At 70.1% G+C, this 114,021-nt stretch carries 98 protein-coding genes, 4 tRNA genes, 1 other RNA gene and 2 pseudogenes (1 of these 105 running past the window's edge); 48 read left to right on the plus strand and 57 right to left on the minus strand.

The features are described 5' to 3' along the window. The 4 genes in view from MFF56_RS07200 to trxB (MFF56_RS07215) are tightly spaced (at most 46 nt apart) and all read left to right on the plus strand, a layout consistent with a single transcriptional unit that may run on beyond the window. On the plus strand, positions 1-157 hold the end of the coding sequence (locus tag MFF56_RS07200) for a hypothetical protein (RefSeq protein WP_066926563.1). It extends 365 nt beyond the left edge of the window; 157 of the gene's 522 nt are visible here — the last part of the coding sequence; its start codon lies beyond the left edge, outside the window; it ends in the stop codon at positions 155-157. A gap of 23 nt (positions 158-180) precedes the next feature. Continuing rightward, on the plus strand, positions 181-1,167 hold the full coding sequence (locus MFF56_RS07205; protein ID WP_082773306.1) for a mitochondrial fission ELM1 family protein: 987 nt from the start codon (positions 181-183) through the stop codon (positions 1,165-1,167). Between the two features lie 41 nt (positions 1,168-1,208). Beyond that, a complete protein-coding gene (gene trxB / locus MFF56_RS07210) occupies positions 1,209-2,147 on the plus strand; it encodes a thioredoxin-disulfide reductase (RefSeq protein ID WP_066926559.1) in 939 nt (312 codons plus the stop codon). Between the two features lie 46 nt (positions 2,148-2,193). Beyond that, on the plus strand, positions 2,194-3,198 hold the full coding sequence (trxB, locus tag MFF56_RS07215) for a thioredoxin-disulfide reductase (protein WP_066926557.1): 1,005 nt from the start codon (positions 2,194-2,196) through the stop codon (positions 3,196-3,198). An 88-nt stretch (positions 3,199-3,286) separates the two neighbouring features. Here trxB (MFF56_RS07215) and MFF56_RS07220 read toward each other — a convergent pair whose 3' ends face one another. The 8 genes from MFF56_RS07220 to MFF56_RS07255 form a co-directional block, all read right to left on the minus strand. Continuing rightward, the gene (locus tag MFF56_RS07220; protein ID WP_238229888.1) at positions 3,287-5,581 is read right to left on the minus strand and encodes an AAA family ATPase; all 2,295 of its coding nucleotides are present in this window, start codon (positions 5,579-5,581) and stop codon (positions 3,287-3,289) included. Next, positions 5,578-6,084, minus strand: a complete 507-nt coding sequence (locus MFF56_RS07225) for a hypothetical protein (protein WP_066926553.1) — start codon at positions 6,082-6,084, stop codon at positions 5,578-5,580. The genes MFF56_RS07220 and MFF56_RS07225 overlap by 4 nt, the downstream gene beginning before the upstream one ends. Next, the gene (locus tag MFF56_RS07230) at positions 6,084-6,728 is read right to left on the minus strand and encodes a hypothetical protein (RefSeq protein WP_066926551.1); all 645 of its coding nucleotides are present in this window, start codon (positions 6,726-6,728) and stop codon (positions 6,084-6,086) included. The genes MFF56_RS07225 and MFF56_RS07230 overlap by 1 nt, the downstream gene beginning before the upstream one ends. Positions 6,729-6,730: 2 nt before the next feature. Next, a complete protein-coding gene (locus MFF56_RS07235) occupies positions 6,731-8,893 on the minus strand; it encodes a site-specific integrase (RefSeq protein WP_066926549.1) in 2,163 nt (720 codons plus the stop codon). Between the two features lie 81 nt (positions 8,894-8,974). Then, positions 8,975-10,276, minus strand: coding sequence for a hypothetical protein (locus MFF56_RS07240; protein ID WP_156453967.1), 1,302 nt, complete (start codon positions 10,274-10,276; stop codon positions 8,975-8,977). Between the two features lie 710 nt (positions 10,277-10,986). Then, on the minus strand, positions 10,987-11,217 hold the full coding sequence (locus MFF56_RS07245; RefSeq protein WP_066926545.1) for a hypothetical protein: 231 nt from the start codon (positions 11,215-11,217) through the stop codon (positions 10,987-10,989). Next, on the minus strand, positions 11,210-13,222 hold the full coding sequence (locus tag MFF56_RS07250) for an AAA family ATPase (RefSeq protein ID WP_066926543.1): 2,013 nt from the start codon (positions 13,220-13,222) through the stop codon (positions 11,210-11,212). The genes MFF56_RS07245 and MFF56_RS07250 overlap by 8 nt, the downstream gene beginning before the upstream one ends. Positions 13,223-13,403: 181 nt before the next feature. Next, complete coding sequence (locus MFF56_RS07255; protein WP_066926541.1) at positions 13,404-13,679, minus strand: hypothetical protein; 276 nt, start codon at positions 13,677-13,679, stop codon at positions 13,404-13,406. A gap of 497 nt (positions 13,680-14,176) precedes the next feature. On the opposite strand from MFF56_RS07255, the gene MFF56_RS07260 reads away from it, so the two are divergent. Beyond that, positions 14,177-15,649 (plus strand): hypothetical protein, encoded by a 1,473-nt coding sequence (locus MFF56_RS07260; protein WP_066926539.1) that lies wholly within the window; start codon positions 14,177-14,179, stop codon positions 15,647-15,649. A gap of 150 nt (positions 15,650-15,799) precedes the next feature. Here MFF56_RS07260 and MFF56_RS07265 read toward each other — a convergent pair whose 3' ends face one another. From MFF56_RS07265 to arsH, 4 genes are all read right to left on the minus strand, one after another. Beyond that, a complete protein-coding gene (locus MFF56_RS07265) occupies positions 15,800-17,656 on the minus strand; it encodes a hypothetical protein (RefSeq protein ID WP_238229889.1) in 1,857 nt (618 codons plus the stop codon). A gap of 13 nt (positions 17,657-17,669) precedes the next feature. Continuing rightward, positions 17,670-19,415 carry a coiled-coil domain-containing protein gene (locus MFF56_RS07270; RefSeq protein ID WP_238229890.1) on the minus strand — a complete coding sequence of 582 codons (1,746 nt, stop codon included), beginning with the start codon at positions 19,413-19,415 and terminating at the stop codon, positions 17,670-17,672. Between the two features lie 227 nt (positions 19,416-19,642). Then, a complete protein-coding gene (locus tag MFF56_RS07275; RefSeq protein ID WP_066926535.1) occupies positions 19,643-20,332 on the minus strand; it encodes a hypothetical protein in 690 nt (229 codons plus the stop codon). A gap of 178 nt (positions 20,333-20,510) precedes the next feature. Next, complete coding sequence (gene arsH / locus MFF56_RS07280) at positions 20,511-21,257, minus strand: arsenical resistance protein ArsH (RefSeq protein WP_283207412.1); 747 nt, start codon at positions 21,255-21,257, stop codon at positions 20,511-20,513. 50 nt (positions 21,258-21,307) lie between these two features. Between arsH and MFF56_RS07285 the strand changes: the two genes are divergently transcribed. From MFF56_RS07285 to MFF56_RS07310, 6 genes are all read left to right on the plus strand, one after another. Next, positions 21,308-21,667 (plus strand): ArsR/SmtB family transcription factor, encoded by a 360-nt coding sequence (locus MFF56_RS07285; RefSeq protein WP_066925917.1) that lies wholly within the window; start codon positions 21,308-21,310, stop codon positions 21,665-21,667. Next, complete coding sequence (gene arsC, locus MFF56_RS07290; RefSeq protein ID WP_238229891.1) at positions 21,660-22,097, plus strand: arsenate reductase (glutaredoxin); 438 nt, start codon at positions 21,660-21,662, stop codon at positions 22,095-22,097. The genes MFF56_RS07285 and arsC overlap by 8 nt, the downstream gene beginning before the upstream one ends. A gap of 7 nt (positions 22,098-22,104) precedes the next feature. Beyond that, positions 22,105-23,172 (plus strand): ACR3 family arsenite efflux transporter, encoded by a 1,068-nt coding sequence (gene arsB / locus MFF56_RS07295; protein ID WP_238229892.1) that lies wholly within the window; start codon positions 22,105-22,107, stop codon positions 23,170-23,172. After that, positions 23,162-24,370 (plus strand): MFS transporter, encoded by a 1,209-nt coding sequence (locus tag MFF56_RS07300; protein WP_066923972.1) that lies wholly within the window; start codon positions 23,162-23,164, stop codon positions 24,368-24,370. Before arsB ends, MFF56_RS07300 begins: the two co-directional genes overlap by 11 nt. A gap of 82 nt (positions 24,371-24,452) precedes the next feature. Further along, complete coding sequence (locus MFF56_RS07305) at positions 24,453-24,689, plus strand: hypothetical protein (protein WP_082773128.1); 237 nt, start codon at positions 24,453-24,455, stop codon at positions 24,687-24,689. 135 nt (positions 24,690-24,824) lie between these two features. Beyond that, positions 24,825-25,301 carry a DUF411 domain-containing protein gene (locus MFF56_RS07310; protein WP_066923978.1) on the plus strand — a complete coding sequence of 159 codons (477 nt, stop codon included), beginning with the start codon at positions 24,825-24,827 and terminating at the stop codon, positions 25,299-25,301. 13 nt (positions 25,302-25,314) lie between these two features. On the opposite strand, the gene MFF56_RS07315 is transcribed toward MFF56_RS07310, so the two are convergent. Then, positions 25,315-26,055 carry an NYN domain-containing protein gene (locus MFF56_RS07315; RefSeq protein WP_066923974.1) on the minus strand — a complete coding sequence of 247 codons (741 nt, stop codon included), beginning with the start codon at positions 26,053-26,055 and terminating at the stop codon, positions 25,315-25,317. A 400-nt stretch (positions 26,056-26,455) separates the two neighbouring features. Here MFF56_RS07315 and MFF56_RS07320 point away from each other — a divergent pair, with 400 nt between their 5' ends. From MFF56_RS07320 to copM, 6 genes are all read left to right on the plus strand, one after another. Then, complete coding sequence (locus MFF56_RS07320; RefSeq protein WP_066923976.1) at positions 26,456-26,668, plus strand: heavy-metal-associated domain-containing protein; 213 nt, start codon at positions 26,456-26,458, stop codon at positions 26,666-26,668. 92 nt (positions 26,669-26,760) lie between these two features. Further along, positions 26,761-27,216: a hypothetical protein gene (locus MFF56_RS07325; RefSeq protein ID WP_238229893.1), complete on the plus strand. Its 456-nt coding sequence runs from the start codon at positions 26,761-26,763 to the stop codon at positions 27,214-27,216. An 85-nt stretch (positions 27,217-27,301) separates the two neighbouring features. Beyond that, positions 27,302-29,035 carry an efflux RND transporter periplasmic adaptor subunit gene (locus MFF56_RS07330; protein WP_238229894.1) on the plus strand — a complete coding sequence of 578 codons (1,734 nt, stop codon included), beginning with the start codon at positions 27,302-27,304 and terminating at the stop codon, positions 29,033-29,035. Between the two features lie 12 nt (positions 29,036-29,047). Next, a complete protein-coding gene (locus MFF56_RS07335) occupies positions 29,048-32,197 on the plus strand; it encodes an efflux RND transporter permease subunit (RefSeq protein WP_238229895.1) in 3,150 nt (1,049 codons plus the stop codon). 21 nt (positions 32,198-32,218) lie between these two features. Then, positions 32,219-32,584: a hypothetical protein gene (locus MFF56_RS07340; RefSeq protein WP_238229896.1), complete on the plus strand. Its 366-nt coding sequence runs from the start codon at positions 32,219-32,221 to the stop codon at positions 32,582-32,584. A 23-nt stretch (positions 32,585-32,607) separates the two neighbouring features. After that, on the plus strand, positions 32,608-33,039 hold the full coding sequence (copM, locus tag MFF56_RS07345) for a CopM family metallochaperone (RefSeq protein ID WP_066924301.1): 432 nt from the start codon (positions 32,608-32,610) through the stop codon (positions 33,037-33,039). A 22-nt stretch (positions 33,040-33,061) separates the two neighbouring features. Here the strand turns inward: copM and MFF56_RS07350 are convergent, their stop codons facing one another. Then, positions 33,062-33,484, minus strand: coding sequence for a MerR family DNA-binding protein (locus MFF56_RS07350; protein ID WP_197430641.1), 423 nt, complete (start codon positions 33,482-33,484; stop codon positions 33,062-33,064). A 60-nt stretch (positions 33,485-33,544) separates the two neighbouring features. On the opposite strand from MFF56_RS07350, the gene MFF56_RS07355 reads away from it, so the two are divergent. Together MFF56_RS07355 and MFF56_RS07360 are read left to right on the plus strand one after the other, a co-directional pair. Then, positions 33,545-34,297, plus strand: a complete 753-nt coding sequence (locus MFF56_RS07355; RefSeq protein ID WP_066924305.1) for a glutaredoxin family protein — start codon at positions 33,545-33,547, stop codon at positions 34,295-34,297. Positions 34,298-34,384: 87 nt separating this feature from the next. After that, positions 34,385-34,603 (plus strand): hypothetical protein, encoded by a 219-nt coding sequence (locus MFF56_RS07360; protein ID WP_082773157.1) that lies wholly within the window; start codon positions 34,385-34,387, stop codon positions 34,601-34,603. Between the two features lie 94 nt (positions 34,604-34,697). On the opposite strand, the gene MFF56_RS07365 is transcribed toward MFF56_RS07360, so the two are convergent. Both MFF56_RS07365 and MFF56_RS07370 read right to left on the minus strand, forming a co-directional pair. Next, entirely contained in the window at positions 34,698-35,249 is a 552-nt protein-coding gene (locus tag MFF56_RS07365) for a metallophosphoesterase (RefSeq protein WP_066924309.1), read from the minus strand. 196 nt (positions 35,250-35,445) lie between these two features. After that, positions 35,446-36,948 (minus strand): tyrosine-type recombinase/integrase, encoded by a 1,503-nt coding sequence (locus MFF56_RS07370; protein ID WP_066924311.1) that lies wholly within the window; start codon positions 36,946-36,948, stop codon positions 35,446-35,448. A gap of 145 nt (positions 36,949-37,093) precedes the next feature. Between MFF56_RS07370 and MFF56_RS07375 the strand changes: the two are divergent. Together MFF56_RS07375 and MFF56_RS07380 are read left to right on the plus strand one after the other, a co-directional pair. After that, positions 37,094-37,234: pseudogene (locus MFF56_RS07375) on the plus strand (thioredoxin-disulfide reductase); the annotation flags it as partial. A 336-nt stretch (positions 37,235-37,570) separates the two neighbouring features. Continuing rightward, positions 37,571-38,461 carry a LysR family transcriptional regulator gene (locus MFF56_RS07380; protein WP_066924322.1) on the plus strand — a complete coding sequence of 297 codons (891 nt, stop codon included), beginning with the start codon at positions 37,571-37,573 and terminating at the stop codon, positions 38,459-38,461. A gap of 48 nt (positions 38,462-38,509) precedes the next feature. Here the strand turns inward: MFF56_RS07380 and msrP are convergent, their stop codons facing one another. From msrP to MFF56_RS07410, 6 genes are all read right to left on the minus strand, one after another. After that, positions 38,510-39,457, minus strand: a complete 948-nt coding sequence (gene msrP, locus MFF56_RS07385) for a protein-methionine-sulfoxide reductase catalytic subunit MsrP (protein ID WP_066924314.1) — start codon at positions 39,455-39,457, stop codon at positions 38,510-38,512. A gap of 101 nt (positions 39,458-39,558) precedes the next feature. Then, complete coding sequence (locus MFF56_RS07390; RefSeq protein WP_066924316.1) at positions 39,559-41,253, minus strand: AMP-binding protein; 1,695 nt, start codon at positions 41,251-41,253, stop codon at positions 39,559-39,561. Positions 41,254-41,400: 147 nt separating this feature from the next. Further along, entirely contained in the window at positions 41,401-43,116 is a 1,716-nt protein-coding gene (locus tag MFF56_RS07395) for a bifunctional protein-serine/threonine kinase/phosphatase (protein WP_066924318.1), read from the minus strand. A 165-nt stretch (positions 43,117-43,281) separates the two neighbouring features. Beyond that, positions 43,282-44,118: a formate/nitrite transporter family protein gene (locus MFF56_RS07400; protein ID WP_066924320.1), complete on the minus strand. Its 837-nt coding sequence runs from the start codon at positions 44,116-44,118 to the stop codon at positions 43,282-43,284. Positions 44,119-44,341: 223 nt separating this feature from the next. Beyond that, the gene (locus tag MFF56_RS07405) at positions 44,342-45,073 is read right to left on the minus strand and encodes a hypothetical protein (protein ID WP_238229897.1); all 732 of its coding nucleotides are present in this window, start codon (positions 45,071-45,073) and stop codon (positions 44,342-44,344) included. 102 nt (positions 45,074-45,175) lie between these two features. Further along, positions 45,176-46,672: a leucyl aminopeptidase gene (locus tag MFF56_RS07410; protein ID WP_066928095.1), complete on the minus strand. Its 1,497-nt coding sequence runs from the start codon at positions 46,670-46,672 to the stop codon at positions 45,176-45,178. 220 nt (positions 46,673-46,892) lie between these two features. Here MFF56_RS07410 and lptF point away from each other — a divergent pair, with 220 nt between their 5' ends. From lptF to rsmA, 5 genes are all read left to right on the plus strand, one after another. Beyond that, a complete protein-coding gene (lptF, locus tag MFF56_RS07415; protein ID WP_066928093.1) occupies positions 46,893-48,053 on the plus strand; it encodes an LPS export ABC transporter permease LptF in 1,161 nt (386 codons plus the stop codon). A gap of 6 nt (positions 48,054-48,059) precedes the next feature. After that, positions 48,060-49,148 (plus strand): LPS export ABC transporter permease LptG, encoded by a 1,089-nt coding sequence (gene lptG / locus MFF56_RS07420; RefSeq protein ID WP_066928091.1) that lies wholly within the window; start codon positions 48,060-48,062, stop codon positions 49,146-49,148. A 202-nt stretch (positions 49,149-49,350) separates the two neighbouring features. Continuing rightward, entirely contained in the window at positions 49,351-51,903 is a 2,553-nt protein-coding gene (locus MFF56_RS07425; RefSeq protein WP_082773400.1) for an LPS-assembly protein LptD, read from the plus strand. A gap of 99 nt (positions 51,904-52,002) precedes the next feature. Next, the gene (gene pdxA / locus MFF56_RS07430; RefSeq protein ID WP_066928087.1) at positions 52,003-53,106 is read left to right on the plus strand and encodes a 4-hydroxythreonine-4-phosphate dehydrogenase PdxA; all 1,104 of its coding nucleotides are present in this window, start codon (positions 52,003-52,005) and stop codon (positions 53,104-53,106) included. Next, positions 53,103-53,957 carry a 16S rRNA (adenine(1518)-N(6)/adenine(1519)-N(6))-dimethyltransferase RsmA gene (gene rsmA, locus MFF56_RS07435; RefSeq protein WP_066928084.1) on the plus strand — a complete coding sequence of 285 codons (855 nt, stop codon included), beginning with the start codon at positions 53,103-53,105 and terminating at the stop codon, positions 53,955-53,957. The genes pdxA and rsmA overlap by 4 nt, the downstream gene beginning before the upstream one ends. A 67-nt stretch (positions 53,958-54,024) precedes the next feature. Here rsmA and MFF56_RS07440 read toward each other — a convergent pair whose 3' ends face one another. From MFF56_RS07440 to MFF56_RS07450, 3 genes are all read right to left on the minus strand, one after another. Beyond that, positions 54,025-54,996, minus strand: a complete 972-nt coding sequence (locus tag MFF56_RS07440; protein WP_238229898.1) for a TIM44-like domain-containing protein — start codon at positions 54,994-54,996, stop codon at positions 54,025-54,027. A 154-nt stretch (positions 54,997-55,150) separates the two neighbouring features. Then, positions 55,151-56,248: an ATP-binding protein gene (locus tag MFF56_RS07445; RefSeq protein WP_066925750.1), complete on the minus strand. Its 1,098-nt coding sequence runs from the start codon at positions 56,246-56,248 to the stop codon at positions 55,151-55,153. An 86-nt stretch (positions 56,249-56,334) separates the two neighbouring features. Further along, positions 56,335-56,967, minus strand: coding sequence for a S24 family peptidase (locus MFF56_RS07450; RefSeq protein ID WP_066925747.1), 633 nt, complete (start codon positions 56,965-56,967; stop codon positions 56,335-56,337). Between the two features lie 213 nt (positions 56,968-57,180). Between MFF56_RS07450 and MFF56_RS07455 the strand changes: the two genes are divergently transcribed. The 4 genes from MFF56_RS07455 (at position 57,181) to MFF56_RS07470 (ending at position 61,529) form a co-directional block, all read left to right on the plus strand. Then, positions 57,181-57,528: a DUF952 domain-containing protein gene (locus tag MFF56_RS07455; RefSeq protein ID WP_066925744.1), complete on the plus strand. Its 348-nt coding sequence runs from the start codon at positions 57,181-57,183 to the stop codon at positions 57,526-57,528. Continuing rightward, positions 57,525-58,598 (plus strand): quinone-dependent dihydroorotate dehydrogenase, encoded by a 1,074-nt coding sequence (locus tag MFF56_RS07460; protein WP_066925741.1) that lies wholly within the window; start codon positions 57,525-57,527, stop codon positions 58,596-58,598. The genes MFF56_RS07455 and MFF56_RS07460 overlap by 4 nt, the downstream gene beginning before the upstream one ends. Positions 58,599-58,950: 352 nt before the next feature. Beyond that, positions 58,951-61,248, plus strand: coding sequence for an FdhF/YdeP family oxidoreductase (locus MFF56_RS07465; protein ID WP_066925738.1), 2,298 nt, complete (start codon positions 58,951-58,953; stop codon positions 61,246-61,248). Next, positions 61,245-61,529: a hypothetical protein gene (locus MFF56_RS07470; RefSeq protein ID WP_066925735.1), complete on the plus strand. Its 285-nt coding sequence runs from the start codon at positions 61,245-61,247 to the stop codon at positions 61,527-61,529. Before MFF56_RS07465 ends, MFF56_RS07470 begins: the two co-directional genes overlap by 4 nt. Positions 61,530-62,092: 563 nt before the next feature. Here the strand turns inward: MFF56_RS07470 and MFF56_RS07475 are convergent. The 5 genes from MFF56_RS07475 to ssrS all read right to left on the minus strand — a co-directional run bounded on the left by MFF56_RS07475 (position 62,093) and on the right by ssrS (position 65,824). Then, positions 62,093-63,106, minus strand: a complete 1,014-nt coding sequence (locus MFF56_RS07475) for a peptidoglycan -binding protein (RefSeq protein ID WP_066923715.1) — start codon at positions 63,104-63,106, stop codon at positions 62,093-62,095. Positions 63,107-63,110: 4 nt separating this feature from the next. After that, positions 63,111-64,007 (minus strand): MotA/TolQ/ExbB proton channel family protein, encoded by an 897-nt coding sequence (locus MFF56_RS07480; RefSeq protein WP_238229926.1) that lies wholly within the window; start codon positions 64,005-64,007, stop codon positions 63,111-63,113. A gap of 220 nt (positions 64,008-64,227) precedes the next feature. After that, on the minus strand, positions 64,228-65,046 hold the full coding sequence (locus tag MFF56_RS07485; RefSeq protein WP_066921041.1) for a TIGR00282 family metallophosphoesterase: 819 nt from the start codon (positions 65,044-65,046) through the stop codon (positions 64,228-64,230). Between the two features lie 37 nt (positions 65,047-65,083). Beyond that, on the minus strand, positions 65,084-65,677 hold the full coding sequence (locus MFF56_RS07490) for a 5-formyltetrahydrofolate cyclo-ligase (RefSeq protein WP_066921040.1): 594 nt from the start codon (positions 65,675-65,677) through the stop codon (positions 65,084-65,086). Continuing rightward, positions 65,667-65,824, minus strand: a non-coding RNA gene (ssrS, locus tag MFF56_RS07495) — 6S RNA. The genes MFF56_RS07490 and ssrS overlap by 11 nt, the downstream gene beginning before the upstream one ends. A gap of 146 nt (positions 65,825-65,970) precedes the next feature. Here ssrS and MFF56_RS07500 point away from each other — a divergent pair. The 3 genes from MFF56_RS07500 to MFF56_RS07510 all read left to right on the plus strand — a co-directional run bounded on the left by MFF56_RS07500 (position 65,971) and on the right by MFF56_RS07510 (position 67,021). Further along, positions 65,971-66,672 carry a Maf-like protein gene (locus MFF56_RS07500; RefSeq protein WP_082772976.1) on the plus strand — a complete coding sequence of 234 codons (702 nt, stop codon included), beginning with the start codon at positions 65,971-65,973 and terminating at the stop codon, positions 66,670-66,672. Beyond that, on the plus strand, positions 66,669-66,863 hold the full coding sequence (locus MFF56_RS07505; protein ID WP_238229899.1) for a DNA gyrase inhibitor YacG: 195 nt from the start codon (positions 66,669-66,671) through the stop codon (positions 66,861-66,863). The genes MFF56_RS07500 and MFF56_RS07505 overlap by 4 nt, the downstream gene beginning before the upstream one ends. A gap of 82 nt (positions 66,864-66,945) precedes the next feature. After that, positions 66,946-67,021 (plus strand) — tRNA-Phe (locus MFF56_RS07510). A gap of 104 nt (positions 67,022-67,125) precedes the next feature. Here the strand turns inward: MFF56_RS07510 and MFF56_RS07515 are convergent. Continuing rightward, complete coding sequence (locus MFF56_RS07515) at positions 67,126-67,431, minus strand: hypothetical protein (RefSeq protein ID WP_238229900.1); 306 nt, start codon at positions 67,429-67,431, stop codon at positions 67,126-67,128. A 298-nt stretch (positions 67,432-67,729) separates the two neighbouring features. Between MFF56_RS07515 and MFF56_RS07520 the strand changes: the two genes are divergently transcribed. After that, entirely contained in the window at positions 67,730-68,929 is a 1,200-nt protein-coding gene (locus tag MFF56_RS07520) for a GNAT family N-acetyltransferase (RefSeq protein ID WP_066921036.1), read from the plus strand. 117 nt (positions 68,930-69,046) lie between these two features. On the opposite strand, the gene MFF56_RS07525 is transcribed toward MFF56_RS07520, so the two are convergent. From MFF56_RS07525 to MFF56_RS07540, 4 genes are all read right to left on the minus strand, one after another. Then, positions 69,047-69,433 carry an exopolysaccharide production protein YjbE gene (locus MFF56_RS07525; protein ID WP_238229901.1) on the minus strand — a complete coding sequence of 129 codons (387 nt, stop codon included), beginning with the start codon at positions 69,431-69,433 and terminating at the stop codon, positions 69,047-69,049. A gap of 104 nt (positions 69,434-69,537) precedes the next feature. After that, complete coding sequence (locus MFF56_RS07530; RefSeq protein WP_066920927.1) at positions 69,538-69,735, minus strand: DUF2934 domain-containing protein; 198 nt, start codon at positions 69,733-69,735, stop codon at positions 69,538-69,540. Positions 69,736-69,971: 236 nt separating this feature from the next. Beyond that, a complete protein-coding gene (locus MFF56_RS07535; protein ID WP_066920906.1) occupies positions 69,972-70,793 on the minus strand; it encodes an SDR family NAD(P)-dependent oxidoreductase in 822 nt (273 codons plus the stop codon). Positions 70,794-70,805: 12 nt separating this feature from the next. Then, positions 70,806-72,320 carry a flavin-containing monooxygenase gene (locus MFF56_RS07540; RefSeq protein ID WP_066920908.1) on the minus strand — a complete coding sequence of 505 codons (1,515 nt, stop codon included), beginning with the start codon at positions 72,318-72,320 and terminating at the stop codon, positions 70,806-70,808. A 211-nt stretch (positions 72,321-72,531) separates the two neighbouring features. Here MFF56_RS07540 and uvrB point away from each other — a divergent pair, with 211 nt between their 5' ends. Then, positions 72,532-75,222, plus strand: a complete 2,691-nt coding sequence (gene uvrB, locus MFF56_RS07545) for an excinuclease ABC subunit UvrB (protein WP_066920910.1) — start codon at positions 72,532-72,534, stop codon at positions 75,220-75,222. Positions 75,223-75,286: 64 nt separating this feature from the next. Then, positions 75,287-75,823, plus strand: a complete 537-nt coding sequence (locus tag MFF56_RS07550; RefSeq protein WP_066920912.1) for a hypothetical protein — start codon at positions 75,287-75,289, stop codon at positions 75,821-75,823. 15 nt (positions 75,824-75,838) lie between these two features. On the opposite strand, the gene dnaE is transcribed toward MFF56_RS07550, so the two are convergent. Next, positions 75,839-79,369, minus strand: a complete 3,531-nt coding sequence (gene dnaE / locus MFF56_RS07555) for a DNA polymerase III subunit alpha (protein ID WP_066920914.1) — start codon at positions 79,367-79,369, stop codon at positions 75,839-75,841. Positions 79,370-79,962: 593 nt separating this feature from the next. Here dnaE and MFF56_RS07560 point away from each other — a divergent pair. Beyond that, complete coding sequence (locus MFF56_RS07560) at positions 79,963-81,237, plus strand: glycosyltransferase (RefSeq protein ID WP_066920916.1); 1,275 nt, start codon at positions 79,963-79,965, stop codon at positions 81,235-81,237. A gap of 16 nt (positions 81,238-81,253) precedes the next feature. Here MFF56_RS07560 and MFF56_RS07565 read toward each other — a convergent pair whose 3' ends face one another. From MFF56_RS07565 to MFF56_RS07665, 21 genes are all read right to left on the minus strand, one after another. Continuing rightward, positions 81,254-81,961 (minus strand): ABC transporter ATP-binding protein, encoded by a 708-nt coding sequence (locus MFF56_RS07565; RefSeq protein ID WP_066920918.1) that lies wholly within the window; start codon positions 81,959-81,961, stop codon positions 81,254-81,256. Between the two features lie 14 nt (positions 81,962-81,975). Beyond that, complete coding sequence (locus MFF56_RS07570) at positions 81,976-83,286, minus strand: lipoprotein-releasing ABC transporter permease subunit (protein ID WP_066920920.1); 1,311 nt, start codon at positions 83,284-83,286, stop codon at positions 81,976-81,978. Positions 83,287-83,295: 9 nt separating this feature from the next. Next, positions 83,296-84,621, minus strand: coding sequence for a proline--tRNA ligase (gene proS, locus MFF56_RS07575; RefSeq protein WP_066920922.1), 1,326 nt, complete (start codon positions 84,619-84,621; stop codon positions 83,296-83,298). Between the two features lie 463 nt (positions 84,622-85,084). Next, entirely contained in the window at positions 85,085-85,420 is a 336-nt protein-coding gene (locus MFF56_RS07580; RefSeq protein WP_066920924.1) for a DUF1467 family protein, read from the minus strand. A gap of 3 nt (positions 85,421-85,423) precedes the next feature. Continuing rightward, complete coding sequence (mce, locus tag MFF56_RS07585) at positions 85,424-85,828, minus strand: methylmalonyl-CoA epimerase (protein ID WP_066920926.1); 405 nt, start codon at positions 85,826-85,828, stop codon at positions 85,424-85,426. A 409-nt stretch (positions 85,829-86,237) separates the two neighbouring features. Next, the gene (locus MFF56_RS07590) at positions 86,238-87,911 is read right to left on the minus strand and encodes a ribonuclease J (protein WP_066921590.1); all 1,674 of its coding nucleotides are present in this window, start codon (positions 87,909-87,911) and stop codon (positions 86,238-86,240) included. 13 nt (positions 87,912-87,924) lie between these two features. Then, a complete protein-coding gene (locus tag MFF56_RS07595; RefSeq protein WP_066921618.1) occupies positions 87,925-88,743 on the minus strand; it encodes a biotin--[acetyl-CoA-carboxylase] ligase in 819 nt (272 codons plus the stop codon). After that, positions 88,740-90,188, minus strand: coding sequence for an NADH-quinone oxidoreductase subunit NuoN (gene nuoN, locus MFF56_RS07600; protein WP_238229902.1), 1,449 nt, complete (start codon positions 90,186-90,188; stop codon positions 88,740-88,742). The genes MFF56_RS07595 and nuoN overlap by 4 nt, the downstream gene beginning before the upstream one ends. A 9-nt stretch (positions 90,189-90,197) precedes the next feature. Next, a complete protein-coding gene (locus tag MFF56_RS07605) occupies positions 90,198-91,718 on the minus strand; it encodes an NADH-quinone oxidoreductase subunit M (protein WP_066921594.1) in 1,521 nt (506 codons plus the stop codon). Next, positions 91,718-93,814 carry an NADH-quinone oxidoreductase subunit L gene (gene nuoL, locus MFF56_RS07610; protein ID WP_238229903.1) on the minus strand — a complete coding sequence of 699 codons (2,097 nt, stop codon included), beginning with the start codon at positions 93,812-93,814 and terminating at the stop codon, positions 91,718-91,720. The genes MFF56_RS07605 and nuoL overlap by 1 nt, the downstream gene beginning before the upstream one ends. Before the next feature lie 89 nt (positions 93,815-93,903). Then, on the minus strand, positions 93,904-94,209 hold the full coding sequence (nuoK, locus tag MFF56_RS07615) for an NADH-quinone oxidoreductase subunit NuoK (protein ID WP_066921598.1): 306 nt from the start codon (positions 94,207-94,209) through the stop codon (positions 93,904-93,906). A 17-nt stretch (positions 94,210-94,226) separates the two neighbouring features. After that, the gene (locus MFF56_RS07620) at positions 94,227-94,847 is read right to left on the minus strand and encodes an NADH-quinone oxidoreductase subunit J (protein WP_066921600.1); all 621 of its coding nucleotides are present in this window, start codon (positions 94,845-94,847) and stop codon (positions 94,227-94,229) included. Between the two features lie 127 nt (positions 94,848-94,974). Beyond that, on the minus strand, positions 94,975-95,463 hold the full coding sequence (gene nuoI, locus MFF56_RS07625; RefSeq protein WP_066921602.1) for an NADH-quinone oxidoreductase subunit NuoI: 489 nt from the start codon (positions 95,461-95,463) through the stop codon (positions 94,975-94,977). Between the two features lie 22 nt (positions 95,464-95,485). Continuing rightward, positions 95,486-96,508, minus strand: coding sequence for an NADH-quinone oxidoreductase subunit NuoH (nuoH, locus tag MFF56_RS07630; RefSeq protein WP_066921604.1), 1,023 nt, complete (start codon positions 96,506-96,508; stop codon positions 95,486-95,488). An 11-nt stretch (positions 96,509-96,519) separates the two neighbouring features. Then, positions 96,520-98,589, minus strand: coding sequence for an NADH-quinone oxidoreductase subunit NuoG (nuoG, locus tag MFF56_RS07635; protein ID WP_066921606.1), 2,070 nt, complete (start codon positions 98,587-98,589; stop codon positions 96,520-96,522). Positions 98,590-98,629: 40 nt separating this feature from the next. Beyond that, positions 98,630-99,931 carry an NADH-quinone oxidoreductase subunit NuoF gene (nuoF, locus tag MFF56_RS07640; protein WP_066921608.1) on the minus strand — a complete coding sequence of 434 codons (1,302 nt, stop codon included), beginning with the start codon at positions 99,929-99,931 and terminating at the stop codon, positions 98,630-98,632. Position 99,932: 1 nt separating this feature from the next. Continuing rightward, the gene (gene nuoE / locus MFF56_RS07645) at positions 99,933-101,021 is read right to left on the minus strand and encodes an NADH-quinone oxidoreductase subunit NuoE (RefSeq protein WP_082772998.1); all 1,089 of its coding nucleotides are present in this window, start codon (positions 101,019-101,021) and stop codon (positions 99,933-99,935) included. A 22-nt stretch (positions 101,022-101,043) separates the two neighbouring features. Then, complete coding sequence (locus tag MFF56_RS07650) at positions 101,044-102,234, minus strand: NADH-quinone oxidoreductase subunit D (RefSeq protein WP_066921610.1); 1,191 nt, start codon at positions 102,232-102,234, stop codon at positions 101,044-101,046. Positions 102,235-102,248: 14 nt separating this feature from the next. Further along, positions 102,249-102,896 (minus strand): NADH-quinone oxidoreductase subunit C, encoded by a 648-nt coding sequence (locus MFF56_RS07655; RefSeq protein WP_066921612.1) that lies wholly within the window; start codon positions 102,894-102,896, stop codon positions 102,249-102,251. Between the two features lie 8 nt (positions 102,897-102,904). After that, a complete protein-coding gene (locus MFF56_RS07660) occupies positions 102,905-103,492 on the minus strand; it encodes a NuoB/complex I 20 kDa subunit family protein (protein ID WP_066921614.1) in 588 nt (195 codons plus the stop codon). Between the two features lie 42 nt (positions 103,493-103,534). Then, positions 103,535-103,900, minus strand: a complete 366-nt coding sequence (locus tag MFF56_RS07665) for an NADH-quinone oxidoreductase subunit A (protein ID WP_066921616.1) — start codon at positions 103,898-103,900, stop codon at positions 103,535-103,537. 365 nt (positions 103,901-104,265) lie between these two features. Here MFF56_RS07665 and MFF56_RS07670 point away from each other — a divergent pair. The 11 genes and pseudogenes from MFF56_RS07670 to MFF56_RS07720 form a co-directional block, all read left to right on the plus strand. After that, positions 104,266-104,342 (plus strand) — tRNA-Asp (locus MFF56_RS07670). 68 nt (positions 104,343-104,410) lie between these two features. Beyond that, positions 104,411-104,487, plus strand: a tRNA-Asp gene (locus MFF56_RS07675). Between the two features lie 160 nt (positions 104,488-104,647). Beyond that, on the plus strand, positions 104,648-104,914 hold the full coding sequence (locus tag MFF56_RS07680) for a hypothetical protein (protein ID WP_156453910.1): 267 nt from the start codon (positions 104,648-104,650) through the stop codon (positions 104,912-104,914). A 76-nt stretch (positions 104,915-104,990) separates the two neighbouring features. Beyond that, entirely contained in the window at positions 104,991-106,742 is a 1,752-nt protein-coding gene (locus MFF56_RS07685) for an ABC transporter ATP-binding protein (RefSeq protein ID WP_066925449.1), read from the plus strand. Between the two features lie 80 nt (positions 106,743-106,822). Beyond that, positions 106,823-107,698 (plus strand): aldose 1-epimerase family protein, encoded by an 876-nt coding sequence (locus MFF56_RS07690; RefSeq protein ID WP_066925438.1) that lies wholly within the window; start codon positions 106,823-106,825, stop codon positions 107,696-107,698. A gap of 4 nt (positions 107,699-107,702) precedes the next feature. Next, a complete protein-coding gene (locus MFF56_RS07695; protein ID WP_066925435.1) occupies positions 107,703-108,410 on the plus strand; it encodes a uroporphyrinogen-III synthase in 708 nt (235 codons plus the stop codon). Positions 108,411-108,550: 140 nt separating this feature from the next. Then, on the plus strand, positions 108,551-110,626 hold the full coding sequence (locus MFF56_RS07700; protein WP_238229904.1) for a translation initiation factor 2: 2,076 nt from the start codon (positions 108,551-108,553) through the stop codon (positions 110,624-110,626). A gap of 92 nt (positions 110,627-110,718) precedes the next feature. Continuing rightward, positions 110,719-112,203, plus strand: coding sequence for a heme biosynthesis protein HemY (locus MFF56_RS07705; RefSeq protein ID WP_066925432.1), 1,485 nt, complete (start codon positions 110,719-110,721; stop codon positions 112,201-112,203). A gap of 148 nt (positions 112,204-112,351) precedes the next feature. Continuing rightward, positions 112,352-112,822: an NUDIX hydrolase gene (locus MFF56_RS07710; RefSeq protein WP_066925444.1), complete on the plus strand. Its 471-nt coding sequence runs from the start codon at positions 112,352-112,354 to the stop codon at positions 112,820-112,822. Positions 112,823-112,976: 154 nt separating this feature from the next. Beyond that, a tRNA-Thr gene (locus MFF56_RS07715) sits at positions 112,977-113,051 on the plus strand. A gap of 199 nt (positions 113,052-113,250) precedes the next feature. Then, positions 113,251-113,765, plus strand: a pseudogene (locus MFF56_RS07720) (transposase); the annotation flags it as partial. Positions 113,766-114,021 lie beyond the last annotated feature (256 nt).

The following is a 114,021-nucleotide window of genomic DNA, read 5'->3' on the forward strand; positions in this document are numbered from 1 at the left end:
TCGCGGCGGCGCCGTGATCGCCCGCCACCCGCAGCTCACGGCGATGCCGTCGAGCTATGGCGGCGCGTGGTACGACCCGGCCAACGAACGGCGCCGGATCGCGGCCATCGCCGACATCTATGCCCAGTGGCTCGGCCGCGAGCTGCCCGGCCGGTGAGCGTGCACGCCCCGACCGAGTCGATGACCGGCCCGCTCGCCGGTACCCGCGCCTGGATCGTCACCGACGGCAAGGCCGGCGACGAGAACCAGTGCGTCGGCATCGCCGAGACGCTGGGGCTCGCGTACGAATTGCGCCGGGTGCCCGCCAACGGCGTCTTCGGCTGGACGGCGCCGTGGGGGCCGATCGACCCGCGCCAGGGCCCGCACCGGCGCAGGGGAGCGCTCGCCGGCCCCTTCCCCGAAATCGTGATCGCCTCCGGGCGGCGCTCCGTGCCCTACATGCGCGCTGTACGGCGCGCCACCGAGGGCCGCACCTTTACGGCCTTCCTGAAGGATCCGCGCACGGGCCAGGACAGCGCCGACTTCATCTGGGTGCCGGACTACGACGATCTGCGGGGGCCGAGCGTCTTCACGACCCTCACCGCCCCCCACCTCGTCACCGCGGAGCGGATCGCCGCGGCGCGAGCCGAGCCCGACCCGCGCCTCGCCGGGCTGGAGCGCCCGCGCGTGGCGGTGCTGATCGGCGGCGACAGCCGGCACCTAAGCTACCGCAAGGCCGACATGCTGCGGCTGACCAGCGACCTGCGCAAGCTCGCCGGCAGCGGCTGCCGCCTGATGGTCACGGTCTCGCGGCGCACCCCGAACCCCCTGCGGGATTCCGTCAAGGCGCTCGCCCACGAGACCGGCGGCTTCCTCTGGGACGGCACCGGCCGCAACCCCTACGTCGCCATGCTGTCGCTCGCCGACGCGATCGTGGTGACATCGGACTCGGCCAACATGGTGAGCGAGGCGGTGAGTACCGGCGCGCCGGTCCTGCTGTTCGACCTGCCGCGCACCTATATCCGGCACAGGCGGATGTTCGCCGGCCTCGCGATCGCGGGGGCGCTCAAGCCCTTCACCGGGCGTTTGGAGGCGCTGAGCTACAAGCCGATCGACGCGACCCCGGTCATCGCCGCCGCGCTGGCGCGCCGCTACGCGGAGCACCGCTCGGCTCACGGTCCGGCATGAGATAGGCTGGCGCGCGCCGCACCACGGATTTCGAGGACACCATGGCCCATACCCACGCCAAGCTCGTGATCATCGGTTCCGGCCCGGCCGGCTACACGGCGGCGATCTACGCGGCCCGCGCCATGGTGGAGCCGCTGCTGATCTCGGGCTTCCAGCCCGGCGGCCAACTCATGATCACGACGGACGTCGAGAACTATCCGGGCTTCGCGGAGGCCATCCAGGGCCCCTGGCTGATGGAGCAGATGCGCGCCCAGGCCGAGCATGTCGGCACGCGGATCGTCTCCGAGTACATCACCGCGGTCGATCTCAAGACCCGGCCCTTCCGGCTGGTCGCAGATTCCGGCGAGACCTATTCGTGCGACGCGCTGATCATCGCGACCGGCGCCCAGGCGAAGTGGCTCGGGCTGCCCTCGGAGGCGAAGTACCAGGGCGGCGGCGTCTCGGCCTGCGCCACCTGCGACGGCTTCTTCTTCCGCGGCAAGGAGGTCACGGTCGTCGGCGGCGGCAACACCGCCGTCGAGGAGGCGCTGTACCTGGCCAACATCGCCAAGCGCGTCACGGTCGTGCACCGCCGCGACGGCTTCCGGGCCGAGCGCATCCTGCAGGAGCGGCTGTTCAAGCATCCGAACGTCGCGGTGATCTGGAACCACGCGGTCGAGGAGATCTGCGGCACGGACAAGCCGGCGCCGACCGTCACCCATCTGCGCCTGAAGGATGTGACGACCGGGGCGATCACCGAGCACCGGACCGACGGCCTGTTCGTGGCGATCGGGCACCAGCCGGCGACTGCGATCTTCGAGGGCCAGCTGCCCATGCGCCAGGGCGGCTACCTCACGGTCCGGCCGGGCACCGCCGAGACCGAGATCCCGGGCGTGTTCGGCAGCTTCTCTGAACCAGGGAAGCCCCCGATGTGTGTGTATTCAAACGCCCGCCCGGCGAACGACGACCGTCCGCGGCCCGTGCTTGAAGCTGCAGCGTAGAGCACATTCAAGACACCCCCGCTTCCTCGTTACGTCCAGGCTTGCCATGACCACTCACAAAACGAAGGCCCTTATCATAGGAGCCGGACCAGCCGGCTACACCGCGGGCATCTACGCCGCCCGGGCCAACATGAAGCCAATCCTCGTGACGGGCATCCAGCCGGGCGGCCAGCTGACCATCACCACGGATGTCGAGAACTATCCGGGCTTCGCGGCCGCCGTTCAGGGGCCCGACCTCATGGAGCAGATGCGCCTGCAGGCGGAGCATGTCGGCACCCAGATCCTCTACGACACCATCGTGTCGGTCGACCTGTCGAAGCGTCCTTTCGTGGCGCAGGGGGATGGCGGCGACACCTACGTCGCCGACACCCTGATCGCGGCCACTGGCGCCCAGGCCCGCTGGCTAGGCCTGCCATCCGAGATCGAGTTTAACGGGGCAGGCGTATCGGCTTGCGCGACCTGCGACGGTTTCTTCTATCGCGGCAAGGAGGTCGTCGTAATCGGCGGCGGCAACACCGCGGTTGAGGAGGCCCTCTATCTGGCCAATCTCGCCTCCAAGGTCACGGTGGTCCATCGGCGCGACCGCTTCAGGGCCGAACCCATCCTGCAGGACCGGCTGTTCGCCCACCCGAAGATCGAGGTCGTCTGGAACCACGTCGTCGATGAGGTCCTCGGTCGGCGGGAACCGGTGAAAGCCGTGACCGGCGTCCGGCTGCGTGATGCAAACAGCGGCGCAACGCGCGACGTCCCGGCCGACGGCCTGTTCGTCGCCATCGGACACGACCCGGCGACGAAGCTGTTCACAGGCCAGCTCGAACTCCTCGAAGGCGGCTACATCAAGATCGTGCCCGGCACGACGAGAACGAACGTCGAAGGGGTCTACGCCGCCGGCGACTGCGCCGAATTCGTCTATCGCCAGGCGGTCGTCGCGGCCGGCATGGGGTGCATGGCGGCCCTTGAGGCCGAGAAGTTCCTGGCCGAGCACTCTCCGGACCCGCAGGTCCGGAAGGAGGAGTTGCAGGAACCCGAGATGATCGGCGCCTACGACTAGGCGGCGGGTCTTCCCCTCGCCCTTGCGCCTCCCCCCTCCTCGCCGGACGGGCAGGGGTGCGGAAGGCCGCACCCTACCCTCGACGCGCCTATCCGATAGCCGTCGCGGAGAGGTCGAACGCGCAGCCCGTAAGCCTCAGCTCGTGAGCAGGCAGCCGGGAGAGCGCCTTCGTCAGGTCCTCGGCCGAACCGACGAGGACCACCGATTCCTCGGCCCTGGTCAGTGCGGTGTAGACCCAGGTCGGCTCGACGTTCGGCGCGTCGAGGAGAGAAACCACCACGGCACGCGCCTGGCTTCCCTGCGCCCGGTGGCAGCTCACCGCGTAGGCCAGGCTCACGTCGATCAGATCGCGGTCGCCGAAGGCGTGCGCCTCGCCCTCGAACTCGCAGGTCACGACGCCGCCGTCGACGTCGACCGATACGACGCGGCCAAGGCTCCCGTTGCGTAGGCCGCGACCGTAATCGTTGCGGAGGAACGTGACCGGGTCTCCCGCGCAGAACTCGTTGCCGAAGTACCCGCGCAGCACGGCGCGCTCGCGCCCAACGTCGGTCAGCGCCAGGGACGAGACATGGTCCTCGTGGAGGCGGCGGTTCATGTCCTGAACCGTCCCGTCCGGCGAGGCGGCGCGCCGGTTCACCGCCGACACGACCATCATGTCGCGCGCGTCGGCTCCCGCCTCGACGAGGTCGCGCACCACATTTCGGACCTCGTCGCTGATCGTGCCGGCGTCCGCCTGAAGGAAGGAAACGCCGCGGCGGCCTGGCTCGTAGGGCGGCAGGTCAGGGACGCCGCGGGCACGGATCTGCCGCGACACCTGGGGAATGCCGGTTGCGTCCTCCTGGCGGTGCACCGTCTCCAGATGCGAGGTCAGGGCCTCCTGTGCGGCCAAGCGGTGGAAGACGAGACCGAATCCGACCGGGGCGAGCTGGAAAGGGTCCCCGACCAGGAGCATCCGGCATCCCGTCGGCATCGCCTCGACGAGTTGATGCATCTGTCCGAGGTCGACCATCGAGGCCTCGTCGATGACGAGAAGCGTCCTGGCGGTCAACTCGGGCAGCTCCCGGTCCGCATCGTGCCGCTCCCCGCCGGGCTGCGCACTTCCCCAATGGGTCTGGCCGTCCGCCCGCTTGCGCAGGCCGAGCAGCAGGCGGTGGATGGTGTGCGCGGGCCTCGCCTCCGTCCCGGTGCGCCCCGTCCCCTCGCTCAGCCTGAGGGCCGCCTTGCCGGAGAGCGCGGCCATCTGGATATGCCCGCCGAGGCTTTCCCAAAGGTCCACGACCGCGCGGCACGTGGTCGTCTTGCCCGTGCCGGCCCCGCCAGTGAGGCATCCCAAACCCCGGCGGACCGAGCGGAGGACCGCCTCGCGCTGCTCCGGGTGGAGTGGGCGGCCGCGGAATTCGATTATTGCCAGGATGCGCCTGAGGTCTGCCTCGCCGGGCAGGCGGATGCCGCATCGCTCGCCCAGGACCATGGCTGCGAAGCGGCCTCGGAGCCCCTCCTCCATCACCGCGCACCCGGGCGCACGCCAACGGTCCCCGCCGTCGACCAGCGCCTTGTTGGCGAGGCCGACCCGCACGATGCGCTCGTCGAGGTCCGGGGAGCCCTCGACGCCGAGGCGCTTCGCCACCAGACCGCCGAGCGCATCCTTCCGGATGGCCGTGTCGCCGCCACGCACCGCATCTTGCATCGCGACGTCGATGGCCCCGACGAGCCGCTCGCGGCAGGTCGTGACGTTCGCGGCGCCGCGCTGCGTCCCCAGGACTTGCCGCGCCAGCGGGTCCAGGCGATGCCATGGCAGCACCGCCGCCAGGACATAGGGGTTCCGCTCCAACAACGGCACGGCCTCGGGACCGAGCAGTCCCGCGAGCCGGCGGGCAAGGACGGCGTCCTCGACGCCATGGTCCTCCAGCCAGCGCAGGGTCGCGTACTCGCCCTCGACCTCCTGCCAGCGGTCCGCGATGACCGCCGCGATCCGCCCCGCTAGGGCCGGGCGGTCCGGGTCGATGGCCTCGGCCAGGGTTTCCAGCGGCTGCCTGCCGTCGAAGACCTCGTGGAGCCTGCCGCCGAACGCCCGCACGATCCGCTTGGCGCGCTCGGGGCCGACGCCCGGGATGCCTTGCAGCCACAATCCGACGAGCTTCCCGCGCGGCAGCTTTCGGACGAAAGCCCCCTCGCGCCCGTGAAACTGGCGTCCGTACCTTTCGCTGTTCCGCCAGAGGCCGTCGACCTCGTAGACCTCCCCGTTGGCCGGCGCGAATCCCTCACCCCTGCCCACCACGCGCACGGCCGAACCGTCTCGCAGCGTCCCGGAGAACACCGTCGTCGCCTCTCCGGCCCAGACCACGGAGGCGACCTGAACTTCCAGACGGACCGGCGCGCTCATTCGATGACATCCCCCGTCCTCAGGATTGCGCCTGTCCGCTGCATAAGGGAGAAGCGCTCGCGCAACCGCTTGATCTCGGCGTCCCGCTCGGCGAGCTGCCGCTCAAGCCGCACGACCCGGGCCTTGGCCAGCGCATGGCCCTCCGTCTGGTCCTTGGCGTCCTTCGCGAGCCGCGCGATCCGCTTCTGGGCGGCGTCGTCCGCGGTCCCGGCATCGGTCGCCGTCGTCGGCGCCAGGCCTTGAGCCTTGGCCGCGACGTCGATCTCCCCGGACCAGTCGCGTTCCGCGTAGACGTACTGCCAAGCGGTGGCCGGCACCGGCACGCCGCGGTCCTCGCCCCAGCGATGGAACTCGCGCATCAACCCCCGGACGTTGACCTTCCCGCCGCGGGTGGCGGGAAGCGTCGGGGCCGCTTGGCCGCCCTGTTCATAGGCGACGCAGCGCTCTTCGAGGAACGTCCGGAACTCCTCCAGGAGCCCAGGCACGGATGCAGGTCGCGCCATCAGTTCCCCTCCCCGCGACCGTTCGGGTCGCCGCCTTGGTTGCGCATCCAGTCGAGGAACGGGGCGGTGTCCGGACGGCAGGCGATGACGGCCTCGGGGCCATCCTCGACCGTGTCCTGGATCTCGCCGCGCTCAAGGTCGAGCACGATCCCGAACCCCTTGGCGGCGAGGCGGTCGAGCAGCCGCGCGAGCACCGTCGCTGTCCGCTCGAAGGCCGCCTCGGGCCGCCCAGCGCCGCCGTGACCGACCTGCGGGACCCCCTCGGCGCGCTGCTCGGAACCCTGCCGGGCGATCCACTTCTCAAGCCTGTCGACCTTGCGCCTCAAGGCCGCCGCCTCAATGCGCGCGCTCGTCGCGTCGACCTTCAGCATCGCGTGCGGCGCCGCGTCGCCGACCGCGCCGGCGATGAGCCCGGGATGCCCCGCGACGTGCGCCCAGATGGCTCGGCTGTAGCGCTCGTTGCGCCGCAGCGTGGTGGCGTCGATGCCGCTGGCGTTCGCGACGGCGCGCTTGAGCGCGTTGAAGTCGGCGTACCGGGTGCCGCGCGGCAGCGCCTTCAGCACGCGCTCGACCTTGCGCAGGTTGTCTGCAACGACGCGCTTCTGGTGCTCGCCGAAGTTGTTCTGTCCCTTGCGGGCCCCCATGGCTAGGCGCTCCCCGGTTCAGGCAGGCTCGGCATCGCCTCGCCCGGGCCCAGCGCACACCGAGCGCGAACCGTCTCCAGGGCCGCCCGGAAGGTCGGTGCGATCCCGCGGGCCTGAAGCACGAGGCGCAGGCTGGAGACCAGTGCGGCGACAGGGTCGTCCTGCACGCGGTCCATCTCGGCCTCGACGACGCCGGTGGAGGCGAGGAGCCGCTGGCGAAGCTGGGCGGCCTGCGCACGCACCAGCGGCGTCTCGAAGGCGGCATGGCCGTGGCTGTCCACGATGCGCTGGAGGATGAACTCGGCCGCGTCCGCGTCGCGGGTGACGAGCCGCAGGTGGAGCCGAACCGCGTCGGGCATCCCGACGTGGAAGGCGTCCGCCGAACCGCGCCCGAGCTCCGCCAGGGTCTTGGTCAGCAGCACGAGCGCGGTCTTCCAGCCCTCGTACTCCATGACGTCGAGGCGGCGGCGCTGGTTGACCTCGGCCACGCTCGCCGCGGGCTCCCCGCGGCGACGGTAGCGTTCGACCACCTGCGCGCCCTCGCGCACCTGCTCCAGCAGCCGTCGCATCTTGGCCGCGATGGACGGCAGGTGGTCCACCGACCGGATGGCCAGGGGGCATAGACCGCAGCGGCGGGGCTCCACGATCACGTCCATGACGTTGGAGGGGCAAGCCTCGCCGACCGGGCAGATGTGGGTCTCCCGGAAGGTGACGTAGCTCATGGCCGTCGAGCGCAGGACGGAGATCCCGTCGGTGTCGGACGCGTCGACGTTCAACAGCGAGATCGACTGCAGGCCGAAAGCCGCGACGGTCTGGCCGGGGTTCGACTCAAAGCTCTTCCGCAGGGCGCTGTTGACCGCGTCGGCGCGGATGTGGACCGGGTTGTCCCTATCCGGGGCCCAGAGGGCGTTCGATGCGGCGATAAGCTTGGCCTTGAGCTTTCTCTCCTCCTCGACGGTGTAGTGGTAGGTCGTGGCCCGGTTGGTATGGCCGACGAGCCAGCCGGTCACCTCGATGGGGAGGATGCCGGACCGCGCGGAGATGAACGTCGATCGGGCCGAGTGCGGCGTGTGCCGCAGCTTGACCTTCAGGAGGCAGCACGGGCGCTGCTCCTCGCCCTCGACGTGCATGGTGACGCGGGGCTTGCGCGTCCCTGGCTCCGTGTCGGGCACGTACCGCCACATCCGCAGCGGTTCAGCGCCCGGGACGTGCCGCTCGTACCACAGCGAGAACCCGACGATCAGGCGTTCCCAGGCGGTCGTGTAGGCCCCGTCCGCAACCGGTTGGCTCGACTGGGGTCCCCGGAAGAGCGGCAGGACCGGCGCGAACCGGCTGTGTTCCCGGCGCTCGTAGAAGACCGGCCGGTCGACGAAGGCGTCGGCCAGCAGGTCCTGATACGCCTCCTCGCGCCGCAGGAGGTCGTAGGCCCGGCGAACGATCAGGGTCTTCCAGGGACGGTCGCGGACCTTGTCGGTGTTCACGACGAGCGGCACCAGCTCGGAGCCGGGCGCCCCGTCGTCGGCGAGGGAGCGGTAGGTCTTCCTGTCCAGCCACTGGATGCCCTGGAAGCGGATGCCCGTCTCAAGTGCGCCGATGACCATCCTCAAGCCGGAGAGCGCAGGTAGGAACGCGGTCGTGTCGCCCTGCTCACACTTCACGAACCGGTCCCACCACGGGGCGAGGAGCGGGATCGAGCCGATCTCGTGGCGCTTGTCCTCGAACTCGAAGCCGACCTTGAGCCCGAACCGGGCGGGATCGAAGGTCCCGAAGGTCCAGATGGTATGATTGACGTACTTCCGTTCCTCGTCCGTGAGCGCCCCGGCCAGGGAGCGCGCCGACAGATCCATGAAGAAGCCCTCGCAGGCGTAGGCGTAGCGGAGCAGGTAGGGAAGCACGGACGCCGGGATGGGATTCTTGTTTGTCTTCTGGTGGCTGTGCTTCACCAGCCGGTCCATCTGCGGGACGACGGGGTTGTCGAAGCTCGCCCTGGCCAGGTTGAGCCGCGGAGCCTGCGCACGGCAGAAATCCCAGAACTTATGCGCGTTCGCGATGAAGCTGTTGAAGTTCTCCGGAGAGGAGCCGGCCCTGGTCCTATCGAAGAAGCGAAGCAGGGGCAGCGGCGCGTGTCGCGCGTCGCCTTCGATCCAAGAGCCGAAACGGACCACGAGCGACGGGTCGGCGGGTAGTGCGTAGCCCGCGTCGGGGCTCAGCTCGATCCACCAGGGCAGGTAACAGCAGAGGTAATCCTAGAGGGCGAACCGGAACGTCTCCATGCTCACGGTGGACTCGTATCCCTGGCGCTTGCGGAACTCCAGGAAGCGCTCGAAGATGTCGTTCCACGTCGCCCAGACATCGGTCGGGTAGGCATGCATCCGGACGGGATAGAGATCGCCCCATTGCCGCCTGCCGCCTTGAACGCGAAGCAGCTTGGCATAGACGAGGATGTCGTCGGGCGACGCGACCTGGTCGTGCGCCACCTCGAACCTGATGTCGCGCGCCGACTTCTGGCCTGCCAGGATCGCCGCCTTGAACTCGGCCTTGCGAGGATTGTCGAGCAGGTCGATCTGGGCGGCGGCCTGGCGCCTCTCAGCTCTGCTCCTCTTGGAGAAGAGCACCCCCTTCCGCCGCTCAAGCGTCGTCGGGATGAACTCCGACGGCTTCTCGTCCGGCGAGATGGTGCCCGCCCGGACGCGGTGGACCCAGTAGAGATACCCGCGCACTTCGGCTTCGGAATAGCGGAACCCGCTCTCCTTCCCGGCGTGGTACCAAGTCCACAGCGCGGCGGTGAACGGGGAGTACGGGTCGCGCCGCCGGGCCCCCAGGATCTCCCTCTTGCGGAAGTCCCGGCAGAGGTCGAGTTCGTATGCACCGAAGGCGTCGAGGTCGATGTCTGAGAATGAGCGCCAGGACGAGGCGAGCGTAAGGGCGAAACCGAAGGCCGCCATCACCTGGTCGTTGCTCTCGGTGTGGCAGGTCGCGACCGGCGGCAGGATCTCCTTGATCTGGCCGCCCCGGAGCGACCGCCCCATCCTGAAATGAAGCGGGAACAGGACGGCGCCGTCGGCCCAGAGCTTGAGGTAGGCGTACTTCAGCCCAGTCCGAACCGAGGCCATGCGGGTCCGGCCCTCGCCGGCAGCATCGATCCGGAGCACTTGCCGCAGTCGCTCGCGGCTCGCCTCGTCGCGGCTTGTCCAGTCGAACGCGTCGAACAGCGTGAAGGCGTCGACGAAGTCCCGCGCCTCCATCTCGTCGACGCTCGCAAGCCGCTCGGCCAGCGCGTTGTCGACGAGCATCTTGGTGTCGTTGACGTTCATCTCTCGGCGCCGCAGGCGCTCGTGGGCCGCGGCTTCCTGGACGTACTTGGCGAAGAGTGACCGCATCTTCGGAAGGGGGGCGGTCACGATGAGGTCCGGTGTGGGGTTGATCGCGGGCACGGCCGGAAGCGTCGCCGCCGACTCCGTCGGCCGCCCCTCGGGCAGGAGGGCTTGTCCCCCGACCTCGTTCGAAGGAGTTCCCGGCAGACGGGGGTTCAGGCTCTGCTGCGTCATCGGATCGTTCCTCGGGAAGGTCTGCGAAGGCCCGGCCTCGACGGCGGGCATGGCTCCGCCGTCCCGGAGGCGTGGCTCCGGGCTGCGCTGCTGATGTTCGGGGATGGTTCGGCGGCGCGGCTGAGGTGTGCCGTGCGGGTCCAGGGTCCCGTGCCGGGGACCTCAGGCCGCTAATCGCTCGCGGTTCGACGTTGCGGGCATCTGAGCTTCCAAGGACCGAGAAAGGGTTGGGCCTGACCGCGGGACGGGCTCAGGTCGGCCGGCGGTCCAAGCCAAGGTCTGGTGGACCTCAGGCCGGCATGCCGGGCCGACGCGATGCCCGTCGGGCTGGCGTCGATAAGCGTATCGTGCGCATGCGGGTGGGCGACTACGTGGTGGAAGGTGAACTCGGGAGACCCCGGCATTCGGGACCGACGCAGCTTCCGTCGGGATGCCTGGCTGGAAGGCCACCGGGGGCCTGGCGCGACCGGAGTTGCCGGCCGAAAGTCCGCAAAGCGGTTAGGCTATCGAGCCTAACCGTAAGGGGGCCTGCCGTAAGGCGGCCGAGTGTTGCGGCACCGAGTTCATGTTGCCCGTGTACAAAATCTTGCCGGGGGGATCCAGAAGGACTGCGCGGCAGCCTTAGCGAAGGCATAATAGATTGCATTTGAGCGAAATGGGCGAGGACTGGGTTCGGGCCGACCTTTCCGGTCCTTGCGAACGCCCGGGGGTCAGCCCTTCCCGTTGCCGGGCCCGGGGGATACATCCAGCGGGAACGGGATCACCTTCCCCTCCGGCCTGCGCCGGTGGGCCCGTTCCAGACCCAATCCGATGCCCTCGTCGATTTCGACCATGATGGAACCCGCGAGGTCCAGGAAGTCCGCCGGGTCCAGGGTACGACGAAGGTGCATAAGCCCGACGAGGATCTCGGCGGCCGCGGCATCGAGGCGGTCCTCATCCATGGACGCCTCCCACCTGAACGACGCGGCTGCCATCCACCGAGGCCGCGGACGCGGGCGTACCGATGATGCCCCGGTCCTCCCCTGACAGGATGCGGGAACGGACGAGCCGGTGGGCGAGGGCCTCGATCAGGGTCGCGTTCCTGGCAACGAATGCCCTCGCGCAGGCGTACAGATTTTGGAGGTCCGCCTCCACGACCGCACGAAAGGCTGCGTCCCTGTCGAGGAGCCCGGCCGCATCCGCCGGAGCACCCCTGTAACTCAGTGTGGCCCCCAGCCCGTACGAGGCGTGCTTGCCTGCGACGAGGCCGGTGGCGATAGCGAGGTCGCTGCCCGGCGCGCCGGCCGATCCCGACGTCGGGCTGCCCCAATGCTCGTCGGCCGCCCTGCCGCATAGGACCGAGACGACGAAGGCATCGAGCTCGTCCGCGCTCAGGCACTCGGTCGTCCTGAGCCTGGCGTTGGTGCGTCCCGCGAAGCCGCCCCGTCCGACGATGGAGACGCTCTCGACGGTTCCCGACCCGAGGAGTTCGGCGGAGCACGCGTGGCTTGCCTCATGCCGTGCCACCGCCAAGAGCTGGGCCTTGGAGCGGGTCTCGGGAGGGGCCACCTGTGCAACGAGGTCGGCGGGTTCCATCGGCCGGCGACCGGCCCAGGCCGTTTCCTTGGCGCCCTTGGCCCATGATGCGACCTCGGCCCCGCTGGCGCCGAGCCCGACGGCGGCGAGCGGCATCAGGTCAGCGTCCGGCAGGTCGTCTCCCAGATGCTGGCGCAGGATGCCGGCGATGGCGGGCGCGTCCAGCGCCGGGATACGGATGACCCGGTTCAGGCGACCCGGCCTGACGAGGGCATCGTCGAGGCGCTCGGGATAATTAGTTGCGCCAAGAACGATTAGAGACGACGTCTCTCCAGATACTGCAGAGTCCAGGGCGAGCAGGATCCGGGAAACCAAGGTATTCCAATATTCAGCGTTCGAATTCCTGCCTAGATTTGCTCTGGACGGGATTGTGTCGATTTCGTCGATGAACAGGACCGCCGGCGAAACCGCGACCGCCCGCGCCACGGCGGCGTCGAATGCGGCGATGACTTGGTCGAGGTAGCCACCCGAGGAAAACCACGACGCCACGGAAGTCGACACGAGCGGCATTCCGAGCGTCTTGGCTAGCGCCCGGGCATAGGAGCTCTTCCCGCAGCCGGGTGGGCCCGAAACGATGGCGGCCCTGTCAATCGAGGCCCATTCGCGCTCGTTCCGCCTCCATTCTGAGACCGCGGCGGCAAGGGAGAGCCCCCATTCGGCGGCGGGTCCGAGCCCGTGCATGCGGTCGAGGGTGGGCACGTCGGCGAGCGCGGGGTCGCCGCGGAACTTGGCCTTGGAGGCGGCGGCAAGCCGGCGGACGCATTCGCCCGCGCGGCTGCCGCGCCTGATGCAGGCCGAGACCTCCTCGAACGAAAGGCCGCGGGCGGCGTCGTCGGGGATGCGGCGCGGGCGCCGCCCGGTGACGAGGAAGATGGCCGAGCGCAGGACGCGGGGGCTTGGCGCGCGCAGGTCGATGCGGATGTCCGCCGCGGTGACGAGGGAAGCTGGCAGGAACTGGTCGGGGGCGTGCGAGACCCCGAGGACGTTCTGGCCCGCGGAGAGGATCTGGGCGGCCTCGTCGGAGCCAACCCCTGGCTTGTCGCCCGTCTTGCTCGCGCCGCTGCGCCGATATGTGACGCCCCAACATCCTGCCCGGGAAAATGCCTGGCCGACGGCCTCGACGTAATCGGGACCGGGCACGCCGACCACCATGGCGGTGCCGGTGTGCGTGGCGATCCGGTCGAGGTAACGCGCCGGCACAGTGTCCTGGATGAGGGCCATCGCCAGGATGACGCGCACCGGCATCGTGGCGACCGACTCCCGAGGAGCCGCGCCGTTGTCCAGGAATTCGTCGAGCGAGCCCGCCTCGGGTTCGGTGGAGGCAGCGAGGGACTTCAGGGTCTGGGCGGGTGTCTTGTCGAGCTTCTTCACGGCAGCCTCCGTCGCGAGGCGGCCGCGCGTGCTTGCGCCGGCTCAGCCCTCGGGGGTGCGGGATGGGAATGGCGAGGGGACGCGCATGGCCCGTTTGGGTCGCGCGTGGGGCACGGCGCATGCGGACGCCGAGCCGTTCGCGGATATCAGGCGCGCGAGGCGGGTCATGGCGGCTCCGGCGTCAGTGCTTGCCGTCGACGTCGAGCGGCTCGGGCTGGCGCCGGGCCGCGGTCGACGAGACGCGGACGTCGGAGGGCCTTGAGCTGGTGCGCCCTTCGAGGATGCGGGCGCGCCGCTCGGCCTCGTCCAGGGCGGAGGCGCCCAGGGCGACGAGCAACGCCTTCAGGCAACGCTCGTAGGCCGGTTCGCCGAGCTCGGTCCTGAGCAAGAAGATGCGCCGGAACAGGATGCCGAGCAAGCTGTCGGGATCGGACGTGGGAATGGGTTCGGGGATCATGGCGGCCTCCGTCGCGAGGCAGCCGGGCTCGTTCGAGCCGCCGGTCAGGCCTCGGTGGTGCGGGTCAGGGAGCGCGTGAAGTTGCGGGTGCCTGAGGGCCGTATGAGGCGACGGACGGGGATCATGGCCGCTTGCCGGTGTTTCGGGGCCGCGAGGGGTCGCGAGAACTCTTGGTGAACATAGCCATGCCGAGGGAGTGATCAACCTGCTTGGTGCAATCCCTGGGCTCCAGGCTGCGGATAACCGGTGGATCCCGGGGAAAGCTCCCGGACAGGATCTTGGGGGAGGCGCGGTGTGCGAGGCGGCGAGGAATGCATAGCCCGTAGCGTGACCCGGCATCCGTCATGGTTCCAGAGAGCGCTTTCGGCGACCCTTCTGCAGGGCTTATGCAGCCAGGCGCTCGCATTCTGCAAAATTGGCAGCGGATGGTTCTGCATAATACATGGCGACGGCTCCATACGGGGTGGGCATCCTTCCGGCGTCGAGAGGAGATGCCGATGACGACAGGGACCGAGACCGTGGAGAGGCTCCTGAGGGAAGCGCTCATGAAGACCAGCCATCCCGAGGCACACCTGCTTACCGTAGCGGAGGCCGTCCTCGCCCCGCGTTCGGACGAGGCGATGCCGAAGGGGGCTTCCCGCAAGATGGGAAAGACCGAGGCATTCGCCGCGGCCGCGGCGGTGACCCGCATGATGCAGATGCACGGGCTGACCCCGTCGGACATCTGCCGGGAAGCCAAGGTGGCCAACCAGGCGACCGGTTACTACCCGTTCTACCTGACACCAGCCGAGGTCGACGGCTCGGGAACGCTCCTGGCCTCGCTTCCGCGCAGCCGACGCATCCACCGGGGACTGGCCCCCTACGTCCGGATGGTGCGGGCCATCGCGGTCAGATCCGGCGCTTCCGAAGCTGATCTCCTGCAGGAACTCGGGCTCGCCGTGGCGAGCTACCTGGCGCCATTCGTTGCCGCCGACCGCAGCCCCTGGGACCTCATCGCCGAGGATGTCGCGCTGCTCGGGCCATACTTCGGCAAGGTGCGCAAGGGGACGGACGGCGACCCCGTCGATATGCGGCGGTACTTCTCGGACGCCGAGCGCATGAACGTCCTTTTCGACCCCGCCACCGCCCGGATGGAGCCGAGGCCCGATAGGTCCCACCACGACAACGGTTTCTCTTCGTCGGCGTGTGTACCTTTGCACGCCCGGTTGGTCGCGTCCGGCCAGGTCAGATGCTGGACTTACGACGAGGGGATGGATGGCGACCGGTTCAGCGTTCCTCTGGGCTGGATGCAGGCCAGCGTCTTCGAGGTGTTCTTCCTCGGCATCGTGCCCGACAAGAGGGGGCTGCGGACGGTCTTGTTCGCGGAGCCGTGGACGGCGACGTTCGGGGATATGGGCCCGGGTCGTTCACGTCCGTGGGGGGACGGAGGATTGACCGACCTCATGCGCGGCACTCCGCTCACGTACGGCCTGGGCCTCGTCCGGGATGGCGAGCCTCACGGCTTGTGCTTCGACGACCTCCCCCGCTTCCATTGCCCGGACTACGAGCGGCACGTCAGGGACGGGCTCGCCGGCATTGAGCACTACCAGGCGAACGAGTGGGATCCGTCGCCATGCCATGACGCCTTGCAGGCGGCGCGTCGCATCGACCTTGATGCCGATACGCTGCGCCGGTTCCTTGGGCACAAGGCTGACGACTCCTGGCAGCGGCAACTGGCAGCATTCGCCGACACGCCTTCCCACCTGCGGTCCTTCGCATTGCCCGGGGCGATTGCGCTCTCCGACGGCGGAAGTTCTGACGCCCTGGCCGACCGGTTTCGCGAGGGGTTGCTCGGGGATGGGCAGGAGATCGTGACCGCGCTCATGGACGCGGTGACAAAGCGGGTCAGGGCGATGGACGCTTACCTCGCCGAGCGCACCGAGGGCGAGCGGTTCCGGCGCGACCGGTATCGCCGGCTCATGCGGAGCTAGACTGGCGCGACCCGTCGAAGTGCGGCCGGGTGAACCCCGGCCGGCCATGGGACACGGGCCAGCGGCCGGACTTATGCGGCCTCAGAGTTGCGAGGGGGTCTTGCGGCGTCCCTGAACCCGGAAGAGGACGACGGCATGCTCCGTCGTTCCCTAGGGCGGCGTGACGTGGTGGACCGAAATCCGCTCGGCGACGTCGGGCTGACCGCCTCCCAGATCGTACAGGTCGAGCATCATCAGGATGCCGAAGCTGACGTTCGTCACGTCGTAGGCCACTTTCTGGAGGCCGTACTTCGCCACGATTTGGTCGTTCGTGAGCTTGCGGTCCGTCTTTTTCAGCTCCGCCACGAAGGTCGTGCGCATGTGCTTGAACAGGACGTCGACGCGTCCCCCGGCAATATCGCTGGCCTCGGCCCCCAGGATGCCGGCGGAGGGGGAGCCCCACAGGAAGTCGAGGTAGTCCTCCTGGAGAGTCTCCTCCAAGGGGAGCTTGGCTGGGTCCCTCTCGAACAGGTACCTTGCCCGTCGATAGGTGCTGGAGCCGACGTTGCTCCGCTGCGCCACGAACTGCAGGGTCAGCCACAGGGCGATCTCGAAGAGGGTGCGAGCTTCCGGGTAGCGACGGAAGTGTTCGTTCCTGCCCAAGTCCCGGATGATGTCGTCGTACAGGTCCGACACCACGGCGGACGTGCTCTCGCCGACCAACGTCATCATGGCACCGGCGACGCGCGCCATCGCCGATGCCCGGCCCGCCTCGGGGATGCTCTCCAGGATGGCGGCGGCCGGTGAGCTCCCGGGCGCCGCCTCAGTAGGGCGATGGGCAACGACCCCCTCGCGGGCCTCGGCCACCCGGGCGCGGAGCCCCGAGACGTCGGGCAGCAGCCCCGACCCCGAATTCTCCTCGATCCACTGGTCGAGCGTGTCCAGGGAATGCAGTTCCCGTTGCAGGGCACCGACGATCCGGGGGCGGAGAACGGCTTCGAGGCCGCCGTCCCCGCCGCGCACCATGATGCTGCGGCTCGCCGAGTAGACGGAGACGAGTTCGTCCTGGATGACGGTGGCGGCATTGAGCCAGGCCCGCTTCCCCAAGCTGGTGTCGAGGGCGCCGAGCCGGAGCGCGAGCATCGACCAGTGGACGCGCTCGCGGCCCCGGGCGCCGAGCCATGACGAGATCTCCTCGGGGCGGTCGGAGGGAGACAGGTGGGCCGTGTACGCGAAAGCGGCCTCCTTGATGCCGTCGATGCCGACACGGAGATCGCTCTGGGTCCTGCCGGTCTGGAACGCGACCAGCATGTCCAGGCACCGGCGGTACAGTCGGGCGTCCGGGCGCTCCTCGCTCGCCGCCTCGGACCGCCCGAACCAGTCCCGGGCCTCCCGGAACGACCGGAGCGCGTCGTCCTGCGTCGTCGCGTCCAGGCCAGCGCGGAGCGCGTCGAGCCCGAGTTCCATGGCGACCTCGTCCTCCGCTTCCTCGACATCGAGGAGCTTGCCCAGGACCGCGTGCAGGTCCGGGTCCGGCTCACGTGCCAGGAGGGCGCCCGTGACATTGGCCGCATGACGCAGGAAATCGCCGTCGTCCGCCGGGTCGAGCTCGATCATCTCCGCCTGGAGCCGCCGCAGCAGGGCACGGTCCGACTGGGCGAGGATCATCGCCGCCTTCAGCGCCTGGGCGCGCGCGCCGTAATCACTGGCGCGGTCCCCGGCGCGCTCCAGAAACGCTCGCCCGAGCAAGCCCGCGGCTTCCCGGTGCAACCGGCCACCATGGCCGAGCCAGGCGGCGATGCCGGCCATCGCGATGACGTCGCCCGCCTCCTGAACGATCTCGACCGCGGCCGCGGCGGCCTTGCCGACGTCTGGATGCGAGGCCAGCGCGACGAACAGGTCAGCGCCCTCGACGCCCCGGCCCGATCCGCGGACGGCCTCGCGCAACTGCCCGGGCGAGACCGACGACAGGTCGGCGGGTTCGGCTTCGTCACGGGCCAGAAGCCGTCTCAGAACGTCCTCCGCCATCGTGGAACCCGGCTCAGAAAAGGAATCGACCACCTTCAGCGTGGAGCGTTTGCCGGCCAGGGACAACTCCCAACAGGCTGGGCTTGGTGGCGGCACCGACGATGACCTGGGTGTCGCCGGTCTCGTTGATGACCTCCTGCACGCTCGCCATCAATGCGGCGAAGTCGTCGTCGTTCATCTCCTGGGACCGCGGGCTGTCGAGGACGAGCATGCCGGGATACCGGCCGAAGCGGCGGCGGCGCGCGACGGCGACGACCGCCAGGGCAGCGGCGATGCGCACCCTCAGGTTCTCGCCGGGCGACAGGTCCGAGAAGGTGAGGTCCGCCCCTCCCTGCCGGATATTGAGGACGTTATTGCCGGTCCAATCCATGCCCTCGACGTGTTGGACGCCGAAGCGGCGGGAGAGTGCGGCGACCTCGTCCGAGACCTCCTTGAGGACATCCCGCTGCAGGTCGTCGAACAGTTCACGGGTGACCTTCTCGACCTGGCGCAGGACCGAGGCGTCGTCGGCCGCGGCCGTTTTCACCGGTGCCGCCATCTCCGCGATGATCTCCCTCAACTGCTCGGCCTGCGCCTCAAGGGCCCTTACGCGGAATTCCGCGTCCGGGTCCTCGGCCGCGGCCAGTTCCGCCGCGATCTCGCCGATGCGCGCCTGGTTGGTGTCGCGCTCCGCCTGGGCCTCGCGCAGGTGCCGCTTCGCCGCGGCGAGCTCCGCGTTCAGGCGGGCGACAACCTGCTCGGCCTCGCGCACATCGGCCTGAAGGTCGTCGATGCGAGGGCCGTCCTCCTCTCCCTCGACATGCCTCTCGCCGCAGAGGGCGCACGTACCCCCGCCCTCCGCGGTGTCGTACCGTTTGGCGTCGATGCCATTGTCGCAGGACGGGCAGCACACCGGCCGAAGCCGCCGAAACACCATGCCCGCCGCCCTCTCGTCCCGCATCTGCTGCAGGGTCCGCTTGAGCTCGGCCACGGACTCCTGCGCCGCGGCGGCTTGCCGGTCGAGAGTGTCGACGCGTTCCTCTGCCAGGGTGACCGCCGCGCGCAGGCGCATCGTCTCCCTGTCGCGTGTCACCAAGTCCGAGCGAAGGCGCGGACGGTCTACCCGCGTCGCGCTCCGAGCGCGAAGGTCCTCCAACTCCTGCTCGGTCGCCTTGAGGCGCTCGGCCAACCGTCCCGTGGCGGGGTCCGCCGACGAGGCCTTCCCGCCTTCGGCGCTCACCTTCTTGAACGCCGTGGACGCCGCCGAGTAGGTGGTGATCCACGGCAGGCCCATGAACATCTGCAGCAGGCGCAGGGGCACGCCGTCGCGGGTCACGTTCCCGAAGACCGCCGTGCCAGGGCCGTGGACGAAGAACGATGTGGCGATGGCGTTCCAGCCGTGGGTGCGCGGACCGTACGCCTTGTTGAAGGCGTGGAAGGAGCCGAAGCCGAACTCCTCCATCATGTTGTCGGCGACGGCCTTCTCGAAGGGCTTATCGGCCGGCCCGGCATAGAGGTCGATCCGCGCATCGCCTTCGCCGCGCGAGAGCGTCCCCCGGGCCATGCGCGGATCGACCTCGCCCGCGTCCTTCTCGACCCGTACGCGATAGAGGGTCGCGTCGATGCGGAAGGCCACTTCGACGAGGCTGAGCCAGCCCCAGACGTCGGGCTTCACATTGCCGGGAAACTCACCGCGCAACGCGGCCTGGATGAGGTTGAGCAGGCTCGACTTGCCCCGCGAATTCCTGTCCGACAGGAAGGCCCAGAGCCCGGGTCCCATCTCGCCGTCGCCCTCGGGCCAGCGGAAAGAGATGTCGCGGTCGTCGTCGGTGCCCTGCTTCCGCCCGGCCAGCGCGATCCACGCGACGCGGAGCTGGCGGCGACGCGGCAGCGCCGACTGGGGCAGGATGCCGTGACGGTCGAGGACGGCCTGGACTTCCTCGGGCGAGACCTTGGCCTTCGTCGCAATCGTCCCGACCCAGTCGTCCGCGTTCGTCGGCGTCGCCGTCATGCCATGCCCTTCAGCCGCCGGATGCGGGCCAGCACCCGATCCTTGATGGACGGGATCTCGGTGCCGAGCGGCGCGTCCCTGTATTCCTGGTGGAGGTACTGCTCGTCCTTGAGGCTGGACCCGCTCCGCATGCCGGCGAGCGTCGACACCAGCCCGGCCCTATCCCGGTACCAGGCGAGCGACGGGTGCTGCCGGATCACGTCCTCCATGAACGGGAACGCCGGCGGCTCGATCCGGAAATCGTGCCGCCGGTGGCCGCCGGCCTGGCGCAACGGCGTCACCATCCCGTAGGCGCGGAGGATGGACAGGGCCGTCTCAATGTTCTGGAAGGCCCCACGGTGCCACCGCACCATGCCCACCAGCCTTTCGCTGGGCTCGTCGGCATCGAAGATAGCCTCGGCCTGCGCGAGCAGCGACGGGTCGCCCTCGGTCTGGTACCGGTCCAGCAGGGCATCGGCCAGGTAGTCGGAATAGCGGACGAGGAAGTCCATGGCCATCGCCCGCTTCTCGCCGCGGAATACCCGGGGGTCGCCCGGGCCGGCTCGCGCGGGGTCGACCGGCTCGCTGCCGAGGGCGAGGATGAAGAGCAGCCTGATCGCGTCGCGATTGTTGTAGCCGGTATGGTTTCCGCGAGCGGGCGCGGTGTCTGTCGGCGCCGTTTCCGGAATACTCGTACCCGCCGTCATCTTGCCGGGACCGTCGGTTGCGCAACCTCAAGGGCATGCGAGGAGGACAATGCCATCATGGCCGAGCCGTTCCTCCCGGCAGTCCTTCGGCGAAGCCCACCGGACTAGACCTGTCTACGTCTTGATGGCTGAGCCCGACGACCCAGGCCTTCGCCTTCCATCCGTCGTCCAGGAGGCTTCAGCGCTTTATGAACCCGATGTCGGCGGCAACCGCCTTCAACCGCTCCGGCTCCCGCTCCTTCCGCTCGGAGTAGCGGTCGACGAGGTACTCGGCCCGTCCTCGGGTCAGCAGGGTGAACTTCACCAGCTCCTCACAGACGTCCACGACCCGGTCGTAGAACGGCCCGGGCTTCATGCGGCCGGCATCGTCGAACTCCTTGTAGGCCATGGGCACTGACGACTGGTTCGGGATGGTGATCATCCGCATCCAGCGGCCCAGCACCCGCAGGCTGTTCACAGCGTTGAAGCTCTGCGAACCGCCTGAAACCTGCATGACGGCCAGGGTGCGGCCCTGCGTCGGGCGCACCGAGCCCTCGCTAAGCGGCAGCCAGTCGACCTGGGCCTTCATCACACCGGTCAGGTTGCCGTGTCTCTCGGGGCTGACCCAGACCTGCCCTTCCGACCAGATCGAGAGCTGCCGGAGCTCCTGCACCTTCGGGTGGTCCGCGGTCGTGTCGTCGGGCAGCGGCAAGCCGTGGGCGTCGTAGATCCGCACCTCTCCGCCCATGGCTTCCAGAAGCCGCGCCGCCTCGTAGGCGAGGAAGCGGCTGAATGAGCGCTCCCGAAGCGAGCCATAAAGGATCAGGAAGCGCGGCGCGTGGTCGAGCGGCGCGGGCGCCAACACCCGCTCCGAGGTCGGCATTTCAAAGTGCGCCTCGCTCAGGTTCGGCATCCCGTCGGTAAACGGCTGCTGGGGCTTGTCCACGAAATCATCTTCCCATACGTTTCAACGAACGTTGGATTGATGGACCAACCATGGACGAACGGCAAGCCGTCGCCGCATTCGCCGCGCTGGGGCAGGAGCATCGCTTCCGGGTCGTGCGCGCGCTAGTCACCGCCGGACCGGACGGCCTCGCGGCCGGCGCACTGGCGACCGAGGTCGGGGTGGCGAACACCAACCTGTCCTTCCACCTGAAGGAGCTCTCGCATGCCGGGCTGATCACATCGCGGCGGGAGGGCAAGTCGGTCATCTACAGCGCCGCCTATGCCGGCCTGTCCGACCTGATCGCCTTCCTGATGCGCGACTGCTGCCAGGGCCGACCCGAAGTCTGCGCCCCCGCCGTTGCGGCTCTGTCCGCCTGCGATTGCCCCACCGGAGACACCGCCCATGCCTGAGGCGTTCGACGTCGTCGTCTACCACAACCCCGCGTGCGGCACGTCCCGCAACACCTTGGCGATGATCCGCAACGCCGGGGTCGAGCCGCACGTGGTCGAGTACCTCAAGACGCCACCGAGCCGGGCGCTCATCAAGCAACTTCTCGCTCGCGCCGACCTCACGGTGCGTGACGCGCTGCGCGAGAAGGGCACACCCTACGCCGAGCTCGGCCTAGGCGACCCTGCCCTGACCGACGAGCAACTCCTCGACGCGGTCGAGGCCCACCCGGTCCTGCTTAACCGCCCGCTGGTCGTCAGCCCGAAGGGCGTGCGCCTGTGCCGGCCGTCCGAGACGGTGCTGGACCTCCTTCCCGCCCAGCAGGGCGAGTTCGTGAAGGAGGACGGCGAGCGCGTCGTGGACGAGCGCGGCCGCCGCGTCGCAACCGCCTGAGGACGCCATGAGCACCTTCGAACGCTACCTGACCCTCTGGGTCGCGCTCTGCATCGGGGCCGGCATTGCGCTCGGCCACGTCATGCCCGGCTTCTTCCACGCCGTCGGCGCGGCCGAGGTCGCCAAGGTGAACCTGCCGGTCGCCGTCCTAATCTGGCTCATGGTCATCCCGATGCTGCTCAAGATCGACTTCGCCTCGCTTCGGCACGTCGGCCGGCACTGGCGCGGCATCGGCGTGACGCTGTTCATCAACTGGGCGGTGAAGCCGTTCTCGATGGCGGCGCTCGGCTGGCTGTTCATCGGCTACCTGTTCCGGCCCTACCTGCCCGCCGACCAGGTCGACAGCTATATCGCCGGGCTCATCATCCTGGCGGCGGCGCCCTGCACCGCGATGGTGTTCGTCTGGTCGAACCTGACCCGTGGCGAGCCGCACTTCACCCTGAGCCAGGTGGCGCTCAACGACACCATCATGGTGGTCGCGTTCGCCCCCATCGTCGGCCTGCTGCTCGGGCTCTCGGCGATCACGGTGCCCTGGGGCACGCTGGTGCTGTCGGTGGTCCTCTACATCGTTGTCCCGGTCATCGTCGCCCAAGCCGTGCGGCGCAGCCTCCTAGCCTCGGGCGGGCAGGCCGGACTCGACCGGCTGCTCGGCAAGCTCGGGCCGGTCTCGCTCGTCGCCCTCCTGACCACCCTGGTGCTGCTGTTCGGCTTCCAGGGCGAGCAGATCCTGGCGCAGCCGGCGGTCATCGGTCTGCTGGCGATACCCATCCTGATCCAGGTCTACTTCAACTCCGGGCTCGCCTACCTCCTGAACCGCGCTGCGGGCGAGCAGCACTGCGTCGCCGGCCCGTCGGCGCTGATCGGCGCCTCGAACTTCTTCGAGCTCGCGGTGGCCGCCGCCATCAGCCTGTTCGGCTTCAACTCGGGCGCGGCGCTGGCAACCGTGGTCGGCGTCCTCATCGAGGTGCCGGTCATGCTCTCGGTCGTGTGGATCGTGAACCGGAGCCAGGGATGGTACGAGCGCGGCGCCACGGGCAAGGGAGCAGCGCTGAAGCCCGCATCCCGTGAGGTCTGACGCCCCCGCACCCGGCCGCCTCACCGTCATCTCCGCCCTGGGCGTGGTGGAGATCCTCGCTTGGGGCTCGTCCTTCTACCTGCCGGCGGTGCTCGCCGGGCCTATCGCGGCGGATACCGGATGGCCCCTGACCTGGGTGGTCGGCGGCCTGTCCATCGGTCTTCTGGTGGCTGCCATCGCCTCGCCCAGGGTCGGAATCGCCATCCATCGGCACGGGGGCCGGCCTGTCCTGGCATCGGCGGCTCTGCTTCTGGCGGCGGGCCACGTCGTGCTCGGCCTCGCACCGAACCTGCCCGTGTTCCTCGCCGGCTGGGTCCTCCTCGGCCTCGGCATGGGTTGCGGCCTCTATGACCCGGCCTTCGCCACCCTCGGCCGGCTCTACGGCGCCGGGGCGCGTCCGGCCATCACGACGCTGACGCTTTGGGGCGGGTTCGCCAGCACCGTCTGCTGGCCGCTCTCCGCCTTCCTTGTCGAGCAGGTCGGCTGGCGCCACGCCTGCCTGGCCTATACCGGACTACACCTCGTCGTGACGCTGCCGCTCGTGCTCGGCCTGATCCCGGGGGCACCTGAGCCGGAGACCGTGAAAGGCGAGGGGCAACACGCAGACGGGCCGCTGACGCCCAGAGAGCGCCGGGCCTACCGGCTGATGGCCGGCGTGCTGGTTCTCGGCGGCACCGTAATGACGCTGGTCTCGGTGCACCTCATCGCGCTGCTGCAGGCCCGTGGCGTCGCGCTGGCCGCGGCCGTCTCCTACGGCGCGCTGATCGGGCCGGCGCAGGTCGGCGCCCGCATCGTCGAGATGGCGAACAAGGGCCGGCATCACCCGCTCTGGACCCTGACCGTGGCCATGGCGCTGGTGGTTCTGGGGCTGGCCATCCTGGCGGCGGGCGTGCCGGCGGTCGGTCTCGCCCTTGTGCTCTACGGTGCCGGCAACGGGATCTACTCCATCGCCCGGGGCACGGTGCCGCTCGCCCTGTTCGGCCCGGTCCGCTACCCTGTGCTCGTGGGGCGCCTGGCCCGGCCGGGCCTGATCGCGCAGGCCGTGGCACCCTCCCTCGGAGCGGTGGCGCTCACCTACGGCGGCGCCGACGCGGCCTACGGCCTGCTGGTGGCTCTTGCGCTGGCGAACCTCGGGTTGGCCATAGCCTTGTGGCGCGCGCGGCCGGACGTCGTCGACGGAAGCGGGGCGACTGGCTGAACGGAGGCTGCGTGCCGGCTTCAGAACCGGTTCAACGCGACACCCGCAGTCTGGAGACATCCCGAACGACGAAGGTCCTCCCATGAAGCTCCGCATCGCAGGTTTGGTCGTTGCCGCACTGGTGCTGCTCCCCGGCGCCGCCTCCGCGCAATGGTACGAGCGCGGACCGCGCCATCATCACCACTCGGACCACCACCATCACCATGGCTACGGCCACCGCCATGGCTACGGCTACGGCTACGAGCGACATCATCGCCACGGCTACGACCGCCCCGTCCACTTCGACCGGGGCCACCACCATCACCATCACGGGTACTGATGCGAGGCGATGCCCGGAGACCCGCCGCCTCGCTCGGCGGGTCTCAAGCCCTGACGTGTCCGGGTGGCGGGGCTTGACCCTCCCATCGTGGGAAGCCGTCTCTTGCCCTCGGTGACGGAACGCCGGATGCGAACGATGATGGCCGACACGAGGACGACGCGCCGGGCGATGCTCGCGGGACTGGCGGTGGGAATGGCCTTGGGGCCGCGGGCTCTCGCCGCGGGGCTTCCCGAGGTCGCGGTGACGAAGGACCCGACCTGCGGCTGCTGCGAGAAGTGGGTCGCCCACATGCGCGAGGCCGGCTTCACCGTCACCGTGACCGAGGGGCCCGTGAACCCGGTCAAGGCCCGCCTCGGCGTGCCGCGGGACCTCGCCTCCTGCCACACCGCCCAGGTCGACGGCTACGCAATCGAGGGGCACGTACCGGCCGGCGCGATCAAGCGCCTACTCGCCGAGAGGCCCCAGGGCATCGGTCTGGCCGTGCCGGGCATGCCGGTGGGATCGCCCGGCATGGAGGTCGACGGCATGGAGCCGGCCACCTACGACGTGGTCCTGTTCGGGCCGGAAGGGCGTAGCACCTTCGCACGGTACCGGGGTGCGGAACCGGCCTGAGGTAGAGAGGGCTTCAGCGTTCGGGCATTGCCGCCGCGGGAGGGGCCGCCTTGGCCCCCGATTTGGACGCGGGTTTCGGACGTTGGTCCCACATCACGTATCCGGCTGGAGGGTCGTACTCGTGCGGGCGCATGACAGAGGCGTGTCCGTCCGCAGCGACCAGCCCCGGGAAAAGCGCTCTCTCGATATGCTCCCGGTTCAGCGCAATCTTGTGCGGCGTGTGCGACAGGATGTGCTGCGAGTGCGTTCGGCCCGGCGGGCTGACGCTGACCAGCTTCTTCTTCGGGAAGCGCCTAGCGAATAGCTCGGCGGTAGCCGCCTGGTCCGTGTCCGCTGTCAGGAGATAAGCAGTATCCATTACGTCTTGCACTGCGTCGTCATTGACGTTCAGAGCCAGATTTATGTCAGTCGCCTTCTCGGTAGGCTTCTGCCAAACGGAACCGCAGTCCCTGCACTTGGCATCCTCTTTGCTGAAGTGACCAAGGACGGTCTCGACACCGACCAGCCTGAGAGCTCGAACCAGGCGTTCGTGACGGATTTTCTTGCTATGGTCGCCGGGGTAATAGGCCGTGCAGAACACGACGCGGACGAGCTCCTCGGACTGACGCGGGATGATGGATTCCCCCAGCTTCCAGAAGTTACACCATTTCAGGAACGGCTCGCCTAAGTCATTGACGGAATGATACAAATTGAAACCGTCGATGTAGAGTGCAGCCCGGATCCTGGATTTTCCCGCTTGACTATCCAGCCCCATGCACTCATATCCGACCCGTCAACGCTGAACGGTGCGCCGTCAGCAACCCATGGGCTCCGGCCCGTGTGAAGCCCGTAGGCCCAGGCCTGCGGGCTTCTTGGTTTCCGAGGCTGTTCTATTCTGAGTTCGCCTCGCTTGGTACTGTATTTTTTCCCGGCGCGGGCACGCTGGTGGTCCCTCTCCGCAACCGCAGCGTCTCGGCAGAACGCGCTCGGCCTGACGACATGGCCCAAGGTCGGCCGCCCATGCGCCCCCTGCCCATCCGCCTCTGACACCTAGCGCCGACGCGAATGACGCGTGGGTTATCGGAAGCCGCTAGACGACGCAGGTCGTATCGGCCCTTGACCTTCCCAATATGGGAAGCCCCATCTGGAAGGGATGCCATCCAGGGGAGAGCGTCATGCATCGCTTCAAGGTCGAGAAGATGGGGTGCGGCGGCTGTGCCAAGTCGGTGACCCGCGCCGTCCTCGCCGTCGAGCCTAACGCCCGCGTCGAGGTCGACATGGGGGCCAAGCTCCTGGCCGTGTCTGGTGCCGCCGGCCCGGCCGACCGCATCGCCCAGGCCATTGTCACCGCGGGGTATCCTGCGATGCCGCTCCTCGCGGCGGCTTGAAAGAATGCGCCGGACACCAAACTTGCCTGCGGGCATTCACGTCTCGACGGCGGACATAGTCCCGCCACCGGAATCGGTGTAAGCCAGACCTCATGAGCCTCGACCGGCAAATCGTGCGCCATATGGCGGCGATGATCCTCGCGATCATCGCCTACGTCGCGCCGTCCGCCGTCCAGGCCCACGGGGGGCACGAACACCACGGCCACCACGTGGCCGCGGCCCAGCCCAAGACCGTCCCAGTGATGGTCAAGGCGGTACCCACCCCCGCCAAGCCAACTGCGCGGTCCGAGGCGGCAACCTGGTCCAAGGTGGCGCTCCCGGCCGTCGAGTTGGCGCGCATCGAACCTGCCTCCGACGATTGCTGCCGGCCCGGTTGCGGGACCCGCTGCTGCGGGACGATGACCTGCTGCGCCACCGGCGTCCTGTCCGGGCCCTACGCCTTGTCCCCGTCCCTGTTTCAGACCGTCACGTTGATCCCGCGCGACGTCGCTGGCCGTTCGGGTCCCGGCCCCGAGGCCCTGCCGAAGCCCCCACGAACCCTCGCGTGAAGTAGGGCGCGCCTGAGGCGCGCGACGCCCGGATTGCGCCCGCGAACGGCGCCGTCCGGACTTCCCGACGCGAGGATTCCCGTTCATGTCGACCCGTTTTGCTGCCGCCTATGGCGCGGTGGCGCTGCTTGCCGCCGTCCTGGCGGGGCCCGTGCACGCCCATGAGGGGCACGACCACGGCGCCGCTCCGCCGCCCGTCTCGAAGACCATCGCCCCGCGCGGCGAGGCGCTCTCGGACGCCTTCGAGCTCGTCGCCATCCCGCGCGACGGAACCCTGGCGCTGTTCCTCGACCGCTTCCGGACGAACGAGCCGGTCCCCGGCGCGACCATCGAGGTCGAGACGCCGGACGGTCCCAAGGTCGCGACCGCGACGACCGACGGCGGATACGCGCTACCGGCCCCGTGGCTGTCGAAGCCCGGTCGACACGAACTCGTCGCGACCGTCACCGCGGGCGACGCCGTGGACGTGCTCACCGTCGCAGTCACCGTGCCCGACCCGAAAGCCGTCGCAGCCCCCGCCAAGCCGGCTCCGGCGCAGGCGGCCCTGGCGCGCGTGTCCGAGGTCGCCCACGGTGTCAGGGAGCGCCTGACGGCCAAGGACCCGACCCTCGTGGCCGCGGTCGCCGTCGCCTTCCTGCTCGGTATGCTTGTGACGGCGCTCGCGCGCGGGCGCCGGGGCGCCCCGGCGGTGGCCTTGGTCGCCATCGGCATCACCATCATCCTCGGCACGGCAGCTTTCGCGCACGGCGACGAGGACCATGGCGCACCGGTGCAGGGGGCGGCGCTGATCGAGCCGCGCCAGGGTGGGCCCGCGACCTCGGACCTCGCGCAACGCCTGCCCGACGGCTCCGTCTTCGTACCCAAGCCCACGCAGCGGCTGCTGGTCCTGCGCACCACCATGACCGAGCAGGGCAGCTTCCACCGCTCGGTCGAGCTTCCCGGCCGCATCATCCCGGACCCGAACGCCAGCGGCGTCGTGCAGTCCTCGGTCGGCGGCCGGCTCTCGCCCCCGCCCTCGGGCCTGTTTCCCCGCCTCGGCACCAAGGTACGCAAGGGCGATGTGCTCGCCACGGTGACCCCGCCGGTCCAGGCAATCGACGTCTCCGACATGCGCCAGCGCCAGGGCGAGCTCGACCAGCAGATCGCCATCGTCGAGCGCCGGGTCGAACGCTTCAGGCGCCTTGCCACGACGGGCGCCGTCGCCCAGACGCAGCTCGACGACGCGGTCGCCGAGTTGAACGGCCTGCACGACCGCCGCGCCGCCCTCGACAAAATCCGGCAGCAGTCCGAGACCCTGGTCTCGCCGGTCGACGGGGTGGTTGCGCAGGCGACCGCCGTCGCCGGCCAGATGGCGGCGCCCGGCGCCATGGTCTTTCAGATCGTCGCCCCCAACCGCCTCTGGGTCGAGGCCCTCAGCTTCGACGCCCTGACGGCGGCCCAGGACGCCACGGCACGGCTCGCCGACGGGCGCACTCTGAAGCTCGCCTACCAGGGCACGGGGCTGGCCGACCGCAACCAGGCCATCCCGGTGCAGTTCGCGGTGCAGGGTGACGCCTCCGGCCTGCGGGTCGGCCAGTTCGTCACCGTGCTGGCCGGGACCGACACCGAGCAGTCCGGCCTGGCGCTGCCGCGCTCGGCCGTCGTGCGCACCGGCAACGGGCAGGACGTCGTCTACGAGCACACCACCGCCGAGCGCTTCGAGGCCCGGCCGGTCCGCGTCGAGCCGCTCGACGGCGGCCGCGTGCTGGTCGCCGAGGGGATCGGGCCCGGCAAGCGGGTGGTGACCCAGGGCGCCGAACTCCTCGACCAGGTCCGCTGAGGAGGCCACCGGATGTTCACCTTCCTCGTCAGCCAGTCGGTCCGCAACCGCCTGCTCGTGCTCGCCATGGCCACGGTGCTGGTGCTCTTCGGCGCCTTCACCGCGACCAAGCTCCCGGTCGACGTGTTCCCCGACCTCAACAAGCCCACCGTCACCATCATGACGGAGGCCGAAGGGTACGCCCCTCAGGAGGTTGAGCAACTCGTCACCTATCCCATCGAGACCCGGATGAACGGGCTGCCCGGGGTCACCCGCGTGCGCTCGGTTTCGGGCGTCGGGCTGTCCGTCACCTACGTCGAGTTCGACTGGGGCACCGACATCTACCGCAACCGCCAGCAGGTCGCCGAGCGGCTGGCCCTGGTGCAGGACCAGCTTCCCCGCGGCGTGACCCCGGTGATGGGCCCGGTCTCCTCCATCATGGGGCAGATCCTGCTGGTGGCGGTCACGAGTGAGACCGCGAGCCCGATGCAGGTGCGCGAGGTCGCAGACTTCTCGATCCGGCCGCGGCTCCTGACCATCCCGGGCGTGGCGCAGGTCATCCCCATCGGGGGCGAGGTGCGCCAGTTCCGGGTCAGCCCGAACCCGGCCGCCATGCGCGCGCTCGGCATCACCAACGCCCAGTTGGAGGCGGCGCTGGCGCAGTTCGGCACCAACGCCGGCGGCGGCTTCACGGACCAGCATTCCCGCGAGTACCTCATCCGCAGCATCGGCCGGACCATGAGCCTCGACGACCTGCGCAACCTCGTGGTCGCGACGGTCGCCGAAACCCCGGTCCACCTGCGCCAAGTCGCGGAGGTGTCCTTCGCCGCAAAGGTGAAGCGCGGCGACGCCGGCTACATGGCCAAGCCCGCGGTCATCGTCTCGGTCGAGAAGCAGCCCGACGTCGACACGGTACGGCTGACCCGCAGCATCGAGACGGCGCTGAAGGAGATGTCGCCGACCCTGCCGGCTGGCATCAAGGCCGACCAGGTCCTGTTCCGGCAGGCCGACTTCATCGAGACCTCGATCCGCAACGTCGAGCGCGTCCTCGTCGAGGCGGTTCTGGTGGTGGCGGTGGTGCTGTTCGCCTTCCTGCTGAACGTGCGCACCACGGCCATCTCGCTGCTCGCCATCCCGGTCTCGGTGCTGACGACCGCGGTGGTGTTCCACCTGTTCGGGCTGTCCATCAACACGATGACCCTCGGCGGCCTGGCCATCGCCATCGGCGAGCTCGTCGACGACGCCGTCGTGGACGTGGAGAACATCTACAGGCGCCTCGGCGACAACCGGCGGGCCGGCAACCCGAAGAGCGTGCTCCAGGTGGTGGTCGAGGCCTCCAACGAGGTCCGCTCCGGCATCGTCTACGCGACGCTCATCATCATCCTGGTGTTCGTGCCGCTCTTCGCCCTCTCCGGCATCGAGGGCCGGCTCTTCGCCCCGCTGGGGCAGGCCTACATCATCTCGATCCTGGCGAGCCTGCTCACCTCCATCACCCTGACGCCGGTCCTGGCATCCCTGCTGCTGCCGGGGCTGAAGAACCTGGAGGAGCACGACAGCCGCCTCCTCAAGGTGCTCAAGCGCGGCAACGCAGCCCTGCTGCGGGTCGCATTCCGGTACCAGGGCCTGCTCGTCGGGACGGTCGCCGTAGCGGTCGTCGCGGCTGGCGTCGCAGCCTGGAATTTACCCCGGGCCTTTCTGCCGCCGTTCAACGAGGGCTCGTTCACGGTCAACATGACCTTCAACCCGGGCATCTCGCTGGCGGAGAGCAACCGGGTCGGGCTGATCGCGGAGAAACTGATCCTCGACATCCCGGGCGTGAAGGCGGTGGGCCGCCGCACCGGCCGGGCCGAGCTCGACGAGCACGCCGAGGGCGTCCACTCCTCCGAGATCGAGGTGGCGCTCGACGAAGGCGCCAAGCGTCCGAAGGAGGCGCTCGTCGCCGACATGCGCGGGCGCCTCGCCGCCCTGCCGGTGGCGGTCAACGTCGGCCAGCCCATCTCGCACCGGCTCGACCACATGCTCTCGGGTGTGCGGGCCGAGATCGCCCTCAAGGTGTTCGGCGAGGACCTCGACGCCCTGCGCCGTGTGGCGAACTCCCTGCGCGACCGGATGGCCTCGATTCCCGGCCTCGTCGACCTGCAGGTCGAGCGGCAGGTGCGCATCCCGCAGTTGGAGGTGCGTGTCGACTACACTCGGGCCGCCCTTTACGGCGTCCAGCCCGCAGCCGTCGTCGAGCAGATCAGCCGCCTCTCGAACGGGCGGGTGGTCTCGACGGTCGTCGACGGCGTGCGCCGCTTCGACGTGGTCCTGCGCCTGTCGGAGAACCGCCGGACCACCGCTGGGCTGGGCGACCTGCTGCTGGAGACGCCCTCTGGCTGGGTGCCGGCGCGGCAGGTGGCCGACATCCGCGAGACGGACGGGCCGAACCAGATCCTGCGCGAGAACGCCCGGCGCCGCATCGTGGTGCAGGCCAACACCAGCGGCGAGAGCGACATGGCCACCATCGTGGCGGCCATCCGGGAGGCCGTGGCGAAGGAGCCGCTCCCGCCCGGGTTCTTCACCAGCCTGGAGGGCACCTTCCAGGCGCAGGAGGAGGCGAGCCGGACCATCGGGGCGCTCTCCGCGCTGTCCTTGGCTCTCGTCTTCGCCATCCTCTACAGCCGCTACCGCTCGGCCGCGCTCGCCCTCATCATCATGGGCAACGTGCCCCTGGCGCTGATCGGCTCGGTGGCCGCCTTGTGGCTGGTCGGGCAGCCGCTTTCGGTGGCGTCGATGATCGGCTTCATCACGCTGACCGGCATCGCCGCCCGCAACGGCATCCTCAAGATCAGCCACTACCTGAACCTGTCGCTGCACGAGGGGGTGCCGTTCGGGCCCGACCTCGTGGTTCGCGGCAGCCTGGAGCGGCTGACCCCGGTGCTGATGACCGCGCTCTCGGCCGGGGTGGCCCTGGTGCCGCTGCTCTACGACGCGGCGAGCCCGGGCAAGGAGATCCTCCACCCGGTGGCGGTGACGATCTTCGGCGGCCTCGTCAGCGCGACGCTGCTCGACACCTTCCTGACCCCCGTCCTGTTCCTGCGCTTCGGACGCAAGCCCCTGGAGCGGCTGCGCGCCCTCCACGCCGAGGCGCCGGCCCACCCATCCCCGGACGGCGCGCGCCCGCGCCCGGCCGAGGCCTACTGACCCCCAAGAGGAGACGAGAGCGTGATCCTACCCAGAGTAACCCTGGTCGCCGGCCTGCTCGCCGCGACCACCGCCTACGCCCACGAGACCTCCGGCCAGCACGGCGGCCGGGTGACGGACGCCGGCAAGTTCCACGTCGAGCTCGTCGCCAAGGGCGAGACCGTCGACGTGTTCCTGTCCGACGAGGGCCAGAAGCCGGTCCCGGCCGCGGGCTTCAAGGGCACGGCCATCCTCGTCGTCGGCGGCAAGCCGGCGCGCGTACCCCTGGCGCCGGCCGACGGCAACCGCCTCACCGGCAAGGCCGCGACCGCCCTCGGCGCGAGTCCGAAGGGCGCCGTGCAGCTCACCGGCCCCGACGGCGCGACCGCCAGCGGCAAGTTCAACTGACCCCCATCCAGAGAGGAAAGCCCATGACCTACCTTCGCACCCTCGCCGTCGTCGCCCTCCTGTCGGCCGGCCTCGCCGGGCCCGCCATGGCCCAGGGCACGCACTCGCACGGCGGCCACGCGATGCCGGGCAACCCGTCCGCGACGCACGACGACGACATGATGAAGATGATCCAGGCGATGAAGCCGGACCCGAAGGACCCGGCTTCGACCAAGGACTTCAAGGCCGCCGACATGACGATGATGCACGACATGCACGTGCCCTACACCGGCAACGCCGACGTCGATTTCCGCACCCACATGATCCCGCACCACAAGGGCGCGGTCGCCATGGCCCAGGTCGCCCTGAAGCACGCCAAGGACCCCGAGACCAAGGCCATGGCCCAGAAGATCATCGACGACCAGGAGAAGGAGATCTCCGAGATGGAGGCCTGGCTCAAGAAGAAGGGCAAGTGACGCCTGGCGCCCGCTCCGCGGGCTAGGGCTGCTCGAACGCCTCGATGATCGGGCAAGGGCCGGCCGCACCGGTGTCGCAAGCGCGCTCCAGCCGCGCGAGCGCGCTTCGGGCGGCCTGCAGGTCCGCGATGCGGGCATCCAACGCCGCCAAGCGCTCCCGGGCGAGGTCCCGGGCCCGGGAGCGGTCATCCGTGGCGTCGAGCTCGATGAGCTCGGCGATCTGCTCCAGCGTGAACCCGGCGGCCTGGGCGGAGCGGATGAACCGGAGGCGGCGCGCGTCGTTCCCGCCATAGCGCCGGATGCCGCCGAGCCCGGGGCCGCCGCCCCGTTCCGGCGTCTCCAGCAGGCCGCGGCGCTGGTAGTAGCGCACCGTCTCGACCCCCACGCCGCCTTCCCGGGCCAGGGCGGCGATGGTCATCCCGGACATGCCTTGACTCCGTACCATGGTACGGACCTTATATCAGGGGCAGCTCAGGGAAAACCCGACAAAACGAGAGCTGCACCAATGGCTTCCACCCTTCAACCCAAGCAGGCCACGCTTTACCGCATGGTCATGCCCCAGCACACCTGCCCCTATGGCCTGAAGGCCAAGGACCTCCTCGAACGCGAGGGCTTCCAGGTCGAGGACCGCTGGCTGACGACGCGTGAGGAGACCGACCGCTTCAAGGCCGAGCACGGGGTGAAGACCACCCCGCAGACCTTCGTCGCCGGCGAGCGCGTCGGAGGCTACGACGACCTGCGGCGCCACTTCGGCAAGGCCGTCGCCGATCCGAACGCGACGACCTACACGCCCGTCGTGGCGGTGTTCGCGATGACCGCGCTGATGGCCGGGGCCGCGAGCCACGCCGTCTACGGCACGCCCTTCACCGTTCGCGCCGCCGAGTGGTTCATCGGCTTCAGCATGTGCGTGCTCGCGCTGCTCAAGCTGCAGGACGTCGAGACGTTCTCGTCGATGTTCCTCGGCTACGATCTGCTGGCGAAGCGCTGGGTGCGTTACGCCTACGCCTACCCCTTCCTGGAAGGCCTCGCCGGCGTCCTGATGGTGGCGGGCGCCCTGAACTGGCTCTCCATCCCGGTGGCCCTGTTCATCGGCACGGTCGGCGCGGTCTCGGTGTTCAAGGCCGTCTACGTCGACAAGCGCGAGATCAAGTGCGCCTGCGTCGGCGGGTCGAGCAAGGTGCCCCTCGGCTTCGTCTCGCTGACCGAGAACGTGATGATGGTTGCTATGGCCGTCTGGATGCTGGCCATGAGCCACTGACCGGCCCTGCGAGCGCCTTGACCTTCCCAACACGGGAAGGGTTAACCCATGGCACAGTCGTCGAATTCCACGGTTTGGAGAGTGAACATGAAGCGGATCGTCCTGGCCTCGGCCACCCTGCTGCTGCTGGCGGCGTCCCCGGCGATGGCGATGTCCTGCTGCGGCGGCGGCAAGGGCAAGGGCGCCATGATGTGCGGCAAGGCCGGGCCGAAGGGCGGCATGGCCATGAACCACGGCGCCACGAAGGGGAAGAAGGGCAGCTGCTGCTGCGAGGGCATGTCCATGAACATGACCAAGCGCGGCTGAGGCAGTCCAGGGTCGCTCTCGTACTCGACGCGGCGGAACCCTCTCCGCCGAGGCGGCTCGGGCATTTGTCCGGGATCGTCGCCCGGGCCTGAAGTCAGGCGGCTGGGTCGGTCACGGGCGTCGCGGCCATCCGCTTCAGGATAGCTTCTAGCCGCACGGGGGCCCAATCCCAGCAATCGACGCCCACGTCGAGGCTGGTGCGGGTTCCGGGCAGGCTACCGTGGGAATGGCCGTAGAGGTGCAGGTCACCATGGTGCTCGTGTGGGTAGCTCCGGTGGGCGTAATGGCTACACCAGAGGGCCTGGGGCTTCGGCATGCCCGGGTCCTGCACGAAGACGCGCTGGACATCGACAACCGGTCCGCTCCATTCAAGCTGCTCGCCGAGGTCGTCGTGGTTGCCGCGGATGAGACGGATGCGACCGTTCAGGCGCGCCCGGATGCCGGCGGCATAGGAGAGGTCGCATCTGTAGGCGAAATCGCCGAGGTGCCAGACGATGTCATCCGGGCGTACCACTGCGTTCCACGCGCGGATCAGAGCCTCGTCGTGCTCCTCGATGGAGGAGAAAGGACGGGGCCTGTGCATCTTGGCGCTGAGCAGGCTGCGATGGCCGAAATGCGTGTCTGAAGTGAAGAATGTCCTAGCCATGTTCGAGACTCCGTTCCGCTTGGAGGCTCGTCGGCTCGCGCGGCGCTCCTGGATCTAGTCGTGGGCGGGCTTCGGCGCGGCTATCATGGCGTTTGGTCTCCTCGGGTGGTGGATCGCACCGGACGCCGTTTGCGGCAAGTCGAGACCCGGGCTGCGTCCACTGCTTTCCAGGCCATGAAGGGCGCCGGAACACGTGTCACCGGTCGGTACGGTCCTTCCGAAGGGTGTCGGTCTGCACGCGCGGCGGCCGTCCGAGCTGCCGGCTGCCGGCGTCCTGACGTTGGTCTGCCTCAATCCTGTCTGCGGCTTGACGCAGCCGGGTCGCGATGCCCTGCGGCATGAGGTCGAGCGCGAGGTCCGTGGCACTCGACCCCGCAAAGACAAGCTCATTGGCCGCCTCGACCTGGGCCTCCAGCATGATGCGGTCATGGCGGGCGTAGATCAGGGTGCTCTCGACACTCGCATGGCCCATCAGCATCTGCACCTCGGTCGCCTTCAGGCCGGGCCCACCGGGGACGGGGATGTGGTTGAGCATGTACACGCCGTAGCTATGCCGCAGGGAGTGAGGCGTGAAGAGGTGTGTGGGCGCCTCCCGCGGACCTGGTACCTTCGCCCGCCGGACCGCGGACTTGAACTGCTTCTCAAGCGCTGTGTCGCTGGCGCGCACGAGTGGCTGCCCCCGGCCCGCTCCGTCGATCTTCTTGAAGAGGAACACGTTGTCGTCGTCGTTCGTGCCGACGAACTCAGACCTGAGGTAGGAGCCCAGCGCTTCCCAGAACACGGTGCGCAGGGGCTCCCACATGTAGACCCGGCTCATCGTCCGTCCCTTGAACCGGAGCTTCTGGCTATCGGTCATTTCGCGCCCGAAGCGCCTGTTCGCCGGGTCGACGACCCACACCTCCTGCGTCGCGGGGTCCATGTCACCCAGGTGTAGGTTCAGCGCCTCGTGTAGTCGCAGCCCCCCTCCGGCAAGCAGGGACCAGAGCGCCCTGTCGCGGTGTGAGCGCGCCGCATCCAGCAGGTCAGCGAGGCGGTCGAGGGGGAATTCCTTGTTCTCCAGGTCGACCTGTTGCCCACCGCGGATCGGGCTGCGCAGGACGAGGGGCCGCTTGAACTCGTGTCGGATGCGGATGACGCCCCCAAGCACCGTCTGCTGCTTGAGACGCTCACGCTCCCGCCGCGACAGGGCCACGGTGCCGTCAATGGCGGAGAAGGTAACGGACAGGTCGACGCTGTCCATGGCGATGCCGTGTTCGCGCATGGCCGCCTCGGCACGGATGGCCTCGTCCCGTGCGAGCACAAGGAAGCGGTTCACGCCGGCGAGGACAGGGGCGAAGCTGTTCCGAGCCAAGCCATGGACGAGACCCACCTCCTCGGCGTAGGCGGCCAAGCCAGGCAGTTCCGGCCAATCGATGCTCGCTCCCTTGCTGAGGAAAATCGGGTAGGCATGCACCGCATCCGAGATCTGGCTGGGGCGAACGGCGCGGCCGAACACGCCGCATTCGATCAGGAAGTCGATGAAGCGCGCCGCAGCGTCCATATAGCGCGCGACGGTCGTGGGGGCATTGCGCCGGTCCTGCAGGTGCCTGCGGAACCGGTTCAGGGGCTCGACCTCCAAGCCGTCGTCGTTGAGGAATACCTCCTCACGCGAGCCGTTTCCCCGGGGTACGACCAGGCGGGTGAGATGCTTCAGGGCCATGAATAGGAATCTTGAATGTGCATCTGCCTTCGAGGGCTATCGCAGGCCTAGGAGTAACGAAAAACCGTTACCCATGAGTATGTTGGCATGGTAAGCGAAATGAGGATGAGAAATTTGAATATGCCGCCTATCATGGTTTAGAGAAGCGGCGGGCGACGTCACCGACGACGTCTACCGGCAGGCGATCACCGCGGCCGGCATGGGCTGCATGGCCGCGCTCGAGGCCGAGAAGTACCTGGCCAACCTCGAGATCGGCGAGCAGCCGCAGCAGGCGGCGGCCGAGTGACATCGGTCGGCTTGGCACCCAGATACCCGATGTTCGGTCACCCCGCGCGGGGGGGCGGGGTCCGCGGCATCCGGAGCGCCTGACCGGACGCCGATCGCGGCGCGTGGACGTTTTCCGGTCCACCGTCCACCGAATTCCCAGAGCGACCCACAAAAACCTCTCTGCATCCCTTGCGCGGATACGCGTCCTGCACGCATGAGTTATGTGCTGACGACAGGGCCGCAGAGCGGCCCTGCGGTTCGGACATGGACGCGGGACCGCGTCGATCCGTGCCGTCCGTCGTCCTTCGGGGCCCGCCGTCGCGCGGGCATGTCAGGCTGGTGGGGGTTGCTCGCCGTGGATTGGGACAAGATCCGGATCTTCCTCAACGTCGCCGAGGCCGGCAGCTTCACGAAGGCCGGAGACGATATCGGCCTCAGCCAATCGGCGGTGAGCCGTCAGATCAGCGCCCTGGAGCGCGAGCTGAAGGCGCCGCTGTTCCACCGCCACGCCCGCGGGCTCATCCTCACCGAGCAGGGCGACCTGCTCTTCCGCGCGGCGCGCGACATGAAGCTCCGGCTCGAGAACACGAAGGCCCGCCTCGTCGAGACCAGCGAGCGGCCCTCCGGCGATCTCAAGGTGACGACGACCGTCGGCCTCGGCTCGGCCTGGCTCTCGCAGCGGGTGGCCGAGTTCCTCGACCTCTATCCGGATGTCCGCATCGAGCTGATCCTCACGAACGAGGAACTCGACCTCGCCATGCGCGAGGCCGACATCGCCATCCGCATGCGCCGTCCGGCCCAGCCGGACCTGATCCAGCGCCGGCTCTTCACGGTGCACTACCACGCCTTCGCGAGCCCGGATTACATCAAGCGCTTCGGCGAGCCGAAGACCTTCGAGGACCTCGACAACCACCGCCTGATCTCGTTCGGCGGCAACGAGCCCTCCTACCTGCTGGCCGCCCACTACCTCGCCGATATCGGCCGCGAGGGGCGCGAGCGGCGCGCGGTTCACTTCACGGTCAATAACGTGGCGGCGTTGCAGAAGGCGATGGAGACCGGCTGCGGCATCGGCATCCTGCCGGACTACGCGGTCGATGGCGGCGATGCCCTGGTGCAGGTGCTGCGCGACAGCGAGATGCCGACGCTGGACAGCTACCTCGTCTATGCCGAGGAGATGCGGACCGTGGCTCGGGTCCAGGCGTTCCGGGACTTCCTGGTCGCGAAGGCCCAGCGCTGGACGTACTGAAGCACGCGGCCCCCCTCCCCCGCGGAGGAGGGAGGGCGACGCGCGGCGTCAGACGAACAGCCGTTCCTTCTCCAGCCCCTTGTAGAGGCCGGCGACCTGCTCGCCGTAGCCGTTGAAGATCAGCGTCGGGACGCGCTGATCGGTGCCGAGCACGCGCTCGGTGGCCTGGCTCCAGCGCGGGTGCGGCACGGCCGGGTTCACGTTCGCCCAGAAGCCGTACTCGGAGGATTGCAGCCCTTCCCAGAAGGTCTTCGGCCGCTCGGCCACGAAAGAGACCTTCGTGATCGACTTGATCGACTTGAAGCCGTACTTCCACGGCAGTGCGAGCCTGATCGGCGCGCCGAACTGCTTCGGCAGCGGCTTGCCGTAGATGCCCGTGACCACGAAGGCGAGGTCGTTGCCGGCCTCTGCCAGCGTCAGCCCCTCGGTGTAGGGCCAGGGATAGAAGAAGGCGCGCTGGCCCGGCGCCATCGCCTTGTCGAGGAATGTCTCGAAGCGCACGTACTTCGCCCCCGAGGCGGGCTTGGCGAGCGCCAGCAGCTTCGACAGGGGAAAGCCGGTCCAGGGCACGGCCATCGACCATGCCTCGACGCAGCGGTGGCGGTAGAGCCGCTCCTCCAGCCCGACCTTCCGGACGAGGTCCTCGACGCCGATCTCGAACGGCTTCTCGACGAGGCCGTCGATCCTGACCGTCCAGGGGTTGGTCTTCAGCGCCTCGGCGGCCGGCATCACGGTCTTCGAGGTGCCGAACTCGTAGAAGTTGTTGTAGTCGCCGCTATAGCGCTCCGGCGTTACCCCGCGGTCGAGCGTGTAGGCCTCGTTGCGCGGTGCCGGATAGACGCCGCCTTCGGCCGCCCTGCTCCCGCGCGGGCCCAGCACCGCACCCGCCGCGAGGCCTGCCGCGCCGCCGAGCAAGGCCCGGCGGTTCAGGAAGACCGATTCGGGCGTGGCGCTGCTCTCCGGGATCTCCCAGCTGCGGCTCTGCTTGATCAACATGGGGGCACGTCCTCCGCGATCCTTTGCCCCGGGAGATCGTCCCGCGGCGCGCGCGGGACAAGCCGGGAATCGGGAGCCCATTCGTCGCGGCGGTGGCGCGGTTACGCCGCCGGGAGGTCGTCGCGCAGCGCCCGGCGCAGCACCTTGCCCACGTTGGTCTTCGGCAACGCCTCGCGGATCAGCACCTTGCGCGGCACCTTGTAGCCGGTGAGCTGGGCGCGGGCATGGGCGCGGATGGCGTCCACGGTGAGGGACGCGTCGCGCAGCACCACGTGCGCCACGACCATCTCGCCGGCCTCCGCGCAGGGCGCGCCGACCACCGCGCATTCGAGGATGCCGGGATGAAGGGCCAGCACGTCCTCGACCTCGTTCGGATAGACGTTGAAGCCGGAGACGAGGATCATGTCCTTCATCCGATCGACGATGCGCACCTGCCCGTCCGGCTGCATCACCGCGACGTCGCCGGTGCGGAAGAAACCGTCCTGCGTCATCACCTTCGCGGTCTCGTCCGGCCGGTTCCAGTAGCCCTTCATCACCTGGGGGCCGCGCACGCAGAGTTCGCCGGGTACGCCGAAGGGCGCCGGCATCCCGTCCGCGTCCCGGATCGAGACTTCGGTCGAGGGCAAGGGGAAGCCGATCGTGCCGGACCATTCGGGCAGGCCGTAGGGGTTCACGCAGACCACCGGAGAGGTCTCGGAGAGGCCGTAGCCCTCGACGATCACCGAGCCGGTGATCGCCTTCCAGCGGGCCGCCACCGCCTTCTGCACGGCCATGCCGCCGCCGACCACGTAGTCGAGCTGCGAGAAGTCGAGGCCCGCGAAGCCCGGATGGTTGTTCAGCAGGTTGAACAGGGTGTTCACCCCGGACATGTGGGTGAAGCGGTGCTTGGACAGCGTCTTCACGAAGCCGTCCGCGTCGCGCGGATTCGGGATGAGGAGGCAGGTGCCACCCGCGCGTATGAAGAACAGAAAGCAGCAGGTCAGAGCGAAGATGTGGTAGAGCGGCAAGGCCGTCACCATCACGCGCTCAGGCCCGTCCGGGTCGGTCGCGCGGAACCACGTCTGGCTCTGCACCACGTTGGCGATGACGTTGCGATGGGTCAGCATCGCCGCCTTGGCCACGCCCGTGGTTCCGCCGGTGTATTGCAGGAAGGCGAGGTCGCCCTGCGCCACCGGGACGGTGCGCGGTCGCCCGCCGCGGCCAGCCTTCAGCGCATCGGTGAAGCGGGTCGCGAGACCTTTGGGCAGGCTGTAGGCCGGCACGGCCTTCCTGACGTGGCGCGCGACGAGGTTCACCAGCGCCCCCTTCGCTCCGAGCCCATCGCCGGGGGACGCGATCACGACCCGGTCCAGCGTGAGGGTCGGCAGCGCCTGGGCGACCGTATGGGCGAAGGTCTCGAGCACCACGAGGGTGCGGGCGCCGGAATCGTTGAGCTGGGCTGCGAGCTCGCGCGGCGTGTAGAGCGGGTTGACGTTGACGACCGTTGCGCCGGCCAGCAGCGTGCCGAACAGCGCGACCGGATAGGCCGGGACGTTCGGCATCATGACCGCGACCCGGTCGCCCTTGGCGATGCCCTGGCCCTGGAGCCAGACCGCGAAGGCGCGGGCCAGCGCGCCGAGCTGCGCGTAGCTCATCGAGGCCCCGAAGCAGATCACGGCCTTCCGGTCGGCGAAGCGCGCGGTGCTCGCCTCGAACATCTCGACCAGCGTGCCGAGCCCGTCGATGTCGATCTCCGCCGGGATGCCGGGCGGGTATGATGCGAGCCAGGGCTTTCCGGCTCTCTGCTTCTCGATCACGGTATCCTCCTCGGGACCCGCGGCTTCGTGCTGGCCACGGTGTCTCCTGTCGCTCCCAGACGCCGGGAGAGTGGGCGATCGGCCGACCACGGACAACCCGCGCCGGGCGCTCGCACGGAACAGAGCCGCGAAACCGTCGAGTGGCGCTCATGCGTTCCGGCTGGCCAGCACGGCGACGAGGGCAAGCGCGAGCCCCAGGGAAACGAGCTTCCAAAACAGGACCGGGTTGCGCTCCAGGAGGGCGGCCCGGCGCATTCCAGCGAGCGACGGATTCGGGTGACGCAGGTCGTAGGTGAAGGCCGAGAGCGCCTCGTAGCGGAGGACGGGGTTCGGGTGGACCGCCTTGCGCAGCGCACCGTCCACCCAGACGGGCAGGCCGGGCCGCGTGGCCGAGAGCGGCACGTAGCGCAGGCGCCGAGCCCGGGCCTCGGTCACCGCCCGGGCGGCCGCGGCCCCGTAGGGCAGCTGTCCCGTCAGCATCTGGTAGGCGATGGTTCCGAGCGAGAACACGTCCGCGGCGGGCGTCGCGGGCTCGCCCGTCAGATATTCCGGCGCGCTGTACTGCTGGGTGCCGAGCACCGGCTCCTCGGGGGCGAGTTCGGCCACGCCCGCCACGCGGGTCGAGCCGAAATCGATGATCCGCGCGGTGCCGGACGCGTCGATCAGGATGTTCTGAGGGCGCAGATCCCGGTGAACCATCTCGCGCCGGTGGAAGGCCTGCAGGCCCCGCGCGATCTGCTCGACGAGGCCGCGCACCGTCTCGAGATCGGGGTTCGGGTTGTCGCGCATCCACTGCGCCAGCGTGCGGCCCTCGACATAGTCCATCGCCGTGTAGAGGTGGCTGCGCCGGCGTGCCTGCGGCTGGGCCTTCAGCACGTGCGGGCTGTCGATGCGGCGGGCGATCCACTCCTCCATGACGAGGCGGCGGAGCTGCGCAGGATCCTCCCGCGCGTCCGTCGACGGCACCTTGAGGGCGACCCTCGCGCCGGTCTCGGCATCCTCCGCGAGGTAGACATGGCTGCGGTGGCTCGCATGGAGCGTGCGCAGCACCCGGTAGCCGTCGAACTGCGTCGGCGGCTCCAGAAGCGGCGCCGGGGCGAGATCGGCGACCCGGCCCGCGAGATCGAGCGGATCGGCCTCGGGTGCCGCCTCGATGCGCACGATCTGCGCGGTCAGGTTATCGCCGCTGCCGGCCGCGTAGGCATGTCTGATAATCTGGCGGGCAGCCTCGTCCAGATCCGAGGCATGGCGCGCGATCAGGCCGGCGATGGTCTCCGGGGCGAGGTGCTCGTGCACGCCGTCGGTCGTCAGCACGAAGACGTCGCCGGGCTCGGTGCGCACCGTGGCGTGGTCGATCTCGACATGCGGCCCGGCACCCAATGCCCGTCCGAGATAGGATTCCTCCGCCGACAGGACGAGGCGGTGGTCCTCGGTCAGCTGTTCCAGGGAGCGGCCGGCAACGCGGCAGATCCGGCCGTCGCCGACGTGGAAGACGTGCGCGGAGCGGCCCTTGAGGACGAGGGCGCTGAAGGTGGTGACGTAGCCCCGGTCGGGCTCGTGCCGGCTGCGCCGGGTCTCGGCGTGGAGCCAGGAATTGGCGGCCGCGATCACGCGCTGCGCGGCGCTCTTCACCGACCACGTGTCGGGGGTGTCGTAGTAATCGGTGAGGAAGCTCTTGACCGCAGTCTCGCTGGCCACGTGGCTGACCGCGCTGCTGCCGATCCCGTCGGCGATGGCGATGGCCGCCCCCTTGAGCCCGAGCGTCGGCTGCCCGGGGACGAGCGCCCCGTGGAAGTCCTGGTTGGCCTCCTTCCGGCCCGCCTCGCTGTGCTGGCCGAGCGTGAGCCTGAGGTCGTTCGGCATGGGGATGGCGGCGCGCGAGGGGACCCGTGCCCTTTCGGCCCGGGTCCCCGTCGGGTCAAGCGCGTCGTCGGGTCAAACGCGTCTTGGAGCCCCTCGCAAGACCCCCGGTCTCCGGGAGCCCTCCCGCTGCGCGCGAGGGCGCAGCGGGAGTGTCGTAGGAGGCTCTCAGGCGGCCAGGCGGCGCGCCTCGCCCTGGACGGCGCGCTTCGGCGCGGTGCGGACATGGGTGGTGTAGAGGGTCAGGCCCGTGAACGCGAGGCCGCCCACGAGGTTGCCCAGCACGGTCGGGATCTCGTTCCAGAAGAAGTAGTCACCGATCGAGAAGTTGCCGCCCATCATCAAGCCGAAGGGGAACAGGAACATGTTCACGACCGAGTGCTCGAAGGTCATGTAGAAGAACACCATGATGGGCATCCACATGGCGATGACCTTGCCGCTCACCGTGGTCGAGATCATCGCGCCGACGACGCCGGTCGAGACCATCCAGTTGCAGAGCATCCCGCGCATGAAGATCGTGAACCAGCCGCCGACGCCGTGGGCCGCGTAGCCGACCGTGCGGCGCTCGCCCACATGGGCGATGAACTCGCCGACCTTGTCGGCCGGCGCGGTGAAGCCGAAGGTGAAGACGAAGGCCATCATGAAGGCCACGGTGAGCGCGCCGAGGAAGTTTCCGAGGAACACGAGGCCCCAGTTGCGCAGCACGCCGCCCCAGGTCACGCCCGGGCGGCGATCGAGGAGCGCCAGTGGGGCGAGCACGAAGACCCCGGTCAGCAGGTCGAAGCCCAGCAGGTAGAGCATGCAGAAGCCGACCGGGAACAGGACGGCGCCGAGGATCGGGATCCCGGTCTGCTGGGTGATCGTGACGGCGAAGACCGCCGCGAGCGCCAGGATCGCACCGGCCATGTAGGCGCGGATCACGGTGTCGCGGGTGGACATGAAGATCTTGGATTCTCCGGCATCGACCATCTTGGTCACGAATTCGGAGGGCGCGAGGTAAGCCATACCGTTTTCCTTGTGGCGGCCGGAAGAGGCGGGGGTTCGACACGGGACCCCGCCCGGAAGTCCGGGCGTCTTCCGTCCGACGTGCTGTTCGACGCGCCGGTGGGCTCGGAGGTCCGCACCGGTCGGCTGCGCCGCAGCAAGATTCGCGCCCATTGCCTGAAGAAGCGGCAACACCCGGCGCCCGATGCATCGGTCCGGGCCGAGCGGCCTCGGCCGGATCGGGTCACATCGGCCGCAGGCGGTCCTTGAGCGAGGGCCTGCGCACCGGCTCGGGCCGGCCCGCGCGCACCAGGCTCACGAGCGCGTGCGGCAGGGTGGCCGCGAGGACCATGAGGGCGGCGCGCAGCGCCTCGTCGCCCGCGAAGGGCCGCCGCGGCCAGGGCCCGATGCCGGCCTCGCGGGCGAGCCCGAGGACGGCCGCGCCGATCCAGAGCGCGAGGAAGCTCGCCGTCGCAGTCACCAGCCCGCGCCGAACGCGCCGCCAGAACCCCTCCGTGGCGCGGCGTCTCAGCGTCGCGAGCACCACCGGCACGCCCAGGGCGAGGCCGAACAGCAGCGCCGCGACCGCGGCCCCGATGGCGTAGGCAGCCCAGAGCGGCGTGTTGGTGAGGAAGGCCATCGAGCCGGTGCCGAATCCGGCGCGCAGCACGAGACCACCGAAGGTGGGGTAGAGCGAGACGGCGAGCAGCAGGCCGAGGCCGAGGAGGCCCAGGACCGCCCGGCGGACCGGGGACGCAGGCCCGGGCGCCGAGACGGCGCAGACGATCCGGACGAGTCCGTACACGAGGCCGAAGGCGAAGAGCGGGTAGCGGTCGAGGAAGAAGCCGTAGGCGAAGGGCTCGACCGCCCCGGGCAGGCCCGAGCGCTGGCTGAGGCCCGTCGCCGCCGCGAGCGCCAGGGCGGCGAGCGCCGCCGCGACGGGGGCGGCGGCCAGGAGGATCGGTGCTCCGCGCATCACTCGGGTACTCTACACGGCAATCGGGCGGCGGGACTTGAACCCCGCGTCATACTCCCTCCCCCGCAGAGGGGGGAGGGAGAGAAGCGGCCCCCCGAGCCCTTACCGCCCCTCGTAGTTGTCGCGCACCAACCGGTCGAGCAGACGCACGCCCCAGCCCGCGCCCCAGCTGCGATTGATCTCGTTGGGGGTGGACGACATGCCGACGCCCGCGATGTCGAGATGCGCCCAGGGCGTGTCGTTGACGTAGCGCTTGATGAAGGCGGCCGCGGTCGCCGCGCCGCCATGGCGCCCGCCGGTGTTCTTCATGTCGGCGAACTTCGAGTCGATCGCCTTGTCGTAGGCCGGGATCAGCGGCATCCGCCAGACCTTCTCGGCGGTCGCCTCCCCGGCCGCGGTGATCTTGCCCGCGAGGTCGTCGTCGTTCGAGAACAGGCCGGCGATGTCCTGGCCGAGCGCCACGATGATCGCGCCGGTGAGGGTGGCCAGATCGATGATCGCCTTCGGCTTCTCGGTCTGCTGCACGTGCCAGATCACGTCGGCCAGCACGAGGCGACCCTCGGCGTCCGTGTTGATGACCTCGATGGTCTGGCCCGACATCGAGGTGACGATGTCGGAGGGCCGGTAGGAGGCGCCGTCCGGCATGTTCTCGACGATGCCGATGGCGCCGACCACGTTCACCTTGGCCTTGCGGGCGGCGAGCGCGTGCAGCGTGCCGACGACGGCGGCCGCGCCGCCCATGTCGCCCTTCATGTCCTCCATGCCGCCGGCCGACTTGATCGAGACGCCGCCGGAATCGAACACCACGCCCTTGCCGATCAGCGCGAGCGGCGCCTCGCCCGGCCGGCCGCCGCTCCAGCGCATCACCACCACGCGGGGCTCGCGCACCGAGCCCTGCGCCACGGCGAGCAGCGCGCCGAAATTCAGCTCGCGCAGGCGGGCGGGCTCCAGCACCTCGACCTCGACGCCGAGCCGGGCGAGCTCCGAGGCCCGGGCCGCGAACTCCGCCGGCGAGAGCACGTTCGGCGGCTCGTTGATCAGGTCGCGGGCGAGCGTCACGCCCTCGGCCACCGCGCGGGCCTCGCCGGCCGCGGCCTCCGCCTCGGCGTGGCCGGGCAGCATCAGGGTCAGGGCCGAGCCGGCCTTGTCCTCGGCGTCGGGCTTCTTCTTCGTCTTGTAGCGGTCGAAGCTGTAGGCCCGCAGGCGCGCGCCGAGTGCGAAATCCGCGGCCTCGCGCGGGCCGATCTCGGCACCCGGCCAGTCGAGCACCACCCGTGCGGCGCGACCCGAGACCTTGCCCGCCGTGAAGCCGCCGAGCACCGGCCACTCGATCTTCGCCCGGTCCTTGTCGGTGCCGAGGCCGACGACGACGAGGCGGTCGGCCTCGACGCCGGCCGGCGCCGGCAGGGAGAGCGCCGTGTTCTGGCGGCCCCGGAACTGCTCGGAGGCGGCGGCGCGCGCCACCAGATCGATGCCGGCCGCGCCCAGCACCTCGCGCGCCGCGGAGCCGAGCGCGAGGTCGTCGCCCACGAACACGACGAGGTCGCCCCCGCCGGCCCGGCCCACCGGAGCGAAGGTGATGGTGATGCCGTCCGCCATGTGGTTGCTTTCCGAGCTTCGCTGCCGTTCCTGGCGCAGGGCGGCCCCCGCGCGGGAGCGTCCCTGCGTTGTCTGCCCTGTGTAGCCGCTGAGGCGGAGAACGCAACGCGGCGCGAATGCTCTTGAAACCGCCGCACTTCGCGCGCCATGCCGGAACCCGGAGCCGGCCAAAGAGGGGGCGGAGCTCAGGCCGAGTTCGAGGGAGATCCGAGCCGACGCGATGACCCAGATCGAGCGCTACATCTTCCGCATCGCGCTCGGCGCCTGCCTCGCCTGCCTGATCGGCCTCACCGGCACGATCTGGGTGACACAGGCCCTGCGCGAGCTCGACCTGATCACCGCCAAGGGGCAGACGCTCCTGATCTTCCTCTTCGTCACCGGCCTGTCGCTGCCGACCCTCGTCGTGGTGATCGCCCCGATGGCGCTATTCATCGCGGTGATCTACGCGCTGAACCGGCTCAACGGCGATTCCGAGCTGATCGTGATGTCGGCCGCCGGCATGAAGCCGCGCGCGATCCTGCGCCCCTTCCTCACGCTCGCCCTCGCGGTGAGCTTCCTGGTGGGCTTCCTGACGATCGTGGTGATGCCGGCAAGCTTCCAGGAATTGCGCGACGTGATCACGCGGGTGCGCGGCGACTTCATCGCGAACGTCGTCAAGGAGGGCCAGTTCACCAGCCTCGACAACGGGCTGACCTTCCATTTCCGCGAGCGCGGGCAGAACGGCACCCTGCTCGGCCTGTTCATCCAGGACGCGCGCGAGGCCGGCAAGAGCAAGGTCTACCTCGCCGAGCGCGGCAACGCGATCGAGGTGGACGGGCAGAGCTACCTCGCGCTGGAGAAGGGCAGCGTGCACCAGCAGCAGAAGGACAGCCGCGATTCCTCGATCCTGACCTTCGAGCGCTACACCATCGACCTTGCGGCCTTCGCACCGCCCGATTCGGAGGTGGTCTACAAGCCGCGCGAGCGCTCGACCACGCAGCTGCTCTTCCCCGACCGGGACGAGGTCTACTTCAAACTGCAGAAGGGCCGCTTCCGGGCCGAGCTGCACGACCGGCTCTCCTCCTGGCTTTATCCCCTCGCGCTCGCCTTCATCGCCTTCGCGGCGCTCGGCGACCCGCGCACCACCCGCTCGGGCCGGGGCGTGGCGGTGGCGGGCGCGGTCCTGGCGGTCGTGCTCCTGCGGATCGCCGGCTTCGCCGCCGTGAGCGCTGCGGCGCGCAGCCAGGCGGCGGTGGTCGCCGTCTACGCGGTGCCGCTCGCCGCGATCGGGCTGTCGGCGCTCGTGATCTTCCACGGCCCGCGGGTGCGCGCCTTCAACGCGCGGTGCGCCGCGGCCTTCCGGGGGCTCGCGCCGCGCCTGCCCCGCCTGGCGCGGAGCTAGAGGCGCGTGCTGATCGGCCGGACCCTCGGGCTCTACTTCGCCAAGCGCTTCGCCCGGACGGTGCTGGGGGTGTTCCTCACCGTGTTCGCGCTCGTCTACACGCTCGACTTCGTGGAACTGCTGCGCCGCGCGGGCGACGCCGAGGGCGCCTCCGCGGGCCTGATGGCGCAGCTCTCCCTCTACCGAACGCCCGCCGTCGCCGAGGGCGTGCTGCCCTTCGCCGTGCTGTTCGGCTCGATGGCCGCGCTGCTGCAACTCTCGCGCAAGCTGGAACTCGTGGTCGCGCGCGCGGCCGGGATCTCGGCCTGGCAGTTCCTGCAGCCGGGGGTGTTCGTCGCCCTGGCTATCGGGAGCGTCGCGATCGGGATCTACAACCCGGTCTCGGCCGCCCTGAAACAGCGCTCGACCGAGATCGAGGCGAAGATCTTCGCCAAATCCACCAAGGGGGGCTCGGGCAAGGCGCTCTACATGCGCCAGAAGAGCCTCGACGGCTCGGCCATCATCCGGGCCGAGACGGCGGTGGAGGGCACCACGACGCTCGCCGGCGTCCAGGTCTTCACCTTCGACGAGGACGGCAGCTTCCTCTCCCAGATCGTCGCGGCGCGGGCCACGCTCCACGACGGCTGGTGGGAGCTCAGCGATGTGCGCCTTCTCACATCCCAGGCGCCGCCCGAGAGCTTCGGCACCTACCTGATCGCATCGACGCTCGACCCCGGCCAGGTTCGGCAGCGCTTCACCCCGCCGGAATCCGTGCCCTTCTGGCAACTGCCCGACACGATCGCGCGCACCGAACGGGCGGGCCTCGACGCCACACGGTACCGCCTCCAGTACGACGTCCTCTGGGCGCGCCCGGTCCTGTTCGTCGCCATGGTGCTGGTGGCCGCAACCGTTTCCTTACGGTTCTTCCGCTTTGGTGGCGTCGGGAAACTCGTCCTCGGGGGGGTCGCCGCGGGATTCGCGCTCTACGTCGCCCGGCAGGTCATGGAAGGCCTCGGAGCTGCGGGTATCGTGGCGGCGCCAGTGGCGGCGTGGCTGCCGGCCGTGGTAGGAAGCCTTCTCGGTACGCTCACGCTTCTGTACCAGGAAGACGGCTGAGCGCACCGCACGGTCACGCCCGCCGCGCCGGCCCGGCCGCCTTGCCGGGCCACGGTGGACGGGCGTTCCGTGCGTGTCGCTGAACCCGCTCGTTCGAGCGGGCCTCGGGAGGCGGGTGTGGTTGGGTTCGTGACGACGGACGTCACCGGAGCTGGGACAGGCGTTGCGTAAGGTCTCCGACATCGCGCGGATCGCAGGGCTGATGACGCTGCTGACGGGGCTGCCGTCGGCGGCGACGCCCGCGCTCGCGCAGTCCGGATCGGCCGCGAACCCGCTCGCCAAGAAGGCCGCGGGCAAGCCGGGCGACAAGCTCCTCGTCGAGGCCGACGAGCTGATCTACGACAACGACAAGAACACCGTCACGGCGAAGGGCAATGCCGAGCTGCACTACGGCCCGCGCACGCTGCAGGCCGACCGGGTGCGCTACGACCGCGGTTCCTCCCGCGTCTTCGCCGAGGGCAACGTCCGCCTGACCGACCAGGACGGCGCGGTCGTCACCGGCGACCGGATGGAGCTGACCGACGACTTCAAGACCGGCTTCATCGATTCGCTGCGCATCCAGCAATCGGTCGATCGGCGGGGCGAGACCGTGCGCACGCGCTTCTCCGCGCCGCGCGCCGAGCGCATCGCCGGCGAGCAGACCCGGTTCGACTACGGCACCTACACGGCCTGCGAGCCGTGCAAGGACAACCCGGAGGTGCCCCCGCTCTGGCAGGTGCGCGCCGCCAAGATCGTCCACAACAACGAGACCCACACGGTCTACTTCGAGGAATCGACCCTCGAGATCGCCGGCATCCCGGTCGCCTACCTGCCCTATTTCGAGGCGCCCGACCCGACGGTGAAGCGCAAGAGCGGCTTCCTGACGCCGCGCTTCATCACCTCGACGGCGGTCGGCACCGGCGCGTCGGTGCCCTACTTCTTCAACCTCGCGCCGGACTACGACCTCACGCTCTCGCCCGCCTTCCTGAGCCGCCAGGGCGTGCTGGGCCAAGCCGAGTATCGCCATCGCCTCGACAACGGCAGCTTCAACCTGCGCCTGTCGGGCATCTTCCAGACCACGCCCTCGGCCTTCCTGCCGGGCCCCCTGGGTGCGGGCGACCGCGACTTCCGGGGCTCGATCGAGAGCCGGGGCCGCTTCTACATCAACGATCGCTGGCGCACCGGCTGGGACCTCGTCGGCGTCACCGACAAGTGGTTCCTCGACAATTACCGGATCCGCAACCAGAACATCACGACGGACTATTTCCGCGAGGCGGTCTCGACCGCCTACCTGATCGGCCAGGGCGACCGCTCGTGGTTCGAGGCGCGGGGCTACTACTTCAAGGGTCTGTCGAGCTTCGACTGGCAGAAGGAGCAGCCGATCGTCGCGCCGGTGATCGACTACGACAAGCGGATCAACGGGCCGGGCGAGATCGGCGGCGAGGTGCGCTTCGAGGCGAACATCACCAGCCTGACCCGCGAGGCCACCGACTTCCAGGGCCTGCCGCGGACGAGCGCGTACCTGTTCAGCCCGAGCGTGAACGGGGTGAGCTACCCGCTCTACGAGACCTGCTCGACCTTCAACTCGGCGTCCTGCCTGATCCGGGGCCTCGCCGGAACGAACACGCGCGCCTCGGCCATGGCCTCCTGGCGGCGCACCTTCATCGACGATGCGGGCCAGAGCTTCACGCCGTTCACCTACCTGCGGGCCGACGCCTTCTTCACCAATCCGAGCCTGTCGGGCTACCAGAACGCCCTGGTGCCGACGATCGCCAACGTCGGCGAGGGCTTCAACGGCCGCGTCATCCCGGCGGTCGGCCTCGACTACCGCTACCCGTTCGTCAGCGATTTCGGGCCGCTCGGCGTCCACACGATCGAGCCGATCGCCCAGATCATCGCGCGCCCCTCCGAGACCCGGATCGGCCGGCTTCCGAACGAGGACGCGCAGAGCCTCGTCTTCGACGACACCTCGCTGTTCGAGTGGGACAAGTTCTCCGGCTACGACCGCGCCGAGGGCGGCGTGCGCGCCAATCTCGGCGGCCAGTACTCGGTCGTGACGGCGTCGGGCTGGTACACGAACGTGATGTTCGGCGAGTCGATCCAGGTCGCGGGCGTCAACTCCTTCCGGCGCGGCGACATCGCGAATGTCGGCCTCGAATCCGGCCTGGAGACCCGCCGCTCGGACTTCGTCGGCCGCTTCCAGGTCTCGCCGAACCAGAACATCTCCTTCATCAGCCGGGCGCGGTTCGACCAGGCGGACTTCAAGGTCAACCGCTTCGAGGCCGGCGTGACCGCGCGGTTCGCGCCGTTCCTGCCGCTGACGCTCGCGACCTTCTACTCCTACTACGAGGCGCAGCCGCTGCTCGGCTTCAGCCATCGCCGCGAGGGCGTGACCGCGAGCGCGACCTACAACATCACGCCGAACTGGTTCCTCACCGGTTCGGCGCTGGTCGACCTCACGCACTACCTCGACACCCGCGACCTCTACGCGACCGCGCTGACGGGCTACCTCGCCGACCCGACCGGTACCCTGCCGGTCTATCAGAACCCGGGCCGGTTCTACCTCTCGGGCCTCAGCCTCGGCGGCGGCTACCAGGACGAGTGCACCACCGTCTCGCTCAACTACATCGTCTCGCCGATCGCCACCGCGCTCGGCACGCGCGAGCGGAACCAGACGGTGCTGCTGCGGGTCGAGTTGAAGACCCTCGGCGAGGCGGACCTGCGCCAGAACGTCGGCACCGTCACCACCAACGACGGCATCGCCTCGGTGCGCTGAGGCCGCCCGCGGCTTGCGGGCGCGCCGGATTCCCTTAGATCGCAGACCACGAGCGCCGCACCGCCGGCCGCGCAAGCCCGCGCATCGTCAGGCCCGCCCATGCCCCCTCTCGCCCTCACCCTCGGAGACCCGGCCGGGATCGGACCCGAACTCGCCCTCGCGGCCTGGCTCGCGCGCGGCGGCGCGCACCCGCTGCCACCCTTCTTCCTCGTCGCGGACCCGGCCTTCGTGGAGCGCGCCGCCGACCGGATGGGCCTGCCGGTTCCGGTGGCCGAGATCGACCCGGAGACGGCGGCCGAGGTGTTTCCCAGGGCGCTGCCCGTGGTGGCGCTCCCGAGCGGCGCCACGGTCGCGGCCCTGCCGGGCCGGCCGGACTCGGTCCACGCGGGCGCGGTGATCGAGTCGATCACCGCCGCGGTCGGGTGGGTGAAGGCGGGCCGCGCGAGCGCCGTGGTGACCAACCCGATCGCCAAGTACGTGCTGACCCGGGCCGGCTTCGCGCATCCCGGACACACCGAGTTCCTGGCCGCCCTGGCGGTCCCGCCGGGCCTGGAACCGCCGAAGCCCGTGATGATGATCTGGAGCGAGACGCTCTCGGTCGTGCCCGTGACGATCCACGTCGCCTTGCGCGACGTGCCGGCCCTGCTCACCCAGGATCTCGTCGTGGACACCGCCCGCACCGTCGTGCGGGATCTGCGTGCGCGCTTCGGCCTGGAGAAGCCCCGCCTCGTCCTGGCCGGTCTCAACCCGCACGCGGGCGAGGCCGGCACGATCGGGACCGAGGACCGCGACGTGCTGGCCCCGGCCGTGGCGCGCCTGCGGGCGGAGGGCATCGACATCAGGGGGCCGCTGCCGGCCGACACCCTGTTCCACGCCCGCGCGCGGGAGACCTACGACGTGGCGCTCGCACCCACCCACGATCAGGCCCTGATCCCGATCAAGACCATCGCCTTCGACGAGGGCGTGAATGTGACCCTGGGTCTTCCCTTCATCCGCACCTCGCCCGACCACGGCACGGCCTTCGACATCGCCGGCCAGGGCCTCGCCCGGCCCGACAGCCTGATCGCGGCGCTGCGCCTTGCCGACCGTCTCGCCCGCAATGCCGGTCTCGGTCTGCCCGAGAGCGCCGAGGTGATCCCCCTCAGCCTCTACGCCGGACGCCGGACGGACATGCGACACTTCGATCCCGACGACGAGCTGTGAGCGCACCGGATGGGCTGCCGCCGCTGCGCGACGTCGTCGCGCGGCACGGCCTGGAGCCGAAGAAGGCCCTCGGCCAGAACTTCCTCTACGATCTCAACCTCACCGGCCGCATCGCCCGTGCGGCGGGTCCGCTCGCCGGGGTCACGGTCGTCGAGGTCGGTCCCGGCCCGGGCGGACTGACCCGCGCCCTGCTCTCCGAGGGCGCGGAGCGGGTGATCGCGATCGAGCGCGACCCCAGGGCGCTCCCCGCGCTCGCCGAGGTCGCCGCGCACTATCCCGGCCGGCTCGAGGTGGTGGACGCGGACGCGCTGGAATTCGACCCGCGCCCGCTGATCGGGGACGGGCCGACACGGATCGTGGCCAACCTTCCCTACAATGTCGGCACGCCGCTGTTGACCGGCTGGCTCGACACCGAGGCCTGGCCGCCCTGGTGGGATTCCCTGACCCTGATGTTCCAGCGGGAGGTGGCCGAACGGATCGTGGCCGACGAGGGAGACCGGGCGAATTACGGCCGGCTCGGCGTACTCTGCGGTTGGCGCACCGAGGCCGACATCCTGTTCGACGTCAGCCCCTCGGCCTTCGTGCCGCCGCCGAAGGTGACGTCGAGCATCGTGCAGTTGAGGCCCCGCACCGATCCTCTACCCTGCCGGGTCGGTGCTCTGGAGTCGGTCACGCGCGCGGCCTTCGGGCAGCGCCGCAAGATGCTGCGCCAGAGCCTGAAGGCCCTCGGCGGCGATCCGGTGCCGCTGCTCGCGGAGGCCGGCATCGCCGACACCGCACGGGCCGAGGAGGTGCCGGTCGCCGGCTTCGTCGCCCTGGCGACGGCCTGGGACCGCGCCCGCGGGCGCTGACGCGCGCGAAAAAGGCCGGCACCGCCTTCGCGATGCCGGCCCTCGTTACCCAAATCCCGATCTGCGATCAGGCGGTCTGCTGGATCGCCGAGAGGATCCACGGGCGGCCCGGACGGCGGACGAAGGTCCAGAGTTCGGTCGCCTGTGGGGCGCCGGTCTCGACGACCTGATTCGAGCGGCGGTCGAGGGTGACGTCCTTCAGCGCGTAACGCATCGCGACGGTCGCGTACTCGTCCGAGCCCTCGCCCCAGGCCTCCGACAGGTCGCCCTGCAGGAGCTTCACCTCGGACACCCGGTTGACGACGCCGCGCGCCGCGTTCGCCTGGAGTTCCTCCTCGAAGTAGCCGGCCATCTCCGGCGTCGCGAGGTTTCGCAGGCCGACCTTGTCTTCGTGCGAGTACGCGTCCTGGATCTCGCCGAGCAGGCGCTCGAAGGACTGGAAGTCGTTCGGGCCGATCTGGACCGGGCGCTGTTGCTGAGGGCGCGGCTGCCCACCCATCATCCCGCCCATCGGGCCGGAGGCCGGACCGCCGGCACCCATCGGGTTCCGATTCGGGCCCTCGTTCAGCGCCTGACGCGCGTAGGGCGCGCCGGCGCCGGCGGGCTGCTGCTGCTCGTTGCGGCGGCGGAACCAGCGCACCGCGAAGGCGACGAGCAGGACGACGAGGCCGATCTGCAGCATCAGGCCGAGGAAGGAGGCGATGCCGCCGAGGCCGCCGGAGAAGCCCGCGCCGAGCAGGGCACCGATCAGGCCGGCACCGAGCAGGCCCGCCATGAAGCCGCCGCCGAAGCGCCGTCCTTGCTGGGGCTGCATGCCCGGATTGGTCATGCCCGGCTGGGCCTGCGTGCGCTGCATTGGGGCCGCCGTCCCAGGCGCGGTCTGCGTCGCGGACGGCGCGTTGAAGGTGCGGGACCCGCGCGAGCCGACGCTGCCGCCGCCCCCGGGCCGGGCTTCCGCGATGGGAGCTGCAACCGTCAGCGCCGCGGCCAGCGCCAGGAAGGTCGCCGTGCGCTTACGGCGCTTGGTGGAGGTGAGCATCGAGAGCCTCTGCGAGAATACCGAACGCGAAGACGGATCGCGGCGTCTGATCGCGGCGTCTTGGACGCCCCGACTATATGGAGACGGACCACGCAGCATTTTAGTCCGACCGCCGGTCCGCTTTTCGCGGTTGCGCGGGGTGCGGGCCGAACGATCAGCCCCCGTCGCGGCGGATCGCGGCCGGGAAGACGAGACGCACCTGCGTGCCTTCGCCGGGACGACTGTCCAGGCTGATCGTGCCGTTCTGTCGTTTCATTAGGCCGTGGACGATGGCGAGGCCCGCGCCACGGCCGGCCTCATGGCTCGTCGCGAAGGGCGCGAGCGCCCGGGCCAGCATCTCCGGCGACATGCCGCTTCCCGTGTCGGTCACGCTCACGCCCACCGCCCCTTCGCTCGGATGCTGCATCGAGCGCTCGCCCGGCAGGATGCGGAAGGTCGCGAGACTGATCGAGCCTCGGTCCGGGATGGCCTCGCAGGCATTGGCGACAAGGTGGCGCAGCGCGAGTTCGACCTGGGTCGGGTTCGCGACGGCCCAGGGCAGGTCGGGCGTCGTCGCCACGTCGAGCCGGACCCGCTCCGGGAGCGTCGGGCGAATGGCGACGGCGGCCTCCGCCACGACCGCGTCCAAGTCGATCGCCCGCACGTCCGGTGCGATCCGACGCGAGAAGGCGAGGAGCTGACGGGTCAGCACGGCGGCCCGCTCGGTGGCGTCCGTCGAGCGGCTCATGGCGCGCTGGACGAAAGGCTCGGGGCGGTCGCCCAGCCGGCGCTTCAGCCCGTCGATGTAGCCGATCAGGATCTGCAGGAAGTTGTTGAACTCGTGCGCCACGCTGTTGGTGAGCAGGCCGAGCGCCTCGCGCTGGCGGGAGAGCGCGAGCGCGCCCTCGACGTCCCGGCGTCGGGTCACATCGACCACCTGCCCGAGCCGCAGCGCGCTGCCCGAGACCGTCCCGAGCGTCAGGCAGCCCCAGTAGGTGGCCCCGTCCATCCGCGCCCCGAGGAAATCGAGGGGCTCGTCGCCCAAGGATTCGGTCCGGTCGCCGAGGAGGAGACGCAGGTCCCCGCCCACGACCCTGTCCCGCGGGTAACCGGTCAGCGCCAGGAAAGCGGAGTTGGCGTAGACGAACCGCGCCTGCGCGCCGGAATCCTCGAGCAGGAAGGCCGGCACCGCCGCGTGATCCAGCAGGGCTGCGGCCGCGGAGATGGCGTCCTCACGGCCGCGCTCGCCGCCATTCAGTACGGGCTCCGCCATGGCATCATCCGGTGGAGCGGGCCGGGCCCGCGACCCAACCAGCGTTAACCGCCCCCACCTCGACGGCCAAGCCTGCCGGCCGACCGCTACTGGCGGATCCACATCACCCGGGCGATCCAGGCGATCTCGCCCACGTTGAGGACGCGATCCTCGTGATCGGGGTTGAGCGAGACCAGCTCGACCGTGCGCGCGGTGCGCCGCCGCAGTTCCTTGGCCAGCACCTCGCCCGTATGGGTGCGCACCACCACGCGGTCGCCCTTGCGCACGCTCGCCGAGGGCGAGACGATCAGCACGTCGCCGTCGCGAAACAGCGGCATCATCGAGTCGCCCTGCACCTCCAGCGCGAAGGCGCGCTCCTCGCCGAGATCGGGGAAGTCGACCTCCTCCCAGCCGGCACCGCCCGTCGGCATGCCCTCCTCGGTGAAGAGGCGGCCGACGCCGGCCTGCGTCATGCCGATGAGCGGCACCGTCGAGCGCACCGGTCCCTCGCGCGCCTCGATCAGGCGCAGGAACTCGTCGAGGCTCGCGCCCGTCGCCGCCAGCACCTTCGAGACCGATTCGGTCGAGGGCCAGCGCTTGCGGCCGTCGGCGCCGATCCGCTTGGAGCGGTTGAAGCTCGTGGCGTCGAGCCCCGAGCGGCGGGCGAGCCCGGACGGGGAGTAGCCGTGACGTTCCGCCAGTCGATCGATGGCGGTCCAGATCTGCTCGTGGGACAACATCTGTCGGGCTCGGTGCCTCAACGGGCCGCAAAGACGCACGGCCTAGTTGTAGGAAAGTAGAACTACAAACCGCGGAATGCAACCACTCATTGCCGGTCCGGCGCCCCTTTTCGACAAGCTCGGCCGCGCGTCTGCTCGAGCGCGTTGCGTGCGGACGGTTGTCAGGCGGCGGCCCCGCGCCGTATCGACGGCCTGCAACGATCGGACCTGCGCATGCCTCTCATCTTCAAGATCTGTCCGCGCGCCCTCTGGCGCGAGGCCGAGGGCTCGGGCCGGTTCACGGGGGCGCCCGTGGACGTGGCCGACGGGTTCATCCACTTCTCCACGGCGGCGCAAGTCCCTGAGACGGCAGCGCGACACTTCGCGGGCCAGCGCGATCTCCTCCTGGTCGCGGTCGAGGCCGAGGCGCTGGGCGAGGCGCTGCGATTCGAGCCCTCGCGCGGGGGCGACCTGTTCCCGCACCTCTACGGGGACCTGCCGCTCGCGGCGGTGCGCTCGGTCGCCGAGCTCGCCCTCGGGGCGGACGGGCGCCACGTCTTCCCCAAGGAGATCGGGGCATGATCGAAGTCCTGTTCCCCCTGGTCCGGCCGGTGCTCCACGGGCTCGACGCGGAGCGGGCCCACAACCTGACATTGCGTGCCTTGGCGGCCCTTCCGGCGCGCCGCCCGCCCCCCGACGACCCGCGCCTCGCCGTCGAGCTCCTCGGGCGCACGGTGCCCAATCCCGTCGGGCTCGCCGCGGGTTTCGACAAGGGCGCCACGGTGCCGGACGCGCTGCTCGGCCTCGGGTTCGGTTTCGTCGAGGTCGGCGGCGTGGTGCCGCGCCCGCAGCCCGGCAACCCGCGCCCGCGGGTGTTCCGGCTGACGGCGGACGGCGCGGTGATCAACCGGTTCGGCCTCAACAGCGAGGGGCTCGAGGTGGTGGCCGGGCGTCTGGCCGCGCGCCGGGGCCGTCCGGGGATCGTCGGGGTCAACATCGGGGCCAACAAGGAGGCCGCCGACCGGCTCGCCGACTACGTGGCCTGCACGGCCCGGCTCGCGCCCCACGTCGCCTTCGTCACCGTCAACGTATCCTCGCCGAACACGCCGGGCCTGCGCGACCTCCAGGGCGAGGCCTTCCTGGACGAACTGCTCGCCCGGGTCGTGGCGGCGCGGGACGGGACGGGCGCGAGCGCCGCGGTGCTCCTGAAGATCGCCCCCGACATCACCCTCGACGCCCTCGACGCGATCTGCGCCACCGCGCTGCGGCGGGGCGTGCAGGGGCTCGTCGTCTCGAACACCACGGTGGCGCGGCCGGAGAGCCTGACGGAGACCGCCCTGGCGCGGGAGGCCGGCGGGCTGTCGGGCCGCCCGCTCTTCGGCCCGGCGACGAAGCTCCTGGCCGAGACCTACCTGCGGGTCGGGAGCAAGGTACCGCTGATGGGCGTTGGCGGCGTCGATTCGGCCGAGGCCGCCTGGACCAAGATCCGGGCGGGCGCGAGCCTCGTGCAGCTCTACTCGGCCCTGGTCTATCAGGGCCCGGGCCTCGTCGGCGCGATCAAGCGCGGGCTGCTCGATCGCCTGCAACGGGAGGGTCTCCCGAACCTCGCGGCGGCCGTCGGGCGGGACGCGGCGGTTCTCGCGGAGGGCTGAGGCATCGGGTGGCGCGGCAGCGTGCCGGATTCCGGGGAGGATGGATATGAGATCCCGCTTCCGGCCGGAACAAAAATGCCGCTCCCTCCCGGAACCGGCACCGTTTTGCCGAACTGCGCAGCTCGACTGAAAGTCGTTGTCGATCGACAACCAGACTCCGTCGATCCCCGAACACCCGCCCGCAAGCAGATCGCGACCGTCGCCGCGCGTTCGCAAGTTCGAACAAGTATAAGAACAAGGCGCTAGACCCACGCTTTCTGCGCATGAGGGGCCTGCGCCCGCACGCGATTGAGCGGGCCGGGGTTCGACGCTTATCTCGCGGCAGCATACGGTCTTCTTCCGAGACAAGCACATGGACCACCCGGTCGCGTCTCCCAAGCGCTCCTCCGCGGCCGGCGGCTGGGGGGCCCTCAAGTCCTGCGGCAAGCACCTGCTGGGCAGCCGCGCCCCGCTCTCGGGCGCCCGCGCCCTGATGAAGGCCAACCAGCCCGACGGGTTCGATTGCCCGGGCTGCGCCTGGGGCGACCCGGAGCACGGCTCCTCCTTCGAGTTCTGCGAGAACGGCGTGAAGGCGGTCTCCTGGGAGGCCACCGACAAGCGCACGCCCCCGGCCTTCTTCGCGCGCCACACCGTCGCGGAGCTGCGCGGCTGGAGCGACCACGCGCTCGAGGGCGAGGGCCGCCTCACCCATCCGATGCGCTACGACGCGGGAAGCGACCGCTACCTGCCGGTCTCCTGGGAGGCGGCCTTCGCGGAGATCGGGCAGGAGCTCAACGCGCTCGCCCACCCGGACCAGGCCGAGTTCTACACCTCGGGCCGCGCCTCGAACGAGGCCGCCTACCTCTACCAGCTCTTCGCCCGGCTCTACGGCACCAACAATTTCCCCGACTGCTCCAACATGTGCCACGAGGCGAGCGGCATCGCGCTCACCCAGGCCATCGGGGCCGGCAAGGGCACGGTGACGCTGGAGGATTTCGAGCGCGCCGACGCGATCTTCTGCGTGGGCCAGAACCCCGGCACCAACCATCCGCGCATGCTGGGCGACCTGCGCCGCGCCGCCGAGCGCGGCGCCCGCGTGGTGGTGCTCAACCCCGTGCGCGAGCGCGGCCTGGAGCGCTTCGCCGACCCGCAGAACACCGTGGAGATGCTGCGCGGCGCGAGCCGCCCCATCGCCAGCCACTACCTGCAGCCGCGGCTGGGCGGCGACATGGCGGCCTTCCGCGGCATGGCGAAGGCGATCTTCGCGGTCGACGACGCGGCGCTCGCCGCGGGCAAGCCCTCGCTCCTCGACCGGCCGTTCCTCGCCAAGCACACCGCCGGACTGGACGCGTGGCGCGCGGCCGTCGACGCGACGGGCTGGGACGCCATCCTCGACCAGTCGGGCCTCACCCGCGCCGAGATCGAGGCGATGGCCGAGGTCTATCTCGGCGCCGACAGGGTGATCGCCACCTGGGCGATGGGCGTGACGCAGCATCGCCACTCGGTCGCGACGATCCGCGAGATCGCCAACGTGATGTTCCTGCGCGGCCATATCGGCCGGCCCGGCGCGGGCCTGTGCCCGGTGCGCGGGCACTCGAACGTGCAGGGCGACCGCACGGTCGGCATCAACGAGAAGCCGCCCGCGGCCCTCCTCGACGCGCTGGAGCGCGAGTTCCATTTCGAGGCGCCGCGCCGGCACGGCCACAACGTGCTCGCCGCGATCGGCGCGATGCTCGACGGCTCGGCCCGGGCCTTCATCGGGCTCGGGGGCAACTTCGCCCGCGCCACGCCCGATTCCGCCCTCGTCGCGCGGGCGCTCGCCTCCTGCCGGCTCACCGTGCACATCGCGACGAAGCTCAACCACTCGCACCTCGTGCCGGGTGCGGTGGGCTACCTGCTGCCCTGCCTCGGCCGCACCGAGATCGACCGCAACAGCCGCGGCAAGACCCAGATCGTGACCGTCGAGGACTCGATGAGCATGGTCCACGGCTCGGGCGGCATCAACCGGCCGGCCTCGCCGCACCTGCGCTCGGAGGTGGCGATCATCGCCGGGATCGCCGCCGCGACGGTCGGCTCGGAGCGGGTGGAGTGGGCCGCGCTCGCCGACGACCACGACCGCATCCGGGAGCTGATCGAGCGCACGATCCCGGGCTTTGCAGGCTACAACACCCGGGTCCGCCGGCCGCGCGGCTTCATGCTGCGCAACCTCGCGGCGGAGCGCGTCTTCGAGACGGAGGCCGGCCGGGCCACCTTCTCGGACGACGCCCTGCCCGAGGCCACCGAGCACCAGCGGGCGGCCGGCACGGAGGACACCTTCGTGCTGCAGACCTTCCGCAGCCACGACCAGTACAACACCACCGTCTACGGCCTGGATGACCGCTACCGCGGCGTCTACGGCGAGCGGCGCGTGGTGTTCGCCCATCCGGAGGATCTCGCCGAGATCCGTGCCCGGCTGGGCGACCGGGTCGATATCCGGGGCGCGCACCGGGACGGCGTCGAGCGGGTGGCGGAGGATTTCCGCCTCGTGCCCTTCGACATGCCCCGCGGCGCGCTCGCCGGCTACTACCCGGAGCTGAACGTGCTGGTGCCGCTCTCGACCGCAGGGGCGCAGAGCGACACGCCGACCTCGAAGTCGGTCCTCGTCACCCTCCAGGCACGGACACACGCATGACGGAAGTTGAGTTCATCGGCACGGTCGAGGAGCTGCAGACGCGCCGCCCCGACCTCTCGCGGCTGGAAGCGGGTCTCCTCGCCGCTCCGCATCTCGGGCTCAGCCCCGACACCCGCAGCTTCGCCCGGATCTTCGACGTGGCCCACGCCCACGTGCTGCGCGCCCTCTCGCGCCTCGACGAGGCCGGCCTCGTCGCGGTGACCGAGCGCGACCCGCGCACCCAGCGCACCCATTTCGCTCCGACGGACGAGGCCCGCACGCTGTTCCGGCAGGCGGCCTGAGGCGGGGAAGTCCGTTCCAGGCGAGGAGGCACGCCCACCGCGCTCCCTGCCGGCTCCACGGGCTATCGGCTTCACGTCTCTGGACCCGATCTCGTCGAGAAGGCGGACGGGCATCGGATCGAGCATGAACCACGCCGCGCCCCCCTCTCCCATAGGGAGAGGGTTGGGGTGAGGGGTATGACCTTGCAGGACTGAGCACGCCATCGACGCGCGTTCAGAGCGGCGCTTCGTCCTGAAGCCTCATACCCCTCACCCGGCTTTCTGCGAAAGCAGACCTCTCCCTATGGGAGAGGGCACCCGCGCTTCGTCCTGAGACGATGCCTCAAACCGAACTCTTCGACCGGAACGGTATGAAAACTCGACGGATGGGGCACAAGGCTGTCGAGCGGGCCTGCCGCGCCCGGTTCTGACAATTCTCGTTCCTCGACCGGCTTTCTGCGAAAGCAGACCTCTCCCGCTGAGGGTGTGGGGACCCGAGCCCCGTCAGTATCGGGACTTCGTTCGGCCTACGCGATCGCCCTCCCCGCAGGGCGGAAAGAGAGCGGCACCCGCGACGCTTGCCCTCACCGCTCCGTCAGCTTCATCTCGATGCGGCGGTTGCGGGCGTAGGCCTCGTCGGTCGTGCCGGCGTCGAGGGGCTGGAACTCGCCGAAGGCGCCCGCGAGCAGGTGCTGGGGCGGAATGCCCTTGGCCGCGAGGTACTGCACGACCGCGATGGCGCGGGCGGCCGAGAGCGCCCAGTTCGAGGGAAACTGCGCGCTCGCGATCGGCCGGGCATCGGTGTGCCCGTCGACCCGCAGCACCCAGGCGAGGTCGGCGGGGATCTGCCGGGCGAGATCGGAGACCGCCGCGGCGATGCGGTCGAGCTCCGGCGCGGCCTCGGGCTTGAGCGCGGCCGAGCCCGCCGGGAACAGCACCTCGGATTGCAGCACGAAGCGGTCGCCGACCACCCGGATGTCGGGCCGCGAGCCGAGGATCTGGCGCAGCCGTCCGAAGAAGTCGGAGCGGTAGCGGGCGAGTTCCTGCACCTTCTGGGCGAGCGCCACGTTCAGGCGGCTGCCGAGGTCGGCGATGCGGGCCTGGGATTCGCGGTCGCGCTGCTCGGAGGCCGCAAGCGCGTCCTCGAGTGCCGCGAGCTGGCGCCGCATGGCCGCGAGCTGCTCGTTGAGGAGGTCAATCTGGTTGAGGGCCCGCCGGGTCGCGCCGCGCTCGGCCTGGAGCTGGCGGTCGAGCTCGCCCGCCTGCCCTCCCTGCGCCCCGGCGGCCTGGGCCTCCGCCCGGGCCAGGTCGCGCGCGCTCTCGGCCGCCGCCAGCGACGAGCGGAGCGAATCGAGCGACGCCGCGTCGCCCCGCCGGTTCGAGCGCTCGAGGGCCAGGAGGTCGGTGAGGTCGGCGATCTGCCGGTTGAGCCGGGCCAGCATCGTGTCGCGGCCGGACAGTTCCTGCGAGACGAAGAACTGCCCCACCACGAAGACGGTGAGCAGGAACACCACCGAGAGCAGCAGGGTGGCGAGGGCGTCGACGTAGCCCGGCCAGACGTTGAGGCCGCGCTCGCGGCGGGCGATGCGGGAGGCCACCGCCCTAGACCCGCTCGCGCCCGAGCCGGTCGAGCACCTGCTTCAGCTCGCGCTCGCGGCTCGCCTGCGCCTCGACCCAGTCGCGGATCATCTGCTGCTCGGAGCGCATGTGCTGGACGAGGCCCTGGATCCCCTCGGCGAGGTTCGCCATGGCCTGCGCGGCGGCGCGCCCGTTGGCACCCTCCTGGATCACGCCGGTCAGCCGATCGACCGCCTCCTGAAGCTCGCGCGCCCCGGTGCCCTGGGAGAGCGAGAGCGGCGCGGCCGCCTCGCTGCCGGAGGTCAGCCAGTCCTCCAGCTCGTTGTGGAAGCGGGCCTGCGCCTGACCCGCCTGGAGATCGAGGAAGCCGATCACCAGGGAGCCCGCGAGGCCGAAGAGCGAGGCCGAGAAGGCCAGGCCGATGCCTGAGAGCGGCACGGCGAGGCCGTTCTTCAGCTCGTCGAACATCACCGCGGCGTCGCCTCCGCCGCGCATCGAGCGGATCACCGAGCCCACCGCCGAGAGCGTGTCGATGAGGCCCCAGAACGTGCCGAGCAGGCCCAGCAGGATCAGCAGGCCCGCGATGTAGCGCAGGCTGTCGCGGCCCTCGTCGAGGCGCGCCGCCACCGTGTCGAGGAAGGCCCGGGTCCCGGGCAGCGCCGCGCCGCCGGCCCGCGCCGCGACCGCCGGCTCGAGGGGCTTGAGCAGGCGCGGCGCCCGCGCCTCGGCGCCGGCCGCCACCGCGTTGACGTAGGCGGCCTCCCGGAACAGGCGCAGCACCTGCCCGAAGGCCAGCAGCACCGCGATCAGGAGCACGCCGAGGATCAGGCCGTTGAGGCCCGGATTGGCCAGGAAGGCCGGCGTGATCTGCCGGAACAGCACGAAGGCCAGGAAGCCCACGAGGATCAGGAAGACCAGCATCCGCACGAGGTAGATGCCGGGCTTCGTGATCACGGGCTTGGCGGTCGCCGGTCCGGCCGCTCTCGGCTCGGCCGGGGGCCTCGTGGTGGTGGGGAGGGCGGCCATCGGTCGCGTCTCGCGGCTGAAGGAGGGCGCGCGCGCGCCGGACGGGCCGGCACTGTGGCGGCAGCGCCCTGAGCGATCAAGCCGCGGCGCGTGCGGCGCAGGGGCCTTGCAGCGCCTAATCCCAGGCTTTCGGCCAGGTCTCGGAGAGGTGCGGCCCGATCCGCACGGCCCAGGCCCCGACGGCGAGGCCCCGGGCGTCGGTCTCGACCGCGATGCCGCAGAGCGTGCCCTCCCCGCCCGCGACCTCCCAGCGGGAGCCCGGGGTCTTCTGAAGGAAGCGGCGGATCGGCTCGTCCTTCTGCATGCCGAGCACGGAATCGTAGTCGCCGCACATGCCGGCATCCGACATGTAGGCCGTGCCGCCGGGCAGGACGCGGTGGTCGGCGGTCGGCGCGTGGGTGTGGGTGCCGACGACGAGGCTGGCGCGACCGTCGAGGAAGTGCCCGAAGGCCTGCTTCTCGCTCGTCGCCTCGGCGTGGACGTCCACGATCACGGCGTCGGCCGCCTCGCCCAGCGGGCAGGCCGAGAGCTCGCGCTCGACGGCCGCGAAGGGGTCGTCCATCGCGTCCATGAAGACGCGGCCCATCACGTTGACCACGAGGGCCCGGGCCCCGGTGCGGGTCTCGACGATGCAGGCGCCGCGGCCCGGCGTGCCCGGCGGGTAGTTCGCCGGGCGCACCAGCCGCTCCTGGCGGTTGATGAAGACGAGCGCCTCGCGCTGGTCGAAGCTGTGGTTGCCGAGCGTCACCGCGTCGGCGCCGGCCTGGATGAGTTCGTCGCAGACCGTCTCGGTGATGCCGAAGCCGTGCGCGGCGTTCTCGCCGTTGATCACCACGCAGTCGAGCCGCCAGCGCTCGCGCAGGCCGGGCAGGTGCTCGGCGACGACGGAGCGGCCGGGACGCCCGACGACGTCGCCGAGAAAGAGCAGGCGCATGGTGATCCGTGGTTCGGAGAAGGCGGGCGGGCGGAGGTTAGGCCGGTTCGCGGGCGAGCGGAACCGGGCCGTCCTCTGTCACCACGTGGTCGAGGGGGCGGTCGTGCGGCTCGGCCGGCACGTGCTCCACCTCCTGGCACGCGAAGGCGATGCCGACGGTGAGCACCGGGTGCAGGGCCGAGAGCCGGGTGATCGCGCCGTCGTAGTAGCCGCGGCCGTAGCCGATGCGCTGGCCCTGCCGGTCGAAGGCGGCGAGCGGGACCACGAGGGCGTCGGGATCGAGGGGGGGAAGGTCGGACCGGGGCTCGGACAGGCCGAAGCCGCCCCGCACCAGCGCCTCGCCGGCGCGCCACTCGCGGAAGACGAGCCCCCCGGGCGTGACCTGCGGCAGCACCACGCGCTGCCCGCGGGCGAACAGGCCCTCGACGATCGGGCGCGGGTCGATCTCGCTGCGGATCGGCCAGAAGGCGCCGACGAGGCGGGCCTCGGCCAGCGCCGGCATCGCCAGCACGGCGTCGGCGACGCGGCGCGAGGCCTCGGCCCGGCGATCCGCCGGGAGGGCATCGCGGCGGGCGAGCGCGGCGCGGCGCAGCTCGGCCTTCGAATTCTGGGAAGCGGGGTGCGGAGCCACGTGAGCCGTTGGAGGATCGATCCCGGGAAACCTACAGCGTAGGTGGGCGCCGTGTTGGCCAGGTCCACGGACGAGGCCAGGAACAGCTCCCGAGGGAGTCGATAAGGCCCCGGGGAAAAGTTCTCCTGACGAACTCTGCAGCCCCGCCGTCACCATGTAGCGAGGACGGGCGACCCGCGCCAGGGGCCGGAGCGCTCGGGCCCGTTGTTTCTTTCCCGCGGACCTTCATTTACCACCCGCGGGACCCGAAGCCCCCTTCCGGCGGGGCATCGCGCGGCGCGTACCGGAAGACCATGACCCAGCAGACGAGCGCGGAGCAGGCCCCCGCGGACCAGGGCCTCAAGTCGGCCGAGAGCGCGACGGAGGTCGCGGCGCTTCCGGGCGCGCGCCTCATCCTGGCCTCGGCCTCGCCGCGCCGCCTCGCGCTCCTGCAGCAGATCGGCATCGAGCCGGACGCGCTCCTGCCCGTGGACGTGGACGAGACGCCGCGCAAGGCCGAGGCGCCGCGCGACCTCGCCCGCCGGCTCGCCCGCGAGAAGCTTGACGAGGCGGCGGCCGCTCTGCAGCGGTCGGGCGGGGACGAGCGCACCTGGCTCGTCTCCGCCGATACGGTGGTGGCGGTGGGCCGCCGCGTCCTGCCGAAGGCCGAGCTGCCCGACGAGGCGGCCGACTGCCTGCGCCTGCTCTCGGGCCGGCAGCACCGGGTCTACACGGCCCTCTGCCTACTCACCCCGCGCGGCGCGCGGCGCGAGCGCCTGGTCGAGAGCCGGGTGCGCTTCAAGCGCCTCTCGGGCCGGGAGATCGAGGGCTATCTCGGCTCGGGCGAGTGGCGGGGCAAGGCGGGCGGCTACGCCATCCAGGGGCTGGCCGGCGCCTTCGTGGTGAAGCTCGTCGGCTCCTACAGCGCCGTGGTCGGCCTGCCGCTCTACGAGACCGCCGCCCTGCTGGAGGGCGAGGGCTTTCCCGTGCGGGCGCGCTGGGGGGCGATGGCGTGAGCACGCGCGAGGCGCCCGCCCCCTGCCCGATCTGCGGCAAGCCGGCCGCACCGGCCTACAGGCCGTTCTGCTCCCAGCGCTGCGCCGACGTCGATCTCGGCCGCTGGCTCAGCGACCGCTACGTGATCCCGGGCGAGGACCAGGACGACACCGGCCCCTCCCCGCACGACGACCAGAACGAGAAAACGTGACGGACGCCGCGGGGAGGCTAGACAGGACCGAAAACGCCCCGTATACGACCGCCATCCGACGCCGCCGAGCGGCCCGGATGTCGCCCAGGTAGCTCAGTTGGTAGAGCATGCGACTGAAAATCGCAGTGTCGGTGGTTCGATTCCGCCCCTGGGCACCATCTTTCCCCTGAAAATTTGTACCTTCTGTCCGTCCGGATGCCGCGCGAGCGAGCGTTCCGCGGTGTCGACAGCATGGGAAGCCGCCTTCCCGACAGCCAGCGCGTCAGCGCGCGCGCGGTCGAGCGGCGCGCTCCGCCGGATCGGGCGAGCCGGACGTCGTCCCAGACGGCGGCGGGTCGGCCAGGAGCCTGCCGACCAGCCCTCCCGGCCGGTTGCCGTTGGCGGCCACGATCCGTCGGGCCTCCTCGACGCTCATGCCGCACGCGCTCGCCATGCCGCGCAGGGTGGCCAACGCCCGCTCGTATTCCGGAAGATCGACGCATCCCGGCACGCCCCAGGCCAGGACCGGAGCGGGCATCGCCAGACCGGCGACGAGCGCGATGAGAGCCAAGCCTGCCCTGTCCGGCACCGTGACCTCCCGGGACGCGAGCCGCAGCGGGCGCTCGCACGCCGCCCCTCATAGCCGCCGACCGCCGTCGCGGCAAAGCGCGCGGACCGGGGCGTCGGCGGTCGCAGATCGTCGCGGTCCGGCTGCGCGACAGGCCGCACGAGATACGGGGCGGCCGGAGGCCAAGCACTTCCGGATTAGATCCTTTTGATATCCGATCCTCATCGGGAATGCATGTGCCTTCGATCACGGCATGTGCGTAAATACTCTCCATCGCGCAGCCCGCGGGGGCGCGATATCTGGGGAGGACCGCTTCCACATGCTCGAAGCTCTTCCAGCGCGCGCCTTCGGCGTCGCGCTACCGGGCGCGGCGCGCGCGGCGTGCAGCGTCGGCGTCAGCCAGGATCTCGAGGCTCTGCGCGACGCGTGGACCGCGCTCGAAGCCCGGGCGGGCGGCGGCGTCTTCCAGAGCTACGCATGGTGCCGGGCCTGGGAGGACGCCGCGCGCCGCGCCGGCTGCCGACAGACGCCGCGCATCGTGACGGTTCACCAGGACGGCCATCTCGTCCTGCTCTGGCCGCTCGCGATCCGCAGGCTCGGACCGTTGCGCGTGCTGCGCAGCTTCGGCGAGCCCGCGACCCAGAACGCGGACGCGCTGGTCGCCCCCGGAGCCGAGCGGGCGGAGTGGCTGGCGGCGGCCTGGCGGGGGGTGCGCGCGATGCGGGACGTCGATGCCGTCCTGCTCAGGGGCGTGCGGGAGGACGCGGCCATCGCGCCGCTCGTGGCCACGCGCGGCCGCTTCGCCACGCGCGAGACGGAGGCCCCGTTCTGCGACTTCCGCAGCGAGGGCGCGCGCCGCCGCTCCGGCCGGACGCGGAACGCGCTCCAGCGGAACCTGCGCCACCTCGCCGAGGCCGGGCCGGTGATGTTCGAGGTCGTCGCGCCCGAGGGGCGCGCCGGGGCGATGGCGGAGGCCCTCCGGCTCAAGCACGCTTGGCTGCGTCGCACCGGGCGGTTCAGCGCCGGCTACGCCCACCCGGCCAACGCCGCCTTTTTGCGGGGCGTGGCCGAGTGCCCCAACGCCCTCATCCTGCGGCTCACGGTCGGCGGCGAGACCGCGGCCATCGAGGCCGGGCTGATCCACCAGGGCACCTACGCCTCCCTGGTCCAGGCCTACGAGGCCCGCCACGCGGCGTTCGGGCCGGGCCGATTGCTGTTCCGCCACATGGTGGACCACGCGGCCGATCTCGGGATCGCCGTGCTCGACTTCCTGGCGCCGGCCTCGCGGCACAAGTCGGAATGGGCGAGCGGGGCGGTCAGGGTGCGGGATTATGCCGTGCCGCTGCGCCTGCGCGGCTGGATGCTGCTGGCCTACGTCCGCCATCTGAGGCCGCGCGCCAAAGCCTGGCGCGAGCGGGTCGGCGCCGCCCTGAAGGGGTTCGGACGGCGGCCGCGCGGCGAGGCCCACGCGCGCGGGGCCGGCCTCGTCGAGACCGGCCCCGGTGAACGATCGGGCTAGATCGGCTCCCGGTCGCGTGGCGACCTGGAACGGCTCCGGCCTCCTGCATCAACGCATCTCGGGCGTCGAACCGGCGCCCATCCCTGCGGAGAGCGCTCTAGAGGCGGCGCGGTGCGCTCAGCAATCGTCGCCCTTCTTGCCGAGTTCCTGGTTGGGAACGGAGTTGTTCATGGCGCCGACGGTGCCGGGCGAGGCCGGCTGCTGGCCGCCCGCGAGGTTCTTGGCGCCGGGATCGGTCTTGTCGCCGGTGCTGGACGTGCCTTGGCCGGCCGCGGCGGTCTGGCCCGCGCCCACGTTGTTCATGGCGCCGACGGTGCCGGGCGAGGCCGGCTGCTGGCCGCCCGCGAGGTTCTTGCTCGACTTATCGACGTCCGAGCTCTTCTCGTTCATCGTCTGGTCCGGGGACTTGCCCTTCGTCGAACCCGTATTGCACGGAGCGGCTAGCACGCTGCCAGCGGTGAACGTCAGGATGGCGAGCGCGCCGGCGATACCGGTGACCTTCATTGGCTTTTCCTCCGATCTTTCTGCGGCAGGATAAGTCCGACATCACCGCGAAGGTTCCTATGGCATTTCTATGAAGACCTTTCGGCAAGTCGAGGCGCGCCGCCTCAGACAGGCCCCGTCCCGCCGGGGCCTTCGCCGCTCCGCTCGCCGCGCCCCCGCGCGCGCTCCGTCCTGAGTTCGCGCTCGGCGAGCAGCCAGAACTGGATCTCCAGCCCCTCGGGGCGGTGGTTGCGCTCCCAGAGTTCGTAGGCCCGCTCGCGGATCTGCTCGAAGGAGATCGCGTCGGCCTCGGGTCTGTCCATCGCGCGCCTCGCCTCCGGTCCGTCCGCCGGGCCGCCGGCGGCGGCCGGCTCGCCCGGATCGACTCTCGCATCGTCGCGTGACACTCGTTCCACCATGGCCTCGGGGCTGCCGCTCTCGGTCCTGCGGTCTCCGTGCGGGGCCCGGACATCGCGACGAGGGCGCGGTGAGCGGGTGCCGGGGCGGAAGCCGTCCTGTTCGGCGAACTCGCGAGGCAGGCGCCGGTTTCCGCGGCCGCTCAGGGCTGTCGCATCAGCCGGGCGAGGACGGGCCAGTAGGCGGCCGGCATCAACCGTTCCAGCAGCGCGACGATCCGCGCGTCGGTGCCGACCAGCACCCGGGGGCGCCGCCGCTCGACCGCCGTCAGGATGATCTCGGCGGCGCGCGCGGGCGCGAGCTTGAGGTAGCTGTTGGCCTGCGCCCGCCCGCGAGCGCTCTCCTCGGGCGCGAGGTCGGCCGGCAGGCGCGCGCTGTCGGCGATCCGGGTCGCGACGCCGCCCGGATGGACCACGGTGACGCCGACGGTCGAGCCCGCCAACTCGTGGGCGAGGGCGTGCGAGAAGCCGCGCACCGCGAACTTGCTCGTCGCGTAGGCGGTCTGGCCGGGCGGCGCGATCAGGCCGTAGAGGCTCGACAGGTTGACGATGCGCGCCTCCGGGCTCTCCCGCAGCAGCGGCAGGAAGGCCCGCGTCATCCGCACCACGCCCCAGAGGTTGATCCCGATCAGCCACTCGAAGTCGGCCTCCGAGACCTGCTCGAATCTGCCGCCGAGGGCGACGCCGGCATTGTTCACGAGGAGGTCGAGACCCGGATGGGCCGCCCGGATCTCCGCGGGCAGGGCCGCTACCGCCTCACGGTCGGAGACGTCGAGCCGGTGCCGGCTAACCCGGAGGCCCGCCGGCAGGCGCGCTGCGGTCTCGGCGAGGCCGGAGGCGTCGATGTCCGCCAGCGCAAGGTTGCAGCCGCGCCGGGCCAGCGCCAGCGCCAGCGCGCGGCCGATGCCGCTGCCCGCGCCGGTGATCAGGGCCGTGCGGCCGGCCAGCTCGAATCGCGCGCCCATCCGCGTGCCCCCTCAGGCCGCCCGCCGCACCTCGGCGGGCGGGGCGCCCGCCCTGCCGAACGTCATCGCGCCGTCCGCGACCCGGCCGTAGCGCAGGGCGATCACGTCGAGCAGGTAGTTCTGGTAGAGGCGCCAGGGCCGGCGCACGCCCTGCTTCGGCAGGAGATGGCGGCCTCGCTCGATGTAGCCCGAGGTGAAGTCGATGGTCGGCGCCTCGCCCTCGCTGCCGTCGCGCCGGGCCATGCACCAGCGGTCGCCGCGCGCGTCCATGCGGCGGATCAGGCGGCAGACGTACTGCGCCGTCAGCTCGCATTTCAGGGTCCAGGAGGCGTTGGTGTAGCCGATCGCGACCGCGAGGTTCGGCACCCCGCTCAGCATCATGCCCTTGTAGAGCCAGGTCCTCTGCGGATCGACCGGCGCGCCGTCCACCGAGAGGGCGAGGCCGCCGAGCATCTTCAGCTTCAGGCCCGTGGCCGTGACCACGATGTCGGCCGGGATCTCGCGGCCCGAGGCGAGTCGCAGGCCCGTCTCCGTGAAGGTCTCGATCGTGCCGGTCTCGACCGAGGCGCGCCCCCCGCGGATCGCCCGGAACAGGTCGCCGTCCGGCACCAGGCACAGGCGCTGGTCCCAGGGCTTGTAGCTCGGGGTAAAATGGGTCGCGACGTCGTAGTCCGGCCCGAGCTGGCGGCGGATGCCGCCGAGGATGCGGGCTTTCATCGCCTCGGGCTTCCGGCGGGCGTACTGGTAGAACAGGATGCTGAGCGCGACGTTCTTCCAGCGGGCGAGCCGCAGCGCCAGCCCCTCCGGCAGCCGGGCGCGCAGCCATTCGGCAACCCGGTCGCGGGCGGGCAGCGCCACCACGTAGGTCGGCGAGCGCTGCAGCATGGTGACGTGGGCGGCGTCTCCCGCCATCGCCGGCACCAGCGTCATCGCGGTCGCGCCGCTGCCGACCACGACCACGCGCTTGGCCGTGTGGTCGAGGTCCTCCGGCCAGGCCTGCGGATGCACGAAGCGGCCCCCGAACCTCGCCGTGCCGGGCCAGTCCGGCAGATAGCCCGATTCGTAGTCGTAGTAGCCCGCGCAGACGGAGAGGAAGCCGCAGGTGAGCCGCTGCCGGCGGCGCTCCGGCCCGACCTCGAGGTCGAGCACCCAGCGCGCGGCGGCCGAATCCCAGTCCGCGGCGACGACCCGATGGCCGAAGCGGATCTTCCGGTCGATCCCGTAGGCCGCCGCCGTCTCGCGCAGGTAGGCGAGGATCGAGGCGCCGTCGGCGATCGAGCGCTCGCCGGTCCAGGGCCGGAAGCTGAAGCCGAAGGTGTAGAGGTCCGAATCCGAGCGCAGGCCGGGATAGCGGAACAGGTCCCAGGTGCCGCCGATCGCCTCGCGCGCCTCGAGGATGGCGTAGCTCTTGTCCGGGCAGCGCCGCTGCAGGTGGTAGCCGGCCGCGATGCCGGAGATGCCGGCGCCGATGACCAGCACGTCGAGATGGGTCGCGCTGTCCGCGCGGCCTGGCGAGGCGGGATCCATCGGGGCTCCGGCAACCGGGAACGGGCCATTGATCTAGGGTGTTCGGCCGACATGCGTCAACGTGGCGCGGGGCTCGGTGAACGCGGCGCGAACCTCGGTGAACGCGGCGCGGACCTCGGTGAACGCGGCGCGACCTTCCGGCTGCGCGCCGCGGCTTCCCGCGGCTTCCCGCGGCCTTCCGTGCCGGCTCGCGAGAGACCATATTCGCGCTATGGCGAAACCCCGCAAGCCCCGCAGCGCGACGGCGAAAGGCCCGAGCAAGGCCGACAAGCCCGAGCTTCAGCCCCTCGACCCCTTCCTGGCCGACCTGCTCAACCCGGCGCTCAACCGCAACCGGTTGCCGGAGCCCGAGCGCCCCGGGCAGGTTCCGGGCCGGCGCGGGCGCAGGAAGGCGGATGCCGCGGCACCGCAGGGTTTCGGCGAGGCGTCGCAATCGGGCTTCACGGTCGCCCCCGGCGCCGAGGTCGACCCGCGCCTCGCCCAGGCGCTCGGCCTGACCCCGCCCGAGGACGGCCCGGCCCCGGAGGGCCAGCCCGACACCGCGCCGCTCGACCCGGGCGGCGCCTCCGCGACGGTGACGGCGCTGGAACGCCTGCTCACCGAGGGCAACCCGCTGTTCAAGGACGGCGCGGCCTGGGTGCCGCACCGGCCCGAGCGCCCGAAGAAGTCCGAGGCCGGCATCCGCTTCGTGATGAAGTCGGAGTTCGAGCCCGCCGGCGACCAGCCGGCCGCCATCGCCGAGCTGGTGAAGGGCGTGGGCGCGCACGAGCGCGACCAGGTGCTGCTCGGCGTCACCGGCTCGGGCAAGACCTTCACGATGGCCAAGATCATCGAGGAGACGCAGCGCCCGGCGCTCATCCTGGCCCCGAACAAGACGCTCGCCGCGCAGCTCTACGGCGAGTTCAAGAGCTTCTTTCCCGACAACGCGGTCGAGTACTTCGTCTCGTACTACGACTACTACCAGCCCGAGGCCTACGTCCCGCGCTCCGACACCTTCATCGAGAAGGAATCCTCGATCAACGAGCAGATCGACCGGATGCGCCACGCCGCCACCCGGGCGCTCCTCGAGCGCGACGACGTGATCATCGTGGCCTCGGTCTCGTGCATCTACGGCATCGGCTCGGTCGAGACCTACACGGCGATGTCGTTCACGGTCTCGCTCGGCGAGCGCATCGAGCAGCGCCAGCTCATCGCCGACCTCGTGGCGCTGCAGTACAAGCGCATCCAGTCCGACTTCGCCCGCGGCACCTTCCGGGTGCGCGGCGACACGATCGAGCTCTGGCCGGCCCACTTGGAGGATCGCGGCTGGCGCATCGGCCTGTTCGGCGACGAGATCGAGAAGATCGTCGAGTTCGATCCGCTCACCGGCAAGACCATCTCCGAGCTGAAGTTCGTGAAGGTCTACGCCAACTCGCACTACGTCACGCCGCGCCCCACTCTTCAGCAGGCGATCAAGGGCATCAAGCACGAGCTGAAAGGCCGGATCGAGGAGCTGACCCGGATGGGCCGCCTGATCGAGGCGCAGCGCATCGACCAGCGCTGCACCTTCGACATCGAGATGATCGAGGCGACGGGTGCCTGCAACGGCATCGAGAATTATTCACGCTACCTCACCGGACGAAAGCCCGGCGAGCCGCCCCCGACCCTGTTCGAGTACCTGCCCGACAACGCGCTCGTCTTCACCGACGAGAGCCACGTCACCGTGCCGCAGATCGGCGGCATGTACCGGGGCGACTTCCGCCGCAAGGCGACGCTCGCCGAGTACGGGTTCCGCCTGCCCTCCTGCCTGGACAACCGCCCGCTGCGCTTCGAGGAATGGGACGCGATGCGGCCCCAGTCGGTCCACGTCTCGGCGACGCCCGGCAAGTGGGAGATGGAGCAGACCGGCGGCGTCTTCGCCGAGCAGGTCATCCGCCCGACGGGCCTCGTCGATCCGGTGATCGAGATCCGCCCGGCCCGGAGCCAGGTGGACGACCTCTTAGGGGAGGTCCGCGAGGTGGCCCAGGCCGGCTACCGCACGCTCGTGACGACGCTGACCAAGCGCATGGCCGAGGACCTGACCGAGTACCTGCACGAGAACAACGTGCGGGTGCGCTACATGCACTCCGACATCGACACGCTGGAGCGCATCGAGATCATCCGGGATCTGCGCCTCGGCGCCTTCGACGTGCTGATCGGCATCAACCTGCTGCGCGAGGGCCTCGACATCCCGGAATGCGCCCTCGTCGCGATCCTCGACGCCGACAAGGAGGGTTTCCTGCGCTCCGAGACCTCGCTGATCCAGACGATCGGCCGCGCGGCCCGCAACGCGGAGGCGCGCTGCATCCTCTACGCCGACCAGATCACCGGCTCGATGGAGCGGGCGATGGCCGAGACGGAACGGCGCCGCCAGAAGCAGCTCGCCTACAACGCCGAGCACGGCATCACGCCGCAGAGCGTGAAGCGCGGGATCAGCGACATCCTCTCCAGCGTGTTCGAGCGCGACCACGTGCAGGTCGATACGGGGCTCGCCAAGGACGCGATCACGGTCGGCCACAACCTGAAGGCCGTGATGGCCGACCTCGAGAAGCGGATGCGTACCGCCGCCGCCGACCTCGACTTCGAGGAGGCCGCGCGCCTGCGCGACGAGCTCAAGCGGCTCCAGGCGACCGAGCTCCTGGTCTCGGACGACCCGATGGCGCGCCAGGGCGACGTCGAGCGCGAGGCCGGCAAGTTCGGCCGCAAACCGCCGCGCGGCAGCCGGATCGCGGCGCCCGACCTCGACAACATGGGGCCGGGCACCGACCGCGAGTTGCCGGCCGGCGCCCCCGTCTGGCAGGAGCGGCCGAAGCCGCGCTCGACCCAGGGGCTCGGCGGCCAGAAGCCGAAGTACAAGGGCGGCGGGGGACGCAAGCGTGGGTGAGGCGGCCGGCCTGCCCCATCGCCCGACGGCCCGGCTCGGCGCCCGATCGAGACGGGATCCCCGCATGCACCCACGATACGCCCTCGCCCTCCTGGCGCTGCTGCCGGCCGCCGCCCAGGCTGCCTCGGTCGATCTCTCGGGCAGTGCGACGGTCGGGGCGCTCCGCCGGGAGGTGGCGCTGCGGGTCGCCTGCGAGCCGAAGACCCGCGCCGTCTCCCTCGACCTGACGGTTCCGGGCTTCGCGGATCTGGAGCCGGTCTTCGACTTCTCGGGGCTCGAAGGCCCGAGCGGCAGCACCGCGGCGCTGAGCGAGTTCCGGGTCGTCGGCGCGGCGGGCGTGCGCACTGCCCGGGCCCGCGCCAACGGCGCGGTGGCGGCCGAGCCCGCGACGAGCTTCCGGCTCACCGTGGAGCCGGCCCGGCGCGGCGAGACGCCGGCCAACGGCATCGCGGTCGCCCTGGTCGAGCCCGGCGCGCGGCTGGTCTGGACGCAAGGCAGCCCGCGCAAGGGCGACGAACCGCTCGTCGCCACCGTCACCGTACCCGAGTCCGAGGCCGGCCCGCTGCGCGCGGCGCTCACGCCCTGCCTCAGCGGTCCCTGAGCCCGTCCCGCGCCCTCAGTTCACCTCGACCTGCACCACGCCGGGCACCGCCCGCAGCGCTCCCGCGATGGCGGGCGTCGCCTGGTACTTGCCGGGCAGGCGCACCTCGACCTCGCGGGCGCCGTCGAGCATCAGGATCAGCGAGACCTCGCCCTCCCCGCGGTTCGCCAGACGCTGCTGCACGGTCGGGATCGGGCGCTCGTCGCGCAGGAAGATCCGCATGCCCTTCTGGTAGCGGGCCACCGCCGCATCGAGAGGCTCGGCGGTCATGATGCGGGCGCGCACGTCCTCGCCCTCGAGGTTCGCCTGCAGCTGCAGGACCAGCGGCTTTCCGGGCTCCAGGATCTCCCGGTAATGGCCGAGGCCTTCCGAGAAGATGATCGCCTCGAAATGCCCGGTCTGGTCCGAGAGCGTGACGATGCCGAGCTTGTTGCCGGTCTTGGTGCGCCGCTCCGAGCGGTCGAGCACGGACGCCGCCACGCGCCCGACGCTGGTGGTGCCGGAGCGGACCGCGCGGCAGAACTCGGCCCAGCTCTGGACCCTGAGCTTGCCGAGCAGGTCGCCGTACTCGTCGAGGGGGTGGCCCGAGACGAAGAAGCCGATGGCGGCGTATTCCCGCTTCAGCTTGTCGGCCATCGGCCAGAGCTCGTGCGGCGGGATGCGCAGCGAGACCGTGTCCGAGACCACGCCGCCGAACATGTCGGTGATGCCGGTCGATTCCGCCTCGGCCGCCCCTTGCGCCAGCTTCATCATCGGCTCGATCGCCGCGAAGGCGCGAGCGCGGTCGGGCTCGATGCAGTCGAGGGCGCCGGCCTGGACGAGGCTTTCCAGAACCCGCTTGTTGACCATGCGCGGGTTGAGGCGGCGCGCCAAGCAGGCGAGGTCCTTGAAGGGCCTGTCGCCGCGCGCCTGGATGATCGCGCGCACCGCCTCGCGGCCGACGCCCTTGATGGCCGCGAGCGCGTAGCGGATGCGCCCGCCATGCACCTCGAACACCTCGCCGGAGGTGTTGATCGAGGGCGGATCGACCGGGATCTTCAGGCGCTGCGCGTCCTGGCGGAATTCGGCGAGCTTGTCGGTGTTGTCGATGTCGAGGGTCATCGCGGCGGCGAGGAACTCGACCGGGTGATTCCCCTTCAGGTAGGCGGTCTGGTAGGTCAGCAGCGCGTAGGCCGCCGCGTGGCTCTTGTTGAAGCCGTAATCGGCGAACTTGGCGAGCAGGTCGAAGATCTCGTCGGCCTTGGCCTTGGTCAGGCCGTTGGCCGTGCAGCCCTTCACGAAGCGCTCGCGCTGCGCGTCCATCTCGGCGCGGATCTTCTTGCCCATGGCGCGGCGGAGCATGTCGGCCTCGCCGAGCGTGTAGCCCGCGAGCACCTTGGCGATCTCCATCACCTGCTCCTGGTAGACGATGATGCCGAAGGTCTCCTTCAGCATCGGCTCCAGCATCGGGTGCGGGTACCAGGCGGCCTCGTTGCCGGCGTCGCGCCCGAGCTTGCGCTCGCAATAGACCGGGATGTTGGCCATCGGGCCCGGCCGGTAGAGGGCCACCAGGGCGATGATGTCCTCGAGCCGGTCGCACTGCATCTCGCAGAGCGCCTTACGCATGCCGGCCGATTCCACCTGGAACACGCCGACCGTCTCGCCCTTCCCCATCGGCCCGTAGGTCTTCGGGTCGTCGAGCGGCAGGGCGGCCAGGTCGATGTCGATGCCGCGCTGCTTGAGCAGGTCCGTGCAGCACCGGAGCATCGTAAGGGTCTTGAGTCCCAGGAAGTCGAACTTTACCAAGCCCGCCTGCTCGACCCATTTCATGTTGAACTGGGTCACCCGCATGCCGGTCTTCGGGTCGCGGTAGAGCGGCACGAGCTGTTCGAGCGGCCGGTCGCCGATCACCACGCCGGCCGCGTGGGTCGAGGCGTGGCGGTGCAGCCCTTCGAGCTTGCGGGCATGCGCCATCAGGCGGGCGACGACGGGCTCCTCCTCGATCGCCGCCTGCAGCTTCGGCTCGCCCTCGATGGCCTGGGCCAGCGTCACGGGGTTGGCCGGATTCTGGGGCACGAGCTTCGTCAGCTTGTCGACCTGCCCGTAGGGCATCTCGAGCACGCGGCCGACGTCGCGCAGCACGCCGCGGGCGAGCAGCGTACCGAAGGTGATGATCTGCGCCACCTGCCGCTCGCCGTAGCGGCGCTGGACGTACTGGATCACGCGCTCGCGGCCCTCGACGCAGAAGTCGATGTCGAAATCCGGCATCGAGACGCGTTCGGGGTTGAGGAAGCGCTCGAACAGCAGGCCGAAGCGCAGCGGGTCGAGGTCGGTGATCAGGAGCGACCACGCCACGAGCGAGCCCGCGCCCGAGCCGCGGCCGGGTCCGACCGGGATGTCGTGGGCCTTGGCCCACTTGATGAAGTCCGAGACGATCAGGAAGTAGCCCGGGAACTTCATCTTGACGATGACGTCGAGCTCGAAGGCGAGGCGCTCGCGGTACTGCTCGGGCGTGAAGCCCGGCGCCGGCCCGTGCTTCTCCAGGCGCGCCTCCAGCCCGGCCTCGGCCTGACGGCGCAGCTCGGTCGGCTCGTCGTCCGCGATGGCCTCGGCGACCGCCGTCGTGGCCTCGGCAGCGAGCGCGGCTTCCTGCGCCCGCTGGCTCTCGGCGAGCCCTTCCTCCGCGACGCTGCCGAAGTTCGGCAGGATCGGCTTGCGGGTGCGGACCCGGTAGGCGCAGCGCATCGCGATCTCGACGGTCGCCTGAAGCGCGTCCGGCAGGTCGCGAAAGAGCTCGGCCATCTCGGCCCGGGTCTTGAAGCCGTGGCTCGGGGTGAGCCGGCGGCGGCGCTCGTCGGAGACCACGCGGCCCTCCGCGATGGCGAGCAGCGCGTCGTGGGCGTCGAAATCGTCGGGCTTGGCGAAGAAGGGCTCGTTGGCCGCGACCAGCGACAGCCCCTCGGCGTCCGCGAGCGCGATCAAGGCGTCCTCGACCCGGCGCTCGTCGGGCAGGCCGTGGCGCTGCACCTCGACGTAGAGGTTGTCCGGCCCGAAGGCCGCCTTCAGCGCGGCGAGACGCGCGCGCGCGCGCTCGGGCTGTCCGGCCCGGATCGCGGTGTCGAGGGGGCCGGAGGGGCCGCCCGTGAGCGCGATCAGGCCGCCGGCCGATTCGGCGAGCGCCTCGGCCCGCACCCGCGCGGCCTCGCCGAGATCGTTGTCGAAATAGGCCCGCGAGGCGAGGCGCAGCAGGTTGCCGTAGCCCGCCTCGTCCTGGGCCAGCAGCACGATGTTGGTGACCTGAACCTGGCTGCGCCCCAGCGGGTCCGGCGCCTCGAAGGTCACCGCGAGCTGCATGCCGGCGATGGGCTGGATGCCGGTCCCCGCCGCCTTCTCGGAGAATTCCAGCGCGCCGAAGAGGTTGTTCGTGTCGGTGAGCGCGAGGGCCGGCTGCCGGTCGGCGGCGGCCGCCTTGACCAGGTCGCCGACCTTCAGGGCGCCCTCGAGCAGCGAGTAGGACGAGTGAACGTGGAGGTGGACATACCCCACCGCCTTGAGCTGACGCGCCATGACCGACCTTGTTCGTGGCCGGACAGGATCGCCGAGAGGCGTGGGGGGAGTCTGTCACCGCCGCGCCGCACCGCCCGGGATATCCACGATTCTCCGCCCGCCCTCCCCGGTCCGCGCGTCGATTCCGCCCGCGCGCCGGTGATCGGGCGACTTTCCTGTGCGCAACGCGGCGCAGCGGGAACAAACCGCGTCCGCGCAACCGGCCGCTAATTCAACGGCGCCAAGGCTACGCCCCAGGCCGCGAGCGCGACCGACAGGAGCCCGAACGCCATGAACTCCGCCATGCCCGTGAGGATCATCCGCTTCAGCATCTGCCGCGTCTCCCGAGAACAATTGAGGAACAAGGCCACTATTGTTCGCTTTATGTTCTACGTAAAGGCGCGCGGCTGACGAACCCAAGACCAGGGTTAACGAAATCCCCGGGCCCTGTTCGACGCCGAAGGTATCGGGCGCATCGTGATAGGTTGGATGACCGTTTGCGATACGGCGCAACCTGACACATTGCAGAAGCAACCCCACCTGCTAGATCCCCCGGCTTCGAGCAGAGGCGCCGCGGGAGCCGGGCAATTCAACGCGATCGTGCTTTCGTCAGGATGGAGTTCTTCCTGGTGGCCGTCGGGACGCACGGCGACGTGCTGCCCTTCATCGCCCTCGGCGCCGAGATGGCGCGCCGGGGCCATGGGGTCGCGCTGGCCGCGCCCGCCCCGTTCGAGCCGCTGGCCCGACGGGCCGGCCTGCCCTTCCAGCCCCTCGGCACGGTGGCCCAGTACGACGCGATGACCCGCTCGCCCGACCTCTGGCACCCGCGCCGGGGCGTGAGGCCGCTCTTCGACTACGTGTCCGGCCTCACCGAGACCACGCTGCTCTGGCTCGGGGCGAGCTGGTCCCGGGAGCGGCGCGGCGTGGTGGTCGCCTCGCCCCTGGCGCTCGGCGCGCGCCTCGCCCAGGACCTCTACGACCTGCCGCTGGCGACGCTGCAGGTGATGCCGTTCCTCATCGAGAGCCGGATCGCGCCGCCGCGCCTGCCGGGCCTGCCGCTGCCGCGCTTCCTCTCGGCCCGGTTCCGGCACTGGCTCGGCGTCGGCGCGGACGCCTACGCGATCGGCCCCGTCGCCCTGCCGCCGCTGAACGCCCTGCGGACCCGGCTCGGGCTCGCCCCCGTCCGGCGCCTGCGGCACTGGTGGAACAGCCCGACGCGGATGCTGCTGATGTTCCCCGACTGGTTCACCCCGCCGCAGCGGGACTGGCCGGCCCAGGCGGTGCAGATCGGCTTCCCGTTGGTCGATCGCTTCGGCGACGCCGCCGAGATCCCGCCGGACCTCGCCGCCTTCCTGGACGCGGGCGAGCGGCCGCTCGTCTTCACCTACGGCTCGGCCATGCGGCACGGGGCGCGCTTCTTCGAGACGGCCCTGGACCTGTGCCGACGGATGGGGCGGCGCGGCGTGCTGCTGGCGCCCCAGTCCGGGCAGATCCCGCGCGACCTGCCGCCCGGCATCATCCACCTGCCCTACGCGCCGTTCGGGGCGCTGCTGCCGCGCTGCGCGGCGCTCATCCACCACGGCGGCATCGGCACCGTGGCGCAGGCGCTCGCGGCCGGCATCCCGCAACTCGTGGTGCCGGTCGCCTTCGACCATTTCGACGAGGGCCGCCGGCTCGCCGAGCTCGGGCTCGGCGCCGTGCTGAGCCGCCGCGCCTTCCGCCCGCGCGAGGCGGCCTCCCTGCTCGACCGCCTGATCGGCGACCCCGCGGTCGCCCGCGCCTGCGCGGCGGTGCGCGAGCGGATGCGCGCGGATCCGGACCAGATCGCGCGCGCCTGCGACGCGGCGGAGGCGATGCTGTCGGTGCCGGGCCTGCGGGCGGCGTCCTGAGCGACAGCCCGCGACCTCAATCGAGCTGGTGGATCAACCCGTCCCGGATCGTGACCCGGCGGTCCATGCGGGCGGCCAGATCCATGTTGTGGGTGGCGATGAGCGCCGCCAGCCCCGAGGCGCGCACCAGCGCCAGCAGGATCCCGAAGACGTGGTCGGCCGTCTGCGGGTCGAGGTTGCCCGTGGGCTCGTCGGCGAGCAGCAGGCGCGGGCCGTTGGCGACCGCGCGGGCGATGGCGACGCGCTGCTGCTCGCCGCCGGACAATTCGGCCGGGCGGTGCGGCAGGCGGTCCTTGAGGCCGAGGAAGCCGAGGAGTTCGGCGGCGCGCGCCTTGGCCTCGGTGCGCTTCAGACCCCGGATGAGCTGGGGCATCACCACGTTCTCCAGCGCCGAGAACTCCGGCAGGAGATGGTGGAACTGGTAGACGAAGCCCATCTCCTCGCGGCGGAAGCGCGTGCGCTCGGCATCGCTCATCGCGGCGGTCGGCTGTCCGCCGACATAGACCTCGCCGCCGTCCGGACGCTCCAGCAGGCCCGCGAGGTGCAGGAGCGTGGACTTGCCGGCGCCCGACGGCGCCACCAGGGCGACGAGCTCGCCCGGCCAGATCGCGAGGTCGGCGCCGCGGAGGATCTCCAGGGCGCCCTCGGCCTGCTTGTAGCGCCGCTCGACGCGGGCGAAGAACAGGGCCGGCACCGGCTGGCTGCCGGGGGCATCGGTGCTCATGGCGGTTCCCGGTCTCAGCCGTAGCGCAGCGCCTGCACCGGATCGAGCCGGGCCGCGCGCCAGGAAGGATAGAGCGTCGCGGCGAGCGACAGCAGGAAGGCGGTGACGACCACGACCGTGATCTCGCCCGAGTTCATCTCGGCCGGGATCTCGGCCAGGAAGCGCACGGTCGGGTCCCAGGCGCCGGGGAAGAGCACGCGCTGGATCGGCTTGATGTTGAGCGTGATCGCGATGCCGAGGACCAGCCCCGAGAGCGTGCCGACGAGCCCGATCAGCGCGCCGTTGATCAGGAAGACCCGCATCACCGTGCCGGGCGTCGCCCCCATGGTGCGCAGGATGGCGATGTCGCTCGACTTGTCGCGCACCAGCAGGATCAGGCCGGAGACGATGTTCAGGGTCGCCACCACCACGATCAGGCTGAGGATCAGGAACATCACGTTGCGCTCGACCTCGAGCGCGCCGAAGAAGGTGCGGTTGCGCTGGCGCCAGTCGGTGAGCAGGATCGGGCGCTCGGCGGCGAGTTCCAGGGGCTCGCGCATGGCGCCGACCTCGTCCGGATGATCGATGTAGATCTCGATCATCGAGACGTCGCCCTCCTTGTTGAAGAAGGCCTGGGACTCGGCGAGCGGCATGAACACGAAGGTCGAGTCGAACTCGGTCATGCCGATCTCGAACACCGCCTTGACGGCGTAGCTCTTGGTGCGCGGCGCCGTGCCGAAGGGCGTGGTCGAGCCCTTGGGCGTCGAGAGCGTGATGGTGTCGCCTGCCTGGAGGCCGAGCGCGTCGGCGAGCCGCCGGCCGATGATCACGCCGGAGCCGTCGTCGAACCCTTCGAGCGTGCCCCCGCGCAGCGATCTCGAGATCGCCGCCATGCCGTCGAGATCCGCGCCGCGCACGCCGCGGACCAGCACGCCGCTGCCGCCGTAGGGCGAGGAGGCGAAGGCCTGCCCCTCGACGAGCGGGATCGCCGCGCGCACGCCGGCCACCTTCGCGAGGCGGTCGGACAGATCCTCGTAGTCGGTGAAGGTGCGGTCGATGGGCGTCGCGAAGACGTGCCCGTTGATGCCGATGATCTTCGACATCAGCTCGGAGCGGAAGCCGTTCATCACCGAGAGCACGATGATGAGCGTGGCGACGCCCAGCGCGATGCCGAGCACCGAGAAGAAGGCCACCACCGAGACCCCGCCCCCCCGGCGGCGCGCCCGGAGATACCGGCCCGCGATGATCCACTCGAAGGCCGCGAAGGGCGCCGTCGTGCCGGCGCGCCCGAGGAGGGCGGCGAGCCGCGCGGTCCGTCCGCCCGTTTCCGTCGCGCTGCCAGCCATCGTGCGCCTTCAGATCCGCCGGATGCGGGTGACGAGATCGACGGGCGCGACCGCCTCGCGCTCGCCGCCCGCCCGCCGCTTCAGCTCGACCTTGCCCTCGGCCAGGCCCTTCGGGCCCACCACGACCTGCCAGGGCAGGCCGATGAGGTCGGCGGTCGCGAACTTGGCGCCGGGTCGCTCGTCGCGGTCGTCGTAGAGCACCGAGAGGTTGGCGGCCTCGAGTTGCGCCTGAATCTCCCCGCAGGCGGCGTCCGTTGCTGCATCGCCAACCTTCAGATTGATCAGCGCGACGTCGAAGGGCGCCACCGCGTCCGGCCAGATGATGCCCCCCTCATCATGGCTCGCCTCGACGATCGCGGCGACGAGCCGGCTCGGACCGATGCCGTAGGAGCCCATATGGACCGGCCGCTCGATGCCGTCCGGACCCGCGACCTTTGCGCCCATCGGCTCGGAGTATTTGGTGCCGAAGTAGAAGATGTGGCCGACCTCGATGCCGCGGGCGGCGAGACGGTCGGCCTCCGGCACCTCGGCGAAGGCGTCGGCCTCGTGCATCTCGTCGGTGGCGGCGTAGTGCGAGGTCCAGGCATCGACGATGCCCTGAAGGGCCGCCACGTCCTCGAAATCGGTGTTGGCCGGCGGGATCGGGAAGTCGAGATAGGCGCGGTCGCAGAAGACTTCGCTCTCGCCGGTCTTGGCCAGGATGATGAACTCGTGGCTTAGGTCGCCGCCGATCGGGCCGGTGTCGGCGCGCATCGGGATCGCCTTGAGGCCAAGCCCCGCAAAGGTGCGCAGGTAGGCCACGAACATCCGGTTGTAGGCGTGGCGGGCGCCGGCCTGGTCGAAATCGAAGGAGTAGGCGTCCTTCATCAGGAACTCTCGCGAGCGCATCGTGCCGAAGCGCGGGCGCACCTCGTCGCGGAACTTCCACGAGATCTGATAGAGGTTCTTCGGTAGGTCCTTGTAGGAGCGCACGCTCGCGCGGAAGATCTCGGTCACCACCTCCTCGGCGGTCGGACCATAGAGGATGTCGCGGTCGTGGCGGTCCTTGATGCGCAGCATCTCCTTGCCGTAGGCGTCGTAGCGGCCCGACTCCCGCCAGAGATCGGCCGACTGCACGGTTGGCATCAGCAACTCGACGGCACCCGCCCGGTCCTGCTCCTCGCGGATTACCGCGCAGACCCGGTTCAGCACGCGCAAGCCCAGCGGCAGCCAAGCGTAGATGCCCGCGGCTTCCTGGCGGATCAGGCCCGCGCGCAGCATCAGGCGGTGCGAGATGATCTCGGCCTCTTTGGGCGTCTCGCGCAGGGTGGGCAGGAAGTAGCGGGAGAGACGCATGACGATCCGATCGCGGTCCGGACAGGCTTGATCTGGCACGGCGGGAGCATTCCGCGCCGAGCGCACACAACACATTGCCTCGGGAAAACACAAGCGCTGGGCACCCGGGGCCGGCGCGCCGCGCGATTTCCACACCGACGCAAAGGCCCCGCAGGGATCGTTCCCCGGGGCGGCAAAAAAGAGCACTTTTCGCCCTTGGGGGGCGTGACAGCACGAACTGTTGTTCCTATAAGCGCTCTCGCGATGTTTGCGACGCCCGGCAGAGGTGGCGCAGGGTCCGAGTCTCGGGAGGAAAAACCGACCGCCACGCAGGCAATGCGTAGGTCAATCAAGGTCGATCCATCTATGCTCTTCGAAAAGCAAGGCCTCAGGCCTTGCTTTTTTGTTTTTGGGCGCATCGAAACCCGCTGCTATCCCGTCCTGCACGCGTCGGCTTGCGCCGAGCTTGCCGAACGAGGCGCGTCTACAGTCCGGCGAGAGGGAAGATCGCCAGCGCAGCGAGGAAGACGGCGCCGGCGAACAGCGTGGTCCAGATTGCCTTCTCGCGCAGGCGCGGGCGCGCGGGCGCGCCCGGGTCCTGACCCTGCACGATATGCTCGGGCCTGGTCTCGGGCTGGTTGCGGATCGGCAGGATCGCGAAGAGCAGCGTCCACCAGACCACGAAGTAGAGTGCGATGGCGCCGGCAATCGTCAGCTTGAACAGCGACACCGCCACGGCAACGAACACCGCGACGAGGACGACGACGAGGGCGAGCGTGCGTCCCGTCGATCGCGCCACCTGGTCCAAGAACCCGCTCACGCCTTAAACCTGCTCCAACTCGACTAGCGTCCCGAGGAAGTCTTTCGGGTGAAGGAAGAGCACCGGCTTGCCGTGGGCGCCGATCCTCGGCTCGCCCGTGCCGAGAACGCGGGCACCTTGCGCCTTCAGCTTGTCGCGGGCGGCAAGGATGTCGTCCACCTCGTAGCAGACGTGGTGGATGCCACCGCTCGGGTTGCGCTCGACGAAGGCGGCGATCGGCGAGTCCGCACCCAGCGGGGCCATCAGCTCAATCTTGCTGTTGGGCAGCTCGACGAAGACGACGGTGACGCCGTGCTCGGGCTGCGGCAGCGGCGGCTGCACGGTGGCGCCGAGCGTGTCGCGGTAGACCGCACAGGCGGCGTCGAGGTCGCGCACCGCGATCGCCACGTGGTTGAGCCGGCCGATCATTGGTTCCTCCGTGTGGTCTTGTTGCCGCCCCCGAAGGCGGGCCCCCTCCCTTTTAGGAAGCGGGACGGAATGAGGGGTATGGGACTTCCGGACAAAGCGGAAGATCCACACGCATCCCCCTGCCCCGCAGGGGCTACCAGATTCGCACGTCCGACTCCGATCTCATCGAGAGGCTGGCCCGCTTCGGTTGGGGCCTGAGCCGCACCGTACTCCCCCTCCCGTGGGGAGGGGGGCGGGGTGAGGAATGAGAACTCTACGGACGGGGCGAGCCACCGCCGCGGAACCGCGAAGACCCCTCCGTAGGGCCCGGGGCCCTCACCCTGTCCCTCTCCCGCACGGGAGAGGAGACTTGCACCTCGTTCGGACGATGGGTGAATACGATAGCCCGCAGAGGGTGGGCGCTTGAGCCTCAGACTTCGACCACCTGCACGTGGCAGGCGGGCTTCTTGCCCCAGGCCTCGTTGACGGCGGTGCGGACGGCCCGGTCCACCGTCTTCTCGACGCCCTCCGAGTCCTTCAGCTTGCCCTTCGACATCTTGGCCAGCGTGTCGGTGACCGCATCGACCACAGCCTCGATCAGCGGCTCGCCGGTGCGGCCGCGGTTCGGCAGGCCGATGATGTCGATGGCGGGCTCGCCCAGCACCACGCCGTCCTCGTCGATGGCGATGGCGACCGAGACGAGGCCGGCCTGAGCGAGCTTGCGCCGCTCGGGGATCGCCCGGTCTTTGTCGTCGATCAGGACGTTGCCGTCCTTGAACAGCCGGCCTGCCTTGACGTGCGTGATCACCTCCGGCTTGCCGGGCGCCAGCCGGATCAGGCTGCCGTTGCGCGCCTTGACCACGTTCTGCACGCCCTGCGCCCGGGCGAAGCGGGCGTGCTCGTCGAGGTGGAGCGCCTCGCCGTGCACGGGGATCGCGGTGCCGGGCCGGGTCCAGGCGTACATCTGGGCCATCTCGTCCCGGCGCGGGTGGCCGGAAACGTGGACGAGCTCGGTGCGGTCCGTGATGACCTCGACGCCCTGCTCGATCAGGTCGTTAATGATCGAGCCGACGTCCCGCTCGTTGCCGGGGATGGCGCGCGAGGAGAAGATCACCCGGTCGCCGCCCGCGAGCTGGATGTCGGGATGGTCGCGGCGCGAGACGCGGGCGAGCGCCGCGCGCGGTTCGCCCTGCGAGCCGGTGAGCAGCGCCACGACCTTCTCGCGCGGCAGGCTCTTCCAGGAATCGGCGCGGCGGAAGTCCGGCAGGCCGTCGAGGTAGCCGCACTCGCGGGCGACGTCGATCACCCGGTCCATGGCGCGGCCGACCGCGATCACCTCGCGGCCGCAGGCCTGAGCGGCCTCGGCGACCGCGCGGATGCGGGCGACGTTCGACGCGAAGGTCGTGACTGCGACGCGGTGGGGCGCCTCGGCAACGATCCGGCGCAGCGTCTGCGAGACCTCGGCCTCGGAGGGCGAGAAGCCCTCTCGGACCACGTTGGTCGAGTCGCAAACGAGCGCCAGGATGCCCTCGTCGCCGAGCGCGGTGAACGCCTCCGGCGAGGTGACCGAGCCGGCGACCGGCGTCGGGTCGATCTTCCAGTCGCCGGTGTGCACGACAAGGCCTGCCGCCGTCCGGATCGCGATGGCGTTCGATTCCGGGATCGAGTGCGAGACCGGCACGAATTCGAGGTCGAACGGCCCGACCGTTACCCGCCGGCCCGGCTTCACCTCACGCAGCTCCACCTTTGGGGCGCCCGGCTCGCCGAGGCGGCGGGTCTCGAGCAGGTTCTTGGCGAAGCGCGTCGCGTAGACCGGAACCTTCAAGCGCGGCCAGAGCTCGCTGATCGCACCGATATGGTCCTCGTGCGCGTGGGTAATGAAGATCCCGAGAAGGTCCTTGCGGCGCTCCTCAATGAAGCTGAGATCCGGGAACATCAGGTCGATGCCGGGCATCGCCTCCTCGCCCGCGAAGCCCATGCCGCAATCGACCATGATCCACTTGCGACCCTTCTCGGGGCCGAAGCCGTAGAGGGCCGCGTTCATCCCGATCTCGCCCACCCCGCCGAGTGGCAGGAAGACGAGTTCGTCCTGTTTCGTTGTCATCGTTCGTCCAACCTCACGCCGCCGTTGCGGCCGTTCCAAAATGCACTTCGCCGGCCGTCACCAGCCTGCGTGCACCGTCCGGGGCGGACATGACGAGCCGCCCCCCCTCGTCGATCTCCTCAAACCGCCCGCGCACGGTCTCCGTGCCGATGCGGACCGCGACGGGCTGACCCAGCCCCGCGGCGCGTGCGAGCCAGCGCCCGCGAATCCCGTTGAACCCGCGCCCGCCATCCCAGGCGCGCGCAGCCCCGGCCAGCCGGTCGGCCAGAAGTTCCAGCACCGTCTCCGCGTCGGTCGCGTATCCCGCGCCCTGAAGCGAGACGGCCCGGTCGGCGAACGCCACCGGCACAGCGGCCACGTTGACGCCGAAGCCGATCACGAGCGTGCGGCGCCCGCCCGGCAGCGTCTCGGCCTCTAGGAGGATGCCAGCGAGCTTCGCATTACCGCAAAGAACGTCGTTCGGCCACTTGAGACGGAAAGATCGGTCCGCGGCGGCCGGATCACAGACCGGCGCGGTGCCGCAGGCCGCCTCTATGGCCTCGATCAGGGCGACGCCCGCCACGAAGCCCAGCGTCGCGAGGCGCTCCGGATCGAGGCCGGCGGCCGGCCAGAGCACGCTCGCCGCGAGGTTGCCGGGGAGCGAGGCCCAGGCGTTCCCGCGCCGGCCCCGTCCCGCCTCCTGGACCCGTGCAGCGATCCAGAGCGGCCCGGTCTCGCCGGCCCGTGCCACGGCCAACGCCTCCGCGTTGGTCGAGCCGAGGCGCTCATGGACGTGGAGGCGGTGTCCGTCGGCCCGGGCGGCTGCGCCCAGGCGGTATCCGGTGCGCGTCAGAACAGCGACCTCGCCGCCGCCTCGGCCGCGCCGCGGAGCGGGGCCGGCAACACGAAGAACAGGATCACGACGACGCTCGACAGGGCGAGCACGATGCGCAGGCCCGGGGCCATGGCCTCGTAGGGCGCCTTCGGCTCGTCGAAATACATGATCTTGACGATGCGCAGGTAGTAGTAGGCCCCGACCACGCTGGTCACCACGCCGATCACCGCGAGGGTGAAGAGCTTCGCCTCGATGGCGGCGGCGAAGACGTAGAACTTGCCGAAGAACCCGGCCAGCGGCGGGATACCGGCGAGCGAGAACATGATCATGGCGAGCAGGAAGGCCAGCCACGGATGGGTGCGCGAGAGGCCCGACAGGTCCTCGATCGTGTCGAACATCTCGTTCCGGCGGCGCAGCGACAGGATGATCGCGAAGGCGCCGAGCGTCATGGCGAGGTAGATGATCATGTAGATCACCACGCCGAAGATGCCCTGCTCGGTGCCCGCCGCCAGACCAATCAGCGCGTAGCCGATGTTGCCGATCGACGAGTAGGCCATCAGGCGCTTGATGCTGCGCTGGCCGATCGCCGCGAAGGAGCCGAGCGCCATCGAGGCGATCGAGATGAAGACGACGATCTGCTGCCAGATCGCGGTGACGTCCGGCAGCGCGCCGATGAAGATCCGCACCGTCATGGCGACGGCGGCCATCTTCGGCGCCGAGGCGAAGAACGCGGTCACCGGCGTCGGGGCGCCCTCGTAGACGTCGGGCGTCCACATGTGGAACGGCACGGCCGACATCTTGAAGGCGACGGCGGCAGCCACGAACACGATGCCGAGCACGATGCCGAAGCCGGCATTGCTCTCGTTCAGCGCCGAGACGATCCCCGGGAACGAGACGGTACCGGTGAAGCCGTAGATCAGCGACGAGCCGTAGAGCAGCATGCCGGACGAGAGGGCGCCGAGCACGAAGTACTTGAGGCCGGCCTCCGTCGAGCGGAGGTCGTCGCGGTGGAACGAGGCGATCACGTAGAGGGCGAGCGACTGCAGCTCGAGGCCGAGATAGAGCGCGATCAGATCGTTGGCCGAGACCATCACCATCATGCCGATGGTGGAGAGCACGACGAGGATCGGGAACTCGAACCGGTCGATGCCTGCGCGCTGGAAGTAGTCGCGCGAGAGCAGGATGGTGGCGGCCGAGCCGAGCAGCACCAGCGCCTTCATCACCTTGGAGAACCCGTCCTGGATGAAGGAGCCCGAGAGCGTCGTCACCTTCACTCCGGGCGCCTGCGAGACCACCACGAAGAAGGCCAGCAGGAGCAGCAGGAGCGCGCCGACATTGACGCCCTCCACCGACTTCTCGCCCCGGAAGGCGCCGTAGAGGATCAGCACCATCACGCCGGCGCTGAGTATGATCTCAGGCAGGAGCGGCGCCAGGGTGGGGAGCACGGAGTGAACTGTCGGCATCTCTGAATCTCAGCGCGCCAGCGGCAGCGCGTTGGCCGCGGTCTGCGTGGTCGAGAGGGCGGAGCGGATGCCCGTCATCAGGGCCTCCGTGGAGGGCGCGAAGGTGTCGAGGATCGGGGCCGGGTGCACGCCGTAATAGATCGTCAGGAAGACGAGTGGCGCCAGGATCAGCTTCTCGCGGTTGTCGAGGTCGAGGATGCCCTGCAGGTTCGGCTTCTCCAGCTTGCCGTAGATCACCCGGGCGTAGAGCCAGAGCGCGTAGCCCGCCGACAGGATGATGCCGAAGACCGAGAAGAAGGCCACCGTCGGGTTCGCCTTGAAGGCACCCATCATGGCCAGGAACTCGCCGACGAAGCCGGAGGTGCCGGGGAGGCCGACATTGGCCATGGTGAAGACCATCATGGCGACCGCGTAGAGCGGCATGCGCTTCACGAGGCCGCCATAGGCCGCGATCTCGCGGGTGTGCATGCGGTCGTAGACCACGCCGACGCCGAGGAAGAGCGCGCCCGACACGATGCCGTGCGAGATCATCAGGAACAGCGCGCCCTGGATGCCCTGCTCGTTCAGCGTGAACAGACCCAGCGTCACGAAGCCCATATGCGCCACCGACGAGTAGGCGATCAGCTTCTTGATGTCGGTCTGCATCATCGCTGTGAGCGAGGTGAAGATGATCGCGATCACCGAGAGGGCGAACACCAGCGGCGCGAACTCCTGGCTGGCGATCGGCAGCATCGGCAGTGAGATCCGGATGAAGCCGTAGCCGCCCATCTTCAGGAGGATGCCGGCCAGGATCACCGAGCCCGCGGTCGGCGCCTCGACGTGGGCGTCGGGGAGCCAGGTATGGACCGGCCACATCGGCATCTTCACCGCGAAGGAGGCGAAGAAGGCGAGCCAGAGCCAGGTCTGCATCTGCGCCGGGAAGCGGGTCTGCAGCAGGGTCGGGATGTCGGTCGTGCCGGCGTGCCAGTACATCGCCATGATGGCGAGGAGCATCAGCACCGAGCCAAGCAGGGTGTAGAGGAAGAACTTGAAGCTCGCGTAGATGCGCCGCTTGCCGCCCCAGATGCCGATGATGAGGAACATCGGGATCAGGCCTGCCTCGAAGAACAGGTAGAATAGCACCAGGTCGAGGGCGCAGAACACGCCGATCATCGTCGTCTCGAGGACGAGGAAGGCGACGAAGTACTCCTTCACGCGGTGCTCGATGGAGTGCCACGACGCGCCGATGCAGAAGGGCATTAGGAAGGTCGTGAGCAGCATCAGCGGCATCGAGAAACCGTCGAGGCCGAGCTTGAAGCGGATGTTCTCGGCGAGCCACGCGTGGTTCTCGACGAGCTGGAAGCTCGGCGAGGCGGCGTCGTAGCGGCCCCAGGCCACCAGCGAGAGCAGGAAGGTGATGATGGTCGTGGCGAGCGCGGCCCAGCGGGCGTTGCGCTTCACGCTGGCCTCGTCGCCGTTCAGCGTGAGGATGAAGGCGGCGCCGCAGAGCGGGACGATCAGCAGGCCGGAGAGGATGCCGAGGCCGAACATCAGTGCGCACCCCTGGGGAGACCGGTCATCATGTACCAGCTGATCAGGCCGGCGACGCCGATCAGCATGACGAAGGCGTAGTGGTAGACGTAGCCGGTCTGGAAGCGGACGACGCCGCGGGTCACGTCGATCACCCGGGCGGCGATGCCGTCAGGCCCGGCGCCGTCGATGGCGCGGCCGTCGACCTGCTTCCAGAGGAAGATGCCGAAGCCCTTGGCGGGACGCACGAAGATCCGATCGTAGAGCTCGTCGAAATACCACTTGTTGAGCAGGAAGCGGTACAGCGAGGGCTGCTGCTCGGCGAGCCTATGAGGAAGCTCGGGCCGGCGGATGTACATCCAGAAGGCCACGACGAAGCCGGCGAGCATCATCACGAAGGGCAGCGCGGCGACGAGGCCCGGCACGTTGTGGATGTCGTGCATGATGTGGTTGTCGGGCCCGTGCGCCAGGGCGTGGCCCCAGAAGGCGTCCATGCCCTCGCCGATGAACCTGTTCTTGAAGATCAGGCCGGCGAACAGCGCGCCGAAGGCGAGCACCGCGAGCGGGATCGTCATCACGAGCGGGCTCTCGTGGGGCGTGTGGGGCGCGTGGTCGTGGTGCTCCACGGCCGAGTGCGAGGCCGGCTCGATGTCGTGGCCCTTGTCGTCGTGGGCGACGCCCTCGTGGTGGCCGGGCGCGCCGTCCGCCTCGTGCGCGGTCGCCGAATGGGCGACGGCCGGGGCGTGGTGATCATCATGGCCGTGCGCGCCGTTATGCACCCAGCGGGCCGGGCCCTCGAAGGTCATGAAGAACAGGCGCCAGGAGTAGAACGAGGTGAAGAAGGCCGCGATCACGGTGGCGAAGAATGCCAGCGTGTGCCCGGGCCGCGTCGACATGTAGGCCGCCTCGATGATGGCGTCCTTCGAGTAGTAGCCGGCCGTGAACGGGAAGCCGATCAGCGCGAGCGTTCCGATCGCCATCATGGCGGTGGTGAAGGGAATGTAGGGGCGTAAGCTCCCCATGTTCCGCATGTCCTGCTCGTGGTGCATCGCGTGGATCACCGAGCCGGCCCCAAGGAACAGCAGCGCCTTGAAGAAGGCGTGCGTGAAGAGGTGGAACACGCCCGCCGCGTATGCGCCGACGCCGAGCGCCACGAACATGTAGCCGAGCTGCGAACAGGTCGAGTAGGCGATCACGCGCTTGATGTCGTTCTGCACGAGGCCGACGGTGGCGGCGAAGAAGGCCGTGATGCCGCCGATCACCGTGACGACGATGAGCGCGTTGGGGGCGAGTTCGAAGAGCGGCGACAGCCTCGCGACCATGAAGACGCCGGCGGTGACCATGGTGGCCGCGTGGATGAGCGCCGAGACCGGGGTCGGGCCCTCCATCGCGTCCGGCAGCCAGGTGTGCAGCAGGAACTGCGCCGACTTGCCCATCGCGCCCATGAACAGGAGCAGACAGGCCAGCGTGAGCGCGTGCCAGTCGTAGCCGAGGAAGTGGAAGGTCGCGTCCTTGAACTCGCCCACCCGCGGGAAGATGCCGTCGAAGCCGACGGCGCCGAACAGGACGAAGACGAGGAAGATGCCGAGCGAGAAGCCGAAATCGCCGACGCGGTTGACGATGAAGGCCTTCATCGCGGCGGCGTTGGCCGAGGGCTTCTCGTACCAGAAGCCGATCAGCAGGTAGGAGGCGAGGCCGACGCCCTCCCAGCCGAAGAACATCTGCACGAGGTTGTCGGCCGTCACCAGCATCAGCATGGCGAAGGTGAAGAGTGACAGGTAGGCGAAGAACCGCGGCCGGTGCGGGTCCTCGTGCATGTAGCCGATGGAGTAGAGGTGCACGAGCGTCGACACCGAGGTCACGACGACGAGCATCACCCGGGTCAGCGTGTCGATCCGGAAGGCCCAGTCGACCGTGAGGTCGCCGGCCGTGAACCACGTCGCGACCTGCACGCGGACGGCCTCGCCGCCCTCGATGAACACGCCCCAGGACAGGAGCGCCGCGAAGGCGAGGCAGGCGGTGGTGACGTACTCGCTCGCCCGCGCGCCGATGAGGCGGCCGAACAGCCCGGCGACGAGCGCGCCGATGAGCGGGAAGAAGACGATCGCGTGATACATCGTTCTCTTAGCAGTCCGGCCTCGGGGCGCGCGGAGGCATGCCGCGAACCCTCGGGTTTCAGGTCAGGGCGAGTCGGCTCTGGGCGCCTCTAGCCCTTCATCATGCTCACGTCCTCGACCGCGATGGAGCCGCGGTTGCGGAAGAACACCACCAGGATGGCGAGGCCGATGGCGGCCTCGGCGGCGGCCACGGTCAGCACGAAGAGCGCGAAGACCTGGCCGGTGATGTCGTTGAGGTGGGTCGAGAACGCCACGAGGTTGATATTCACCGCGAGCAGGATCAGCTCGACCGACATCAGGATTACGATGATATTCTTGCGGTTGATGAAGATGCCGAGCACGCCAAGCGTGAACAGGATCGCCGCGACGGTGAGGTAGTGGCTCAGGCCGATCATGGTGCTGTCCTCGCTCCTCAGACCTCGACGCCCTGGCGCGAGGGCACCTTGCGGTTCTCCACGGCCATGCCTTGCGTGCGGGCGTTCTGCACGGCGATGTTCTGACGCTTCACGCCGGGGCGGTCGCGCAGGGTCAGCACGATGGCGCCGATCATAGCGACGAGCAGGATCAGCCCGGCGAGCTGGAAGAAGTAGACGTACTCCGTGTAGAGCACCCGGCCGAGCGCGGCCGTGTTCGTCAGGTTCTCGGCAGCGGCCGGGTTGCCCAGCGGCGTCTGAACGAGGCCCGGATCGATGGTCCAGGAGCCTACAACCAGCAGGATCTCGATCAGGAAGATCACCCCGATCAGCGCGCCGACCGGCAGGTATTGCTGGAAGCCCTGGCGTAGCTCGGCGAAATCCACGTCGAGCATCATCACGACGAAGAGGAACAGCACCGCGACGGCGCCGACATAGACGACCACCAGGATCATGGCCAGGAACTCGGCGCCCATCAGGACGAAGAGTCCTGCGGCATTCACGAAGGCGAGGATCAGGAACAGAACCGACGCCACGGGGTTTCGGGAGGCGATCACCATGAACCCGGAGGCGATGGCGACCCCCGCGAACAGGTAGAAGAAGGCGGCTGCTGCGGTCATGCGCTTGTCAGGATCGGCCGCGCGGGGCGGCCCCTTCTGCCTCGTGGGTGGACACGGCCAGCGCGGGCTGGCCGTCCTATAGAACCGGGGTCCCCGCCACACAAGGCGCCGAGGAAGCTTGTCCCTGTCAGCGGTAGGGGGCGTCCATCGCGATGTTGCGGGCGATCTCGCGCTCCCAGCGATCGCCGTTCAGCAGGAGCTTCTGCTTGTCGTAGAGCAGCTCCTCGCGGGTCTCGACCGAGAACTCGAAGTTCGGACCCTCGACGATGGCGTCCACGGGGCAGGCCTCCTGGCACATGCCGCAGTAGATGCACTTCACCATGTCGATGTCGTAGCGCGTGGTGCGCCGCGTGCCGTCATTGCGGCGCGGGCCCGCCTCGATGGTGATGGCCTGGGCCGGGCAGATCGCCTCGCAGAGCTTGCAGGCGATGCAGCGCTCCTCGCCGTTCGGGTAGCGGCGCAGCGCGTGCTCGCCCCGGAAGCGCGGGCCGCGGTGGCCCATCTCGAAGGGGTAGTTGATCGTCGCCTTCGGCTTGAAGAAGTACTTCATGGCGAGGACGAACCCCGACACGAACTCCTTCAGGAGAAGGCTCCTGGCGACCTGATCGAGCTTCATGCCCGAATCTCCGATGTTGCTGTCACGCTCCCGGCGCGAGGCCGGTGAGCTTGAGGACGAAGGCGACGACGACGACCGAGATCAGCGAGAGGGGCAGGAACACCTTCCAGCCGAGGCGCATGAGCTGGTCGTAGCGGTAGCGCGGCACCATGGCCTTCACCATGGCGATCATGAAGAACAGGAAGCTCGCTTTAAGGGCGAACCAGATCAGGCCCGGTACCCAGGTGAAGGGCGCGAACGGGATCGGCGAGAGCCAGCCGCCGAGGAACAGCACGGTCCCGAGCGCACACATGGTCATGATGGCCACGTACTCGCCCAGCATGAAGAGCAGGTACGGCGTCGAGGAGTACTCGACCATGTAGCCGGCCACCAGCTCCGACTCGGCCTCCGGCAAGTCGAAGGGCGGGCGGTTCGTCTCGGCGAGCGCAGAGATGAAGAACACCACGAACATCGGGAACAGCCAGAGCCAGTACCACCCGAACAGGCCGAGGCTGGTGTCCTGCGCCATCACGATGCGCGAGAGGTTGAGCGAGCCGGCGCAGAGCAGGACGCAGATGATCACGAAGCCGAGCGAGACCTCGTAGGAGATCATCTGCGCGGCCGAGCGCAGCGCGCCCAGGAAGGCGTATTTCGAGTTCGAGGCCCAGCCGCCCATGATGACGCCGTAGACGCCCAAGCTGGAGATCGCGAAGATGTAGGTGATGCCGACGTTGATATCGGCGATCGCCCACCCTTCCGCGAGCGGGATCACCGCCCAGGAGGCGAGCGCCAGCGTGGCGAAGACGAGCGGCGCCAGCAGGTAGATGCCCTTGTTGGCGCCCGCCGGGATCACCGGCTCCTTGATCACGAACTTGATCAGGTCGGCGAACGACTGGAACAGGCCCCAGGGCCCGACCACGTTCGGGCCGCGGCGCAGCTGCACGGCCGCCCAGATCTTGCGGTCGGCGAGCAGCGCGTAGGCGATGAAGACAAGGAGCGCGGAGAGGAGTACGAGGCTCTTCAGCGCGATCAGGAGCACCGTCCCGACGATCTCGAGGGTTGTCATCGGCGGTGCTCCTACTCGGCCGCCTCGAGCGCGCGCCCGCGGGCGAGACTCGAACACTCGGCGAGTACCCGCGAGGCGCGGGCGATCGGGTTGGTGAAGTAGAAGTCGCGGACCGGCGACTGGAAGGCGCCGCGGGCGCCTTCCCCGCTTAAGGTCGCGAGGCGCTCGAGCGCGGCAGCGAGGTCGCTCCCGGCGACGCTGCCGACGGCCGCAAGGTGCGGGTGCTCGGCGTAGAGCGCGCGGCGCAGCGCAGTGAGCGAATCGTAGGGCAGCTTCTTGCCCAGCACGTCCGAGAGGGCGCGCAGGATCGCCCAGTCCTCGCGGGCGTCGCCCGGCGGGAAGCCGGCGCGGTTGGCCTGCTGCACGCGGCCCTCCGTGTTCACGTAGGTCGCGTTCTTCTCGGTGTAGGCGGCGCCCGGCAGGATCACGTCGGCGCGGGTGGCGCCGCGGTCGCCGTGGGTGCCCTGGTAGATCACGAAGGCGCCAGGCGCCACCTCGCACTCGTCGGCGCCGAGGTTGAACAGCACGTCCACGCCGCCGCCGACGATGCCGGCGAAGTCGAGACCGCCCTCCCCCGGCACGAAGCCGAGATCGAGCGCGCCGACGCGGGCCGCCGCGTTGTGCAGCACGCCGAAGCCGTTCCAGTCGGACGTCACCGCGCCGACGTCGCGCGCGAGCTGTGCCGCGGCGGCGAGCACGCCCGGCTGGTTCGCCGCAGACTCGCCGACGATGATCAGCGGATGGTTGGCGGCCTTCAGGGCCTCCAGGAAGCTGTGCTCGCCCCGCGTCAGGGCGGCGAGCGAATCGGGACCCGCGCCGATCTGGACGTGGGGGTAGGTCAGGTCGGCAGGCTCGCCGATCATGCCCACCGCGAGCGGGGCCATGCGCCAGCGCTTGCGGATGCGCACGTTCAGCATCGAGGCCTCGATGCGCGGGTTGGTGCCGACCAGCAGGATCGCGTCGGCCTGCTCGATGCCAGGAATGGTCGGGTTGAAGGTGTAGGCAGCCCGGCCCCAGGCCGGGTCGAGGCCGGTGCCGGCCTGACGGCAATCGATATTGGTGACGCCGAGCGAGCCCATCAGCTGCTTGAGCGCGAAAACCTCCTCGACGGCGGCGAGGTCACCCACCACGGCGCCGACGCGCTTCGGGTCGGCGCCCTTGAGCTTGGCGGCGATCGCCTGGAACGCCTCGCCCCAGGAGGCGGGGCGGAGCCGCCCGTTCTCGCGCAGGAAGGGGCGGTCAAGGCGCTGGAGGCGCAGCCCGTCCACGGCGTGGCGGGTCTTGTCGGAGATCCACTCCTCGTTGATCTCCTCGTTGACGCGCGGCTCGATCTGCATGACCTCGCGGCCGCGGGCGTCGACGCGGATCGCCGAGCCCACCGCGTCCATCACGTCGACCGACTCGGTCTTCGAGAGCTCCCAGGGGCGGACGTTGTAGCTCTGCGGCTTGTGCACGAGCGCGCCGACCGGGCAGAGGTCGGCGACGTTGCCCTGCAGCTCCGAGTTCATCGCCTGTTCGAGGTAGCTGGTGATCTCCATGTCCTCGCCGCGGCCGATCGCGCCGAGATCCGGCACGCCCGCGACCTCCGCCAGGAAGCGCACGCAGCGGGTGCAATGGATGCAGCGGTTCATCGCGGTCCGCACGAGCGGACCGATATACTTCTCCTCGACCGCGCGCTTGTTCTCGCTGTAGCGCGTCGAGTCGACGCCGTAGGCCATCGCCTGGTCCTGCAGGTCGCAGTGGCCGCCCTGATCGCAGATCGGGCAATCGAGCGGGTGGTTGATGAGGAGGAACTCCATCACCCCCTCGCGGGCCTTCTTCGTCCCGCCCGAGCGCGTCAGCACCTCCGGCGGCTCGCCGTTCGGGCCCGGGCGGCAATCCTTCACCGCGTAGGCGCAGGAGGCCACGGGCTTGGGCGCGCCCTTCAACTCGACCAGGCACATGCGGCAATTGCCGGCGATCGACAGCCGCTCGTGGAAGCAGAAGCGCGGGATCTCCGCGCCCGCGACCTCGCAGGCCTGGAGCAGCGTGTACTCGGCCGGGACGTCAACCTCGATGCCGTCGACGAGAATTTTCGTCATCTGTCTTTCTCGGGCTCGGACTGCGCGGGCGCGGGGCGGATCACTCCGCGGCCATCGGCACGGGGTCCGTGTGCGGGTTGGCGGTGTAGCGGTCGATCCGCTTCTCGATCTCGGGGCGGAAGTGCTTGATCAGGCCCTGGACCGGCCACGCGGCGGCGTCGCCCAGCGCGCAGATCGTGTGGCCCTCGATCTGCTTCGTGACCTCGAACAGCATGTCGATCTCGCGCTTCTGCGCGCGGCCCTTCGACATGCGGGTGAGGACGCGCCACATCCAGCCGGTGCCCTCGCGGCAGGGCGTGCACTGGCCGCAGGACTCGTGCTTGTAGAAGTACGAGATCCGGGTGATTGCCTCGACGATGTCGGTCGACTTGTCGAGGACGATGACCGCCGCGGTGCCAAGGCCTGAGCCGAGGCCGCGCAGGGTGTCGAAGTCCATCTTGGCGTCGATGATCTGCTCGGCCGGCACCAGCGGCACCGAGGAGCCGCCGGGGATCGAGCAGAGCAGGTTGTCCCAGCCGCCGCGCATGCCGCCGCAATACTTGTCGACGAGCTCCCGGAACGTGATCCCGAGCTCCTCCTCGACGTTGCAGGGCTTGTTCACATGGCCGGAGACGCAGAACAGCTTCGAGCCGGTGTTGTTCTTGCCGCCGAGGCCCGCGAACCACGCGCCGCCGCGGCGCAGGATCGTGCCGGCGACCGCGATCGACTCGACGTTGTTCACCGTCGTGGGGCAGCCGTAGAGGCCCATATTGGCCGGGAACGGCGGCTTCAGCCGCGGCATGCCCTTCTTGCCCTCGAGGCTCTCGATGAGGGCCGTCTCCTCGCCGCAGATATAGGCGCCCGCGCCGTGGTGCACGTAGATGTCGAAGGGGTAGCCGTGCACGTTGTCCTGGCCGACCAGCCGCGCCTCGTAGGCCTCGTCGACGGCCTTCTGGAGGGCGTGCTTCTCGGCGACGTACTCGCCGCGGATGTAGACGTAGCAGGCGTGCGCCCCCATCGCGAAGGAGGCGAGCATGCAGCCTTCGATCAGGAGGTGCGGGTCGTGCCGCATGATCTCCCGGTCCTTGCAGGTGCCGGGCTCCGACTCGTCGGCGTTGACCACGAGGTAGTGCGGACGCCCGTCCGACTTCTTCGGCATGAACGACCACTTGAGGCCCGTTGGGAAGCCGGCGCCGCCGCGGCCGCGCAGGCCCGAGGCCTTCATCTCCTCGATGATCCAGTCGCGGCCCATCTCCAGCAGGAACTTGGTGCCGTCCCAGGCGCCGCGCTTCTTCGCGGCATCGAGGCCCGGGGAGTGCAGGCCGTAGAGATTGGTGAAGATGCGGTCCTGATCGGAGAGCATGTCAGGTCCTCTCAGGCTTGGCGGGGGGCTTGGGTTTGCTGCGGCCCTTCGGCAGCTTCGGTGATTCCGCGTTGGGTGCGGGCTCGGAGGGCTCCTCCTCACCCGAGGCGACGGGCTGGGGCGGCGGCACGTCGCGCGGCAGCGACGACTGGGAGCCGGCCTCGGCGCCCGCGGGCTCCAGATCCTTGATGGCCTTCGGCTGGGACCCGGGTGCCTCGGATTTGCCGGCGGTGGAGTGCTCCTGGTCGGCAGCCTCGGCCCTGTCGCCGCCCTTCACCGGCGCCTCGCCGGCGGCCGCGCGCTGGGCCGGGGCATCGCTCGACGTGGTCTCGACCGCCCGGCCGGCATCGGGGCGTGCCGGCTTCGGATTTGTCGCCGCCTGCTGCTCGCTCGACGCGGCCTCGGACTTGCTGGCCTGGGCGCCCTCGTCCTTGCGCGACTCCTCGAAGCGCTTGCGCCACGCGCCGACGCGCGAGCCGTCGTAGAGGGTCGGGTCGGTGAGCGTGTTCGGGCCGCCCAGCGGCTCCGAGGCGTTGCGGTCGATCTGCGAGCCGACCTTGACCGGGCGGCCGGCCGCGAGGTCGTCCATCAGCTTGCCGAGAAGCTCGGGCGTCAGGTCTTCGTAGTAGTCCTGGTTGATCTGCACCATCGGCGCGTTGCAGCACGCGCCCAGGCACTCGACCTCGAGCCACGAGAAGGTGCCGGTCGGATCGACGTGGCCCGAGGGGCCGAGCCGCTGGTGCAGCATGTCCTTCAGCTCGCGCGCGCCGCAGGAATCGCACGGCACCGTCCCGCAGACCTGGATCCAGTAGCGGCCGACCGGCTCCAGCGCGAACATCGTGTAGAAGGTCGCGACCTCAAGCACGCGGATCGCCGGCATGCCGAGCTCCGCCGCGACCGCCTCGATGGCCTTCTGCGGCAGCCAACCGCCGTTCTGCTCCTGGGCGCGCCACAGGAGCGGGATCACGGCCGAGGCCTGACGACCTTCCGGGTACTTGGCGATCTGCCCCTTCGCCCACGCGGCGTTCTCCGGCGTGAACGCGAAGCTCTCGGGCTGCTCGGCGGCGGGGGCTAGTCTGCGGTTGGCCATCGTCTTGAAACCCTTCAGCCGCTCAGCGGTCCACCTCGCCGAAGACGATGTCGAGCGTGCCGAGCACGCAGGACACGTCGGCGAGAAGGTGCCCGCGGCACATCCAGTCCATCGCCTGGAGATGGGCGAAGCCCGGAGCGCGGATCTTGCAGCGGTACGGCTTGTTGGTGCCGTCCGAGACCAGATAGACGCCGAATTCGCCCTTGGGCGCCTCGACCGCGGCGTAGACCTCGCCGGCCGGCACGTGGAACCCTTCCGTGTAGAGCTTGAAGTGGTGGATGAGCGCCTCCATCGAGCGCTTCATCTCCCGGCGCGGCGGCGGCGCGAACTTGCCGTCCACCGAGGCGATCGGGCCCTGGCCGGCGGGCTCGCGCAGCTTGGCGCAGCACTGCTTCATGATCTTCACGGATTCCCGCATCTCCTCCATGCGGATCACCTGGCGATCGTAGGTGTCGCCGTTCTTCCCCACGGGGATGTCGAAATCCATCTCCTCGTAAGCCTCGTAGGGCTGCGACTTGCGCAGGTCCCACGGGATGCCGGAGCCGCGCACCATCACGCCCGAGAAGCCCCAGGCCATCGCCTCTTCGACCGAGACGATGCCGATATCGACGTTGCGCTGCTTGAAGATGCGCGAGCCCATGACGAGCGCGTCGAGGTCGTCCACCACCTGCAGGAAGGGGTCGCAGAAGGCGTCGATGTCGTCGATCAGCGCGGGTGGCAGGTCCTGGTGCACGCCGCCGGGGCGGAAGTAGTTGGCGTGCATCCGGGCTCCGGAAGCGCGCTCGTAGAAGATCATCAGTTTCTCGCGCTCCTCGAAGCCCCAGAGGGGCGGCGTGAGCGCGCCGACGTCCATCGCCTGCGTGGTGACGTTGAGGAGGTGCGAGAGCAGGCGCCCGATCTCGCAGTAGAGCGTGCGGATCAGCTGGGCGCGCCGCGGCACCTCGATGCCGGCGAGCTTCTCGATCGCCAGGCAGAAGGCGTGCTCCTGGTTCATCGGCGACACGTAGTCGAGCCGGTCGAAATAGGGCGTCGCCTGCAGGTAGGTCTTGTGCTCGATCAGCTTCTCGGTGCCGCGGTGCAGGAGGCCGATATGCGGATCGACCCGCTCGACCACCTCGCCGTCGAGCTCCAGCACGAGGCGCAGCACGCCGTGCGCCGCCGGGTGCTGCGGCCCGAAATTGATCGCGAAGTTGCGGATGTTGTGCTCGGTCATGACCGTCTCCGCGCTCAGGCCGTCTTCTTCTCGTCGCCCGGCAGGACGTAGTCCGTGCCTTCCCAGGGCGAGAGGAAGTCGAAGTTGCGGAACTCCTGCGTGAGCTTCACGGGCTCGTAGACCACGCGCGCCTCGTCCTGGTCGTAGCGGACCTCGACGAAGCCGGTGAGCGGGAAGTCCTTGCGCAGCGGGTGCCCCTCGAAGCCGTAATCGGTGAGCAGGCGGCGCAGGTCGGGATGGCCCGAGAACAGGATGCCGTAGAGGTCGTAGGTCTCGCGCTCGAACCAGTTCGCCGCCGGGAAGATGTCGATCACTGAGGGGACGGGCGTGGTCTCGTCGGTCTGTACCTTCACCCGGATGCGGGTATTATGGCGGAGCGAGAGCAGATGGTAGACGACGTCGAAGCGCCGCTCGCGGCCCGGATAGTCCACACCGCAGATGTCGATGAAGCAGCGGAAGCCGCAAGCGGGATCATCGCGCAGGTAGGTCAGCGCGTAGACAATGTCGGAGGCCTGAACCACGAGGGTCAGCTCGCCGAAGGCGATGCCGCGCTCGACGATCGCCGGCCCGAGCGCCCCGCCGATCCGCTCGGAGAGCGCGGCGAGCGCGCCGTCTCCCTGCTCGGGCTGGGTGTGGGCGAGGATGGAAATGCCGTTCGTCATGTCCGCCCCTAGCGCTCGATCGTGCCGGTGCGGCGGATCTTTTTCTGGAGCAGAAGCACGCCGTAGAGCAGCGCCTCGGCGGTCGGCGGGCAGCCCGGCACATAGATGTCCACCGGAACCACCCGGTCGCAGCCGCGCACCACCGAGTAGGAGTAGTGGTAGTAGCCGCCGCCGTTGGCGCAAGAGCCCATCGAGATGACGTAGCGCGGCTCCGGCATCTGGTCGTAGACCTTGCGCAGCGCGGGAGCCATCTTGTTGGTCAGCGTGCCGGCCACGATCATCACGTCGGACTGGCGCGGGCTACCGCGCGGCGCGAAGCCGAAGCGCTCGCAATCGTAGCGCGGCATCGACATCTGCATCATCTCGACCGCGCAGCAGGCAAGGCCGAAGGTCATCCACATCAGCGAGCCGGTGCGAGCCCAGGTGATCAGCTCGTCGGCCGAGGTCAGCAGGAAGCCGCGGTCGGCCAGCTCGTCGCTGATCGACAGGAAGGTCGGATCATCCGCGCCGATCGGCCGACCCGTGTTCGGGTCAATGATTCCCTTCGCCGCCGGGGCGACGGTGGGCGCGCGGGAGAGGTCGTGCGTGAGGGCCATGATTGCCTCAGGAGCGTGGCGTCTGCGGGGTCCGGCTCGGGTTCAGTCCCACTCGAGGGCGCCCTTGCGCCACTCGTAGATGAACCCGACCGTCAGAACCCCGAGGAAGACCATCATCGACCAGAAGCCGAGCCAGCCTAGCTCCCCGAAGGTGATCGCCCACGGGAACAGGAAGGCCACTTCCAGGTCGAAGATGATGAACAGGATGGCGACGAGATAGAAGCGCACATCGAATTTCATGCGCGCGTCGTCGAAGGCGTTGAAGCCGCACTCGTAGGCCGAGAGCTTCTCCGGATCCGGGCTGCTGTAGGCGACCAGGAACGGGGCCACCAGCAGCGCGGCGGCGATGAACAGCGAGACGCCGATGAAGACGATGAGCGGAAGGTAGTCCGCCAGAAGACCGGTCATGCGACACCCCGTGCACGATTGGGACCGCGGCGCCCGAGTCCGGATCGATCAATCCATCCAGGCCCGTGCGGCCCGGCGAGGCCGAACCGGCCGGCCAATGGAATTGCTCCAATCCCAGAGTGCGCGTGGCCGGAGGCTTAGTCGAGGGGAACAGGCGAGACAAGGGCATTGCGCGTCGCACAACGGCCCCGCGCCACACAGAGGTGGGGATGTAATAGGCCCGCGGGAGGTAGGCAGATCCGCGCAGGCGCGGGCGGCGCGGCGGCGGCCCGAGGGGCCGTCAAAAAGGCGCCCACGGCTGCTTGACAGGGCACCGCCCCCCTCATAAACCCCGGCCGTCGCCGAGACGAAGGCGACGACGCCACGCGGGCGTAGCTCAGTTGGTTAGAGTGCCGGCCTGTCACGCCGGAGGTCGCGGGTTCGAGCCCCGTCGCCCGCGCCACGTTTCACTTTCAGCCTGGCTGAATGTCGTCCGAGACGGCCGGTCAATGGCCGTTCTTGCTGCGCCGCGCGGGCGTAGCTCAGTTGGTTAGAGTGCCGGCCTGTCACGCCGGAGGTCGCGGGTTCGAGCCCCGTCGCCCGCGCCACACGCCTTCCAAACCAGCATTTCGGCTTGCGGAACGGCGGATCGCTTCCGCGCCGTGCCGATGTCCCATGTGCAACCAAACCGCCGCGCCCGCGTCTCCCCGGATCACCACCGGAGGACAGACGATGGAACCGATGAGGCCCATGGAACCGATGAAGCCCATGGAACCGATGAAGCCGATGAAGGGCGCCGAGCCCTGGTGGCCGGAGGATCTCGGCAGCCCGGCAAGCAGCGGGGGGCAGAACGGGCTGCGCTACGCGTTCTTTCCCGAGAAGCACCGCCTCCTGGTTGAGCGCGAGGGCAAGACCACGACCTACGACAGTGGCGACCACCGTATCAGCGGCGTGCAGCAGCAGAGCGGCGGCACGGTGAGCTTCGCGAGCCAGAACGGCACGGTGGACCTCGATTCACTGAAGCAGGTCGGCTGAGGCCCCCGCGCGTGGACAGGCCCGGCGGCGCTCTTTAAGCGCTGGCCGGATGCCCGCCCCATCGCCACACCCGTCCATACGCACGCTGAGAGACCTCCTGCGCGCGCTCCAGCCCGAGGAGCGGCGGCGCCTCGCGCTGATCGCGCTGGGACTCGCCGCTACGGCGCTCCTGGAGGTGATCGGGGTCGCCTCCGTGATCCCGTTCCTGACGCTGGTCGGGGATCCGGCTGCCGCCGACAGACTTCCCTATCTCGCGGCCCTGCGCGATGGGCTCGGGCTAGCCGGCCCGCGCGCCTTCCTCATCGCCACCGGCCTAGCGGCGCTCCTCGCGATCCTCACCACAGCGGCGGCCAATGCGGCTCTGACCTACGCGCAGCTGCTGTTCACCCATCTGACGGGCTACGGCCTCGCCCGGCGCCTGCTGTTTCGCTACCTCGACCGGGAGCGCCTGTTCTTCGCGCAGGCCAACAGCGCCGAACTCGCCAAGAACGTGCTAAGCGAGACCGACCGGGTGGTGATCGGTGTGCTGACGCCGCTCACCGTGATCGCTTCGCGCGCCACTTCGGCGCTGGCCGTCATCGGCTTCCTGCTCCTCTACGCGCCCGGCCTCGCGCTCGTGCTCGGCGGCGGCTTCGGAGGGCTTTATGTCGGGATCTACCTCTTCGTCCGCGCCCGCCTCGCCCGGATCGGGGCGCGATCGGTGGCCGACAACGAGACGCGCTTCCGCGTCGTCCAGGAGACGCTGGGCGCGCTGACGGAACTCAAGCTCTACGGCCGTGCCGAGGGTTTCGCGGCGCGGTTCGACGGGCCGGCCCGGGCCTTCGCACGAGACAGCGCCGCAAGCCACGTGACCGGGCAATTGCCGCGCTTCGTCATCGAGGCGCTGGCCTTCGGCGGCGTGATCGTGGTGGTACTGTTCGCCCTGGCGCAGGGTCTCGATACCGCGGGCATCCTGCCGCTGCTCGGCCTGTTCGCCTTCGCGGGCTACCGCATGCTGCCGGCTTTCCAGAACATCTTCAACGCGTTGGCGCTGCTGCGCTTCACCCTGCCGGCCGCGCGGCTGATCGTGGACGAGCTCGGCGACGAGCCGGTCCGAGCCCCGCGCGATTCGCGGCGCCTGCCCTTTCGCGAGTCCCTGCGCTTCGAGGCCGTCCGCTTCGACTACGAACCCGGTCGCCCGACCCTCTCCGGCATCGACCTGGTTGTTCCGGCAGGGACGGCGGTCGGCATCGTCGGCCGCACGGGGTCGGGCAAGTCCACACTGGTCGGCCTGCTGCTCGGCATCCTGGCCCCCAGCGCCGGCCGGATCGCGGTGGACGGCGTCGGCCTCTCGCCCGACACCCTGAGAGCTTGGCAGAATCGCGTCGGCTACGTGCCGCAGGACGTGTTCCTAGTGGACGGCACGATCGCCGAGAACATCGCGCTCGGCCTCGACGAGCCGGATCCCACCCGGGTGGAGCGCGCCGCGCGGATCGCGGGGCTCGAAGGCTTCGTAGCCGCCCTGCCCGAGGGCTACGCCACCCGGGTCGGCGAACGTGGCGCGCGCCTCAGCGGCGGGCAGCGCCAGCGCATCGGCATCGCCCGGGCGCTGTACCACGAGCCGGACGTACTCGTATTCGACGAGGCGACCTCGGCTCTCGACGGCGAGACGGAGGCCGCGGTGATGCGCTCCCTGCGGGAGCTGGCCGGCACGCGCACGCTCGTCATGATCGCTCACCGCCTCACGACGCTGGAGCGGGTCGACACGGTTTACGTGCTCGAGGCGGGCCGCGTCGTCGCCGCGGGCCCGCCCGGCGCCGTTCTGCCCGGGATCGCCCCGGCGGCGTGAGACGGCGTTCGCGGGGCCGGGTGATGAAGCCGCGCCGTGCGGACCTATACTGAGCCGGACGTACACAGAGAGGATCGGCGATGCGCGAGACGATCGACCTGAGAGGCCCCGGCGGCACCGCGGCTCGCATTGCGCTCGACGGCGCCGAGCCGGTCTCCTGGAAGGTCGGCGACCGAGAATATCTCTGGACCGGCGACCCGGAGCATTGGAACCGGCACGCCCCCTGGCTCTTCCCCGTCGTCGGCGCCTCCGCAAACGGCGCGGTCCGCGTCGACGGGCAGCCCTACCCAATGGCGCAGCACGGGTTCGCGCGCGACCTGCCGTTCACCGTCGTGGCACGCGCGGACGACGCCGTCACCTTGCGGCTCGCCGACGGGCCTGAGACGCGGCGACACTACCCCTTCGCCTTTCGCCTCGACGTCGAGACCCGGGTCCGCGCAGCGTGCCTCGACTTCGCCGTCACTGTGGCCAACCCGGGTGCCGAGCCCCTGCCCTACGCGCTGGGCTTCCACCCCGCCTTCCCCTGGCCCTTCGCGGGCGGCGCCCGCTCGACCGGCGACTACGCCGTGGTTTTCGAGAGGGCGGAGCGCGCCACCGTCCCGGAGGTCGGCGCTGGCGGACTGCTGTTGCGCAACGAGCGGCCGGTCCCGCTGCAGGGCGATACCTTGCCCCTGGACCCGGCGATCTTCACGGAGGCGCTGGTATTCCGAAACGCCGCGAGCCGCGCGATGCGCTTCGCCGGTCCGGACGGCCGGGCGATTCGCATGGAGGTCGAGGATTTTCCCCATCTCGCCGTCTGGACCAAGCCCACCGCGCCGTTCCTGTCGCTCGAGTGCTGGACGGGTCACGCCGACTGGGCCGACTTCTCGGGCGACCTCGCGGAGCGCGATTCGCAGCGCCTGCTGCCACCGGGCATGGAGGCACGCCACGCGGTGCGCCTCACCCTCGAAACCTGACGCGATGCGGATCTGGGTCGCCCGACCGGAGCCCGGCGCCGCGCGCACGGCGGCCCGGCTGCGCGATCGCGGGCACCGGCCGCTCGTCGCGCCCGTCTTGGTCAGCCGTCCCACCGGCACCCGCCTCCCGGAGGGGCCCTTCGCCGGCCTCCTTCTCACGAGCGGGAACGGCCTCGACGCCCTGGACGCGGCCGCAGTCGCGCGGCTCGCCGGCACGGCGGTCTTCGCGGTGGGCGCGCGCACGGCAGAGGCCGCGACGCGCGCCGGCCTCGGACCGGTGCGCGCGGGAGCGGGAGACGCCGCCGCGCTCGCCCGGCTAGTCGCCGAGGCGCTGCCGCCCGGCGCGCGCCTGCTTCACCTCGCCGGGGCGGAGCGCAAGGCGGAGCCGGCCGCAACGCTCGTGCGCGCGGGCTACGACGTGCAGGTCGAGATCGTCTACGCCGCCGAGCCGGTCGCCGTGCTGCCGCCCCCGGTCGCGGCCGCGCTCGGCGGTACCGAATCGCCCCTCGACGCAGCTCTCCATTACTCCCGCCGCAGCGCCGCGACGGCGCTTGTCCTCGCCGGGGATGCGGGTCTGGCCGAACCTTTCGGATCAATTCGACATTACTGCCTGTCGGAAGACGTGGCCGTCCCCCTGGCAGCGGCGGGCATTCCGATCCATTTCGTGCCGAGGCGGCCCCGCGAGGACGATCTCCTGGCGGGTCTGGACTGACGCCGTAACGCGCGTGTCGTGGAAGGGCTCGCGCGCGCCGAGCCCGCGGTGTTAGGACGGCGGCCAAGCGCGGCCGGGTGCGCCGGCTGCGGCGGCATCCGCCCGGCGGTCGAACCGCTGAGACTGGAGAGAGACGGCCCGTGAAGCCACCATCCAACGACGCGAACCGCCCGAACCCGACCGCGCCCGGCAAGGGTGGCGAGAAGGGCGGCGACAAGGCAAGCGGCACGGGTGCCGAAGCGGCCAAGCCCGGCATCGCCGGCCAGCAGCCCCGTCCAGACGTCAGGCCCGAGCCGGGCAAGCCCGACCAGAAGGATGCTCCGAAGGCGGAGGGGAAGCCCTCCGGTTCGTCCACGCCACAGGCCGGAAGGCCCTCCGGACCGGCGCCGACGGGCGGGACCACCCCCACCGCCAAGGCGGCGGCCGAGCCGCCGAAGCCCGAGACCGCGCCGGTCGAGTCGGCGCGTCCCGGCATGCCCGCTGGCTCACCTCTGGGAGCGGGCGCAGCCCGGAGCGAGCCCACCAAGGCGGCGACCCCTGGCGCGGGCTCGTCGGCGTCGACGGCATCCGGCACGCTCAAGCCCGAGCCCGTCGGCAAGCCGGGCGAGGCCAAACCCGTCGATCCCAAATCCGCCGACACAAAGCCCGGCGCCGCCAAGGCCGAGCCGTTCCGGGCCGGCGGAAACGTCACGGACGGCCCTATTCTGGACCTGAAGGCCAAGCGCGTTCCCGATCCGGCGGAAGCCGCCAAGGGCGGCGCCGCTCCGACGGGCGCGAGGACCGAGCCCGGCAGGGACGCATCCAAGGACGGCCCGAAGCCCGCATCCGCCGCGAGCCCGATCCCGAAGGCGGCCCCGGCCGCCGAGGCGGCGCGGGGCGGCGCCGGCTTCGGATCGATGGCGGCTGCCGGTCTGCTCGGCGGCGTGATCGGTGCGGGCCTACTTTTCGGAGCCGACCGCGCCGGGCTGCTCCCGCCGCGCGAGGATGGGCGGGTTGCGGCGCTGGAGCAACGCATCGCGGGTCTCGCGCCGCGCGACGCGCTCACAGCCCTCGACAAGCGCGTCTCTGGCACTGAAACGGCCCTGAAGTCGCTTCCCGAGGCGGTGAAGGCTGCCGAGGCAACCGCCAAGCAGGCGCTCGCACAGGCTGGCCAACAGGGCGGTCCGTCCGCCGAGGGTGATCGCGGAGCCGCGCCGGCGCTGCCGGCAGACGTCTTGGCTCGCCTCGATAGCCTCGACCAGCGCGTCTCGGCCCTTCAGGAGGAGCCCGGCAAGGACGGTCAGGCCGCCGTGCAGCCGGCGCCGGAGTTCGCCGGCGTTCCGGACCGGTTGAAGGCGCTCGAAGACAAGGCCGCGGCGCCTCCGCAGGAACTCGATCAGCGCATCGCCGCCCTCCAGGCCGACGTCGAGAGCCGCACCACGGCGAATGCGGAGGCTGACCGTACCCTCGGGCAGCGCCTCGATGCCCTCCAGCAGGCTCTGGATGAGCGGGTAAAGAGCGCGACCGAGGCCGTGGAGAAGGCCACGCAGGCGAGCCAGCAGGCGGCCGAGGCCGGACGCACGCAGGCGCAGGAGACGACGCGTGCGCTTGAGCGCGCGCAGCACGAGCAGGCTGACAAGATCGCGGCCCTCGACAAGGCGGTCGGACAGCGGGCGGAGGCCGCGACCGTGCAGGCCGCCCTCAGGGTCGTCGCGGCCGACAGGGTCGCGACCGCGCTCTCAACCGGTGCGCCCTACGCCGAGCCGCTGACCACGCTGCGCAAGCTCGAGACCGGCGATTCTGCCCGTCTCGACGCGCTGGCGCCGTTTGCCGAGGCGGGGGCGCCGACCACGGCCCAGCTCGCCGCCGAGTTCCGCCCGGTGGCCGAGAAGGCTGCCGCGGCGCGTCGGGCCTCCGAGGCTCGGAGCGTCGCCGAGAACGGTGACATCAAGGCGAAGCTTCTTAGCATGGCTGATTCGATCGTTCAGGTGCGCCGGGTCGATGCGCCACCGGCCTCAGGCGGCCGACCCGCCGGCGAGAATCCGGTGGAGAAGGTACAGGCTGCGCTGGACCGCGGCGCCTTGCAGGACGCGGTTACGGCGTTCGAGGGCCTCCCGCAGGAGGCCAAGGCCGAGGCCGGTCCCTTCGGTGAGAAGCTCAAAGCCCGCAATGCGGCCGCGCAGGCCGCCCGCGCCCTCCTATCCGACGCGTTCAAGACCCTTCCTGCCGGGCCCTGAGACCGGGCGAGCGCCCCAGTATCGGCCCGGCCGAAATCTCGTTGTCCATCCGCGCGGCGCGTCCCGGCAGCGCCCACAGGAGTATTCAATCGATGTGGCGTGCCCTCGCCTTTCTGGCCCTTCTCGCCCTGGCTGCCTTCGGGGCGGTCTGGATCGCCGATCGGCCCGGCACCGTGACCATCGTGTGGAACGGCTACGAGGTCGCCACCAGCCTGGCGATCGGGCTGGTCGGGGTCCTCGTGGCCGCCGTCGCGATCGGTCTCCTGTGGGCGGTCGTGCGCGGCGTCATCGGCCTGCCGGAGATCCTGGTCCGCGGCTCGCGCGAGCGGCGCCGGGCGAAGGGGTTCACGGCGCTCTCGCGCGGGATGGTGGCGGTCGGCTCCGGTGACCCGCTGGCTGCGCGCCGCCACGCGAGCGACGCCGAACGCCTGCTCGGACCTGAACCGCTGACGCTCCTGCTCAAGGCGCAGGCTGCGCAGATCTCGGGCGACCGGGAGGCGGCCGAGAACGCGTTCCAGCGCATGGCGGACGATCCGGAGACGCGCGTGCTCGGCCTGCGCGGGCTGTTCGTCGAGGCGCGCCGCCGCGAGGACGAGACTGCGGCCCGCGCCTACGCGGTCGAGGCGGCCCGCCTCGCTCCCAGTGTGACCTGGGCCAACGAAGCCGTGCTTGAGGCGCAGTGCGCCGACGGCGACTGGTCTGGAGCCCTCGAGACCGTGGAGCGGCGCGGCTCGTTGGGCCTGCTCGACAAGAGCGTGGCGCGCCGCCAGCGCGCCGTCCTGCTCACGGCGGGAGCCCAGCGCCGAGAGGCCGGCGAGCCGGAGGCGGCGTTGGAGCGTGCCATGCAGGCCGTGAAGCTCTCGCCCGACCTTGTGCCCGCCGCCTGCATCGCCGGCCGCCTGCTCGCCCGCCGCGGGGACCTGCGCAAAGCGTCGAAGATCTTGGAGGCCGCCTGGAAGGCGAACCCGCATCCCGATCTCGCCAAGGTCTATCTCGGCCTCAGGACGGGCGACTCCGTGCGCGACCGGCTCGCCCGCGCCGAAACGCTGGCCAAACTCTCGTCCTGGCACCCCGAGGCACGCCTCGCCGTGGCGCAGGCCGCGCTGGACGCGCGCGATTTCGTGCAGGCCCGCGACGCGCTGAAACCGCTCCTCAACGAGCGCCCGACCGTGCGCACCTGCTTGCTGATGGCCCGGATCGAGGAAGCCGAGCACGGTGCCGGCTCGGGCCGGGCGCGTGAGTGGCTCGCACGCGCCGCCCATGCTCCGCGTGATCCGCTGTGGATCGCCGACAGCGTCGTCTCGGAGACTTGGGCGCCGATCTCCCCCGTCACCGGCCGCCTTGACGCGTTCGCGTGGCGTGAACCGCCGAACGCTCTGACGGGACCGACAGAGGCGAGCGTCGAGTCGAATGCGCTCGATGCATCGCCCGCCGCGGCGGCGGACCGATCGCCAGCCGTCATCGAAGAGGCACAGCCTGTCGTCGGAGCCGCCAGCCCGGTGGTCCTGCCGGTTCCAGGTCCCTCGCAGCACCCCGCCGCGACACCCGTCCAGGCGGACGCACGCCGCATCGCCTGATCCAGGATGAGCCTCGATCCGAGTCCTCGCACCGATAGCCTCGATACAGGTAGGATGCAGGTCATGCACACCCACCCCTCACGCCGGGATCGTTCATCGTGGAGCCGGTGATGCGTCGCTCTCCGGTCTTCCCGGTCTGGTGACGTTCATGGTGACGACGACTGATGACGAGGAGCGGACTGCGCGCCGACAGATCGGCGCGCTGCCCTTCCAGCGCGGTGACGACGGCGAGACCGCCGTGCTGCTCGTCACGTCGCGGGAGAGCCGGCGCTGGGTCATTCCGAAAGGCTGGCCGATGAAAGGCCGGAAGCCGTACGAGGCGGCGGCGCGCGAGGCCTACGAGGAGGCCGGCCTCGTCGGGCAGATCGGCAAGCGCCCACTCGGCTTTTACCTCTACGAGAAGCGCCTGAAGAACCGTGGTTCGGTTCTGTGCCAAGTAAAGGTTTTCCCACTGGAGGTTCGCAAACAACTCTCTCGGTGGCCGGAGCAGCACCAGCGCGAACTGCGGTGGTTCAGCCCCGCCGACGCCGCCGAGGCTGTGAACGAGCCGGGCCTCGCCGCGATCATCCGCGCCACACTGAAGCGGCACAAGGATCCCGGCGACACCAGAAAGGTGTGACGTTGACGGCCGGGATTCCGGGCTGCATGGGCTCGTCGAAAAGTTGTCCCGTCGGCGAAATGTGTGACGGAAGCGGATTGCCAAGCCACAGCCGATCCGTTAAAGCCCCTCTCGTCGACGGCAGCACCAGACGAGGCGCTCCAACGACCCGCTTGCTGCGGTAGCTCAGTGGTAGAGCACTTCATTGGTAATGAAGAGGTCGAGAGTTCAATCCTCTCTCGCAGCACCAGCTTTCTAATCAGCATCGCCTCATAAGCCCGATACATATGATCGCGCGCGACTCTTGCGATCGTAGGATGTATGCGGCGCTTGAACGATCGACTGAGCTTACTCGACCACAGGCTAAGTAATCCGGCTCGTACGCAGTCGAACGATACGCTACTCTCCACGCGGAGCGTATCTCAGAGTCTGTTTGATTGGGCTGGAGAGTGGCGCGTTGGCTTCGTGAGGAGAAGCCGCGGTGGACGGACGCAAATCGTGAGACTTACCGGGGTCAGTGTAGTCGCTCCTCGAGTGACGTGACGGACGCGCAGTGGACGAGGGTGGCGCCGCTGCTGGCAGGCTACGATCCGCTGGCGGCGGCGTGAGATGGTCAACGCTCGCCTGCACCTGGGAGAGGACCGGCTGTCCCTGGCGCTGCCTGCCGTCCGACTTTGGTCCCTGGGAGACGGTATGCACGTGGCACGACCGCTTCCGGGCCAACGGATCTGGCCAGAGACCCCCGCCCTGCTGACGCGGCCGACCGGCCCAGTCCAAGACTGCAATCGTCGACCCGTAACGTGTCTGGGTCGCAGGCCGGGGTGCAGGGCATGGACGGCAAGAAGAAGGTCTGGGGATCATGCGCTACGTGCTCGACTGCTCCCGCGGCTTCGTTCTGTCGGCTCTCATCACGGCCGGCAACGTACACGACACCTGGACGGCAGGCTGGCTGTTCGACCGTGCCCCTCACGGCATGCAATGCATCCCGTCGCCTCGCACATCAGGTCGATCCAGACCCGTGCATGAAGCCCCGCATCGCCCGCACGCTCGGATCGTGATTCATCGGTTCTTGACCGACCCGCTCTAACCCGCCGCCAGGCCGAACCGCCAGCGTCGCCTCCATCCATGGGCCCCGTGCTCAGGAGGCCACTTGCCGGTGCCCCTCGTCGGACGGTGTGCCGTAGCTCCTTCACTGCCGCCGTCATGCGGCCGGGTGACGT

This window comes from Methylobacterium hispanicum (assembly GCF_022179285.1).
Lineage (GTDB): Bacteria > Pseudomonadota > Alphaproteobacteria > Rhizobiales > Beijerinckiaceae > Methylobacterium > Methylobacterium hispanicum.

Bases quoted from the DNA above. Each gene is read 5' to 3' on its own strand.
- MFF56_RS07230 (WP_066926551.1), bottom strand. From the start codon at position 6,728: ATGGGGGCCCGCAAGGGACAGAACAACTTCGGCGAGCACCAGAAGCGC.
- MFF56_RS07520 (WP_066921036.1), top strand. From the start codon at position 67,730: ATGCTCGAAGCTCTTCCAGCGCGCGCCTTCGGCGTCGCGCTACCGGGC.
- MFF56_RS07360 (WP_082773157.1), top strand. From the start codon at position 34,385: ATGAAGCGGATCGTCCTGGCCTCGGCCACCCTGCTGCTGCTGGCGGCG.
- nuoG (WP_066921606.1), bottom strand. From the start codon at position 98,589: ATGACGAAAATTCTCGTCGACGGCATCGAGGTTGACGTCCCGGCCGAG.
- MFF56_RS07410 (WP_066928095.1), bottom strand. From the start codon at position 46,672: ATGGCGGACGGCATCACCATCACCTTCGCTCCGGTGGGCCGGGCCGGC.
- uvrB (WP_066920910.1), top strand. From the start codon at position 72,532: ATGGCGAAACCCCGCAAGCCCCGCAGCGCGACGGCGAAAGGCCCGAGC.
- lptF (WP_066928093.1), top strand. From the start codon at position 46,893: ATGACCCAGATCGAGCGCTACATCTTCCGCATCGCGCTCGGCGCCTGC.
- trxB (WP_066926559.1), top strand. From the start codon at position 1,209: ATGGCCCATACCCACGCCAAGCTCGTGATCATCGGTTCCGGCCCGGCC.
- MFF56_RS07690 (WP_066925438.1), top strand. From the start codon at position 106,823: ATGCGCGAGACGATCGACCTGAGAGGCCCCGGCGGCACCGCGGCTCGC.
- MFF56_RS07275 (WP_066926535.1), bottom strand. From the start codon at position 20,332: ATGACGGCGGGTACGAGTATTCCGGAAACGGCGCCGACAGACACCGCG.
- MFF56_RS07590 (WP_066921590.1), bottom strand. From the start codon at position 87,911: ATGACAACGAAACAGGACGAACTCGTCTTCCTGCCACTCGGCGGGGTG.
- MFF56_RS07220 (WP_238229888.1), bottom strand. From the start codon at position 5,581: ATGAGCGCGCCGGTCCGTCTGGAAGTTCAGGTCGCCTCCGTGGTCTGG.
- MFF56_RS07285 (WP_066925917.1), top strand. From the start codon at position 21,308: ATGGACGAACGGCAAGCCGTCGCCGCATTCGCCGCGCTGGGGCAGGAG.
- MFF56_RS07310 (WP_066923978.1), top strand. From the start codon at position 24,825: ATGATGGCCGACACGAGGACGACGCGCCGGGCGATGCTCGCGGGACTG.
- MFF56_RS07325 (WP_238229893.1), top strand. From the start codon at position 26,761: ATGAGCCTCGACCGGCAAATCGTGCGCCATATGGCGGCGATGATCCTC.
- MFF56_RS07315 (WP_066923974.1), bottom strand. From the start codon at position 26,055: ATGGGGCTGGATAGTCAAGCGGGAAAATCCAGGATCCGGGCTGCACTC.
- MFF56_RS07540 (WP_066920908.1), bottom strand. From the start codon at position 72,320: ATGGATCCCGCCTCGCCAGGCCGCGCGGACAGCGCGACCCATCTCGAC.
- MFF56_RS07270 (WP_238229890.1), bottom strand. From the start codon at position 19,415: ATGGGACCCGGGCTCTGGGCCTTCCTGTCGGACAGGAATTCGCGGGGC.
- copM (WP_066924301.1), top strand. From the start codon at position 32,608: ATGACCTACCTTCGCACCCTCGCCGTCGTCGCCCTCCTGTCGGCCGGC.
- MFF56_RS07525 (WP_238229901.1), bottom strand. From the start codon at position 69,433: ATGAAGGTCACCGGTATCGCCGGCGCGCTCGCCATCCTGACGTTCACC.
- MFF56_RS07535 (WP_066920906.1), bottom strand. From the start codon at position 70,793: ATGGGCGCGCGATTCGAGCTGGCCGGCCGCACGGCCCTGATCACCGGC.
- dnaE (WP_066920914.1), bottom strand. From the start codon at position 79,369: ATGGCGCGTCAGCTCAAGGCGGTGGGGTATGTCCACCTCCACGTTCAC.
- MFF56_RS07450 (WP_066925747.1), bottom strand. From the start codon at position 56,967: ATGTTGTCCCACGAGCAGATCTGGACCGCCATCGATCGACTGGCGGAA.
- MFF56_RS07350 (WP_197430641.1), bottom strand. From the start codon at position 33,484: ATGGTACGGAGTCAAGGCATGTCCGGGATGACCATCGCCGCCCTGGCC.
- MFF56_RS07440 (WP_238229898.1), bottom strand. From the start codon at position 54,996: ATGCTCACCTCCACCAAGCGCCGTAAGCGCACGGCGACCTTCCTGGCG.
- MFF56_RS07605 (WP_066921594.1), bottom strand. From the start codon at position 91,718: ATGTTCGGCCTCGGCATCCTCTCCGGCCTGCTGATCGTCCCGCTCTGC.
- MFF56_RS07425 (WP_082773400.1), top strand. From the start codon at position 49,351: ATGACGCTGCTGACGGGGCTGCCGTCGGCGGCGACGCCCGCGCTCGCG.
- MFF56_RS07455 (WP_066925744.1), top strand. From the start codon at position 57,181: ATGCCTCTCATCTTCAAGATCTGTCCGCGCGCCCTCTGGCGCGAGGCC.
- MFF56_RS07710 (WP_066925444.1), top strand. From the start codon at position 112,352: ATGGTGACGACGACTGATGACGAGGAGCGGACTGCGCGCCGACAGATC.
- MFF56_RS07470 (WP_066925735.1), top strand. From the start codon at position 61,245: ATGACGGAAGTTGAGTTCATCGGCACGGTCGAGGAGCTGCAGACGCGC.
- MFF56_RS07320 (WP_066923976.1), top strand. From the start codon at position 26,456: ATGCATCGCTTCAAGGTCGAGAAGATGGGGTGCGGCGGCTGTGCCAAG.
- MFF56_RS07660 (WP_066921614.1), bottom strand. From the start codon at position 103,492: ATGGCCCTCACGCACGACCTCTCCCGCGCGCCCACCGTCGCCCCGGCG.
- MFF56_RS07550 (WP_066920912.1), top strand. From the start codon at position 75,287: ATGCACCCACGATACGCCCTCGCCCTCCTGGCGCTGCTGCCGGCCGCC.
- MFF56_RS07225 (WP_066926553.1), bottom strand. From the start codon at position 6,084: ATGGCGCGACCTGCATCCGTGCCTGGGCTCCTGGAGGAGTTCCGGACG.
- MFF56_RS07485 (WP_066921041.1), bottom strand. From the start codon at position 65,046: ATGCGCCTGCTCTTTCTCGGCGACGTCGTCGGGCGTCCCGGCCGCTCC.
- MFF56_RS07255 (WP_066926541.1), bottom strand. From the start codon at position 13,679: ATGATCCCCGAACCCATTCCCACGTCCGATCCCGACAGCTTGCTCGGC.
- arsB (WP_238229892.1), top strand. From the start codon at position 22,105: ATGAGCACCTTCGAACGCTACCTGACCCTCTGGGTCGCGCTCTGCATC.
- nuoF (WP_066921608.1), bottom strand. From the start codon at position 99,931: ATGCTCTCCGATCAGGACCGCATCTTCACCAATCTCTACGGCCTGCAC.
- arsC (WP_238229891.1), top strand. From the start codon at position 21,660: ATGCCTGAGGCGTTCGACGTCGTCGTCTACCACAACCCCGCGTGCGGC.
- MFF56_RS07695 (WP_066925435.1), top strand. From the start codon at position 107,703: ATGCGGATCTGGGTCGCCCGACCGGAGCCCGGCGCCGCGCGCACGGCG.
- MFF56_RS07530 (WP_066920927.1), bottom strand. From the start codon at position 69,735: ATGGACAGACCCGAGGCCGACGCGATCTCCTTCGAGCAGATCCGCGAG.
- MFF56_RS07480 (WP_238229926.1), bottom strand. From the start codon at position 64,007: ATGCTGGTCTTCCTGATCCTCGTGGGCTTCCTGGCCTTCGTGCTGTTC.
- MFF56_RS07445 (WP_066925750.1), bottom strand. From the start codon at position 56,248: ATGGCGGAGCCCGTACTGAATGGCGGCGAGCGCGGCCGTGAGGACGCC.
- MFF56_RS07560 (WP_066920916.1), top strand. From the start codon at position 79,963: ATGGAGTTCTTCCTGGTGGCCGTCGGGACGCACGGCGACGTGCTGCCC.
- MFF56_RS07465 (WP_066925738.1), top strand. From the start codon at position 58,951: ATGGACCACCCGGTCGCGTCTCCCAAGCGCTCCTCCGCGGCCGGCGGC.
- nuoE (WP_082772998.1), bottom strand. From the start codon at position 101,021: ATGGCCAACCGCAGACTAGCCCCCGCCGCCGAGCAGCCCGAGAGCTTC.
- MFF56_RS07330 (WP_238229894.1), top strand. From the start codon at position 27,302: ATGTCGACCCGTTTTGCTGCCGCCTATGGCGCGGTGGCGCTGCTTGCC.
- MFF56_RS07355 (WP_066924305.1), top strand. From the start codon at position 33,545: ATGGCTTCCACCCTTCAACCCAAGCAGGCCACGCTTTACCGCATGGTC.
- msrP (WP_066924314.1), bottom strand. From the start codon at position 39,457: ATGTTGATCAAGCAGAGCCGCAGCTGGGAGATCCCGGAGAGCAGCGCC.
- nuoL (WP_238229903.1), bottom strand. From the start codon at position 93,814: ATGTATCACGCGATCGTCTTCTTCCCGCTCATCGGCGCGCTCGTCGCC.
- MFF56_RS07370 (WP_066924311.1), bottom strand. From the start codon at position 36,948: ATGGCCCTGAAGCATCTCACCCGCCTGGTCGTACCCCGGGGAAACGGC.
- MFF56_RS07395 (WP_066924318.1), bottom strand. From the start codon at position 43,116: ATGCCGAACGACCTCAGGCTCACGCTCGGCCAGCACAGCGAGGCGGGC.
- MFF56_RS07265 (WP_238229889.1), bottom strand. From the start codon at position 17,656: ATGGCGGAGGACGTTCTGAGACGGCTTCTGGCCCGTGACGAAGCCGAA.
- nuoH (WP_066921604.1), bottom strand. From the start codon at position 96,508: ATGACAACCCTCGAGATCGTCGGGACGGTGCTCCTGATCGCGCTGAAG.
- MFF56_RS07365 (WP_066924309.1), bottom strand. From the start codon at position 35,249: ATGGCTAGGACATTCTTCACTTCAGACACGCATTTCGGCCATCGCAGC.
- MFF56_RS07565 (WP_066920918.1), bottom strand. From the start codon at position 81,961: ATGAGCACCGATGCCCCCGGCAGCCAGCCGGTGCCGGCCCTGTTCTTC.
- MFF56_RS07500 (WP_082772976.1), top strand. From the start codon at position 65,971: ATGACCCAGCAGACGAGCGCGGAGCAGGCCCCCGCGGACCAGGGCCTC.
- MFF56_RS07620 (WP_066921600.1), bottom strand. From the start codon at position 94,847: ATGACCGCAGCAGCCGCCTTCTTCTACCTGTTCGCGGGGGTCGCCATC.
- MFF56_RS07305 (WP_082773128.1), top strand. From the start codon at position 24,453: ATGAAGCTCCGCATCGCAGGTTTGGTCGTTGCCGCACTGGTGCTGCTC.
- MFF56_RS07205 (WP_082773306.1), top strand. From the start codon at position 181: ATGACCGGCCCGCTCGCCGGTACCCGCGCCTGGATCGTCACCGACGGC.
- pdxA (WP_066928087.1), top strand. From the start codon at position 52,003: ATGCCCCCTCTCGCCCTCACCCTCGGAGACCCGGCCGGGATCGGACCC.
- mce (WP_066920926.1), bottom strand. From the start codon at position 85,828: ATGATCGGCCGGCTCAACCACGTGGCGATCGCGGTGCGCGACCTCGAC.
- nuoN (WP_238229902.1), bottom strand. From the start codon at position 90,188: ATGCCGACAGTTCACTCCGTGCTCCCCACCCTGGCGCCGCTCCTGCCT.
- MFF56_RS07460 (WP_066925741.1), top strand. From the start codon at position 57,525: ATGATCGAAGTCCTGTTCCCCCTGGTCCGGCCGGTGCTCCACGGGCTC.
- MFF56_RS07405 (WP_238229897.1), bottom strand. From the start codon at position 45,073: ATGCGCGGAGCACCGATCCTCCTGGCCGCCGCCCCCGTCGCGGCGGCG.
- MFF56_RS07570 (WP_066920920.1), bottom strand. From the start codon at position 83,286: ATGGCTGGCAGCGCGACGGAAACGGGCGGACGGACCGCGCGGCTCGCC.
- MFF56_RS07400 (WP_066924320.1), bottom strand. From the start codon at position 44,118: ATGGCTTACCTCGCGCCCTCCGAATTCGTGACCAAGATGGTCGATGCC.
- nuoI (WP_066921602.1), bottom strand. From the start codon at position 95,463: ATGAAGCTCGATCAGGTCGCCAGGAGCCTTCTCCTGAAGGAGTTCGTG.
- MFF56_RS07650 (WP_066921610.1), bottom strand. From the start codon at position 102,234: ATGACCGAGCACAACATCCGCAACTTCGCGATCAATTTCGGGCCGCAG.
- MFF56_RS07665 (WP_066921616.1), bottom strand. From the start codon at position 103,900: ATGACCGGTCTTCTGGCGGACTACCTTCCGCTCATCGTCTTCATCGGC.
- MFF56_RS07705 (WP_066925432.1), top strand. From the start codon at position 110,719: ATGTGGCGTGCCCTCGCCTTTCTGGCCCTTCTCGCCCTGGCTGCCTTC.
- MFF56_RS07240 (WP_156453967.1), bottom strand. From the start codon at position 10,276: ATGACGCAGCAGAGCCTGAACCCCCGTCTGCCGGGAACTCCTTCGAAC.
- MFF56_RS07680 (WP_156453910.1), top strand. From the start codon at position 104,648: ATGGAACCGATGAAGCCGATGAAGGGCGCCGAGCCCTGGTGGCCGGAG.
- trxB (WP_066926557.1), top strand. From the start codon at position 2,194: ATGACCACTCACAAAACGAAGGCCCTTATCATAGGAGCCGGACCAGCC.
- MFF56_RS07260 (WP_066926539.1), top strand. From the start codon at position 14,177: ATGACGACAGGGACCGAGACCGTGGAGAGGCTCCTGAGGGAAGCGCTC.
- proS (WP_066920922.1), bottom strand. From the start codon at position 84,621: ATGCGTCTCTCCCGCTACTTCCTGCCCACCCTGCGCGAGACGCCCAAA.
- MFF56_RS07655 (WP_066921612.1), bottom strand. From the start codon at position 102,896: ATGACGAACGGCATTTCCATCCTCGCCCACACCCAGCCCGAGCAGGGA.
- nuoK (WP_066921598.1), bottom strand. From the start codon at position 94,209: ATGATCGGCCTGAGCCACTACCTCACCGTCGCGGCGATCCTGTTCACG.
- MFF56_RS07335 (WP_238229895.1), top strand. From the start codon at position 29,048: ATGTTCACCTTCCTCGTCAGCCAGTCGGTCCGCAACCGCCTGCTCGTG.
- MFF56_RS07245 (WP_066926545.1), bottom strand. From the start codon at position 11,217: ATGGATGAGGACCGCCTCGATGCCGCGGCCGCCGAGATCCTCGTCGGG.